Below are 115343 nucleotides of genomic sequence, written 5' to 3'. Positions count from 1 at the left end.
AGCCTCATCAGTAAAACCACCCAAAGATAAATAAGCTGCTAAAACAATAGCATCAGGAAAAAGAGTTTTATAAACCTCAACTTTATCTTGAAAATCTTCAATCTTATTTAAACCCATTTTGGTCTTAGTTTTTTTCACTTCAACTAAAACCATTCTACCACATGAAGATTCGGCAACAATATCAAGTTCCATATTTTTGCCATCTTCACGCTGAATGTGAACTCTTTCCTTAACTTTTTGAATATTTAAAGCGGTATTATCTTTAACATTCTTAAAAAATTTAGATAGACTAAAACGTTTTTTATTTCTTAAAGCAGTGGCTAACATATTTTCAGCCATTTTACCAGAGAAATAATTGAGCTTGCCTTGTAGTTGTTTATTTTCCTTCTTTAATTCAGCAATTTGATCAGCAAATTCTTGTTTAAAATTAGATGGAAATCCTTTGATTTCTTCTTCAAAACTCTTACGTAAAATTAAATTTAGCGTACCATCTTGCAAGCCTCTAAAATGAATGTTAGAAACAGCCCTATGAATCAAATCAGCTTCTTTTAAAACAATTAATTGCTTATGAATTTCATTAATTTCTAAATTTAAGCCTAATTTTTCTTTCAAATCTTTGGGTGTAAGATATTTATCATTATGTTTACTCAAAAACAATAAAATATTTTTTGCATTTTGATCATTTACTTCATTTACAGTATGATGAATATATTCTCCCCAAGTTAAGTACATTTCAGCATTTTCTTCTGAAAGTTCATAATCAACAGTATCTGCTACCCCTTCAGCAGTAGTTAAATCTTTTTCTTCGTAATCGCTGAGAATTACACAAGATATAAAAAATGGATCAGCCATACACAATTTATTAATTTGCATAGCAGTGTCATTAGTAATCGGTTCTTCATAAAATGAAGCATATTTATAAACTGCTTCTAAACCTTCATCTTCAGTTAAATAAGGAGAAAAACGGATTTGACTTAGTCTTCCAGCTTCTAAATATTTACTAATGACTTTTAATAGCCAGCCAGCATAGGAACCAGTTACCAACATTGGAGCAACTTTTGATTCGGCAAGAGAATGATAACTGCCGGCTAGAGTTTCATCAGCTTCTTCTTTGCATTTTTCATCTCGATAGATATATTTAGTAATATTTTGAAATTCATCTAAAATCACTAAAAATTTAGTATTAAGAACTGAAGCATAACGATGTGGTGCAGTACAAGCAGTTTTCCACATTAATTCATGACTACCTTCAACTTCTCTATTTTCAATTATAAAATTGACATCATCAACTATAGGTGTAATTGATTTATTTATACCAAATTCTCTTATTTGCTTCAAAGATAAATGATGTATTACCAATTCTGGGTTTCGAGTAATAAAAGAAATATATTGTGAAGCAAAAGCACGATAATAATCAATCGCTAAATTTGGATACCACATTTTACTCTCACCAAAGTCAAAATAAAATGGTATCACTTCTTTATTTTCTGTCCATAATTGGTTGAAAATTCGTTGTACAAAGCTAGTTTTGCCGCTTTTCCTTCTGGCTATGATTACTCTGGATTTGGATAGTCTTTTGGGTATGTTTTTTATCCATTTGCCGAAGTGTTTAAATTCCTTTTCTCGCCCAACTAATAATTCTGGTTCGCCTATTTTTTCAGTTAAGGGATATTGCATGGTTTTTAGGTATTTATTGTGAATAATTATTTGAATGATAACATAAGATTACTGGTATTAGGTGTATTAGTTGTACTAATTCTAGTAGAAATAGCGAAAAAAAATTAGATTATAGAGGAAGAAGTATTTGAACCCACCAATAAAATTCCTATATAATATACTTTCAATAATCACATTAATTATAATATATGGTTAATATTAAAAATTTATATAAGGAATTTGGTTCCTTGATGGCTGTGGATGATATAAGCTTTCAGGTGAATCAGGGTGAAGTTTTAGGGTTTTTGGGACCTAATGGTGCCGGTAAATCCACTACTATGAAGATGATTACTGGGTTTTTAACTCCTACTAGTGGTAGTGTCTCTATTGATGGTGATGATATTGTTAATGATCCTATTAAAGTTAAGCAACGCTTGGGTTATTTGCCTGAAGGCGCACCAGCTTATCCTGATATGACTACAATGGCTTTTTTAGACTTTATCGCGCAGATTCGCGGTTTTAAAGGTCGAGATAAGTCTCGTAGAATTGATGATACTATTCAAAGAATTAATTTAGATAAAGTAGTTTATCAGTCTATTGATACTCTTTCTAAAGGTTTTAAACGCCGCGTTGGTTTGGCGCAGGCTATTTTACATGATCCTGATGTGTTGATTTTAGATGAACCTACTGATGGATTGGATCCTAATCAAAAACATGAGGTTCGTAACCTTATCCAAAATATGGCTAAAGAGAAAGTTATTATTCTTTCTACTCATATTCTTGAGGAAGTTCATGCGGTTTGTAATCGCGCTATCATTATTGCTAATGGCAAAATTGTCGCTGATGGTACGCCAACTGAGTTAGAAGCTAAGTCTGATAATCATAATTCTATTACTATTAGTGTCAGAGCAGCCGCTGATCAGGCTAGTGAGTTACGTAAATCCTTATTAGCAGTTTCTGGTGTCTATAAATTAGAAGCTTTGAGTGCCGCTGATAGCGGCTTATTAACTTATCAAGTTTTTCCTGAAGCGAATCGTTCTATCATTGCTGAAATTAGTCAACATATTCATCAACAAAACTGGGAAGTTGAGGAAATGTTTGTCAATAAAGGGCGTTTAGATGATGTCTTTAGAACAATTACAACAGGAGTTTAAGGGTTAATTTAATGCGTTTTAGTCAAATTTCAGTTTTATTTAAACGAGAATTGAGTAGTTATTTCGCTACTCCAATTGCTTATGTTTTTATCGTTATTTTCTTGTTTTTAAGTGGTATTTTTACTTTTTATTTGGGCAATTTCTTTGCTTTAGGGCAAGCTGATTTATCTACTTTCTTTACTTTTCATCCTTGGTTATATTTATTTCTGATTCCTGCTTTAACTATGCGTTTATGGGCTGAGGAACGTAAAAGCGGTAGTATAGAATTGTTATTAACTTTGCCTGTTACGATTGGTGAGGCAGTTGTAAGCAAGTTTTTAGCCGCTTGGGCATTTACCGCTATTGCGTTATTTCTTACATTTCCAATGTGGATTACGGTTAATTATTTAGGTGAACCTGATAATGCTGTTATTGCTGCTGGTTATTTAGGTAGTTTGTTGATGGCTGGTGCTTTTTTGGCTATTGGTTCCAGTATCTCCGCGCTTACTAAAAATCAAGTTATTGCCTTTGTGATTACAGTAGTAGTTTGTTTAGTTTTTATTCTCAGCGGCTTTCCAATGGTATTAGATTTCTTTAGTTGGGCACCTCAAATAATAGTCGAAACTATCAGTTCATTTAGCTTTTTGACTCATTTTTATTCTATTATTAAAGGTGTAATTGATTTACGAGATATTATTTATTTCTTATCTTTAATAGTGTTTTGGTTGTTTTGTACTGCTATTTTAATTGAAATGAAAAAGGCTGATTAATATTATGAATAAAAAAATACTTACTACTAGCGGCTTCTTGATGGCAATTGCATTATTATTAGCTGTCAATATTATCAGTAATACTACTTTAACATCGGCTCGCTTAGATTTAACCGATAATAAACTTTATACTTTGTCACAAGGTACTAAGAATATTTTAGCTAGTTTAGAAGAACCTATCACTTTACGTTTTTATCTGTCTAAAAAGCTTGCTAGCGGTTTGCCGGCTATCAGTCATTATACTTTGCGAGTGCGAGAACTATTAGAAGAATATCAACGCTTAGCAGGAAATAATATCAATTTACATATAATTGATCCTGAACCTTTTTCTGAAGCTGAGGATAGTGCAGAAGGCTATGGAATACAAGGTGTGCCTGTAGATAATAGCAATACTAAATTTTATTTTGGTTTAGCTGCCACTAATTCAACTGATGATGAAAAAGTCATTGCATTTTTCTCTCCAAATCGTGAAGAATTTTTAGAATATGATTTAACTCAGCTGATTTATCAACTCAATAATACTAAGAAAACTGTAGTAGGTTTAATGAGTAGTTTGCCAATTCAAGCTGATAGAGATTCTTCTTGGATGATTGTTGATCATTTAAGTCAATTATTTGAAATTAGAAAACTTAAAACTGAGATTGATGAAGATGTTGATGTCTTAATGTTAGTGCATCCTAAAGATTTAAGTGATGATACTTTATATGCGATTGATCAATTTGTGCTGAAAGGTGGTAAGGCAATTGTATTTGCTGATCCTTATTCTGAAGCTTATAAGCCACCAACTGATCCTAAAAATCCTTTAGCGGCTATGCAGGCTTCACGTAATTCTGATTTAAACAAGTTATTTGATGCTTGGGGAATTGAAATAGTAGCCGAAAAAGTCATAGGTGATCTTCGCGCTGCTAAGAAAGTGCAAATGCAAAAGGGTAATAGTGCGATAGTGGTAACATACCCGGTATGGATGGATTTAAATGCTAAACATAATTTTAATCAAAGCGATATTATCACCGCGAAACTTGATAATATGATACTTGCTACACCGGGAGCTATTGTTAAAAAAGGTGATGTTGCAACTAAAATTATACCGTTAATCGAAACTAGTAATATAGCTATGAAGATAGATGTTAAAAAACTAGGTATGTTTTCTCAACCAGAAGATTTAGCGCGAGATTTCAAACAAGAAGGTAAATTTACTTTAGCGGCACGAGTAATTGGTAAAGCTAAAACTGCATTTCCTGATAATAAGGATTCTGTAAAAGAAGCAGAGATTAACGTGATTGTAGTAGCTGATACAGATTTATTAGAAGATAAATTCTGGGTAAGAGTGCAAAATTTATTTGGGCAAAGATTAGCAATGCCTCATGCAGCCAATGCAACTTTTGTTTCTAATGCCTTAGATAATCTAAGCGGCAGCACAGACTTAATCAGTGTACGCAATCGTGGAAGCTCTACTCGTCCATTTATTAAAGTAGCACAAATTCAACAATATGCAGAAATTCGTTTCCGTGAAAAAGAAAAACAATTGCAAGCAAGATTAGAACAAGCAGAACAAAAACTGAATAGCTTGCAAAGCGATAAACAAGGCGGCAACGAACTAATGTTAAATATTCAACAACAACAAGAAATAGAACGCTTCCGTCAACAAAAGATAAAAATCAGAAAAGAACTGCGTAATGTACAACATGCACTACAAAAAGACATAGAACGCTTAGAAACTCAAATGATGTTTTTTAATATTGGATTAATGCCAATATTGATAGGTTTTTTGGGGCTTTGGTTTGGAATGTCTAGTCGCAGACGACGGAAAAATTAACTTAAACTAACAAACCTGACAGGTTTTTAAAACCTGTCAGGTTTATACTATTTGTTTATGGATAGTTATGAGAATATATCTTGATAATTGCATGTTTAATAGACCCTTTGATAATCAAAGTCAAATTCGCATAAGACTTGAAACAGAAGCAAAACTCTATATTCAAGATCAAATAAAAAATAATATTTTAGAATTAGTTTGGTCTTATATTTTGGATTTTGAAAATTCTAAGAATCCACACTCCGAAAGAAGGAGAGCTATTGCAAAATGGAGAAATTTGGCAATTATTGATGTAATTGAAACTCCAAATGTTTTAGCTAATGCAAAAAAATTATTAAGCTTTGGTATCAAAACTAAAGATGCATTACATGTTGCATCAGCTATAGAAGGCAAAGCAGATGATAAATTACTTTCTGGTATTAAAAGAAGTAACATAATTAGAGCATTAGGTCCTATTGATTACATTAAGGTGTTAGAGAAATGATCACAGCGATAACAGATAATGAAATAAAATTACAAGGTATTGAAGCTCAGTTTACTTCTTTAGGAGAGGTTAAAGTTGAGCGTTTCATTAGTTTGATACTTAGAGAACCATTTGATTATACAAAATGGCAAGAAAAATTATGGATTGATAAAAGTATTGAAGAAATTAGTCATATGGCTATGGAAAATCGGAAATAGAGAAGCAGCGCGTGGTGGATTCATTAATCTTGACAAAATAGATATAGTTGACTTACAAAGCGCATCATTATCCTAAAAGGCGATGGCTTATTAGAATTAAATTTATTTTATAAGCGAATTTGGTCAAGCTGAAACGGAAAAAATGTGCCGTTTGCATCAAGATATTTTAGATGAAGCTCCCAGTTTCAGCTTATGATGTATTTGAATTGTTAGGGCAACTTGATATAATTAATGATATTGAAAAATGGCAAAAAACCATTGGTTTTAGAAATACAATTGTTCATGAATATATGAATGTTTCAGAAACAATTGTATTTGCGATTATAGCAAAACAAGAATATCAATTTATTTTAGACTTTTTAAATAAGCCATTTGCAGAAATTTTAACAGATGTTTAGTAATATTCGTCGGTTTATACCATGATAGCTGCTTCAAAATATATTATTATTGAATAAGTTTATTCTCAAGTTCAGTATAAAACTTGAATTTGCCATCAGCAAACACCAGTAGCATTTAACATTTGAATATATATTTTTTTCATTTTCAAATAGGTAGTTATTGATAAATTTATCGCTTCTATTATATCATCTTCAAATTTTTCTAATTTGTTTAAGACATCAATCAGCGGCATATTTGATTTATATTCTTGAAATTTCTTTAATATAGCAGCAAATAATTTATCTCCCATTTTATCTTGGTTTTATTGCAAATAAAATTTACATATTCTTGATTTAATCTTATATTCATAATATAACAACAATAGAAAATAATTCTTTCTAGTAATATACTATAGAAAAATATTAAAGGCAAAAATATTCGTCGGTTTATGCCTGAGTCACTAACTACATGGATTGCATATAAACATGTCGCACCATCCCTGCTTATATGCAATCCATGTAGTTTTATTTATAGGTTTTTTGTGGCTTTGGTTTGGAATGTCTAGTCGCAGACGACGGAAAAATTAACTCAAACAACAAACCTGACAGGTTTTTAAAACCTGTCAGGTTTATACATATTAATTACAACTATCAACTTTAGTCATATCTTCAGCATAAAATATAAGATCAGCAACATGCCGCTGTTTCAGAAGTACATTCTTATAATATATAGGCTTACCTTCAATCCCATTACCAAAGTTGGCAATGGTCATAACTTTAAAGCAAGGTATCTTGACTGATCTTTTTTTATGATTATATAATATATAGCCGCTAGTTTGTTCTGCTTCAAACATTTCATTGAAAGTTATACTTGAAACAATTAATTCAAATTCAAATCTATTTTTTTCTTTTAATTGAGCGTCAAATATTCCTTTTATATCAGTTTCTTCACCTGAAAATTCGTCTATAAACGGAACCAATATACTTTCTAAATATAATGTTTTATTTTTTGAATAGTAAGTCGCTTTTGAAGAAATTTCTACTGGTGGCTTTTCATCTTCTATGGGTTTATAAAGTTGTTGGATTTCTGATTCGGAAAGAATGCGATTGTAGAAACTAATATCATCCATGATTCCTAAAAATTGTTGACTGGCATCCCAGCTTCCGCCAACACTATCTTGATCATTTCCAAGCCACAATCCATTAGGAGAAATTTTAACGGCTCCAAGTTTGTTTGTAACAACAGCTTTTCCAGGAATACCATTAACATAAATTATTGTCTTACCACTACTTCCAGAATGAACCCAAGCAATATGAGTCCATTTATTTGAATTTATTGTTGCTGATGTCTCAAGTCTAGGTCCTTTAATGTGTGGACTCAAGGTTAATTCATCAAAAAACAATAATGCTTCATTATCACTATTTGAATTTGCTCCAGACAAAATACCCATTGCTTTTGAATTATCAAACAATTTTAAATGAATAGAAAAGGTGAATTCAGTTAAACCATCTAATATAGTATGTGGGAGTTTAATAAGTTCCTTGTATTTATCAAAACTATAAGCACTTTCTTTCTTTCTTTCCAAACCGATCCTCAGTCAGTGTCGCGCCATTAACCGTTCCATCATTTTCATTCCCCGAAGCATCCTTCGCATCGCCATTAAAAGGATAGTACGCAACCAGCCCATCATTCAAATCAGCCAAAGCATTGCCACTTAATGTAGCGAATAAGACCATAGTCTTAATAAAATTATACCTTTTCAACAAAGTTTCTCCTTTAAAAATAAAAAAAAGCATATAAGTAGATATGCATAAATATTTTAACATACTCACATATATAAGTACAACGAATTAAGAAACAAACTAATTACTTAGCTTCGCTGACTTCGTATCGTTTCGTTTATTTCTTAATTCGTTGTACTATAATGTAACATTGATGTGTGATACAAGCACAGAGATGAGACTCTGTGAATATGTTAAAATAGAACGTAATTATTATGAACTTGCAGAATAAATCATAGTACAATTAACTACAAGGATAAAACCCCTTAAATTACATCCCTGCTTATATGCAATCCATGTAGTTTTATTTATAGGTATTTTGGGGCTTTGGTTTGGAATGTCTAGTCGCATACGACGGAAAAATTAACTTAAACTAACAAACCTGTCAGGTTTATACAACACTATATATGTCAAACGAAAAAATTTATTTAGAATTGTCAGAAGATGATGGAGTCTCACATAAGTTCTATGAAGTCACCATCAATGGTAATGATGTAACTATTCGTTATGGTAGAATTGGTACTGATGGACGAGCTAGTACTAAAAATTATCCTACTCAAGAAAAAGCAAATGCTGAAGCTCAGAAACAAATTAAGGCTAAACGCAAAAAAGGCTATGAATCTGCGGTAATGGGCGAGCGTAAAAAACGTCCAATTACTAGACGACAAATTAATAGTCAAAAATCAAAAGCTAAACCAGCTCCTGTTTTATGGAAGTTTAATTCTGGTGCTTCTGCCTTTGGCATATTTATTAATGAGGATTATTGTTGGATTGGTAATCAAGATGGTAGTGTGTTTGTATTAAATCACGAAGCTGAAGTTATAAATCAATATCGTTTGCCGGATGGAGTGAAATGTATTGTTGCTGATACGCTTTGGGTTTATGCTGGTTGTGATGATGGTTGTGTATATGATCTGACTGGTAAATTACCGCGTGTCGCATATCAAATATCTGAAAATGTTGATATTTATTGGCTTGATATTCATAACGGTTTGCTTGGTGTTGCTGATGCAGGTGGCACTATCATGACTGCTAATCATGAAGATGAAACTTTGTGGCAGAAAAAAAGTCAAGGCAGTAGTGGCTGGATGGTTCGTTGTGATGATGACAGAGTTTATCATGGGCATAGTGGCGGCGTAACTAGTTATTCTGAATCAGGAAAAATGTTTTGGCATACTAAAGATGCAAAGCAGGTTCTGTTTGGCTGGCAAGAAAAATTGGCAGTTTATGCAGGCACAGGAACTAAAAAAGTATATGCTTTAACTAAAAAAACTGGAAAAGTTGAACAAATATATTCATGTGATGCCGCTGTATATTCTTGCGCTGCATCAGAAGATGGAGAATATGTATTTGCAGGTGATTGTTATTCATCAATATATTGTTTTAATAAAGCTGGAGATAGATTGTGGAAATTAGGTACTAGTTGTGGTTCTGCCTATTCGATGCAATATCTGAATGAACGAGTTTATATAGTAACAACTAATGGAAGTTTAGCTTGTATTGACGCGAGTGCTGAAGCGATTAAAGCCGCTGAAACTGGTATAATTCCTAAAAGCAAAAGCATTAAGGCACCAAAACCAATTGCAGTTTCCAAAACTAAAGAGTTAGAAACGACATCTGATCCAACTCAAGGCGTAATTGTAAAATGTCTAAATATTAAAGGCAAATTACGAGTACGAGTATTATTAGAAGAATATAATCCTGAATGGAATGTTCAATTTCCGCGAAATTTGCGTGAAGAAGAAGCATTATTTATAGTAGATGAAATTCGAGAAGCGGCGCGTGGTGGATTTTATCGGGTTTATGGTAATATTCGTCGGTTTGTGCCATGATACCCTGACAAGTTTGATGCATGAAATATTGTTGATTATAAGATATAATCAACAATACAAGTATAAATCAAACAAGATACAAAATAGTTCTTGACACTTATACACTATAGAAATAAAATTAATATTTAAACATTTTATAAATGAAGGTAATAAATGATGAAAAATCGTTTACTTAATATTATTTTACTTGCTGTAATGGCAACTATGATCAATGCTTGTGCAAAAACTCCTAAAAAACCAGACCCAATACCTGATGTTGTAGAAGAACCAGAACTAATGCCTGATGTAGAACCAATATCTGATCCTGAAACAGAAGCTCGTAAAAGCAGATGGTCAGCCGGTGAAATGGATCGCTAAGCTACATATTATAACAATAACTAATAATATTTATATAAAGAAGATTATTATGACGAATGCATTACGGTTAAGTCTTATCAGTTTATTACTGATTTTAAATTTTACCCCCTCTGTCAGTCTAGCTAATGACGCTATTTATCAACGATTGTTAGATAGAATTGGACAACAATTAGGTACTTCTAGTGAAATAGCCGAAAAATTTTTGATAGAAGTTGATACTATGGCAATTACCATTCAAAATAATTTTGAAAAAGTTGCCTCACATAAAACTCCTCAATTTAAAAAAGATAATTTAGTTCAAGAAACTATTGCTAGATTTTTTGTGAACCGTAACGCTATTGTACAAACAACTAGTTTAAGCAGACAAGTAAGTCAAACTGAAACTGTTGGCGATTATTTAACTCGTTTAGCTGGTATGTCAAGAAAGTATTATACTACTGTTAAATTATTGTTTGATAAAAAATATTTCTCTTTAGGGGATATTGAAGAATACTATGAAAATGGTAAGAAAAAGTTTGATTTTAGTGTTGCTATGTGGCAAATTTTTATAGGTTGTAAAGATGCAAATTCAGAATGTTATTCTGATGCTACTAAAAAAGTATTTCATATGGTATTTAAATATGATAACAATGTTGCAGCATGGGATTTTAAAGTAAAAGCCATCACTGCTGAATTAAAGCAAACTATGAGATTAGAAGATTATAAACAAATGCGCTGTAGATGGGCACCTGAAGAATGTGAAGGCGCATCTTCAGACTTCTAATATCCTTCCATTTTAACTAATCTCTCCCCCTATATGGGGGAATATATTTATGAAAATTAAAATTATCCTGACATTACTCTCATTAATAATCTCAATTAACTCATTTGCCTTTGGCAGTGGCAATAAAATTGATAAAATCAGAAAGGGAGATATAGCACATCGTTCTCAAACACTATTCTTTTTAGATAAAGCGTTTAGTAAACGCAATACTAGATATTTAGACAAAATATCAACACGAAGATTTAAACGTTCTCGTTGGTATAAAACTTTGAAAAAGTATATTAAAACCAATCGTATTAATTGGAATAATAGACATGATGTTGGAATGCAACAATTTATCATTAATAAAAATACCCGTAATATTTTATATGTAAAATTTGAAAAGCATAGAGATTTTAAATGGTACGTTGCTGATGCTTATGTTAAAAAAAATGGTAGAAGACAAAAATTAGCAGAATATGGATTTACACCCGGTGAAATCAATATGAATTTCTGGCAATTTATAATTGCTTCTACTAGCTACAATGTTAGTAATTATTATGGTTTAGCTCCTTTTGGTAAACTAAATAAAAATTTTATTCGTAATAATAAATTAACACCTTCATCAAATAAAACTTTCCAAATGCAAAATATCATTATTCATGATGGTAAAAAAGTAGTGGCAATGATTTATTTAACCCTAAAATATTTTGCTGCTGGGCATAGAGAAGGTTCAACTTTTAAAAGCGGTTGGTTAATTGATGAAGGGCATTCAATGTCAATGTTGTATCCCCTCGGAAAGGATCTATATATAGATTATTTACGTGGGCGAATGAGTTCCAGAATCAAGCTCAATGCGCCTAATCGTGATACTGTTTATGTGAATGTTCCTTCTGCTAGAAAATATAAATAAATTATGCGAATTAGCCGCTTTTTACTTGCAACTTTAAAAGAAAACCCTGCTGATGCTGAAGTAATTAGTCATCAACTGATGCTGAGAGCAGGTATGATACGTAGATTGGCTGCTGGTTTATATACTTGGTTGCCGCTTGGATTGCGTGTATTACGTAAAGTTGAAAATATTGTACGTGATGAAATGAATAAATCTGGCGCACAAGAGATATTAATGCCAGCAGTGCAGCCAGCAGAATTATGGCAACAATCAGGACGTTGGGATCAATATGGTCCAGAATTATTACGTTTTAAGGATCGTCATGATCGTGAGTTTTGTTATGGTCCAACTCATGAGGAGATTATTACTAATTTAATTCGTAATGAAATTAGAAGTTATAAACAATTACCGGTTAATTTGTATCAAATTCAAACTAAGTTTCGTGATGAAATTCGCCCTAGGTTTGGGATTATGCGCGGGCGTGAATTTTTAATGAAGGATTCTTACTCTTTTCATTTGGAGCAAAGTTCTTTAGATGAAACTTATGAGTTGATGTATGAAACTTATACTAAAATTTTCAATCGTTTAGGGCTGAAATTTCGTGCTGTATTAGCAGATAATGGTAATATCGGTGGTAGTCGTTCTCATGAATTTCATGTGTTAGCAGAGTCTGGAGAAGATGCAATTGCTTATAGCACCACAGGTGATTATGCGGCTAATGTAGAAGTGGCAGGTGATGTTAAAGTTGGTGATCCTAGCCCAGATGGTAAATCTGTATTAGATATAGCTCGTGGTATTGAAGTGGGGCATATTTTCCAATTAGGTGATAAATATGCTAAGGCAATGGGAGCTTCTGTGCTTGATGAAGCTGGTAAGTCAACTACTTTGATTATGGGCTGTTATGGTATTGGTGTATCGCGTTTAGTAGCGGCTACAATTGAACAAAACCATGATAAAAATGGTATTATATGGCCTGAAGCAATAGCACCATTTTCTGTAGCGTTATTGCCAATGAATATGCATAAATCTCAACGATTACGCGACGCTGCTGAAGATTTATATAATAAATTACAAGCTGCTGGCATAGATGTTTTATTTGATGATCGTAAAGAACGCCCCGGAGTCATGTTTGCTAATGCTGAATTGATGGGAATTCCTCATCGCATTGTAATTGGTGATCGTGGTTTAGATAAATCTGAAGTTGAATATAAAGGGCGGCTTGATGAGAAAAGTCAGAATATCCCTATAGATAAAATTATTGAATTTATAGTTGGATAATTTAAAATGGAAATATATTTAAACAGTGAATTAAAATCAGTTGCTGATAATTTAACTATTTCTAATTTAATTCAAGATTTAGGTTTAGAAAAGAAACGTTTTGCAGTAGAGGTTAATTTAGATATTATTCCACGCAGTCAATTTGAGCAATTTCAATTAAAAAATCAAGATAAGGTTGAAATAGTGCAAGCTATTGGTGGAGGTTGAGCTGGAAATTATAGAATCTATTGCTGAGGCTCAATCTTATGTTGATGGAAAACAAATTGGTTTGGTGCCAACTTTGGGTGGTTTGCATAAGGGGCATCAGTCTCTTATAGAGCAGGCAAATAAGGAAAATGATGTTACTGTATTAAGTATTTTCTTAAATCCTATGCAATTTCGGCAACCACAATTCTTGGCATATCCTAGTGATTTTGAGCAAGATAAAATTGTTGCTCATCAAACTAATGTTGATATGATTTTTCATCCATCGGTAGATGAAATTTTTCCAAATATGAAAAATTTTGCGAAATTTCAAGCAGATGAATTTAAGCAACGCGATAGTTTTGTTATTGAAGCCCAAAATAATGGAATAGATAATGTGGTTAGGGTGCCTGCGAATTTGGTTTATCACTTAGATGGTAAATTACATCCTTGGGTGTTTGATGGTGCCGCTACAATTGTTTATAAATTGTTTGAGATTTTATCTCCTCATCGCGCCTATTTTGGTGAAAAAGATATTCAACAATTAGCCATATTAAAAACTATGGCTAAGTTATATTTTCCTGAGATAGGAGTAGTAGCTGTGCCAACTTTACGAGATAATGATGGTTTAGCTTTTAGTTCAAGAAATAGTTTATTATCAAAACCACAGCGCGATGCTGCTTTAAAAGTTCATCATGCACTCAGGCATGGTGAACAATTAATAAAATCTGGTGAGTCAGATTATAATTTAGTATTAGATACAATTAAAGCATTAATAGCTGAAGAAAAATCGGTTAAAATTGATCATTTAGAAATTCTAAGTGATCAAGATGTTATTTTGTATATTGCTTTTTTTGTAGATGGTATTCGATTAATTGATAGTTTTGTACTAACGCACACTAATTAAACTTATAATAAACAAACAACTAGCACTCAAAACCACAGATGGTCCAGTAGGAATATCCCAATGCCATGACATATACAAACCTCCTATAACTGCTAAGCTACCAATAAAAATAGCTAAAAAAGCCATTTGTTCAGGAGTACGAGCAAAATTACGTGCAGTAGCCGCTGGAATAATTAATAGTGATGTTATCAATAAAATACCTACTATTTTCATAGCGATAGCTATAACTAAAGCAACCATTAACATAAATAACAAATGAATCCAAACCACAGGTACAGCTTCTACTTGAGCTAATTCTTCATGCAAAGTGATTGATAACAAAGATTGCCAAACTCTGATCAAGCTTAACAATATCAAACTACCACCACCATAAATCCAATATAAATCTGAACGTGTTACAGCTAACAAGTCACCAAATAGATAACCATATAAATCAATTCTTAAACCATCATTTTGTAAAAATGCTAATGCTACTAAACCTAAAGATAAAGTGCTATGTGCTAAAATTCCTAATAAAGTATCATTTGCTAAGCCTTTTTGTGATCTTAATATCACTAATAACACAGCAATCACCACACAAACTATTAAAGTACTGAACATTAAATTGAAATTCATTAAGAACCCAAGCGCGATTCCTAATAAAGCAGAATGGGCTAAAGTATCGCCAAAATAAGCCATACGTCGCCAAACAATAAAACAGCCTAATGGTCCAGCAATCAAGGCGATACCTACACCACCTAACAAGGCTCGCCACAAAAAATCATCCATATTAACTCTTATGTTTATGTGTATAAATAGCTGTACCAAACAATTTTAAATAAGCAGGATCTTTAGTAACAACTTCTGGATGCCCAGAACAACAAAGATGTTTATTTAAACAAACTACATAATCAGTAGCCGCCATTACCAAATGTAAATCATGTGAAACCATTAAAATTCCACAACCCCGTTGCTGACGAATTTTACTAATTAATTCATATAATTCAGATTGCCCAGAAATATCAACCCCTTGAATTGGCTCATCTAATACCAACAAATCTGGTTCACGTAACAAAGCGCGTGCTAATAATACCCGCTGCATTTCGCCACCAGAAATTTTTTGAATTGGACGATCTAACAAATGACTAATACCTACCTCAAAAACAACTTGTTGAATATCAGTTTTAACCCTGCTTAAACGCAGAAAACCCAGCACAGTAATTGGTAAACTATGATCAATGCTCAAATGCTGTGGCATATAACCAACACGTATTCCACTTTGCCGAAATACACTTCCAGAATTGGGCTTTAATAAACCTAAAACTATACGTACTAGCGTCGATTTACCGGCACCATTTGGACCAATTAGAGTAACAATTCTACCACGCTCAACATCAAGAGAAATATTATCTAAAATATCATTTCCTTGAAATCGTACAGAAATATTCTGTACTTTAACTAATATGTTATTAGAAAACATAAAACAAAAAAACCATAATGTCGAAATGGTGGGTTTCGCTATCGCTCTACCCACCCTACCAAATAAAACTTACAAGCGTAGGGTGGGTAGAGCGATAGCGAAACCCACCATGTCACTTATTCCAAATATTCACCATTAATTTTTTCATTAACTCCTTCACCACCCCAATTATATGGATAAATTCCACAATTAACAGCACGGTGAAAAGATGAATATTTCCAATCTATAACCTGTTGAACATACCCATGCTTTACAGGATTATAATGGATGTAATCCACATGTTGACAATAATCTTGTTCATCACGAATCACATGTTCCCAAAAACGTCGTTGCCAAATACCTCGTTCACCATGTTTTATACGACTGGCAGAACGTGGTTCGATACAAGGTAATTTACGAGAAAATGCTGATTTAATTTGTCGCCAACGCATTGAATAATTATCATCATTAATTGGTAAAGTGAAAATGCAATGGAGATGATCAGGTAAAATAACAATAGCATCAATATTAAAAGGATGCGCTCTCATCACTTCACGAAAGGCTTGTCGTAAATATTCGATATTTTCAACCAATAAACGAGATTTCCGATTAGCAAGAACAACAGTAAAAAAATAACATCCACTTTCAATACGAACACGACGATAATTGGACATAATTTATTTTATCCTTATCTACTAAATGGTGGGTTTCGCTCTCGCTCTACCCACCCTACGCTTATAATTTTTGTTGTGCTAAATGGTGGGTTTCGCTCTCGCTCTACCCACCCTACGTTTATAATTTTTGTTGTGCTAAATGGTGGGTTTCGCTCTCGCTCTACCCACCCTACGTTTATAATTTTTGTTTTGTTTTGTAGTTTTGTAGGGTGGGTAGAGCGAGAGCGAAACCCACCACGTCACAAAACCCACCACGCCAAAAAACCCACCACGCCAAAAAACCCACCACGTCACAAAACCCACCACGCCAAAAAACCCCACCACGTCACAAAACCCACCATACATTAAATATTATAAAAATTCCCCTTGATACCCAACAGTAAACATAAACCACCGCCCGGCTTGAGGATATGGATGTGTCACACTTCCACCTTGATAATAATCTTCATCTAATAAATTATAGACTCGTGCATCTAAAAATATATCTTGCCATTGCCAACGAAAGCCGCTATTAAATAATAGCACATCATCAACTTGATTATCTTTTGATGAAAATTGTTGACCAATATATCTTGCTGTAAAATTAAACCATAAATCAGAAGAAAAACTATCTTGATTGAAATTAGTTAATTTTAATGGATTAATATTAAACACTAAATTCCCTGTCCAATTTGGGATATTTGCAATTTCGTTACCCGATATATTATAGTTTTCAGCATCATGAGCGGCTTGGTAAGTAAAATTAAATGCTATATTATAAGCTCTTTCTTGATAACTAGTTTCATTTTCTATACCCCAAACTTTTAAAAAGCCAGCATTTTGATACACCGCTTCATTAGCAGCGGCATTATTATTTCTCCAAATAAAATCTGTGAATTTATTATAAAATAGATTTAAACGACTCAGAACTTTGCCACCTGCTAATTTTAAAGATGGTGTAAATTGATAAGATTCCATATGTTCTGGCTGTAAAGATTGTGCGCCGCGATAACTAGCTAGTGTATTATATCTATACCAATATGGCGCATCTACAAAGGCTTTTGAATAAGATAATTTTATATCAAAATTATTATTTGGTATATATACCAAAGCTAGGCGAGGAGATATTGCATTTAAATCATCATCTTCATAACGCTGTTTATGATCAAAGCGTATTCCAATATTAGCTATTAATTGCTCACTAAATTGATGTTTTATTTGGCTAAATACAGAAGATATATTTTCTTTTCCAACTTCTAATAATGGACGTGTTTTTGGAAACCATCCACCTCCGATTCCACTAACAAGTTCACTATCATATAACTCCATTCTATCTTCTTGAATCCCTATCATCCATGTACCTTCTTTACCAAAGATATTATATGATTTATTTATTTGTGCAATGATTCCTGATGAACGTTCTGACCAACCCGCTAAGGTATGTTTTTGTAATTGTGGATTGGTGATTAGATGTGCGTTGACATCATTTTCATCATAATAAAGTTGTAATTTTAAATAGTCATTATTATAATCTATACCTATATGTGAGGAATTTGATCCTAAACCGGGTCCATTTCCAGCTAAGCTCTGATAATCATTATAATTATAAGCTTCACCAGTTTTTCCACCACCTGAAAATGGCTCTATATATTTAGCATAACGTTGAGTTGCTAAAAAATTAAAATTAGCTAATTTTAAATTAATACCAACATCATAAGCTCCCTTATCTTTAAATCCATCTAAAATAGCAGAAGCCTTTTGTTCACCATCACTCTGATACCAACTACCCCATAAAAGTAAATCATTGTTTTCATTTTCAAAATCACTACCTAAAAGAAAACTGAATTTTTTTTGCCCATAATTACCAAAGCCAGCACTAACTTGTACACCATTCACATCACTAGCTTTTTTAGTAATAATATTAATAACCGCGCTTAAAGCAACATTACCATATAAAGATGATCCCGGCGCTCTAAGCACTTCAATACATTTTACTTTATCTAAACTTATACTATAATCTGGATTGGCCATAGAATAAGCACGTGAATTCAGACGATGACCATTTAACAAAATTAACATCTTTTGTTGTGAAGAGCCGTACACCCCCCGCCCTGCAACATTTACTTCATTTTGATCTTGCACAAAAGTAATACCCGGTACATAAGTTACTAACACATCTTTCAGAGTTTTAGCACCAATATTTGTTATCATTTTGCTATTAATTACAGTCACAGGTACAGGCACTTCTGTTAATGGTTCATTATATCCAGACGCTACCTCAACTTCTTGCAACCAACCTAATTCATTATCATAACTAGCATTACATGCCACAGAATTACTATGATAAATAATTAAAGATATAAATATTATTAATATATGATTGATTTTCATACTTTGACATTCATTCCTCAGTAAGTGATTTTTTTACTACTTCAGGACAATGATAATCATTATCATTACGTACTTGACGATTAGCTATTAGAATCTTTCTTGCCCCTTTGCCAGAAGCTATAAAAGCTCCATTAGGAGTGATTGTGATCCATTCACCATCTTTAAAAGATATCAAGTGAGCAATTTGGGAACCAGTTTTAGTATCCCATATAAAAATTCCATCATCTCCTGCTGAAATAATCCGTTTACCATTTGAACTAAACTTAACAGAATAAACATCGTCCATATGCCCTCTAAAAATCCTTGATAATCTACGACTTTTAATATCCCAAACACGTACAGTTTTATCCCAACTAGCAGAAACAATCTGATTATTATCGGGAGAAATATCTACTGAAAAAACCGAATTTTTATGTCCATGAAAATTATGTAACATTTTGCCAGTTTTAACATTCCACAATCTGACACTACGACTTGAATGCCCAGAAACAATATATTTTCCATTAGGAGAAAAGGCTACAGAAATGAAATAAGAATAAGCTTTAAAAGTACGTTTCACTTTACCAGTGCTTAAATTCCATAAACGCATTTTTCGATCTCGATTACCAGCAATCATAAAACGTTGATCTGGAGAAATATCTAAAGATAATACCCAACTACCTTTTTTGAATTTATATATCATTTTTTTACTACGCTTATTCCACAAGCCTATGGTTCTATCATAAGCACTTGAAACAATATAACGATCATAAGAATAAAACTGAACTGAACTTACAAAACCACGATGCCCAGTATAAGTATTTAATAACTTACCGGTCTTAACATTCCATAAGCGTATGGTTCTATCACGACTACCTGAAATGGCATATTTACCATCTGACGAAAAATTAACAGAACTAATAATATCGCGATGCCCGAAAAACTTTCTGATAAGTCTTCCAGTTTGCAGACTCCATAACCAAATTATTTTATCTTTCCCCGCTGACAGCAGGTAATTGCCATCAGGTGAAATTGCAACAGAGGCTATTCTTTGTACTTCGCCTTTTATTGATATAACTGGAATCACTTTAACTAGATATTGTAAACTACATTGAGCATATACAACTGGAGTTAGATAACAACAAAAAATAAAAAGAAATGATAATTTTAATGCGTGAATTCGGATCATTGCTATTTAATGGTAATGAAAATAAAAGTGACTATGCGAAAAACAATCCATAAACTATAGATAAATTTCTGCTGAAAGAGTAAAATTTGATCTTTATGATACGACATAGGAGAATATTGAATGACTAAATTACAAAACCTAATAATTATTGGTGTTAGCAGTGTTGGTATTTGTAATGCCAGTTTAGCAGCAACTCAAGTTGAGCGTCGTAATATCGAAGCTAAGATTGAAACGATTATTATTGATGGCTCAATGGTGCGCCTAAATACCGGAAATCCTAATAATTATAGTGTGATTGACATGGATAAGGGCAAAATGTATATAGTTGATGCTCGTAAAAGACGGATTGTAAATCTGGATATTATTGGCAAACCGCCTGAAATTCCAACGCATAATTTTCGAGCACAAAATCCTATAACTGCTAAATTAATCAAAAAACGTAGTAATAGATTAATTGCTGGTTATTCCACTACTAAATATGTTCTTAAAGTTGATGGTAGAACTTGTTCTAAATATTATTTTTCTAAAAAATTAGCTAAAGTAACTGATTTTAAAAGATATATTAATACCATGTTTAAAATGGAAAACTCCAGAAAAGTTCAAGGAATGCCTATGCCACCTTGCATTAGAGGACATCAAAAATTAAGAGGACAAATGAAAGCATTAGGTATATCTATGAAGATGCAAGTCATTATGGGTAGAAGGGGCAGCAGGGTTTTACATGAAATTGTTAGTGTTAAAACTAATATAACTGTGTCAGCTAATAGCTTTAATGTGCCTAGTGGTTATAGAATGATTAGCGAACAACAAATGAGACAAAGACGACGTTATTAATATCATGCCTGATATGTTAGCACCTGATAATGTAGGGTTAGTTACAGTACAAACTGAGAAATTTACAACACCATTAGCATTAGATTGTGGGCGTACTTTGCCAAGTTATGAACTAGTATATGAAACTTATGGTGAATTAAACAAACAAGCATCTAATGCAGTGTTGATTTGTCATGCTTTAAGCGGCGATCATCATGCCGCAGGTTATTATACTATGCAAGATAAAAAGCCCGGATGGTGGGATACTTGCATTGGACCGGGTAAACCAATTGATACTAATATTTTTTTTGTGGTTTCATTAAATAATTTAGGTGGTTGTAAGGGTTCAACTGGTCCTAATACTATTAACCCTGAAACTGCTAAGCCTTATGGTCCAGAATTTCCCATTTTAACTGTGCGTGATTGGGTAAAAACTCAGGCGCGTCTTGCTGATGTATTAGGTATTTCACAGTGGGCAGCGGTGATCGGTGGTAGTTTAGGTGGAATGCAAGCTTTGCAATGGGCAATAGATTATCCTAAAAATTTACGTCATTGCATTGTAATTGCCGCTGCTCCAAAATTAACCGCACAAAATATTGCATTTAATGAAGTTGCACGTCAAGCAATTTTGAATGATCCTGATTTTCATGAAGGTCATTATTATCAATATGATGCAGTGCCTCGTCAAGGTTTAATGTTAGCCAGAATGTTAGGGCATATTACTTATTTATCTGATGATGCAATGCGCAATAAATTTGGACGAGAATTACGTGAAGGTAAATTAAATTTTGGCTTTGATGTAGAATTTCAAGTTGAAAGTTATTTACGTTATCAAGGGCGATCTTTTGTAGATCGTTTTGATGCAAATACTTATTTATTAATGACCAAAACTTTAGATTATTTTGATCCAGCTAGCGAACATAACAATAATCTATCAGCGGCACTAGCCAAAGTTTTAGCAAAATTTTTAGTGATTTCCTTTACTACTGATTGGCGATTTGCTCCAGCTCGTTCGCGTGAAATGGTAAAAGCCTTATTAGATAATAAGAAACAAGTTAGTTATGCTCAGATTACAGCCGATCAAGGGCATGATGCTTTTTTAATGCCGATTCCTCATTATATGCGAGTGTTTAAGACTTATATGCAGCGAGTGGCGGAGGAATGAAGTGCGTATAATTAAACGAGCAAGATTGAATTATTTTATAAAAAAGTATCCTGAAACAAAAAATGCTTTAGAAGCATGGTATAAATTAATAAAAAATAATGATTTTCAGAATTTTAATGAATTACGTCTTAGCTTTCCTAGCGCAGATTTAGTGGGGAGATGTGTTGTGTTTAATATTGGAGGTAATAAAGTTAGATTAATTGCTGCAATTCATTATAATAAACAAAGATTATATATTAGACATATACTCACACATTCAGAATATGATGTAGGTGGGTGGAAAAATGAATGCAAAAAGACAAGTTGATTAAAAGGTAAATATGATGACTCCCTTGCTGGCAAAAACAGTAAATCATTGGCACTCTGTGGAAGATGTATTATCTATTCCACATTCTAAGATAGAATATCAACGTATGCTTAATTTACTTGATGAATTACTTAATGTTGTTGGTGATGATGAAACACATATATTGGCTGGTTTGTTGGAAACTTTAAGTACTTTAATAGAAGTTTATGAAGAAGAACATTATCCAGTAGCGGATGCTCCTGCACATGAAGTTTTACGATTTTTAATGGAAGAACATGGTTTAACAGCATATGATTTACCTGAAATTGGTAATCAAAAAGATATATTGAATATATTAATTGGTCAATTTCAATTAAATGTCATTCAAATTAAAAGTCTTAGTCAGCGTTTTCATGTATCACCAGCCGTATTTTTGTAAAATGGATAAGTAAATATGGATTTGCGTATTGATTTGGCATTGATGAGTGAATGGATTACTGAAGGTTCACATGTTTTAGATTTAGGTTGTGGTGATGGAACTTTGTTGGCTCATTTAACTGATAGTCGCAACATTACTGGTTATGGTTTAGAAATTGATGATGATAATCTTGAATTGTGTATTGAGAAAGGTGTCAATGTTATTGATACTGATTTAAATCAAGGTTTATCGGATTTTAATGAAAATAGTTTTGATTATGTGGTTATGACACAGGCTTTACAAACTATTCATCGCCCTGATTTGTTATTGAAGGAAATGTTACGAGTTGGAAAACAAGGGATTGTTACTTTTCCTAATTTTGGACATTGGAAAGTTAGAAAATCATTGTTTTTTAATGGTTTAATGCCTAAAACTAGGGCTTTACCAGAAGATTGGTATAATGGTGAAAATATTCGTTTATGCACTGTACATGATTTTGAGAAACTTTGTGATACTTTAGATATTGAAGTGTTACAACGGGCAGTAGTAGATACTAAACACCATACTAGTTGGTTGATGAGTTTAATGCCTAATTTATTAGGAGAAATAGCAGTTTATCGGTTTCGTAGTAAGCATTATGACTAAGTTAAATTTTAAAGAAGGCAAAAAATATACATTTAGTGATTATTTTGAGTTTAATAATCCACCTGAAGAAATAGCTGCTGAATTTGCTTATCAGTTTCATACTCAAGCTATTGATTTTAATCTAGCAAAAAATATTGATATAACAAAAATAGAAGCTTTACAAGATAGTTTTTATAAAAATCTACCAAAAATCACCTTAAATTCGGAAATGGCAAAAAGGGATTTTATGATAGCACCATTATTATGGGAAATAATTTCTCATGTAAAAGCAAGAATAAATGTAGAATATCCAATAAATATTGATGATAGATTAGGTGGTTTATTAGATTATATAATCTCTTCAGAACAAGAAGTTATTGTCATTGAAGCTAAAAAAGGTGATATGGAAAAAGGATTTAATCAACTTATAGTTGAATTGATTGCGATGGATAAATATCAAGATGACAATAAATCACAAAATTTATATGGCGCGGTAAGTATTGGGGAATTGTGGCGTTTTGGTATTTTAAATAGAAAAGAAAAACAAATTATTAGAGATATACATACATATCGTGTACCAGAAGATATTGAAGCCATATTTGCAATTATGATTGGTATATTACAATAAAATATGATGATAATAATATTATTATTACTATTATTGGTAATCATTTATGGTCCCCAGTTTTGGGCTAAAAGAGTTCTAAAAAAGTATAGCCGACATCGTGATGATTTCCCCGGCACTGGCGGTGAATTAGCTCAACATTTATTAAAACAATTTAATATGGCTGTTAAAGTTGAGATTACTGAAGCTGGGGATCATTATGATCCTATAGAGAAAGTTGTACGTTTAAGTTCAGATAATTTTCATGGTAAATCTTTAACCGCAGTTGCTACAGCGGCTCATGAAGTTGGACATGCTATTCAAGATTATAGTGGTTATAAGGCTTTACATAATCGCACCAAGTTAGTGCGTATTGCGCAAATTGCTGAAAAAGTTGGTGCCGGTTTAATGATGCTGATTCCTGTTATTGCTTTAATTGCGCGTATTCCTGCCGCTGGTGTTTTGATGTTTTTAGGTGGTATTGCCAGTTTAGGGGCTTCAGTATTAGTTCATTTAATAACATTACCAGTAGAATTGGATGCTAGCTTTAATCGCGCTTTACCAATATTAGAAAAAGGTCAATATATTAATGAAATTGATCAAAAAGCAGCACGTAAAATTCTCACCGCCTGTGCTTTAACTTATGTTGCTAGTTCATTAGTTAGCCTACTCAGCTTATGGCGATGGATTGCGATATTAAGAAGGTAGTGCGAATATGATCTTAGTTTGATGTCACAATCTTTCATGTAGGGTGGGTAGAGCGAAAGCGAAACCCACCATTTTAGCTACCTTGGTGGGTTTCGCTTCGCTGACTTCGTATCGCTTTCGCTCTACCCACCCTACAAATACTACAAATACGATTTTACATAAAATTGAGGGCACATTCAGGTAATTAATAATAATTTATGTCTAAAAAAAAAATTCAAGCTATCAGGGGAATGAATGACATTCTCCCAGCACAAACACCGATTTGGCAACATATAGAACATACACTTCATCAAGTATTAGAAAGTTACGGTTATCAAGAAATTCGGATGCCCATATTAGAAGCAACTGAATTATTTAGTCGTTCTATCGGGGAAGTTACTGATATTGTTGAAAAAGAAATGTTCAGCTTTGTAGATCGTAATTCTGATAATCTCACATTACGCCCTGAAGGAACTGCTAGTTGTGTCAGAGCCGGCATTCAAAATGGATTATTTTATAATCAAATACAAAGATTATGGTATATCGGTCCAATGTTTCGTCATGAACGTCCGCAAAAAGGTCGATATCGACAATTTAATCAACTTGGTGTAGAAGCTTATGGCTTAACCGGTGCTGATATTGACGCTGAAATAATTTTAATGACAGCGCGTTTTTGGCAAAAATTAGGGCTTGATAATTTAGAATTACAAATTAACTCTCTTGGTAGTGCTGAAGCAAGAGCAGTTTATCGAAATAAATTAGTAGATTATTTTTTAGCTAACGAAAGTCAATTAGATGAAGACAGTAAACGCCGCTTAAACACAAATCCTTTGCGAATCTTGGATAGTAAGAATCCTCAAATGCAAAATTTGATACAATCAGCACCACAATTATTAGATCATCTTGACAAAGAATCACAAACACATTTTCAGCAATTAAAGAATATTCTTGATCAAACAGGTATTAATTATCGTATTAATCCCCAACTAGTACGTGGTTTAGATTATTATAATCGCACCGTATTTGAATGGGTAACACAAGAATTAGGCGCACAAGGCACTATATGTGCAGGTGGGCGTTATGATACTCTAGTAGAACAAATTGGTGGGCGTTCAACTCCTGCTGTTGGTTTTGCAATGGGCTTAGAACGGCTGGTATTATTATTAGAATCTAAGTTGCAATTAAGCGATATTAATCCTCATATCTATATGATCATGGTAGGTAACGAAACAGTGCAACAGCAAGGTTTTGCCTTAGCAGAATCTTTACGCACAGCCTTACCAGAACTACGTTTAATCACTAATTGCGGTGGTGGTAGTTTTAAAGCTCAATTTAAACGCGCTGATAAAAGTGCTGCTAAATTCGCGTTAATACTTGGTGAAGATGAACTTCATAAACAGCAAATTGCAATAAAGAATCTACGTAAAAAATCAGAACAAACATTATTATCAATATCTGAATTAGCAGATAATTTAAAACAATTAATAAAGGAATAAGAGTGGCACACTACGAAACTGAACAAGAACAATTAGAAGCAATTAAAAAATGGTGGAAAGACAATGGTAGCTCAATTTTTATTGGAGTGCTGGTAGGAGTAGGTTTATTATTTGGCTGGCGTTGGTATAATACTTATACAGATCAACAAGGGCAATTAGCCTCGCGCTTATATGAAAGTATGCAAACTTCAGTTTCAAATGAGGAATTAGAAAATGCAGAAAATATCACCGCCAAACTATTAACTGATCACAGTGATAGCCCTTATGCGATTTTGGCTGCTTTGAATATGGCACGTCAAGATATAATAAAAAAAGATTTAGCCAGTGCTCATATACGTTTACAATGGATACTTGATCAAGATATAAAATTAGAGGAATTACAACACATTGCTCGCTTACATAAAGCGAAATTATTTTTATCAGAACAAAAAGTAGCCGAGGCAAAAAAATTAATCACCAATATTGAAGCAGGTAAATTTAAAAGTGCTTATGCAGAATTAAATGGTGATATTGCAGTAATAGAAAATGAAACTGATAAAGCACGGATTGCTTACGGAGAAGCTTTAAAAGCTGACATTACTAGTCAAATTGTGCAAATGAAATTAGATAATTTAGGCAATAAAGTACAAGTTAAGGCAGCAATTCCTAACTCTATAACTTTACCTAAAACTGTTGACGATTACGGCAATGACAGTACAATTAAGGTAGCAATTCCTAATTCTATACCTTTACCCAAAACTGTTGATGATTACGGCAATGACAGTACCAACTAAACTAGTTTTAGTTTTATTATTGCTACTACTAAATGGCTGTGGTTGGTTTAAAAGTAAAGATAATAGTGAACCACCTGCACCTTTAGTTAAATTTGCTCCCAGTTTACAGCTAAAAACTATATGGACAGCTAATACTGGTGCGGGAACTGATAAATACTTTTTAAAGCTAAAGCCAAACCTAAAAAATGGTAATTTATTTACTACATCCCCAAAGGGACATGTACGTGTATTTAATTTTACAGATGGAAAATCAATTTGGAAAATAAAATTAGATATACCTATTTCAGCAGGTGCAGGAGTAGGTGAAGATTTAGTTGTAATTGGCAGCAATAAAGGTGATGTAATTGCATTATCAGAAATAGATGGTACTAAGCAATGGCATACTAATGTTTCTAGTGAAGTATTAGCAACACCTCGTATAAAACAAGGTGTGGTCATAATACGTACTATTGATGGCAAAATATCTGCTCTAAATAGCCAAACAGGAAAACGTCTTTGGATTTATGAACGCCCACGAGTTCCATTACTAAGCTTACGTGGAACCAGTTCACCAATATTAACCGGGCGTTTTATCATTGCTGGTTTTGATGATGGCAAAATGGCAGTTTTAGAATTAAAAACCGGCAGAGTATTATGGGAAACTCAAATTGCCACACCAAGTGGGCGTACCGAATTAGACAGAATAGTTGATATTGACGCTGATCCTATCTTATATAAAGACATAGTTTATGTAACCAGTTATCAAGGGCGTACCGTAGCTATTGATTTAGTGAAAGGAAGATTGGTATGGGAAAAGAAATCATCCTCTTATACTGGTTTAGATATAGATTCAGATTATCTTTATATCAGTGACAGTAATAGTTATGTTGCTGCAATGGATAGGTTTTCAGGAGAATTTGCATGGAAACAAGAAAAATTAAAAGCTCGTGCTATAACAGCTCCAGCACTAATCAATGATTATGTAGTGGTTGGAGATTTAGAGGGTTATTTACATTGGATGAAACGTGAAGATGGCAAATTTGTGATTCGCCATCAAATTGATAATGCTAGTATCAAGGTTGCGCCAATGGTATTAGATGAAACCTTAGTAGCTATAAGTAGTGATGGCAAAATAGTGGCATTACAAGAAGTGTATGGTGAATAATCAAGAATCACTTCATGCTCAATACTTGAATGCGATGGGTATTCAAGTATGGGTACGGCGGAATATACCAGATCCAACTCCACCTCCTGCTAATTTAATGTTTATTGCTGAAGCTCCAAAGGAAAATGAAAAGGCAGACAAAATATTTGATGCAATGTTATACGCTATTGATTTCAAAAGAGAGTCTATTAATATAGCTTATATTTGTGATAATTTTTTAGAACAAATTGCCTCAATAAAACCTACATTAATTGTAGCATTAGGTAGAATTGCAGCTCATGAACTATTAAAAACAGATACTTTAATCACTCAATTACGTAGTCAAGTATTTGAATATGGAGATGAAAAAATTCCTTTAATAGTAACTTATCATCCAAAATATTTATTACATCGCCCAACTGAAAAGGCTAATGCTTGGCAAGATTTGCAATTAATTGCTAAAATTTTTACAAAGCAATGATGAGAAATATTTATATACGCCCAATGACAATTGCCGATTTAGCAACTGTATTAGAAATTGAAACAGCAGCATATCCTTTTCCTTGGCGATTACAAACATTTCAGGATTGCTTAAAAGCAGGTTATCAGGCAGAAGTTTTAGAAGTAAATCAAACAATTGTAGGTTATGGTTTAATGATAAGAGTGTTGGATGAGGCGCAAATTTTAAACCTATGCATTCATCCCAGACAACAAACTTATGGCTATGGGCGAAAAATGCTAGAACATTTATTGCAATTTACTCAATTCACAAAAAGCGTCTTTTTAGAAGTACGCCCATCGAATATAGCGGCAATTAGCCTTTATAAAAAAATTGGTTTTAAACAGGTTGGGCTACGTAAAGGATATTATCCGAATGGAGATCAAGAAAGAGAGGATGCTTTGGTTTTATCAATAAAAACATAAGTTTGCCGATGGCCAGACTCGAACTGGCACGGCTCGCGCCACTACCCCCTCAAGATAGCGTGTCTACCAATTCCACCACATCGGCTTAAATCTTTATTCTGGAACTATTGGAGTCTCATCATCTGTAGAAACTGATGGCTTCTGTTGTTCTGTCACAATTGGTTGTGTTTCCACAATACTTTTAGGCGTTATTTTCTGCATAGAAAAATAAGCTAAAACCAAACATGTAACAAAAAATGATGCTGCTAAAATAGCAGTGGTACGAGTTAAAAATGATCCCGAACCTTGACTACCAAATACTGTACCTGATGCACCACCACCGCCGCCGCCACCGAAGGCAGCTCCAGCATCTGCACCTTTTCCATGTTGGATTAATACTAATCCAATTAATCCGAAACAAATTATAAGATGAACTACTACTAGTATATCATGAAACATTTTTTTATCAATAAAATTTTTTTAGCCAGCTTGGCAAATTGTTAAAAAATCTTCTGCTTGTAAGGATGCACCGCCTATTAAACCACCGTCAATATCTTGCATCGCAAATAATTCAGCAGCATTGTTAGCTTTTACACTACCACCATATAGTATTTGGACTTTTTCTGCAACATTAACATCTTGTGCTGCAATTTGTTGACGAATAAAAGCATGAACATCTTGAGCTTGTGCTGGGCTTGCAGTTTTGCCAGTGCCAATTGCCCATACTGGTTCATACGCAATTACTGAGTTGCTTAAAGCTGCTATGCCTTGTGAATTTACGACTGCATCTAATTGTCGTTTTACCACATTTTCAGTTTCACCAGCTTCACGTTGTTCTAATAATTCACCGACACATAAAATTGGTATTAAACCAGCCGCTTGTGCTTTAGCAAATTTTTCGGCTACTAATTGGTCACTTTCAGCATATAAGCTACGTCGTTCTGAGTGACCAACAATCACATATTTAGAATGGAAATCAAGCAACATATTAGCAGAAACTTCACCAGTAAACGCGCCTGAATCTTGTTCAGATAGAGTTTGACCACCCCAGCCAATTGCAGTGTCTTTTAATATTTCACTTACTTGTTGCAAGTAAATAAAAGGTGGACATACAGCAACTTCAGAGTTTTTGACAGTTGACATTCCTGCTTTTAAGGCTTCTAATAAAGATTGGTTACTTTGAATAGAGCCATTCATTTTCCAATTACCAACAACTAGCGATTGACGCATATTTTTAATTTATCCTTGTTATTAATTTAATTTGTGTTAATTTTATAGTATTATACCACAATATATTATGTTAAAACTAATTATCCCTCCACCTATATATATGCTGTTTTTTGCCACAATAATGTGGTTACTTGATAAATATATGCCAATTGTGCAAATTTTCCCAGAAACTTGGCAACTGCTAGGATTAGGATTAATTGCAATTGCCATTTTATTAGATTTATGGTCTTTAACTTTGTTTCTTCTAGTGCGCACCACACCTAATCCGATAAAACCTGAAAATGCTAGTGAATTGGTAATTAGGGGAATGTACCGTTTTAGTCGTAATCCCATGTATTTAGGATTATTAACAATGTTAATTGGTTGGGCAATTTATTTAGGGGGCTTAATAGCATTTTTTATTCTACCATTCTTTGTTATAACTTTGAATATACAACAAATAAAGCCAGAAGAAGAAGTGTTAGAAAAAAAGTTTGGTGAAACTTATTTAGCTTATAAACGTTGTGTACGCGCTTGGATTTAAAATAATATGATTGAAACAGTAAAACTATCTGAACGAGCTAAAAATCAATTAGTCGTTTTAAAACGTAAAACTGGTATTACTAATTGGAATGTATTATGTAGATGGGGTTTTTGTCTTTCTTTAAAAGAAGCTTCAATTCCACCAGAAGAAAAAAAATTGAAATTGAATAGTTCTGTTGAAATGACTTGGAAAATTTTTGCAGGTAAAAATGCTGATTTATATTCAGCTTTACTAATACAACGTTGTAAACAAGATGGTTTTAAACTATCTGAAAAAAATTTAAATGAACAATTTAAATTACACTTACATAGAGGTATAGCTTATTTGGTTAATAACTCTAATGTAAATAATATTGCTGATATGTTGACTTTAAGTGTTGACAATAGGAACTAAAAAAATGTTATTTAAACAACTGATTGAAGCAGATTCTTGTACATATACTTATCTATTAGCTTGCGAAGAAACTGGAGAGGCAATACTGATTGATCCTGTGATAGACACAGTAGAACGCGATCTGGAATTGTTACAGAAACTTGATTTAAAGCCTAGTTATACCTTAGAAACTCATATTCACGCCGATCATCTAACCGGTGCGCGTAAAATGAGAGAATTGGCAAATAGTAAAATTGTGGTTCCAGAAATGGATCAATTAGAGTGTGCAGATTTAGGAATCAAAGAAGGTGTAACTTTTCGTGTTGGCAGTATAGAAATTCAGCCTTTATATACCCCCGGTCATACTGATACACATCACGCTTATTTAGTTGATGATGGTACACAAAAATTACTGTTTTCAGGAGATGCGTTATTGATTGAAGCTTGTGGTCGTACTGATTTTCAATCAGGTGATCCACAAGCTCTTTATCATAGTATTACACAAAAGTTTTTTACTTTAGCAGATGAAACCCTAGTTTATCCGGGTCATGATTATGAAAAGCGACAAATATCAACTATTGGTCAAGAAAAACAACGTAACCCTCGTCTAAGCGGCAAAACTGAAGCAGAATTCATAGAAATTATGAATAATCTCAATTTGCCATATCCAAGAAAAATTGACTTTGCAGTGCCGGGTAATCAAATGTGTGGCAAATGTCCAGCCAATGTGCCAGCACAATATCAGGGTCCATGTGATATTGTTAATAATATGGGTGATCAAGGATAAGCAACACTCTTGGTCGGTTTTTAGTACAGCGGAACTAATTTACCCTGCCGCAATCCGCAACCGTGTGGCTTTATCCGGTGCATTTTCAGGATAAACGCTCCAACGCCACATATCTTGTTCTGGCTCAGCCCAAGGATCTTCAAGAATACCGCCCTCATAAGATATATGTAATAAATTAGCATCCATTATATAATAGATTGACTCTTTTGAAACTGTCAGCTTTGAAATTGTTGAAGCATTTGTAATTTTCTATTTTGATTTGTTGTATGAAGTTCATTTTCATAGTAGTGTTTAGTACCACGAATATATCTTGGCTAATCATGTTTTGAACATGATTTATTATTCCGCTGCGCTGTAGGGTCAGTGAAGTTTACGGAACCGACCAACAGTGTTGCCCATGAACTACATGGCTCTCAAACCTGACAGGTTTTTAAAACCTGTCAGGTTTATTATTTACCCTGCCGCAATCCGCAAACGTAAAGCATTCAACTTAATAAATCCTTCAGCATCTTTTTGGTTATAAGCACCTTCATCATCTTCAAAGGTTGCAATCTTAGCATCAAATAAACTATCGGTTTCTGAAACACGCCCAACCACTATAACATTACCTTTATAGAGTTTGATTCTAACTTTTCCATTGACAGTTTGTTGTGATGAATCAATCATTTCCTGTAATAACTTACGCTCTGGACTCCACCAGTAACCGTTATACACTAAAGTCGCATAACGAGGCATTAGTTCATCTTTTAAATGCGCAACTTCACGATCTAAAGTTAAAGACTCAATAGCGCGATGAGCTTTTAACATCACAGTGCCACCGGGTGTTTCATAACAACCACGTGATTTCATACCTACATAGCGATTTTCAACAATATCAAGTCTGCCAACAGCATTTGCACCAGCAAGCTTATTTAAGTAAGCCAATACTTGAGCTGGTGTCATTTTTTCACCATCAATTGCTACAATATCGCCTTTTTCAAACTCTAGCTCTAATTCTGTAGCTTTATCTGGTGCATTTTCAGGAGAAACGCTCCAACGCCACATATCTTGTTCTGGCTCAGCCCAAGGATCTTCAAGAATACCGCCCTCATAAGATATATGTAATAAATTAGCATCCATTGAATATGGAGATTTTTTACCACGTTTCATTTCTACTGGTATATTATGTTTTTCAGCATAAGCTAACAGCTTTTCACGTGAATTCAAATCCCATTCACGCCAAGGAGCAATAATATGAACATCTGGTTTTAAAGCATAAGCACCCAACTCAAACCGCACCTGATCATTACCCTTACCAGTAGCACCATGTGAAATCGCATCAGCACCAGTTTCAGTAGCTATTTCAACTAAACGTTTTGCAATTAATGGGCGAGCAATTGAAGTACCTAATAAATATTCACCCTCATAAATCGTATTAGCGCGAAACATTGGATAAACATAATCACGCACAAACTCTTCACGTAAATCTTCAATATAAATTTCTTTTATACCAAAAGCTTCCGCTTTAGCACGCGCTGGTTCAACCTCTTCGCCTTGACCAATATCCGCAGTAAATGTAACTACTTCACATTGATATTCATCTTGCAACCATTTTAAAATAATGGAAGTATCTAAACCGCCGGAATAGGCTAAAACTACTTTTTTAATGTTTGACATAATTTAGGAAGATATTTTAATTTAATTGTAGTGGCATCAGTGTCTGTATGACGACATGACCATACTCCTTGTTTAACCCATATCCATGCAATGGTATTTTCTGGATCTATAAATCCATCTAAAGTCATTACAATTTTTGGATTGTCATCATGAGTATATTTTACCTTGGTAACATAATAAGCTTTAGTAGAAAAATCACTTAATGCTTCTAATGAAGGCGGAAAATCATTTTTATCTTCGATGAAATTTTCTATTGACTTTTTAAAATCAATAAATAAAATTCTAGCTTCATGTACTTTAGCTTTTTGCAGATAATCTTTGTAAACAGGAATACTCATAGCAGCTATAATGCCGATTATTATAATAACTATTATTAACTCAATTAAACTTATTGCTTTTTGTCGAGTTGTCATAAGGTGATATACTAAATTGAAATTCCAATATTTTAACAACGTTTTTAAAAAATGACAATCTGTACTCGTTTTGCACCTAGCCCAACAGGCTATTTACATATCGGTGGTATTCGTACCGCTTTATTTTCATGGTTATATGCACGTCAACATAAAGGAGAATTTGTATTACGTATTGAAGATACTGATCGTGAACGTTCAACACAAGCTTCTGTAGATGCGATTCTTGATGGTATGAAATGGTTAGGATTAAAGCATGATCTTGGTCCATTTTATCAAACCAAACGATTTGATAGTTACAATGATGCAATTGATCAATTATTAGCAACTGGTCAAGCTTATTATTGTTATTGTTCTAAGGAACGTATAGATAAATTACGTACTAAACAAATGGCTAATAAAGAAAAACCTCGTTATGATGGTCATTGTCGTAATATTGACACAATATTAAATACTGGCGTTAAACCTGTTATTCGTTTTAAAAATCCTCAAGAAGGTGAGGTTATTATTAAGGATTTAATTAAAGGTGATGTTATAGTTCAAAATAAAGAACTAGATGATTTAATCATTGCACGTTCTGATGCTACTCCAACTTATAATTTGACAGTAGTTGTTGATGATTCAGAAATGGGTATTACGCATGTAATTCGTGGGGATGATCATTTAAACAATACTCCTCGTCAAATCAACATCTTAAAAGCCTTAGGAGCTAAAGTACCACAATATGCTCATGTTCCAATGATTTTAGGTAGTGATGGGCAACGCTTATCTAAACGGCATGGTGCTGTCAATGTCATGAATTATAGAGATGAGGGTTATTTACCACAAGCATTATTAAATTATTTGGTACGTTTAGGTTGGTCACATGGCGATCAAGAAATATTTTCTCTAACAGAAATGATAGAACTATTTGATCTAAAATCTGTTAATAGTGCCGCCTCAACTTTTAATCCTGATAAATTACTATGGTTAAATCAACAATACATTAAAACTACTGCCGCTGAAGAATTGGTAGAACATTTGCAGTTTCATTGCCAGCAATTAGATATTGATACTAAAAATGGTCCAAATTTAACTGAAGTTATTAAGCTACAAGCTGAACGCGCAAAAACTTTGAAAGAAATGGCAGAAAATAGCCGCTTTTTCTTTACTGATACAGTGGAATTAAATGAAAAAGCCGCCAAAAAACATTTAAAGCCTGCTATTTATGATGCGCTGGCTAATCTATGCACAGAATTTGAACAAATGAATACATGGCAAGCTGATGCAATTCATGTCTTGATTCATAAAGTTGCAGCAAAATATGAACTAAAACTAGGTAAAATAGCACAACCATTACGAGTTGCAGTAACTGGTGGTACAATATCTCCATCAATTGATGCCACTGTTCATTTAATTGGTAAAAATCGTAGCATAGTTCGTATCAAACAAGCTTTAGCATTCATGAATGAGAATCATAATAGCGTTATTATTGCCGATTAGCTTTATTTCAAATCTGTATGCGACTCCTCATGCAGTACAGCTTAATATCATTGGTATCAAAAATCCATTACTGCTAGACAATATACGTGGTTATTTAAGTATAGGACAAAAACATCCACAACTGTCAACAGGTCGTATTAAAGGTTTACATAAAAGAGCCAAGAAAGAAATTAAACGCGCCTTACAAGCGTTTGGTTATTATCATGTAACTGTTAGAGCGAAATTAAAACGACTACAGCCTAAAATATGGCGGGCTACTTATATTATAAAATTAGGTAAAACGATAACAATCACCAAATTAGATATACAAATACTAGGTGCAGCAAACAACGATAAAAATTTTCAGCAACTAAAATTTCCTCTTGCTGTTGGCGAAATATTTAAACATCTTAAATACAAACAAGCTAAACAGTTATTACGTCAGCTCGCAGAAGAACGCGGCTATTTTCATGCAAAATTTCAGAAACATGAAATTCGCGTAGATAAACAAACTTATAGTGCTGAAATATCATTAATTTTTGATAGCAAAAAACGTTATCGCTTTGGTAAAGTTATATTTCCAAAAGATTGGTTTGATGAATCGCTATTACAACGATATGTAACTTTTAAAACCGGTGATTTTTATACTAGTAGTAAATTTTTAGCCTTTAAAAATGCCTTAATGTACAGCGGCTACTTTGATAAAGTAGATGTAGATATTCTACGTTTAGCAACAACAGAAAATCAGCGTCTGCCGATCAAAGTTAAATTAGGAATACGCAAAAAACACAAATATGCAATTGGTTTAGGTTATGGAACCAATACTGGAGCAAGAGGCAGTTTAGAATGGAAACGACGTTACTTAAATAGATATGGGCATAAATTTTCTATCAAGGCAACACAAGCAGAAATTGGTGAAAGTGCAATCGCTAGTTATACGGTACCTAAAGCTTGGCATCAAGATGAATTGTTTTCTATAACAGCACTTTATAAAAATGAACATATCAGAGCTAGTGATAGTAAAATATTTGCCTTGGGAGTTAATAAAAACCATAAAAATAAAATTATTGGTATAAAATATCATGATGAAACATATACTATTGGTAGCGATAGTGGACATGCTAAATTACTAATACCAAGCATTAATTGGTCTTATATAAATGCTGATGATCGTATTTATACTCGGCAAGGGCATAAACTTACGATGGATGTATTAGGTGCTATAAATAATATAGGATCAAATACATCTTTCTTACAATTTCGTTTAGACGGAAAATTAATTCACCCTTTATTTAACAAAGGAAGAATCATAACCAGAGGGCAATTTGCCTACAGTTTTGTTTCATTAGTTAGGGGTGAATTTAATGACTTACCACCTTCAATACGCTTTTTTGCAGGAGGTGATCGTAGCATCAGAGGCTATGATTACCAAAGTTTAGGACCTAAAAATACCGAAGGTATTGTTATAGGTGGTAAAAATTTATTTATAGGCAGTATAGAATATGAATATCAGATACTAGATAAATATTATCTAGCTGCTTTTTATGATGTGGGTAATGCCTTCAATGATTTTTCAGATCCTATTAAACACGGAATAGGATTAGGAGTTCGTTGGCGTTCACCAGTTGGCTTAATTCGTTTTGATGTAGCAACAGCTCTTGAAGAAGAAGGCTTCCCATTACGTTTACATATTACAATCGGACCAGATTTGTAATTATTTTTTTACGTAGAATACCAGACCTGACAGGTTTTAAAAACCTGTCAGGTCTTTGAAATTAATGACTATTAGGTAAGTAATATTCATTATCATCATCATTATTATTAATTTGTAAAATTATGACTAAAAAACGGATTACTAAATCTGACTTAAATGAAATCGCTACATCACTATACGGTGATGAAGCTTATTGCGAATATGTTCGTAGTAGTGGTAAACATGGCTGGTATCTTAACAAAGATACTGAACCCAATTTAATTGGCAACAATGTTAATGAAGCAATGGAATGGTTAGAATCACAACCAACTGTTTGTTCCGAAAAAACAGATTCAGAAAAAAAAGATGTAACAATGCTAGAATTTTTATTTGAAAAATTCCCTAAAACATTTTTTAAAGAAGCCGAAAACATACGCCCATTACAAAAGTATATTCATAAAAAAATTTATAAAGCTTTAAATTATGAATATCCTAGAGAAGAAATATCAGCTGGATTAGCTATTTATACACAAAATATTGATTATTGCAAATCTTTAATTGCCCATAAGATACGTCTTGATTTGGAAGGCAACTCTTGTGGAGAAGTATCTGAACAACATAAACAAGATGCAGAAGCCAGACTCATGGGAATCACTTCCATGCGCGAACCCAAGCAAAATAAAACTCATGCCAAAGAAAAGAGGCTTAAACGACCAAAAGCAGAAGAATTAATAAAGGCTAAGTTAGAAGTTTGTATAAAAATCAACGATCTACCTCAAGGTTCAAAAACCCTTAGAAATGGCTGGGAAGAATTTATAATTGATACCCAAGGTAAAACTGTAAAGATTACTATACGTCCTAGAACTTGGAAAAAACTACAACAAGCATCTCGTAATTATCCAGCTTGGATAGCAAACATTAGAGGTACTATAGGTACTAACATAAAGGGTGGTTTTGAATTATTAACACCGGGAGTTCAAATTTTTGAGAAAACGCATAAGGAAAATTAGATTTTTTCAAATCGTCATATCTTCTATTTTCATTAATTGTATATTAATCACAGAAGTTCATTCATTTCAGAATTTAATTCTAAAATTCATACAACAGCAACAATCTAGTGATAGTGACAATATTTCCTTAGAATATCTTCAAATTCAATCTCCGAAATTTAATGCAGTGGTGGATGGTTATTTAGGAGTAAAACCACCACATGCGCTTGCAATGAATATTAATTGGTCTGCAAAAAATTCTATCGCAGGAAAAGGGCAGTTTAGTGGTAATCTACAAAATTTAAAGTTTAAGATTACTATTATTCAGCCTGTTATTGTTAATCTAACTGGTACAATCAAAGATGTATTAACAACTCCTAAGATAACTGCTGATTTATTTACCGATAAATTAGCGGTTAAATTAACACCTAATGATTTATCAGTTAATTTCAACTTCACTGATAAGCAAAGTGTTTTTGCATACTTACAAGGAAAAATTAATAAAAATAATAGTAGTTGGCAAGGCAAGTTAAAAAAACTGAGAATTATTACAGATAAATTAGGAATTTGGCAATTACAAAAAACTAGTGAGGTTAAATTTTCTGCGGAAGAGGTACAGATCGCTCGTAATTGTTTGCACAATTTCCAAAAAGCTAAATTATGTTTCCAATTAGATTGGAAAAAACATCACAATAGTAAATTACAGATCCAAATTGATCATCTACCTTTCAATATGATTGCTAGTTTGCTGCCATTAACTGATATAACAGGTAATATTAATGGTAAATTAATAACTGATTTACTACCCAATGGTGATCTAAAATCAGCTATGAAGTTACAACTATCATCTGGTTATATTAAAACTCAAATTTCAGAAGATGAATATAAAGAATTTTCCCATAGAGGTGGTAATTTAAACTTAAAAATTGATAAATACGGTTTAAACAGTCAATTAACATTGCGTCTATTGAAAAAAAGTGGATTACAAATAAAAATTAAATTACCAGACTTTAATAAACTACCTATAAATGACAGCCAAGTCATAAGAGGTAGAATAAAAGCTAATCTGAGCGAATTAGCGGTAATATCTAGTGTGATACCAAAACTAGATAACACTAAAGGTAGGATTAAAATGAATTTACAATTGCAAGGAACAGTAAGCAAGCCAAAAATTTATGGACAATTAAAGTGCAAAAATCTTACTACTGAATTACCTGATTTAGGTTTAAAATTTAAAAAAGTAAATTTTAATGTTCGCGGCTATGGTAGTAATAAGTTATTTATAAAAGGTAATATAAAATCAGGACCGGGGAAATTATTAGTAGGCGGTAATATAAAATTTGATTCATTTTTAAAATGGCAAGGTAATTTAAATATTAAAGCTCATAGTTTTGAAGTAGCAAATATACCTGAAGCATGGGTATTAGCATCACCTAATTTAAAAATATCAATCAAACCGGAAAAGCTTAACATTACTGGTAGAGTTCTAATTCCAACAGCAATGTTTACTCCCCCTAAAGCCAGCAATGATGTTATCAGTCTTTCTGAAGATGTCATAATTGTCAACTCTAACAATACGCCTAAAGCTGTAGAAAAAAAACTTGCAGTATCTAGTAAAATCAAAATGATTTTAGGTAATAATGTTCGCTTTAGCGGCTATGGCGTAAAAGCTCGTTTGAATGGTAATTTAATTTCTAAACAAGTACCCGGTAAAGCTACCATTGCTAATGGTGAAATAAAAGTAATTAGTGGAAGTTATAAAGCTTATGGGCAAAATTTAACAGTTGATGAAGGAAGAATTATTTTTTCCAATGATCCAGTTAATAATCCTAGTTTAGACATTACAACTTCTCGACGGATTAGAAGACGTGGAGACATAAATGTAAGAGCAGGAATAAAAATCCAAGGTAATGCTAAGTCACCACAAATTCACTTGTTTTCTGAACCAAGCTTTGATCAAAGTAATATTTTATCTTATTTAATGCTAGGCAAACCATTAATAGACACTTCAGATAAAGAAGGTGCGAGTTTATTTGCTGCTGCAATTGCGATGCAAATTGATGAAAGTGAATCATTAACCACTAAGCTTGCACACAGTTTAGGCTTAGACGATGCGATGATTACTTCAGAAGGTAGCATTGATGAAACCGCTTTTGTAATAGGTAAATATTTAAACCCAAATTTATATATTAGTTATGGGATTGGTTTATTTACTGGTAGCCAATTGTTTAAAGTACGTTATTCACTCACCGATAATTTCACTTTAGAAACTGAAACTGGCAGCGAGAGTGGCGCAGATATACGTTATACTCTTGAACGTTAAATGAGAAATTATGTAATAATATAGCTTTTAATAATATTATTACATAGGATTATATGTGGCTACTATAGAATTAACACAAAGCAATTTTGAAGATACTATAAAAAATAATGATGTTATCATTATTGATTTTTGGGCTGAATGGTGTGGGCCCTGCAAATCTTTTGCACCAACTTATGAAGAAGTATCTAATAAATACCAAGATGTTGTATTTGCTAAGGTTAATACAGAACAACAACAGGCTTTAGCGGGTCATTTTCAAATTCGTTCTATTCCTACATTAATGATTTTTAGAGAACAAATAATCATTTTTTCACAAGCAGGAGCTTTATCTGGAGCTGATTTAGAAGGGGTGATTGAAAAAGCTAAAGGCTTAGATATGAATATGGTGCGTGAAGAATTAGCGAAACAAGAAACAAATCCAGCTTAAATGGTAATACCCCTCTAAAAGAGGGGGAATATGTCTATGAATAATGTAACAATTCCAATAAAACAATTTATTTCTTTAAATGATGCTGAATGTCAACAACGCATTAAAGCTGCAAAAGCGGCACTTGGTGAACGTTTAGTAATTTTATGTCATCATTATCAACGTGATGAAGTTTTTCAATTTGCTGATTTTACCGGAGATTCTTTACAGTTATCACGTAAAGCGGCTCAATCTGGAGCCGAATATATAATTTTTTGTGGTGTGCATTTTATGGCTGAGGTTGCTGATATTTTATCAAAACCGACACAAAAAGCTATTTTGCCTGATTTAGCTGCTGGATGCTCTATGGCTGATATGGCAGATTTACCAAAAGTTGAACAAGCTTGGAGTGAATTATCCACTATATTAGACGCTGATCAAACAATTACGCCAATAACTTATATTAATTCTGCTGCGAATTTAAAGGCTTTTTGTGGTCGTCATGGAGGCATTGTTTGTACTTCTACCAATGCAGCTAATGTATTGGATTGGGCATTTAATCAGCGCGAAAAAGTATTCTTTTTTCCAGATCAGCATTTAGGGCGTAATACCGCTTATAAAATGGGAATTCCATTAGAACAAATAGTTACATGGGATTTTGATAAACCTTATGGTGGTTTAAGCCATGAAAAAATTAAGGCAGCGAAAATTATTTTATGGGATGGATTTTGTGAAGTTCATATGCAATTTTCACCAGACCATATTGACCAATATCGCGCCAAATACCCTGACGCTAAAATAATTTCTCATCCAGAATCATCATTTGAAGTCTGTCAAAAATCGGATGAAGTGGGATCAACTGATCATATAATTAAAACGATTACAGCATCTGCAAAAGGTAGCCGCTGGTTAGTAGCAACAGAAGTAAATTTAGTTGATCGCTTAGCAAGACAGGCGAAGGCAGAAGGAAAAATTGTAGATTATATGGCACCAATTGCCTGTAAATGTTCAACAATGTACCGGATAGATCCACAACATTTTTTATGGACATTGGAAAACTTAATGGAAGGTAATGTGGTAAATCAAATTACAGTGCCAGAAGATGTAGCGGCTGAAGCGCGTTTGGCTTTAGAAAGGATGTTTGAAGTTTCTGTTTAAACTATGACATATTTAATAGATTTAAGCCCTAAACAGGGGTATGACAGACTACAAAAAAATAAAGATATTCTATTTTTAGATGTGCGCTCTTATGCGGAATATAAATTTGTGGGTCATCCTATTGGTAGTATTTTAGTACCGTGGATAGATGAACCAGATTGGACTGTCAATCCTGAGTTTTGTCAATTGGTAAGAGAACTTAAACCGTTAGACACTGAGATTCTTTTAATTTGCCGTAGTGGGCAACGCTCTATGGATGCTGGTATTGCTTTAATCAATAAAGAATTTACTAAGGTTTCTCATATTGACACAGGCTTTGAAGGCGATTTAGATAAGAACAATCAGCGTAGTAACTTAAATGGTTGGCGTTATGACGGCTTGCCTTGGGAACAATGTTAGAATTAAACTGGAATATAAATTTTATCTAACATTTCAGCATATTCATAAGCGGCATTGCTATCAATAGTAATGCCGCCACCACTTTTATATATCAATTTCTTGCCATGATTTTCAATAAAACGAATCATGATCGCGCTATCTAATTTTTTACCATCAAAATAACCAAATACGCCACTAAAAAATCCTCGATTATAGTTTTCTACGGTTTTAATGATTTCAAGAGTTTTGCGTTTTGGAGTGCCTGATATTGAACCGGCTGGTAATAATGGTAATAAAATATCACCAATTTTATTATGCCAATCGTTTTCTAATTCTCCAGCAATCTCTGAACTGACTTGTAATAATTGTTTATGATTAGTTTTAAGAGTGTCTATATATCTAAATTTATTGACTTTTACTTTTTTAGCTACGATAGATAAATCATTTCTCAATAAATCTACTACCATAGTATGTTCTGCCTTTTCCTTTTCTGAACTTAAAATTTTGGCATGAGCATCAGGAATTTGAGCATCAATTGTTCCCTTCATAGGATAAGTTTTAATAATATTATCTTCTATTTTTATAAATCGTTCAGGCGAAAAACTAATAAATTTATCTTTAAAATATAACTTAAATGGAGCTTGGCTAGCATGAAAAATATCTGATAATGATGTATCAATTTCAATATCTGTAGGAAAAGTTAAATTGAGCAGATAAGTATTACCAGCCCTCATTTGTTGAATCACATCCTCAAAAGCAGCTTTATACTTTATAAAACTAATCGGGTTTTTTTTAAGCTGATAATGTTTATTAATTTCTTTATTAGAACTGATATTAGAAAAATTATCTATATTAAAGTAAATGTTATTATCTAATTGATCCAGTGGCGCGATATAATAGTTTTTTACTTCAAAATCAATAACAAATAAAAACGGGGTTTTTTGTGTTCCTAGTTGATTTAGGGTATTTTTTAATATGTATGACATGGTAATATTTTGTGGCCTAAAGACCTGACAGGTCTGACAAACAATTTTTTTAAATTATAACATATGACTATTCTAAGCTGATTCCATAATAAAACTAAGTGTTGTTATCAATTGCATCATATGATAGAATTGATAAGTTTAGATTCTACTACTAAAGGTAATGTCAATTTAGATGGTCAATCACTTACACGTTCTGGCAAACATCAAGTACAGCCTGAGCATCGTCAAATTGGTATGGTTTTTCAAGATTATTCTTTGTTTCCACATATGACTGGGCAAAAAGTTAAGGAATTGTTATCTCTGATTAATTTAGAGGGCATTGAAAAAAAATATCCACACCAATTATCAGGCGGTGAACAACAACGGGTTGCTCTTGCTCGTGCATTAGCACCATCGCCTAAGTTATTGTTATTAGATGAAGCATACACTCATGCAGATATGTTGATGACAGTAGATGCAGGTTCACAGAATCTATTTCAGCCAGTTATTAGTAAAACTTTAAACCAGAATATTCCGGAACATTTAAGAGATTCTCATGTTATGAGAGCAATTATGTTTGATCAATGTGATGTAGGTATAATTAATACATAGTATCAGATGCTGGTGTTACTAAACATGCAAAAAATCCAGCCGGCGCAATCAAACTATTAGAATGGTTATCTGCTGCTAAAGCGGTGTTTCTAATGCAAATGGCGCGTTATAGGTAGTTCATTGGAAAAACATTATATCAACCACGATTTTATTGCTTGGTGTAGGTATTGGCGTAACCATCTTAGGCACAGTGTGTGCCTATTTGATATTCGTGCAGGTTCTTGGGCTATTATTATGACATTTGTGCTGGTTTTTTACCCTTATGTCTATATGATGAGTCGTGCGTCTTTTAAGCGTCAAAAACTCAGCATGATTGAATCAGGAAAACTATTGGGTGCTAATCCGTGGCAAGTGTTTTGGTGACACTAATGGAGACACTGGCTGATTTTGGAGTCGTCTCATTATTTAATTATGATACTTTTACTACTGCGATTTACTCTGCTTGGGGTGATTTTAGATCTATCGAAGTAGCGACACAATTAGCTAGCATTTTGGTATTGATTGCTTTTTTTCTGATTTATTTTGAGAAAAAAGCCAGAGGTGGGACAAAATATTATTCATCTGAGATGTCGAATCGACAAGTCTATCATGCCACAGGATTAGTCGGTGCATTGATAAGCCTGTTTGTATTTAGTGTATTTATGCTGTCATTTGCTATGCCAATGTTACAATTAGTAATTTGGGCTGTTGATATTTTCAATGAAGAATGGTCAGATAAATATTTAAGCCTTATTTATTCAACAGTGATACTAACCCTAGGGCTGTTTGATCGAGCAGCAGTGCCGTCGTTGTTGATGGTGGTGTTTGGTGCTATTTTAATGTTAATTTTTAAATGGTTGGATAAAAAACTATAAATGAGAATTTCACGTTTATATATAAATCAAGCCTTAAAAGCAGAAGCAGAAATTGTTCTAACTAAAGATGCCGCTCATTATCTGGTCAATGTTTTACGCTTACGTGTCGGGGCAGAATTAGTATTATTTAATGGAGAAGGGGGAGAATATACAGCGCGTTTAATAGTAGTTGATAAAAAACATGCAAAATTACAATTACTTGAATATCATGATATTGAACGCGAATCTAGCCTAGATTTAACCTTAGTTCAGGCGATTTCTCGCCCAGAACATATGAATTATACCATACAAAAAGCTGTGGAATTAGGAGTGACACGTATTGTGCCACTAATCAGTAAACGTAGCCCGCCGATAGATAAAAATAAAATCCATAAACGCGAACAACAGTGGCAGAAAATTATTATCAGTGCTTGTGAGCAATCTGGTAGAAATAGCCTGCCAATATTAGATCAAGTCCAAACTTTAACAACATATTTAGCTGATAAAACACAATTAGAAAATTGTATAGTTTTAGCCCCAAAAGCAAATAATAGCGTTTCCAAATTAGACATTGATAAAAAAATTACTGTATTAATTGGGGCTGAAGGTGGTTTGACAGATGAAGAAATACAATACGCTATAGAAGCAGGTTATTTAGATGTTGGGTTAGGATCACGCATACTTCGTACTGAAACTGCTGCTATAGCTATGTTGAGTTTGTGTCAGGGATTTTGGGGTGATTTTACTTATCATGGCTTGTAAGTTATTACCCTCCATATCTTTGATAATGCGGCTAAAGTGGAATATAAATTGCATAATTTATTTTAGTAATCACACAGGAATATTTTATGTTATATCATATTAAACAATTCATGACCTTGATTATATTAGGATTATCTATTACATTATTAGTTTCATGTAGGCCAACAAAGCTTGCTCCACCATCTGGCTTGCCCGTTAGTTTTGAAGTCGCTATTCCTATATTAACAAATCACTTGCTAATTCAAATCAAAAATAAGCTAGGAATATTAGATATTTTTGATCAAAAAAAAATACTATTCGAACCCTTTATTGATCTCACAAGTCATCAAGTTGTAAAAGTTAGTCGGCAAATTGAGTTTATTATTTTTACCGAAACTCAGAAAAAGTTTGGTGATAAATTCAGTATCAAACGCTTAATCCATGAAAATAGCATTCAAGCTGACTATATCATGCATGGTGTACTTACTTATGAACCATACCGTGAACAAGACATTAATTACTATCATGTTATATCCTCCGTTATACATAAAAATACTGGTCAAGTAGTGGCAAAATCAGATGTCTGGATTTCCAATTATGATCTGGATTTTCGCATGGTAATAGAAAGCCCTATGATTGTCCAAGATTCTCACAGTATTGCTGAACAAGTAGTAAAACTTAATATTGACGCACAAGTTCCTAAAAATTATAATAATTTTTTAAAAGTGGGTGCATTAATAACTCAAGCGGAAACTGCTTATGAAAATAAAGATTACCAAACAGCATTAGCTTTATATACTCAATTTAGCAAACTGCAATCGTTTGAAAAACATAAAATGATGAATGCATATATTGGTTTATATCAAACCAACATTCATTTAGGAAATTGGGATGCTGCTGAAAAAGCTTTTGCAAAGATGGTTGCACTTAATTTTGAAGAATATAATTCCTTGGGTATTAAATTTATATTTTTAGTGAATAAAGTAACTTTTGATAGCAAGCTGAAAGCCCAATATGCTATTTGGTTACGTCAAATCGGTCAATACCTTGAGGATAATAATAATCTTTGTTTACATATTGTGGGGCACAGTAGCCGTAGTGGAGGCTTAGACTACAATTGCAATTTATCTTTAAATCGTGCAAAAGCAATTCAACAAAAATTGCAACCATATTATAAGCTTGTTAAGGCAAACTCAAAAACTGATGCTAAAGCTTGGTCACAAAATATTGTTGGTTCAGGTACTGATGATGCTCAAGATGCGATTGATCGCCGGGTTGAGTTTAAAGTAGTAAGTTGCCCAGTTTCCGACAATCTAAGCTTACATAATAAAATTAAATCTTGTGTTAATTCTGTATTACAGTAGTATCAGCTACTATTTATTTAGCTTTAGGGTGATTTTTCGCTTGTTCTAAGGCAATTTCTTTTAAGGCATGGAAGGATGTTTGGCTAGATGCACCTTCTATGGCTTTTACTGCTAATTCTTGAGCTTGTTTCTGAGTGGCTTCCAGTTGTTTAGAAAGTTTATTCAGTTGGGTAGTTTGTTCTGCTGCTTGAGTTTCTAATGCCTGAATTTGTAATTGATAAATCTGCTCTTCTCCTGCAAACTCTTTAGCCGCTAAATCTGTCTTAATTTTGGTTTGATTACGTGCAATACCAATACCTTGATCTTTGGCTTTTTTAATAGCGGCTTCCAAATCTTTTGGAAAAGTTTCAACTTTTGTTTGATTGTCTTTAAATTGCCGCTCACGTTCTGCTAGCGCAGTTTCACGTTGTTTCCACACTTGCTGACGTTGTTGTTCTGCTTCAGCAATAACTTGTTGTAATTGTTGCTGTTGTTTCTGATATTTTTCCTCGCTAGTATCTCGTTGTAAGCTTAAATCATATTTATATTCTTGTTCATTGCGATGTTGATGTTTGTGATAAGCAGCTTCCTCTTCTTTTAAGTGTTGTTTGGTAGCTTCGATTTCAGTTTGCCAAGTTTGGTTTTTTTCTGTCCAAGCTTTTTCTGAAGTTTCACCTTGTTGTTGCAGTGTTTGTTGATATTGCTCAGCATTTTCCGTATATTGTTTGAGCAAGTCATTTAAGCTTTGATCTGTAATTTTTAAATCGTATAAGGTTTCTAAATGACGATTTTCAGTTTCTACTTTAGTAGATACTTCAGTTAATTGTGAAGCTTCTATCAGTAAATTACTGGATAATTGACTTAAAGCAGTATTAAATTGTTTACTTAATTGACCCAATGATTGAATTACTGTTGTCATAGCAACTGGTGGTGTTGCTTTAGGTGGTGTAGTAGTGTTTTTTGGAATTTTTTTCTTTTGCAAATCCTTATAAGCAGTTTCTAAGTCTTGATAAGCTTCAATAATCTCAGTTTTAGTATTTCTGATAGATACTTTTTTAGTCATGGGTTAAACTCCTGTACTGGATACTGCGGTCATTGCCAATTGCTGTACTTGTTGTGCGGCGGCAGTTAATTGTTCGTTTAACTGAGCAATTTGCGTTTTTTGCTCGGCAACTATCTGGTTCAAAGATGCAATCCTTAATTCAAAACTTTTACGTTGGGATGCTTGTTCAGTTTGCAAAAGAGTGGCTTGAGTTTCGGCATATTTAGTGTTATCTCGAATCGCTTTCTCACGAGCTTTCTTACTAGCCTCTTCAATTTCTTTAGGTATGGATTCAACTTTAGTTTGAGATTCGGCAAACTCTGCTTGATGTTTTTCCAGAAATTGTTCACGTGTAGTCCAATCTTTTTCCTTCAAACGCTCAGATTCAGCCAATTGATGTTCTAAATCCCGTTGCTGTTTTTCATAATTATCACTAGTTTCTGTGTGTTGACGTTTTAACTTATATTCGTATTCTTCTTCCTCATTATGCCGACTTTGGTCTTGCTGACCATGTTGTTTGGTTTTGCTGTTCTCAAATTGTTGCTGTTGTTGTTGCCAAATATCGCGTTGTTGAGTCATTTTGAGTTCGAGAGACTCATTGCGTTGCAGATAATCTTTATCGAGGGATTGTAAGGCTTGTTGATGTTGTTGTTGCAAAATATTTAAAGCTTCAGCCGCAATTTTGATATGGTTCAAACTAGTTAAACGCTGATTTTCGACTTTAATAGCTTTAGAAATCTGTGTTAATTTTTCAGCTTCAGTAGTCATATCTTTGGTCAATCCATCAATGGATTGACCAAAATTTGCTTGTAATTTAGCTAAGACTTGAAAAATATTATCAGCTGTATAAGCAGCGGCTTGTTTTACCAAGATTTTATCTTGTTGGCGTGCTGCAAGATTTTCTTTGGTTGCTACTTTAGCAGATTCAAGCTGATAATCTGCACGTAATTTTGCAAACGCAACTTGAATAGTTTGTGGATCAGAATTGGTTATATTCATATTATGAGCTTCCCATGAAAGGCATTAATGATATGTGCATATTATATCATATTTTGGATATAAATTAACGACTTAATGTCGTTTTTTTATATTTTTTTGAATACTATTCTTAGTTTTAAACTATGTTACAATGTTGAGATAAATAAAGCATTAAAGGATAATTAACATGGCAACATTACAACTCCAAGATATAAATGAGAAAGTGGCTCAAGCCTATATCAATAGTTCAGAGAGGCAACAACAAAGATTAAAACTAATTGTAGAAGAAGTCATACTGTTTTGGACTGAAATATCACCGCCAAAAGCTTCTAAAACGGAAACATTTATTCAACATACGCCAGATGTGTGTGGAGGTAATGCTTGTATTCGTGATACTCGTATTCCAGTGTGGATGCTAGTCTCTCTTCATTCACAAGGTGCAACAGATCAAGAATTACTGAAAGATTATCCTAGTTTAACTTTAATGGATTTAAAAGCAGCATGGGATTATTATCAAGACCATAAAAACGAAATTAATCAAGCAATAGCCGTTCAAAATGATGATAATTAGATTATATGCGGATGAAAATTTTCCTCAGTCTGTAGTAGAGGAACTAAGAAAATTAAATCATGATGTATTAACAGCTCATGAAGCTGGGCAAGCCAATCAACGCATTTCTGATCCCCAAGTATTGGCGTATGCTACTCAGCAACAACGAGCGGTAATAACTCAAAATAGGTATGACTTTATAAAGTTACATAAAATAGTCACTAAACATGCTGGCATAATTGTATGTCGAGAAGATCACCGACATCCATTAGAACTAGCTAATAGAATTCAAGCTCAATTAATTATACAAGCACCATTAGATAATAAGTTAATTCGTGTCAACAAACTGAAATGATAATTTCACGATTATATAAACCTGACAGGTTTTAAAAACCTGTCAGGTTTTTTTCTATCTTATAATTTCAACCTTAGTACCTTCATCAACGCGATCAAATAAATCAATAACATCTGTATTAAACATTCTGATACAACCATGTGACGCTACTTGACCAATTTTATTTTCTTCTCCGGTGCCATGAATATAAATATAACGTCGGTAAGAATCTATTCCACGCCCTGAATTTTTACCCGGTTCTAAACCAGTTAGCCACATAATACGAGTTGTAACTAAATCACCAGAGTTGGGTTTATTTATTATTGCTTTTTTACCTGTGTTACGACGCGCTTTAAAAATTGTATTTTGTGGCGCACCATCGCCGAATTTATTTTTAATCCTATGTAATCCTAATGGAGTTTTATTGCTGCCAGCAGCACTTCCTATTCCATATTTCGATGTTGATACTTGATAAGTTTTTACTTCTTGCTTGCCATTGCTATAATTACAATACAAATGTAATTTTTGTTCTGATATATCTACAGTAATTTTATTATCAAAGGATCTTTTCTCACATGGTTCGGTTTTAGGTTCAGGCATAACAGGTGCTGTTGCTACTACTATTGGAGGAGTTGGTTCAGGTTTAGGTTCAGGTGTATTAACAATCACAGCAGCAGCAGCAACTTTTACTGGTTCCTGTTCAGTATTATTACTATTAGTGCAACTACTAGTAATACTTAAACATATTATTGGAATAATTAATTTTAATTTCATAAATGATTTACCACAATCTTGATAACAATTGACTAGCTTCTCGAATACAACCTCTACCTACCATCCACACAACTTTATGTGAATTCGTAGGTAAACCGTTAGGTAATTGGTGCAATACCAATTTCTTTATTGAAGAATTACTACGAGTTTTCACTTCTATTTTATAAGTGTCACCATATCTCACTGGTAAGCTTGAAGGCCAATTTAAACTCGTCTTATGAGCTGGCCATCTAACTATTACTACTTTATCAGTGCGAGTATGTTTAATTAACAAAGTACTAGCACTTTGGCTATCACTTTGTGGTCTTGATAATATCACATTAGATGCAGGTGCAATACAATAAAAACGTTTAGTAGTATTTACATCAACTAACCAAGGGTAGCTAGGATCTTCTCCACGAGAACGAAAAATTGATTTATTTTTCAAAAAGTTTGCTAAAGTAATGACTAATTTAGGATCATTAACAGCTAAAGGGTCTTTCAGTGGCTGTGAATAAGGTCCAATCACCGTTTTGACGCTACCACTTTCAAATACAACTGTTATTTTTACCTTCGCTGGTATATTGTGTGAAATATCAGTATTCAGTAGCTTACCCTTAGAAAATAAGTTGGTATCGTTAGAATTAATCACGACCATATTAGCCGCTTGTGTAACATTTACAGTAGCAAATGTTAATAATAATAATATAATTAGTCTGGACATTGTTTTATTCCTATTGTGAATTTTCATATACTTCTATTAACATTATATTACAAATAAATAATTTATCCATGAATTTCTCCGAATCTTTAGCACCGACTAAAACAGATAATAATCCTTTTGTAATAGGATTACCGATTACGACTCCTCGACAATTTTTTGGACGTGAACAGATATTAAAACGTATTTTTGATGTTTGGAGATCTCCTCCTTTACAACATATCGGGATTATTGGCGTAAAACGCAGCGGTAAAACTTCTTTATTACATTATCTGAGCCGTATCATTGACACTCCATCTAAAGATTTACGCCCTAATCAGCGTAATGATTGGATTAAACCACTAAATCAGTGGGTGTATATAGATTTTCAAGATGCACGTATGTGCTATCAAGAAAGTTTGTTACAACATATTTTATCCAAAATCGGCTTGCCTACTCCTCAACCATGTGATTTATTTGCTTTTACAGACATAATAGATCAATACTTAGATATTCCAACAATCATTTTATTAGACGAAATTAAAATGGGTTTTGATTCTCCTGATTTAGATGATAATTTTTGGTGGGGAATGCGTTCTTTAGGTTGTGGTGGCAAATTAGGTTATGTATTAACCGCACACAAAGCTCCTGAAGACATGTTACAAGATGATGGTCAGCCCTCACCTTTTTTTAATATTTTTGGACATCTTTTGAATTTGAATCCATTTACAGAAGATGAAGCTTTAGATTTTATCTCTAGTATTCCGCAAATTTTTGATAAAAAAGATATTGAGTGGATCATAAATAAAAGTGCTAAATGGCCATTTTTATTACAAATGATTTGTCATTCACGTTTTACAGCCTTAAAAGAGGGTCAAAAAGATAACGCTTGGAAGCTTGAAGCCTTACAAGCTATAAAACGTTATCGTTATTTATTATGAAAAAAAATTTAGTGTTAGATAGTTTTTTAATCATTTTTTGGTTAGTTTTTAAACCTTCAGCTTGGCGACGCTATATCACAAATATTGATTCTGATTTAGCCCCTAATTTTGCCTTAGCTAATTTAAAATTACAGCATTGGCGAAATTATGATTTACAGAAGTTATTGATTTTAGGTCATGCTTTATGGGGCGTGTGGATTACTGCTATTGTTGCAATAGTGCTGATGTTATTATCTACGCCTAGCGATAAATTAATTTTAATCAGTTGCTATACTTTATTTCTGGTGGCTGTTGGTGGATTTTTAAGCAGTATGCTGATTTCAGTAGCTTTTGGCATTATTGCAGGAGCTATGGCAGGATTATTGTTAAGTATTCCAATGGCTATGGGTGATTATCAGCTTGAGCAATTAGTAGTTTTTAATATGGTAGAAAATATCGCTATAGCTGTATTATTAAATACTACTGATGCAATTAATCTATTTCAAAGTCATGATAGCAGAAGTTTTTATACTATTATTTTAGCTATTTTTACTGCTAGTTGTGCCGCTACTATTATGCTCAACACCAACAAAACTACTAATGCTCAGAAATATTATCATCAAATTGGCAGTGTTACCATTGGTATATTTGTTAGTGCAATTGCAATTTTTATCATCGCTTTTGTAGTTAGTATTTTAGCTCCTCGTGCCGCTTTAATGCTAAGTACTAATATGTATGTTATGGCTTATGATGGCATGATTGCTGTTTTATTTGGATTTGCTATCACGATTATTTGGGCTTTGCTAACTTTGCGTTGGAAGCCAGCTTTATTGATTGGTGTATCTGCCTTGTTATTATTGACTATATTTACTTGGCTAAAAAACTATTTTAGTAATCCTATATTGATCGGTGTTCATGGCGGAATCGAAAATGCTATGCTTTATATATTATTATTTGCATTTCCTTATGTATTAGCAACAAAGATTGCCAATACTTGGGCAGGTATTTTAGCTGGGATTTTAGGTAGTGGTGGTACTTATGTAGTTTTTGCAATTATTACGCAATCTTATGCTTTAACCACTATTCTACCTTGGACAATATTAGCTCTGGTAGCTGGTTTAACGGTTAATTGGTGGCGACCATTTTTATTGTATCCTTTTGAAGCGGTATGGAATATATTTATTTGTCGCGCTTACGAGAGACGTAAAACTAGTCGTATGATTCGTTGGCATTCGGCATTTTGGGATGAATTACAATATATACCTTTATATGGTTTAGAAAATTTTTTAGTAAAAATAACAGAACGTTATCCAAGAGTTGGTAAAAATGCTATTGAGTATTTAAGTGTAAATTCACAAGCTTGGGCTGCAAAAGAGGCGCAAATCGAATTAGATGCTAGACGTTTGCAAAATAATAGTTGTGTTGAGGGAATCAGTAAAGCACATCTGAAATTAGCGGCAGGTGAATTAGAAGGTTCTACCAGTGCATTATTGCGTAGTTTTAGTCGTATTAGTCTTGATGTTCAAGCAGCATTAGAACAAAAAAGCAAATATAATCAGAGACTTGTTTTGAACAAAGTTGAAGCAAGTTTAGATGGTTTATTACGAGAATTAACTCGTTCTTCTGAGGCATATGCAATACGATTTCGTCCGATTGCTGAAACATGGCGACATACTATAGCAGATCATCTGAAAGTACTTAGTGAGATTGTAGAAGCAAATCAAGAAATAATAAATCCTTATGTTATAGCTCTTCCGCTAACAGAAGATCAAGAAATTTTTGTTGGACGTAGTGGTATTAGTGAACGTATTGAACGTTTATTATTAGATAAGCGTCGCCCACCGTTATTTTTGTATGGACAACGTCGAACAGGTAAAACTTCGTTACTAAATAATTTAAGTAAATTATTACCTACTAACATGATACCTTTATTTGTTGATTTGCAAGGTCCTCCTGCTTCATCAAAAGACTTTGCAGGATTTTTATATAATATAAGTCGCGCAATGTTGAATTCAGCAAAGCGTCATCGTAAAATAATTTTACCAGTTTTAACACGCGAAAAATTAACTGAAGATCCTTTTAGTTATTTTGATGAATGGTTAGATGAAATAGAACAAGAGCTTGATGAAAACCAAACATTCTTATTGATGTTAGATGAATTTAGTGTTTTAGACTTTGTGTTAGCCAAAGGTTTATTAGATGAAGCTTTAGTGCTTGGTATGTTTCGTCATATAATTCAACATCGCCCACGAATTAAAATGTTATTATCTGATTCAAGTTCGATAGACGAATTTGAACGTTGGGCGAGTTATTTAATAAATGTACAAACAGTGCATATAAGTTACTTAGAAACTGAAGAAGCTTTACAATTAATAACACAACCAATACCAAATTTTACTCTTTGTTATGAAGAAGATGCTAGTCAACGAGTATTAACTATTACGCGCGGGCATCCAGCTTTAACACAATTATTATGTTCAGAAATAGTCAACTTAAAAAACAAACAAGATATTAGCATACGCCATTTGGTTCAAATCAGCGACGTTGAAGCAGCAATACCGGGAGCATTACAAAATGGAGGCTTCTTTTTGTCTGATATTCGTAATAGTCAAGTAAAAACCAAAACGGCTCTAGCGATGTTAAAATATATAGCAGCAAAGGGAGAGGCAGCAATAGTAAGCGAAGCAGAATTGCAAGCACAATTTCCAGAAGACTTTGAAGCTAGTAAAGCGAATTTATTACAACGCGAATTAATAGAAGCAACTGGAAAAAATGCTTATCGTTTTCAGGTTGAATTGATTCGACGGTATTTTTAATTACTGATGTATTCAATCTAATAAAATCAAAACCAATAAAATCAAGATCAAATTCAGCATAAAAGAAATAACCGCACTACGTTTCCAAAAAGATTTATCTAATATAAAACTAGATTGGCTGCTAGTAGGTTTATCCAGTGCTTTAATGAATTCAGTCGCAGTATCATAACGTTTTTTTGGATCTGGATGAACTGCTTTTCTTAATACATTATCTACCCATATTGGAATTGATGAAGCTGAAATATAATTCAATTTGTTCTTATAAGGTAGTTTACCAGTTAGCATTTCATAAGTAATCACACCCAGCGCAAATATATCAGTTTGCGTGCTACCGCTATAACCTAATAAAGATTCTGGAGCTGTATAGTTTTTGGTTCCTAATAAACTGATTCTTTCCAAAGGAGTTGTAATTTCTTCTAAACCAGCAATTTTGGTAGAACCAAAGTCTATTATTTTTACTGTACCATCTTGATCTATCATGATATTTTCTGGTTTAATATCTTGATGAATCATTTCCATACGATGAAAAGCCCGTAAGCCATTTTTAATTTGATTTACAATTTCCCTAGTTTCAACTAAGCTGGCTTTAGGATGATCATTCATCCACTGACGTAAAGTTTGCCCCTCTATATATTCAGTGGCAGAATATAAAAATTTACGATGTTTTTTATGTTCATAAACTTTCATCACATGTGGATGATTTATGCGTTTACCTACCCATTGTTCATGCAGAAATAAATCAATATAGGCAGGATCATCTTCAAAGTTCATTGATGGAGTTTTTAGAACTAGCTTTTTATTTGTCTCTTGATCAACAGCTAAGTATAATTGAGTGCGATTACTTGCATATAATTCACGTATAACTTTATAACCATCTAAAATCATACCTTGATCTAAAGCTGGTGGAAAAGGTAACTCGGTTAATTGCTGATAAAAACCATCAATATCTTGTGTTGGTAAATTATCGACACGTACAATTTGGCAAGTCAGATTATCTGGACTATCATTAGAAAAAGCTAGTTTACTAAGTTTTTCACAGGCTTGATTTAAATCATTTTCAATGATTGACTCAAGAATAAAGTTGTCAGTTACATATTCATATACACCATCAGTAACAAAAATGAACTGATCACCTTCTTCAACTGCAAGTTCTCGATAATCTATTTTTAAATGAAGCTCTATACCTAATGCACGAGATAAATATTGCTTGTCTTTAGAAACTTGAATACGATGATCTTGAGTTAAACATTTTAGTTTGCCTTCGCGTAACCGATATATGCGACTATCACCAATATGAAATAAATAAGCCTTAGTAGATTTAATCACCAAAGCACTTAAAGTTGTAATTAAACCCTTATTAGTGCCATAAAGATGATAACCTTGTCCATATAACCAACTGTTCATGGCAGTTAAAATTTTTTGACCAGCAGTTTTAACTGTCCACGATTCAGGAGTGCTAAAATAATCATTTAAAAAATTTTCAACAGCAGCTTTACTAGCTTGATCACCAGCTTCACTGCAACTGACACCATCAGCAATTACAGCAACTATCCCCTTAGTGCTTAATAAAGGTTCAGGCGGAGAAAAAACCCCAAAAGCATCTTGATTTATTTGTTTACGCCCAGCTTCTGAATATTGACCAATTGTAATTGAGATTTGTTTTAGCATATAAAACCTGTAAGAAAATTAATAATTAATTAGTTGCGAACTGCTATTAGCAAATCAAGTACCATTAATAATTTAATTTTATATATCTTATTAAAGGTTTTTTGTATGCTTTATTACAAAATAAAACTTTGTTTGTCTTTTTTATTACATTTGATCTATCAGTAATTAAAGTAATTCATTTGTTTGCTGCATTATAAGCCTGACTGTTGTATAATTTGTTCTCCAATCGCGCCAAAATATTGCAGTCTAACAGAATGAAAAGCTTGTAGGCGGTTATTTGTCAAAGATAAATCACAGTCGGCAAAGTGGTGAAGTGCCTCTAAATCATCTAACAATTTATCAATTTCTATTATCGTTTCTTCAATCAGAATACGTCGCCGTCTTACTAAACGTAAATTATTCAGATTTAATAAATCAATAGTGTAACGCGCTCGTTCTTGTTGTGATTGTGTCAAATTAGGATGAGGAATCACTTCGCCATTTTGTCTGTACCAAAAATAATCTTTACAAGTGGGTTCTGATGGAGATATAAATAATAAAGGGTCATAATTGTTTAGTTTGTAATGTCCACAACTTTGCTTGTGTCGTGGTAGATTCTTTAACTGTTTATCATCAATGCAAGATAATACAAGATTTTGATAATTAAAAGTTTGTTCTGGATACTTACTTTTTGGTTTGATATGTTCAATGTGCTTTCCTAATTCATTCAAGCTAATTTCACAATAAGCACAAATGTAGTATTGTGTAGGTTCTAAAAAATAATTGCATAGTTCTTCCTTATAAGCAAAATTTTTCCAAGCCTTTTCAGGGTTTGGCGGTATCAGATTTTTTAATCGCGCTTGTTCCAAATAGTAAGGTGCTTCACTTCCTTTTTTTATATATCTCATTTTCCTAAGATTTTATGTCGGCGAATAACTCTATCAGCAATATCTAGGGCAGAATCATCAGCAAAAATGGGTTCAATTTCTTGACGTAATTCCTGCGCCCGTTTGCTATCAAAATAACCTTGATTAACTAAATCCAGATATTCATAAAGTTTATGGACTTCTTCAATGCGACTTTCTGGGCGAGATGGCACATTCATAATTTCTTCTAATATGCGTGAACTTTCTGCGCCATAGCAGTTGGTTAGCGGCTTATACACATTCACATCATTTTCTGAATTCCATTCTAAAATATGCAGATTTTCTTTTTTTATTGTGGTTAGCACTTGATGGCTATGTGTTGTTACTATAAATTGCGTTTTTGGAAAAGTTTTGAGTAAATCAGGTAAAACCTTTTGTTGCCATTCTGGGTGAAGGTGTAAATCTATTTCATCTATTAAAACAATTGCTTCTGATTGTAAAGGATCTTCAATATGGGGATTAGTTTGTGCCATGCGCCGCGCTAAGTCTATTACTAAAGCTAGCATGGTGCGATATCCGTCGCTTAGTTGTTCTAGTCTTAATTCTTCAATTACACCATTTCCTCTATCCCATGAGACTATGAAATGAAGTGGATGAGTGCTGATACGTGGATTAAAAAATTCAGGCATCATGGATGTTATTGCATTTCTAACGGTTTGTAATATGGGTAAACGGTAATTAAAGTCTTGATGGCTTTGTTTTAGTTTTAGTTCATCTGTTTCCATTGCATCAAACCATGCTAAAGCACTTTTAAATCTACTGACTGCATCAAGTGAGTGACTATAGGCTTCAAAAGGTGAAAAGTTTTTGCTTTGATGTCGCCTACGTTCAATAGTTGCGTCAAGCACGGCACGGTTAGTGCCATAATAAGCAAATATTGGTAATGTTGTTGATTTATCTTTTTCAAAATCTTCAATCAAGCTTTTTAGAAATGTTGATAGTTGCTTTAAGCCAGTTCCTTTTGGAATTGTAGCTGGTTTAGGGTATTTGCGTTTTTTGGAAATACTCCAAACAATGTTTTCAGTAGTTTCCAATTGAACTTGTACAAATTCTGCTGTTTCTTCAGTAGATTTTTTTCTTAGATCTGTATCTTTAAAACCAATGCCTGAAACGCCTAATTCGGTTATAATTCGTCCTAATCCTCTGGCAATACCATCTAAAATAGCGGTTTTACCTTGACCATTTTTTCCAACAAAAACATTTAGGCGTGGATGTAATTCAATGAATAATTCATTGAAACAACGAAAATTAGTTAGTTTAATGTTTTTTAAAATCATTAAGTAAAATATTCCTAGCTTTTGCCACTATAATTGAATTTATCGCTATATTATAGTATAGTATGATATTATATGTTTGTGTATTAATATCTTTCAGACCTGACAGGTTTTAAAAACCTGTCAGGTCTTTACTTTGTAATTTTTGTTTTGACATTTTAACCTACATCAATCATTTGCACTGTACCATCTGGCAAAACTTCTGCTGTTTGCCCTTTTGGATCTTCAAAAAATAAAAACACAAAGACCATTACAATTAATGCTGAAGAAGCAATAACTATAAAAAACGTACTAGCCGGAACAAAAGATAAAATAGTTAAATATATAACTGCACCTACATTACCATAAGCTCCTGTCATACCTGCAATTTGACCAGTCATACGTCTTTTAATCAGCGGAACTACTGCAAATACAGCACCTGCACCTGCCATAACAAATAATGAACAAAACATTACGATTACTACAGCGAAGAATAATGACCATTCAGAATTAATAAGACTCATCAAAAAGTAACCACCTGCTAAGCCCGTTAATAAAATCATTAAAGTGCGTTTACGTCCAAATCTATCACTGACAAAACCTCCAGTGGGGCGTGCAACTATATTAATAAAAGCATAACTTCCAGCTAATAAACCAGCCATTATTTGAGAAATACCAAAAGTATCCAAGAAAAATAGGGGCAACATAGATATGACTGCTAATTCAGAACCAAAGGTACAGAGATATGCTAAATTTAAAATGGCAACTTGTTTAAATTGATAACGATGAATTTCAGGTACAGCTTCTGTAAAAATATGTTTATTGACTCGATAAACATGATATGTTTGATAGATATAAGTAGCTACTAACATCAGATAAATAACATTAGTATATGTTTGATTTAACAAGCCTAAATTAACAGGTGAAAGTTTCCATGCTAAAACTGCTAAAGCTAGATACAAAGGAATGTTCATTATCAAATAAAGTACAAAATCCTTGGTAGTTGTGACTTCCATAGCGCCGGTTTTATTAGGTTTAAAATATGTTGAACCTTTTGGCGTATCTGTTACATTGATAAAATAAATTACAGAATAAACTAGTGCTATCACACCATTCAATGCTAAAGAGTAACGCCAGCCATTTTCTGCATCAATATAATTAGTTAAAATAATCGCAACAGTTGGCAAAGTTACAGAAGCGGCAGCAGAACCAAAATTACCCAAACCTCCATACAGACCCTCGGCCAGTCCAAGTTGTTTATGCGGAAACCATTCGCCAATCATACGAATACCAATCACAAATCCAGCCCCAACAAAGCCTAATAGAAAACGCATCAAGGCAAGTTGCTCATAAGTTTGTACCATGGAAAATAAAATACAGAGTACACCTGAAATTACTAGTAATAGAGAATACAAAATACGTGGACCAAATTTATCCACTAACATACCGATTATAATGCGTGCAGGAATGGTCAGCGCGACATTGAGTATTAACAATACTTTAACTTGTTGATCGGTTAAATCTAAAGCGGCTCTCATAGAACCCATTAAAGGGGCATGATTAAACCAAATATAAAAAGTGGTAAAAAATGCAAACCACGTAAAATGTAAAATACGAATCCGTTCCGATTTAAAATCAAATAAGTTAATTTGTTTTAGCATATAAAAACCTTTAATAAAATTAATAATTAATGAATTGCGAACTGCTATAAGCAAATCAAGTACCATTATTTTTATCAATCTAAATATCAATAACTTACTATGATATTTAGATTGAATACATGCAATATAAAACCACAGTTTGTCATAAACACTACAATCACAGGTATTTATTAATGTAATTAATATTTTGATATTCAAATGAAACTTTGTATAATACAAGGTTGATACATGAAAAATGGAGTTATAAATATGATAAAAGTCGGCATTGTAGGCGGTACTGGTTATACCGGAGTTGAATTATTACGTCTTTTAATAAATCACCCAGAAATAAAAATAGAAGCGATTACTTCTCGCGCACAAGCTGGTACAGCAATAACAAATTTATTTCCAAATTTACGAGGGCATATAGATTTATTATTCACTGAACCCACACTAGAAAATTTAGCTAATTGTAATATAGTATTTTTTGCGACTCCTAATGGAACCGCTATGAAAAGCGTGCCTGAACTCTTGAAGTTGGGAATAAAAATAATTGATTTATCAGCAGATTTTCGTATAAAAGATGTCGCGGTATGGGAGCAATGGTATGGCATGGAACATGCGTGTTCTAATTTATTAAATGATGCTGTATATGGTTTACCTGAATGGAAACGTACAGAAATTACCAAAGCATCTATTATTGCTAACCCGGGTTGTTATCCTACAGCAATACAATTAGGATTTTTACCATTATTAGAAGCTGGTATAATTGATACAGGATATTTGATAGCTGATGGAAAATCTGGTGCCAGTGGAGCTGGGCGTAAAGCCAATATAGGAACATTGATGGGTGAAGTTGGCGAAAGTTTTAAAGCTTATAATGCTTCAGGGCATCGACATTCACCTGAAATTGTTCAAGGTTTAGATGAATATAGTAATGATAAAGTTGGTTTGACTTTTGTTCCTCATTTAGTGCCGATGATACGTGGTATTGAAGCTACTTTATATGCCAATCTATTACAAACAGATATGAAGTTAGAAGACATACAAGCTTTATTTGAACAACGTTATATGAATGAACCATTTGTTGATGTCTTGCCGATTAATTCTCATCCTGAAACACGCAATGTTCGTGGCACTAATATGTGTCAACTAGCAATACATCGTTCTCAAAATTCTAATACAATTATTATTTTAGCAGTCATTGATAACTTAGTCAAAGGTGCAGCTGGTCAAGCAATTCAAAATATGAATATTATTTGCGGTTTACCAGAAACAATGGCTTTGACCAATGTAGCATTATCACCATAACTTATAATAACAATGCCTAATATGTTCTCTTCTAAAAATTCTAAAACTGCTCCTAGTGTTATGAGAGTTAAGGAACATCGCCCTTGGTTATGCCCTTTTCTGTTTGTATCTACTATGATTGTAATAGGAGCAATATTCTTATATTCTATATTTATAGGAGGATATGAATCCTTTATACAAAAGCAACAACAAGCAGATATGGAGTCAGTTTTGCAACAAAACGCCAGTTTTGCAAAACAAAATGCTGAATTACGTTCACAATTAGCAATGGTGGTACGTACTACACAACAAAGTCAAAAAACTTATATTCAAGTGCTACAATCTTTAAGTGATTTAACTGAAGAAATTAATTTTTATAAGCGTATATTACAGACACCTACCGCAAAAAAACCAAACAAATTACTTGTTAATAAATTTACTTTATCTTATGATAATAATAAAAAACAATATCATTATAAAATGATACTTACTCGTTGGATAGCCAAAGCTGCTACTGGCATTATGGAAATAAATATCGAAGGTGATCGTACAAATGAGACAATTGAACATAAAAACTATAATTTTATGTTTTTTAAGAAAATAAAGGGTAATTTTCAATTAGCTGAAGGATTTACACCTCATTATCTAATTGTCCGTTTCAGATCACAAGAGCAACAAGCTAAGGAAATTCGTTTTAAATGGGCAGACTTACAATTAAAGGAGCAACCATAGCATGTGGGGAAGCCGTAAAAGAAAAGTTACCAGAATTGATTCATTAATTGGTCAACAAACAGAAATTAATGGTGAAATAGTTTTTGCTGGAGGTTTACATATTGATGGAAGGATTGAGGGTAATATAACCGCAGAAGATAATTCTGGAGCTGTTTTAACTGTTAGCGAACAAGGCGTTATCACAGGTGATGTGCGAGTTCCTAATATTATTCTTAATGGTACAGTTCGAGGTAATGTTTATGCAGAAGAGCATATTGAATTAGCACTAAATGCTCGTGTCATCGGTAATGTTTATTATAATTTAATTGAAATGGCAATGGGTGCTGAAGTTAATGGTAGTTTAGTACATACTACTGATATGCAAAGTCAACCGGCTTTACCTATAGAACATAATAGAAGAAATTGATCATTAAGCAACGCCCATTATTACATAATATAGATTTAGCTGATAGTTTCCATCCTGTTATAAAGCGTATTCTAGCTAGCCGCGATATTAAAGATGCTAGTGAATTAGATTATAGTTTAAAAAATTTATTACCTTATCAAGATTTGTTGGGCATCAATGACGCTGTTGATTTACTATATGATGCTTTAAAACAACAAGCCAGAATTCTTATTGTCGCTGATTATGATGTTGATGGCGCCACAAGTTGTACCCTTGCAATTAAAGCTTTACGACAGATGGGTGCGCAAAATGTTAGGTTTTTAGTTCCTAATCGGGAAAAAGATGGTTATGGTTTAACGCCACAAATTGTTGAACAAGATTCTAATGCTGATTTATTAATTACAGTTGATAATGGTATTTCCAGTATCAGCGGCGTAGAAGCAGCAAAACAGCAAGGGCTAAAAGTATTAATTACTGATCATCATTTACCCGGGCAAGATTTACCTGCGGCTGATGCGATTGTAAATCCTAATCAAGCTGCTGATAAATTTGCGAGCAAAAATCTTTGTGGTGTGGGTGTGATTTTTTATGTCATGATGGCATTACGAGCGCGTTTGCGTGAACAGAATTGGTTTATTAATCAGTCAATTCCTGAAACTAATTTAGCTAATTTTCTTGATTTGGTTGCTTTAGGCACAGTAGCTGATGTTGTAACTTTAGATTACAATAATCGTATTTTAGTAGAGCAAGGTTTACGAAGAATACGAGCTGATTGTTGTTGCCCCGGTATTCGTGCCTTAATCGAAGTGGCACAACGTACACAAAATGCTATTACTTCCAATGATTTAGCTTTTTATTTGGGTCCACGTATCAATGCAGCCGGGCGTATGGATGATATGTCTTATGGTATAGCCTGTCTATTAAGTGACAATGATTATGCTGCACAACAACACGCACAATTAATGCAAAATTTTAACCAAGAGCGTCGTCTTGCAGAAAGTAAAATGCAACAACAAGCATTGGAAATGCTTGATATTGATGATCAATTGTCGCTTGGCGTTTGTTTATTTGAACCACAGTGGCATCAAGGAATAATTGGCATTTTGGCATCACGGATTAAAGATCGTTTAAATCGCCCTGTGATAGTTTTTACTAATGATAAGCCTGATTTTATTAGGGGCAGCGGTCGTTCAGTTCAAGGAGTACATTTACGCGATATAATAGAACATATAGCTACATTAAATCCTCAAATGATTAGCTATTTTGGTGGTCATGCAATGGCTGCTGGTTTAACAATACCGCGTTCACAATTTGAAGCATTTCAACAAGCTTTTGATGAACAAGTGCGTAAATATATTAGCAAGGATGATTTAGAAGGAATAATTCTAACAGATGGTAATTTAAGATCAGAAGATTTTAATTTAGAACTAGCTGAACAGCTAAAAATGCTAACACCTTGGGGGCAAAATTTTCCAGAACCCGTTTTTGAGAATAAATTTGAATTATTACAACATCGCATATTAAAAGAAAAACACCTAAAAATGCAAGTTCGCCCCCTTGACGGAGGAGAACCAATTGATGCAATAGCTTTTAATACAGTAGATACTAATTGTGTTAAACAAATTCAATTAGTTTATAAATTGGATGTAAATGTGTTTCGTGGAAACAAAAGTTTACAATTAATGGTTATTGAATTGGATTCACCACACGCCCCATAAACAATATATTGCCTGAATCATTGTGACGAATCAAGAATATAAATGGATGATCGGCACGAAATTCTGGTGTTTTTACCGCTAAACCTCTAGTCATAAATATAGCTGTGGCAGCCGCTGCTTCAGTTCCTTTTTCATTCACTTCTACAAAGGCTTGGTGAATTACTGAGTCTAATGATAAATTTTTGCTGCCATCTATACCAGAAAAATCTGCGTTGCTAGTAAAAGCATCAGTCATACCTAATTTTTGTAAGGTTTGTGACAAGTTAAATTTACTATTGATTTTAAATTTTGGTAATGAGACTTGCACGTGTTGCCAGTCTAATTGTTTGAATAATTTATCAAGCTTGCTGGCTGTGAGCATTTTTTCTAATTTGGCTAAACCATTTCTTTTGCGCGGTAATAAGATTGTCATTGAAAGGCGATTCTTATGTTTATACTTGCCAGATCCTTCATATGGCAATTCCAGTATTTGTAATTCTTTAGTTTCCATATAAGCAGAAAACTGCTTTTTATTCATCATTGCAACTTTAACATTGTCGCGCTTACCAATCCAAAATGGTGCGTTTTTGGTATTTATTGGATCAAATGGATTTGCCCAATTAGCTTTAAAGTAAATGGCATTGATTAATACCAAGCGTGTCAATGTGTTTAATACTCTTTTGTTTAATAATTTTTTGATTTTCTGATTGGTTTGTGTTGCTACCCAAGCATTTATTTGTTTACGAACACGTTTATATGCTGTTTTAAAATCAACCTTTTTTACTTGGGTTTGATAATATTTATTTAGAGCTTCGATGAATTCTTTACTCAAAGGATAATCTTTTTGCGCCCAGATTGAATTGGCGGTATGAATACTAATATTTTTATGTTTACTGGCTTGATTAATTTGATTTATCAAAAGATGAAATGCAGTATCTAATTGCTCTTGATTTTTAGGAAAGTGTAAGGTGTTAGAAATTTGTGTTTTGGTATTGCCTCTTGCACCAACATATGTCATAGCAACAGCGGTGGAGATACTATAAGGTGAAAAAAATATATTGGTATTAGGTGTTAATTTGGCATAACAATCAAATGCAAATTGATTATTAGCTGCTACGACTTTATTGATTAAATCAAAAGCAGTCTCAGTTGCCGAAACATTTGTATTCAACAATGCTGCGAATAAGCTATAAGTTATGATCTTGGGTGTAAATTGCATAATTTTATTCCTTTTAAGTAATAGTACTATTATACATAAAAACTATCAGAGTTTTTATAGTAAAATATAAAATTTATTAACAACTAATTTATTATACTATGTATCCACCCGGTCATCTTGCAATTGATTTACTTTTAGTTCATTCTGCTAATCGTTTGATTGGTAAAAATATTATCCCTATGTGGCCTGCTTTGATCGCCGCTATTTTACCTGACATTATTGATAAAGTGGTGACAGATTATTTACACTGGATGCCTTATGGTCGTAATTATTTACATAATTTAACCGCGGTTTTTGTAGGCATGATATTTTTATGGTTATTATCGCGCCACTGGGAAATTGGCGTATCTTGGGCTATTGGTTTAATGGGGCATTTAATAGGTGATTTTGTCTTTATTCCTTGGCTTTGGCCTTGGTTTGATTATGTATGGCCAAATGAAACTCGACAAATCGCACAGGGTGTAGTGCAAACTGTTATGGATTTGGCGCAAGGTAAAGATTTAAGTCCACTAGCAGCCGCAGTTTGGCAATATGGTCGTTTGATCACAGAATGTGTGATGTTTGGCGCAGTATTAATATACTTATCTAATAGATTTAAATCCTCAATACGAAGCTTTGCTTTAATAGTGTCTTTAAGTGCATGGCTTTATATTGTTATTCAATGGGAGTGGGCACCTTTTATCTGGAGCTTTGAACATTTTGGTATTAAGTAAAAACAGATTACCACCTTTAGTGCGTTGGCGTAATGTGCTTTGGCAAACGCTGCATTTGGGTGGTGGCGGAGTATTATATATAATAATATGGTTAAGCTTAGCTAGATTTTGGTCAATTGGAGATTTTGGGCAATTTAATTTTTTATTTGCTTTAATTGCTGTTGGCGGAGTTTTTTGTGATTTTGGTTTGGATGTATTATTAACTAGAATTGCCTCAAAAAAAAAGACTCGCAGATTACAACACCAGCGGCTATTATTTATTTAAAGTTAATTATAAATAGTTTTGTTCTAGCTATTCTTTTCAGTTTTGCGGCTTGGGCTAATTATTCTTTTAGTTTAGTTGTATTGTTAGGCTTAGGCATGTTGTTATTGTCTTTAACTACTTTATTAAATGGTATTTTTAGATCTTTAGAACGCCTTGATTTAGAAGCAAAAATTGGAATAATCCAAAAAATTTGGTTTTTTAGTGCTAGCTTAATTGGAGTGGCGTTATTAGAACAAGGAATGTTGTGGGTAGCAGCGGCTTATTTTTCCAGCCATTTAATTGGCTTGTCATTAACTTTCGTATTAATTATAAAGTATCGCTGGTTTAATCTTTGTTATTCCAGTTACAATATAAAATATATTTATAGTCATACTTGGCCGCTATTTATTGCGGCTTTTTTGACGGTGTTGTCTGTTAGAATTGAAATATTTTTATTACAGTATTTTCATGGTGAACAGGCGGTAGCAATTTATAGTGCTGTGATTCGCTTAATGGATGGTTTAGTGATTCTTAGTACCGCTTATATGGCGGCTGTTTTTCCTAGATTAGTGGCATTAGTGAATCAAATTTCACAATTTATTGGTTTATTCAAGCATTCATTATTAATATTATTTGTAAGCTCAACTTTAGTTGTTATAATTGCTTATATTTTAACTCCTTGGGGAATTAATTTTCTTTATGGAGAAGATTATAATAGATCTATCATAGTCTTACAAACTTTATTACCAATATTACCAATATTATTTATAGCAGCATTATTAGGGCAAGTGTTAGTGGCTTTAGAACGGCAAAAATGGTTTATGATTGCTTTGAGTATTGCGCTTGGTTTTAGTGTTGTAATTGATGTTTTTACTATTCCATATTGGTATGAATTAGGCGCGGTAATTGGTTATTGGAGTCGTGAACTTGTGTTATTTTTATTGTTGAGTTTTCTGGTTTATCAAGCATTACATAATTATAAAAAAAATTATCATGTATAAAGCATTATTAAAGGATCATTTCAGATTTGTAGGCATAATATTACGCTTATTAGATTTATCGGTATTATTAATATCTTGCCTTTTATCTTTTTTGATTTATTTTGAGCATTTCAATCCACCTAGTAATTATATTCATTTGCTATTAATAGTACTATTTTTTTCAGTACCTTTATTTCCTTATTTTCCTTTATATAGAACATGGCGTGGAGAATCATTATTTAATGAAGTAAAAGCATATTTTTTTGCTTTATCAATGCTATTTTTAAGCACTGCTTTATTATTATTTTTGTTGAAAGAAGGTAGTGAATATTCTCGATTATGGTTTGTTTTCTGGTATAGTTTGGCTCTCTTTATAGGTATTTTTGCACGTATTGCTTTACGAATAACATTAAGAAAATTAAGAACTAAAGGTTATAATCAGAAAAATATTGTAATAATTGGTGACGATAACTTAGGTAAAAAAGTAACTGATACTTTATCCCAAGCTGATTGGGCAGGTTTTCATATTAAGGCGATATTAACTGATGGTAAAAAATTATCAGAATACCTAAAAAATGAAACTATTGATGATGTTTGGATAGCATTGCCGCTGAAAGAAGAAGACAAAGTTAAACAAATTTTAAAGGAGCTTATGGATACCACAGTTAATATTCGTTTAGTTCCAGATATCTTTGGATTTAGCTTATTAAATCATTCAATTACAGAAATAGCCGGTTTACCTGTTATTGAATTGACATCATCGCCAATGAATACTGGCAATAGTTTTATTAAATCTATTGAAGATAAAGTACTTGCCAGCCTGATTTTGATACTTATTTCTCCGATAATGTTAGTGGTAGCTATTGGTGTCAAAATGAGTTCATCGGGTCCAATATTTTTTAGACAGCGTCGCTACGGATTAAGTGGTGAATCTATTTGGGTATGGAAATTTCGTAGCATGACAGTTTGTGAAGACGACGCTGCATTTAAACAAGCAACTGCTAATGATAAAAGAGTTACTAAATTTGGTGCTTTTATACGACGTACATCTTTAGATGAATTACCACAATTTATAAATGTATTACAAGGACAAATGTCAATAGTTGGACCACGCCCACATCCAGTAAAACTAAACGAAGATTTTCGTCAATTAATTCCAAAATATATGTTACGTCATATAGTGAAACCGGGCATTACTGGTTGGGCACAAATTAATGGTTATCGTGGTGAAACAGAAACTTTGGAGAAAATGGAACAACGCATTACATATGATCTATATTATATAGATAATTGGTCATTATGGCTGGATTTGAAGATTATTTTCTTGACAGTTTTTAAGGGGTTTATTGATAAGAATGCTTATTAACTATTAAGATTCTAAAGACCTGACAGGTTTTTAAAACCTGTCAGGTCTAAAACCCGATAATTATGAGCAATTTTTTAAAAACATATCAAAGTAGGCAATAGTTGGTTTTAATCCTTCCGCTAACTGCACTTGTGGTTGCCAATTTAATTTTTCTTTTGCTAAAGAAATATTAGGTTGACGCTGCTTAGGATCATCAATAGGCAATGGTTTGGTTATAATTTTTGATGAGGAACCGGTTAAATCAATAATTTTTGTGGCTAATTCTAAAATGGTAAATTCATTAGGATTGCCTAAATTAAAAGGACCAGTTATATCATCTGAAGAATCCATTAAAGCAATAAAAGCTTTAATTAAATCATCAACATAACAAAATGAACGGCTTTGAGAACCATCTCCATAAATGGTAATTGGTTCATTTTTTAATGCTTGGACAATAAAATTAGACACAACCCGTCCATCATTTGGATGCATATTAGGTCCGTATGTATTAAAAATACGGGCAACCTTAATAGATAAGTTGTGTTGACGATAATAGTCAAAAAACAAAGTTTCGGCACAACGCTTACCTTCATCATAACATGCCCTTGGTCCGATTGGATTAACATGTCCCCAATAATCTTCGGTTTGAGGATGCACTTTTGGATCACCATAGACTTCACTGGTTGATGCTTGAAATATTTTGGCTTTAATACGTTTAGCCAAACCCAACATATTAATTGCCCCATGCACACTGGTTTTAGTGGTTTGCACTGGATCAAACTGATAATGTATTGGCGAAGCTGGACAAGCTAAATTATAAATTTCATCAACTTCCATATATAGAGGAAAAGTGACATCATGTCGTACTAATTCAAAACGAGGATTATCTAATAAAGGTAAAATATTATCCTTAGTGCCAGTAAAAAAGTTATCAACACAAATTACTTCATAACCAGAGTTAAGTAAACTTTCACATAAATGTGAACCCAAAAAACCAGCACCACCAGTTACAAGTATAGATTTATTAATTCTAATAGACATATTGTTATTTCATTCATGTTATCAAAAAAGATAGATTTATTATATCATATATTTGTTTAAACATAATTAAGCGGTAAAAAACCATGAAAACTTTTAATTATTCATCAGTAACATTAAATGGATTAGAAGATGTTTTTGATATAGAAAAAATACACGATAGATCAGTTTTTGAGGCATGGTTTAGTAAAGAGTATAGTGTAGCAGAAGACAATGTTTTTCTGGAAAAATTGATCAATAAAAATATTGATCACATTAATAATTACACTGAATTAGAACTGATTAGTAAATTTATCGCCCCTATTTTGAATAAAATAGATTTTGAAATCAAAGACAAACATATCAGAGATTGGTATGAGGTACAGTTAAAGTATCAAACTCAAGAGTTTGTTTTTAATGGTCGATGTGATTTTGTGGTGGCAAAGGGTTATGATAAGCCGATAAATCCTTATTTTTTTATTCAAGAATTTAAACAAACCACATCTGCTTTTCCTGAATATCAATTATTATCTGAAATGATTGTAGCTACAAAATTAAATAATAGCGATCAGATAAAAGGAGCTTTTGTGATAGGCTCTATTTGGGTGTTTATGATTTTGAATCAAGTGGATAATAACAAATATCAATACTGTTTATCTCGAAAATATGATGCAATTGAACTTGATGACTTAAAACATATTTATCAATATTTGCAAACGGTAAAAAGTGAATTGATGGACTGACAGATTTTAAAAACCTGTCAGGATTTAACTTTCAAGCCGCTGGCCAAAAATCTGGGTTGGTAAACTAATGCTTCTCTGGGTACGTTTTACAATGAAATTCTATTTTTAGCGTTAAAAACAATCCAATTTAAAATATTCAATAATTTATTAATATTTTCTAATGCAGAATAATCGACCGTTTCCATGGTGAATATTTTAGCTTTTAATTTGGCAAATTGCCAAAAATTACCTGTAGTCACAATACCATCAATTTGTAATTGTTCATCCTGATTAAAGCGTTGTGCCGCAATCATCTCAGTTAAAACCTGCGCCCAACCTTCATTAAAATTTTCCTAATCAGGAATACCACATAAACCTTCATATTCAGAGACATCAAAACGAATATGAGACCAAACCGGTAACTGATGTTGCTTTGCAACAGTGGTTAATATCGGAGAGATGATGGTTTCACAAATACTGCTTTCACTAACATAATTTCTGCGTGTTGCCAAATTATCTGTAATCATCTTTAGTATTTCAGGGTGAATATAAATTGATTTTTCTTGTAAAAAAGAAATCTCAAATTTTTCTGCAACATCTTCGTAATTATTAAAATTCCCATAAGCCATTATATTAACCTTCTAATTTTATAGAGGTAAATTATAACACGATTTCAAATACTACAGAGAATTAGACCTGACAGGTCTAGCTAAAATCGGGAATTGGAAACAATTGTAATTGAAAGTCGCATCAAAAAATTGCAAGATTTATGGTTGATTCAGCAATTGAATATGCCCGTAAAAAACGTGCTGGTGAACAACCAGCAAAATTACAATTCGGTATCTTAAATGATGCCGAAAAACTAATTGAAGATGGAAAAGAACCATTGGATGCAATAAAATCAATGCTAGAAGATAAGGATACTGAACCTGAATGGACTAAACCATACGATCAATTGGAAGAATATCGTTTATAACTACATGGATTTAGACCTGACATCCCGACGAGATCCCTCCTATCGTCGGGATGTCAGACTTGATAAACCACTGATAAGTCTCACGCAATCCTTGCAACAATCCAATTTGCTGATTGCTATCAAATCGTAATTGTCCTTGGCCTATATTTATATGGGATAATATCGGTTGGGCTAATTGCATGATAAAGAGGCAAGCGTCTGCTAAGTATTTATGAATTATTTATATCTAAGGCATTTTTTATGCCTATTTCTACTTGTTGTAGGACTTTCACAGAAAGTGTTCCTATTTTATGAGTTAATTTACTTCTATCCAATGTAGTTATTTGATGACATACAGCAATACTATCATAATTTAATCCGCCTGAACCTTTGGGTAAAAATACTGCTGTAGGACCTCTTTTGGCTTGAGCTGATGAAGTAGAAATAGGAATTACTATTACTGATTGCCATGTTGAAATTTGATTGAAGCCATCATGTGACATAACCAGAACTGGACGTGGTTTATCACTTCTAATTTCTGCACCAGAACGCGGACGTAAATTGGCAGTGTATATGTCTCCACGTTTCATACTTGTTTTTCCTCTTCGCTATTTAAGTATTTTAGACTGGCTTCCTCAAAATCCTGATTTAAATCCATATTGGTACCAGCGTAGTATGTTGCATAAGCCATAATAGCTGCATTAATGTTCACTTTATCTGATTTTGATTGGGTAAAAATTGGTTCTTCAATAATAGGTTCATCAATAATTACAAATACATGATGTTTTCCCGGTTGAACGTTTGGTGGTGCTTTTAAAGTAAAGGTTCTATCATTGGAAATGAGAGCGTGGGTTTCAATGGCTTTCATCTGTAATTTCCTTAATCGTAGTTTTCGTTGCATTATATCATAATATAATGCAACAATGTTATATAGGCATGGATAATATAGATATATATTATTTTTATACCAATATAACAACTACAGGGATTGCATATAAACAGGGATAATATACCTATATATTTTGTTTTGTTAAACTAAGCTACTCATGTCGCCATGAATAACTCGTCTTCAGAACCGTGCGTGAGGCTTTCACCTCACACGGCTCCCCCCATGCGGTCTTTTTCAGTGCCAGCCCAGATTAAGCGTGGCTTTATAAATACGTTTTTGCAGGTAAAAAAACAGTTTTTTTCTATTATCATATATTTCAATGTCTATTCACTTTGTATTTCAAAAGACCTACTATTTAGTATTTACTCTCCGCATGACACTAAAGTAATCTTCTTCCTTAGAATTATCCTCTAGTTCCTACCCGGACGTTGCGCTATCAGTTGACTAAACTGACCTCTTTACTTGATTTCCCAATAAAGTGCATTTTCAGGCAAATGTGCCTGAAATACTACATCCGTTTTTCCAAGTTCCGATAAAATGTTTTCGAGGCAAATTTTTCAAAAACGCCTCGAAGTGATAGTTTAGGTTTTAGCTATACGCCGAGGTTCTTTGAGTTGATTAAAGTGCAAAGGACAAATTACACTCTACTAACCTCATGTGTCCATTATAAGTTACGACGCTTCAATCACTATAGCCATGCTATCTTGCTTGCCTCATTTCCCTTTATGGCTTTTTACCCTTGCTCACGATGTTTCCAGTCACGGTACCAAGCGGGTAATGCTTTTGAGCATATTATTCAACCGATGTCCTAGGATTTTAACCTTACCATTTTTACCAGTTATATTGGCTTCCTAGCCAATACTCTAAGTCCTTAAAAAATTAAGTACCTTAGAAACATGTCGCACTATCCTTGCTTATATGCAATCCATGTAGTTGCTAATATCAGGAGTTCAAAGCGAAGCTTTGTTATTACTATAATAACTACATGGATTTAGACTTGATAAACCACTGATAAGTTTCAAGCAATCCTTGCAACAATCCAATTTGAGCCTGCCACCCCAGTGCATTTAGTTTCGATACGTCCAACAATTTACGCGGAGTACCATCCGGCTGATTGCTATCAAACCGCAATTGTCCTTGAAATCCTGCCACTTGTTTAATGGTTTCGGCTAATTCTCGAATGGTAACTTCGGTGCCGGTGCCTATATTTATATGGGATAACATCGGTTGGGCTAATTGCATGATAAAGAGGCAAGCGTCTGCTAAGTCATCTCCAGTTTCCCCATATTGTTACACTATCTTCACCATTTAGTTTAGCCAGGGATTTAGACCTGACAGTGATAACCGACCATTTGACGTAATTTTGGGACTGTTGGTTGTCTGAATCAGGATTTACAGAATTTTAGGAAAGTTAGCGTATCGATATTATGGGTGGTTTCAAATTGAGCAATTTTGGTTCGATAAGGCTTTTTAATTAATGCTTCTGATAGAATAAAAGGGATAACTAACAAACCTTGTTGCAACATTTCAACTATAATCTGTGATGAACCGGTATTTCTCTGCACCAAAAAACTAATCTGCTTGAGTTCTTCGGTAGCCCACTCATGATAATTATCATTTTCACTCAGATAAGCAACTAAAGGTCCAGTATCTAAAATAACATCTTTCTTCATTCTCCAAATCCTTTAAAATAATCTGGATTAGTTGATAAATCAGCCGGTGCTTTTTTGATACAAGCTTGGAATTTTTTAGCAGCTTGGGCAAAAGAAATATTTTTTTTATTATAAATACTGGTCGGTTGTTTTAAAATAATTATTTCAACCTTATCACCCATTGTAAAAGGCAAAGCATCTAAATATAATCTACCATTCTGAGGTATTGTAGCTTCAATTCTATGTGCAAACATGATTTTGTCCATTATAACTGGCTAAATTAAGAATAAATTTGATAATGATACCATAATAACATCTAATTTTTAATTAATTGGGATAACATCGGTTGGGCTAATTGCATGATAAAGAGGCAAGCGTCTGCTAAGTCATCTCCAGTTTCCCATATTGTTACACTATCTGCACCATTTAGTTTAGCTGCCGGATAGGTATTATTTGCATAAATTCCACCTACTTTTGCCGCTGCTAAAATCACATAATCCGGTTTTTCAGAACTAAAAAAAGCCGCAACTGCGGCTTGATTAGTCAAATCTTTATGATCTGGAAATGTAGCTATTTCATGATGATGTGGTACATTATCATAACGAAAAACTAACTAATTATTTATCCAGATCATAATCAAGTATGGTATCTATGCTATACCAGTCTGCAATCTTGCTAGCAATTAAAATCTCTTTCAAGCGTAGTTCAGGATTCATATTTGAGGTTTTCCAAAACGGAGATTTTTTGTTCTAACAAGTTAATCACATTCACATAATGATCCCATTTTAACCACTCTTTTTGATCACCTAATTTACCTTGATTAAATAACTGACTAAAAGTTAGCGTATCCATATTATGGGTGGTTTCAAATTGAGCAATTTTGGTTTGATAAGCTAGTTGCTTTCTTTGCAGAATTTGCCTACCTATTTGGATGCTTTCTTGTACAGTTAGCAGTGCTTCTTTATCAACTAAAATATTCATCTAAAATAATTCTCTATATTTTTTACAAGATTCAATTGGTTTGATTATACCATAATAACTACATGGATTGCATGTAAGCAGGGATAATATTCAGACCTGTCAGGTCTAGTTTAGTACAACTAATTAAGAAACGAAGTAACGATACGCAGTCACGGAGCGGAGCGGAGTAAGTAAATAAACTAATTTTTCAATAAATATCATCAGGTAAACAATCTTTCTGCCAGTCTTCTAAACCTTCACGCAGCGAATAAGTTAATTCAAATCCATTCTGATAAGCCGGTTCAGACTTCAAGATACTTTTTATTCAACCATCAAATCAATAATTTCTTCTATAACTTGCTTCAAATTTGGTGTTTGGCTTTCAATTACTGTGTTTGGATAATGTTTATGATCTGGAAATGTAGCTATTTCATGATGATGTGGTACATTATCATAACGAAAAATTAACTCATTATTTATCCAGATCATAATCAAGTATGGTATCTATGCTATACCAGTCTGCAATCTTGCTAGCAATTAAAATCTCTTTCAAGCGTAGTTCAGGATTCATATTTGAGGTTTTCTTGTACGGTTAGCAGTGCTTCTTTATCAACTAAAATATTCATCTAAAATAATTATCTATATTTTTTATCAGATTCAATTGGCTTGATTATACCATAATAATGCTAATATCAGGAGTTCAAAGCGATACTAATAACTACAGGGATTTAGACCTGACAGGTTTTTAAAACCTGTCAGGTCTGGTTATAATCTGGATTTAGACTTGATAAACCACTGATAAGTCTCACGCAATCCTTCCAACAATCCAATTTTAGCCTGCCACCCCAGTGCATTTAGTTTCGATACATCCAACAATTTACGCGGAGTACCATCCGGCTGATTGCTATCAAACCGCAATTGTCCTTGAAATCCTGTCACTTGTTTAATGGTTTCGGCTAATTCTCGAATGGTAACTTCGGTGCCGGTGCCTATATTTATATGGGATAACATCGGTTGGGCTAATTGCATGATAAAGAGGCAAGCATCCGCTAAGTCATCTACATGCAAAAACTCACGTTTAGCATTACCAGTTCCCCATATTGTTACAAGATCACATAATCTGGTTTTTCAGAACGAAAAAAAGCCGCAACAGCGGTTTGATTAGTCAAATCTAATTCACTATGGGTTCGTAATAATAAATTTTTGCGTTTTTATTCATAATCTTTTGTTGTCTGAATCAGGATTTACAGAATTCTTTAATTCTGAATTGCAGATTTCTTTGATAGTGGTGGGTTGGGGATAGACGAGATTATAGATACAGTGAGCGGATTACATCTTTAACATAATTGCTGCCCTTAACGGTGGTTTTTCTACCAATATAGGCAAAGCGTCTTTTCTTTAAAGCATAATATAAACGGGTATAGTTACTATTTTCCCACCACCCAAATACGACACCAAGCCTCACAATGCGTAAACGTCTCTCAGGTGCAGCATTTTGCCAAGCTTTAAGCACCCTCATAAGTTAAGGGCAACCATAAAGGATTGCCCCTACAGATAAAAAAATGCTATAATTAGTTTTTTTATTGGATTTTCAAATGAATACTCATTTTATTTTCTTCATATTCTTTACCATAGCCGTCATTAAACCTATTAACATTCCCAATATTAACCGTTATATGGGAATGGGTTTGTTTGTCTTGATTGGTATATGGTTTCTTATTACCGTTATCAAAAACTATCGTCATTTATTCAAGACTTATCTTTGGGAAATAGTCGCTATTAGTTTGTTTTTAGTCATTAATGTTATATCTTTATTGACTAATTTATATCGTTTTGATACTACTACTCAGTTAATATTTTTTGGTTTTGCCTCGTTTGCTGTTTGGTTAGTTTTGCCTATGGCTTGGGTGATATTTCAATATAGTAATGGACAAAAATATCGTTGGATAGGTTGGGGAGTTATGCTATTTATGGCATTGGTTGCTCTTTGGCAGGTTTTTGATATGTCTTTTTCTAAAATTTTTACTCAATTTTTTGTCGCTGATGATATACATCAATATTATCATTTTAGAGCTATTACTTCTTTTACTAGAAATAGTACCATTTTTGGCGTTATTGCTGCCATTATTGTATTAGTTTGTTTAAGATTAGTCATCACTAGTGAAGCTAAAGTTTTTTTTATCTTATTAGCTCTGTTAAGTCTTTATACTGGCATTATGAGTGAGTCTAGGAATTTTATATTTACTCTTGGTGTTGGTTTGCTGGTAATGTCATTTAAATATTTTTTAAAATTCCCTAAAACAACTGTTTCATTGCTGCTGATTGGTATTATTGGAATACATTTTGTGGTGATTAATAATGATCGAGTGGTAGAAAAGTATGGTAGGGCTTTACCTTATTTGGCGAAAATTAGTCAAAATCAACATTATTGGAGTTGTTAGTCTGATATTATTATTAGTCTTGCTGTTAAAACGAGCTTATTATGCAGGTAATATAGCAATTTTTATTGCTATATTATCCTCATTAATATTTGATAATTATCTTGATTATTCTATGGGTTGGGTATTGTCTATGGTTTGGCTATTGATGATTTCTAACGAATCTGCGCAAAAGGTTCCATAGTAAACGGTACAATTAGAGTCACATTATGTGACTCGCACCAGTTTTTTAAACGACGATATTTGCCTTTGGTGGGTATGAATGTAACCCAAAGTTGTTCAAATTTATGCTTGGTATAAAGTGTATCTAAGTCGCGCTCACAACCTATCATTTTATATTTTGATATAAAACGCCCTCTTATTAGTTCTTCGTCATCAATAAATCCTATGATTTCAATTCTAGGAAATCCTCGTTCTAATAAGGAAATTAAGGCTGTACCACGGCTACCTGCTCCGTAAAACAATACTGGAATTTTTTGTCGTTTCTTGCTGCTTGAGTAACGTGAGCGTAACCAACGTTCACGGTACAAAATTCTTGGCACTATCATAAAAGGCAGGGCTATTATTAATGTAATAGGTAATAGAATTATGGAACTATATCTATATAGAAACATTATTATAAAATAAGATACCATCAAGCAAAAAGAAACAATTTTAATTAAACGCGCTGCATCATGTAGTGAAAAATATCGTACTGGATGACGATAACTCCCTAAAATTATCATAGCAGGAATTAATATTAATGGAAATAACCATGCTCCTGTTATTAATACTGATATGTATGCCTCATTTATATTAGATCCAAAACGCAGCCAGTTACTTGCAGACCAAGCAAATTCTATAACCATTATATCTAATAATATAATAGCACTATGCAAATTTATTAAGCGTTGCCAATTTGCTACGCCAATCAAACTTACCCAGACACCTTGAAATATTAAAACTAAATCAGTAAAACAATTGGCTTTAGCAAAGTATTTTAAATCTTGTTTGGCTTTTTTGGGAAATAGAACAGTTCGATAAAAGATTTCTGGATCTTGGTCTGATGGATATAATTCACTTTCATTTCTAAATGAAATTTGATTTGGTCCAAAAATACCCGGAACATGATCTAAAACTTCAGTAAATTGTTCCTGAAATAAATCAGCATATTTTAAACTTTCTGGTCGAGGTCCCACAAATGACATTTGTCCAAGCAGAATATTCCATAATTGAGGTAGTTCGTCCAGTTTGGTTCTTTCTATAAATTTGCCTACTCGTGTCATTCTAGCATCATTAGCCATTGTGACACCGGGTCCAGCGTTACCCCAATCACTAGGAAATTTGCGGAACTTATGTACTAAAAAATGTTTGCCTTTTAAACCTAAACGTTTCTGAGAAAAAATGATATTACCCGGAGATTCAATACGTATTACTAAGGTAATTAGCAGCATCAATGGTGCCGCTAATAATAATCCCAATAATGAGAAAACTATATCTATTATTCGTTTACACACAAGAATTCACACTTTTTACTATCGTTTCTATGTTTGATTGATTTAAATCAGGATATAGAGGTAGGGTTATTATATGTTTATAAAAATTTTCAGTTTTGCTTAATTTGACACCGGGAAAGTGTTTTTGATAGTAGGAAAAATGATGCACTGGTGGATAATGAATACTACTTTGGATGCCAGCAGTACGTAATTGTTTCATTACTTGTGTGCGGTCAATATTTTCTGGTAATAAGATTGGTAATAAGTGTGCCGCTGTTATTTTATGATCTTTAAATGGAATTGTTATGTTTGATTCGGTGAATAATTTACGGTAAATGGCTGTTAGTTGTCTGCGCTTGTTATTCCATTTTTTTAGTTGAGATAATTGACATATACCGATTGCAGCACGCAATTCATCGATTCTATAGTTATATCCTAACATGGTAACATCATAGGAATAAGCATGACCCTTGTCTCTATCAAGTGTACTAGTTGTCATGCCGTGACTACGTAAAGCACGAATTTTTTCTAATATTGCTGGTTGACGCGCTATTACCATACCGCCTTCTGCTGTAGTCATATTTTTATTGCTAAAAAAACTAAATGCAGCAGCATCTGCTATTTGTCCAACGGTTTCTATGCCCGGAGCATGAGCGGCATCTTCAACCAAAAACAGTTTATTAGCATCGACAAATGTTCGCCAATCAATTAAGTTATCTATTAGATAACCCGCATAATGCATTACAATTACTGCTTTAGTTTTTGCCGTGACTTTATTTTTAGCGTCTTCAAGTGAGATATGTGGACGTTCTACAGATTCTATATCAACAAATACTGGAGTAGCACCAACATATAATATGGCATTTACTGTAGCAACAAAAGTTAGTGATGGAACTAATACTTCATCTCCATCTCCTACGCCTAAAGCCGCTAAACTTAAATGTAAACCGGCTGTACAAGAACTTACTGCTACTGCTTCTGAAACTTGGTGCATTTCTGCAAATGCTGTTTCAAAATCTTTGACTTGGTTGCCCATAGTCAACCAGCCGCTGTCAATGACGGCTGATAATGCTTGTTTTTCTGATTCTCCTAATATCGGAGCAGCTAATGAAATCATTTTTTTATAATCCCAACATTGGAATATTAGCCTCTTGGAATAGTTCTTGTGCTTTTTGAAAGTCTTCTGGGCGACCAATATCCATCCATGATCCTTTATGTTGATATACGTGTACTGGTAATTTGTTATCTAACATACTATACATCAAGTCATCAAAACCAAAAGGTACTGCTTTGGGAATATGTTTTAATATTTCTGGTTCCATGCAATAGATTCCCATACTTACTTGGTAATCAAATGATGGTTTTTCATAAAAATTGGTAATTTGTTGGTCTTGTGTTTCAATTACTCCTAGATCAACTTTTACTGTTTTATTGGTGACACCAACTGTTAATAAGTCTTTATGTTCATGGTGATAACGATAAAATGCACGTAAATCCAGATCAGTTACTAAATCTCCATTTAGTACTAAAAATGTTTCGTCTAATTGTTCACGAATTAAGTCTAAAGCACCAATAGTTCCAAGTGGTTCAACTTCTTCACTGTAAGTGATTTTACAATCCCATTGGCTACCGTCGCCACAAAGTGAGCGGGCAAATGACCTAAATAACCGGTTGTTATATAAATTTCTCGAATGCCATAGCGTCGTAGCCATTTTATAAGCATTTCAATAACTGGTAAATCGCCTACTGGCATTAGAGGTTTTGGTAGTACTAAGGTATATGGCCTTAAACGAGTACCTTTGCCACCTGCTTGAATTACTGCTTTCATATATATATTATAAATCCATATCAAAAATGATAGTTGCCAAATTAGCACAATTATTTTTTACGCATTCCCAGTCATGCCACTTGGGATCAAGATCTTTGTATTCAGATAATTCAGGTTTGACTTCGTCCAAATCGAATGGTAGTGCGTTCGCAAGTTGTATTTGTAGTTGCTGGAGTGGTGATTCTCCATTATCCTGCGGGTATAAACGATTAAAATTTTCAAGTGCTAATGTAACCTGATCATCACCTAAATAATCTGCTAAAGCCACGAAATCCAAATAATCGCGGGTGGCATTGCGTTTAAGAATTAGTACTCCTTTAATACGTAATATTTCAGCCTTAGTAGGTATGGTTATCAATTTGCCATGATAATTAATGACATTGGTTTCTAATGGCTCATCACGGATTAATTGTCGTATTCCAGTTTCGATACCGTCTAAACTGCCCAGAATCTGTACTGGTCTTTGAATTCTGGCGGTTCCACCAACCAGTACTGCTTCAGGTATAATATCTTGTAAACGAGCAGCAGATGATAAAACTTGTTCCCAATCAGGCAAGGTGTTTTTTTGCATAATGTTTCCAAAAATGGTAACGTTGGGCATAAGGATCATGCACATAAGCATGACAAATTCGTTGCACTTTTTCAAGTAAAGATCCGTTATTAAGAACGGCATCTCGCAATTTTAACCAATCTTCCCAGCCTCCACGCGAAATGATATTATCAATCGCTGCCAAAGTATATTGCTGATGATTTAAATGACGATGTAACATAAAATTAATTAGGTATTATAAATCCCGACTTTATATTTATCTAAATTTTGTTTTATCCAATTTACTGTTTCTTCTAAACCTTGTTGTAATGAATAATTAGCTTGCCAATTTAATTGGTTTTTTGCTTTGTCATTATTACAGATTAATGCCATTACTTCACTTTTTTCTGGGCGAAGACGCGCGTTGTCAACTTCAATTGTTGCTTTAGATTCACAGATGTCTAAAATTAATTGGGCTAGTTCGCCTATTGTAACACCTTCACCGCGCCCTATGTTTGTTACATTGCCTATTGCAGCGTCAGAATTTGCCACTGCTATAAAACCACGTACTGTGTCTTTGACATAATTTAAATCTCGAATTGGGGATAATGCTCCTAAACGAATGGTGTCATTACCAGATAATGCTTGAGATATTACGGTTGGAATGACTGCCCTTGCCGATTGTCTAGGTCCAAATGTGTTGAAGGGTCTAATAGTTGCCACTGGTAAATCAAAAGATAAATAGTAGGATTCAGCTAGTTTATCAGCGGCAATTTTAGAGGCTGAATATGGTGATTGTCCAACTAATGGATGTTTTTCATCAATTGGTACATATTGTGCCGTGCCATAGGTTTCTGAGGTTGATGTATGCACTAAGCGGCTAACTTTTTCATTTTTACAAGCTTCCAGTATATTTAGTGTGCCTTTTATGTTGGTTTCAACATAAGCCGCTGGGGCGCGGTATGAGTAGGGAATCGCGATTAAAGCGGCAAGGTGATACACGGTATCACAACCAGATACTGCTTTTTGCACTGCGAATGGATCGGCAATATCTGCTGGAAATACTTCAACATTTTGCATGAGTTCTTTAGGTAAAGATTCTAACCAGCCCCAGTTACTCTGGAAATTGTAATGTACCATTGCACGGACTTTATGCCCTGCTTTGACTAATTCTTCTGTTAAATGGCTACCGATAAAACCGGCTGCGCCTGTTATTAATATTTGTTTCATTTATATTTTATCTTTTAATTAAACGATAAAGGGTAACCACAGGGAATAGAGCAACTAATTGGTGGGTTTAGCTAATTCTGTAGTTAGTTAACAGGATAAAAATCATCATCCAAAATTTCTGCCACTGAATAACAACAATGTTCAGGAAATATTTCTTTAGCCAATCTAGTTTCTTTAGCCGCTAACAATACTGCATCTTCATAAGCATTGTTGATGATTGCTGGCAATTTTGATTTAAGCCCCGGTGATTTTCGTAAGCGTCTTTGCAAGCGTAAACGTTGCTCAATAATCGTTGTGCGCCAACTATCTCCTTTAAATTCTTGCCAACGCTCAGACAATTGTTGATATTGAAATTGCCATTTCAATAAATGAGCAAGCAAAATAATCAAACGACTTTCTAATTCATTAGTCTCGGCTTTGCCAATATCAGATAATTCTTCCAATAAATGCGGAATATCCAAGTCAATAAAACAACCTTCTTTTAATAATCTGCTGTTTTCTTTTGCCCATTCACTATAGTTTGTATCATACAACTGTGCTAATTCTCTCATCATCTTGTCCTTACCTAAATGATAAATGGATTATATCATAAATAACTAGATTAATTGATCTCAACATTCAGACAATTAAATTAATATTATCCTCAACAAACGCCAGCACCCTATCAATATTATCCGGATTAGTAGGCAAATTCACTACATGTTGAGAAACAAAATTAGCAACAGGAAATAATTTTGCATCAAACTGCCAAGAAGTAAGATCGCCAATAATAGGATGTAAGGGAGAAATAAACCAATCTCCAAGTTCTATTCGATTTTTTTCAGCTAAACTTAAAAATAATTCTCTATCTTTTACCAAAATTGGGTATTTCAAAAATCCATGATTTTCATATAGTTCATAGGCAACATGACGCTTATTAAATTTTTTTAGCAGTTCAGTATAAAAATTAGCATTTTGTTTACGAACTTTCATTACCTCTGTTAATGTTTTTAGGTTGCGAAGTCCTTCTTTTGCCTGAGCTGAACTGAAGCCTTTAAAAAAGTTTTCTGGCATTTTGGTGGATGATATTTCTCCACCACTAGATGATCCTAATACTAAGTTATGTTTACTTAATAGGCGGTATAATTTTATCAGTGGCCAATAGGTAAATTCATTTATTAGGTATCGTTTTACAAAATATAGTGTTTTTAAGCTTAAATTATCTTTTAGGGTAGGCGTGGATTTTGGTTTTTCTAATTGTTGTAAATTGCTTGCAATTTTTGCTGATTTTGTTATTACAAATCCACCTATTCCTGTTGAAAAAGGCTTATTCCATTGGGTGGAAAAAAAAGCTGCATCACAAAATTGTCCGTTTGGTTTGCCCTGATAAAATCCACCAAAGCCATGTGTACAATCTTCAATTGTGTATATATTATGTTGTTGTGCCAGAGAGTTGATTTTTTCTAAATTACTAGAAAGTCCATAAGTGTTTTGGCAAATTATGACTTTGGTACGATCAGTAATTGCTGCTTCAAGCTTATTTATATCCATATTATATGTAGATTCTGAAGTATCTACATATACTGGCGTGGCACCAAGATAAAGAATTGCATTTGGAACCACTACACAGGTATAAGCTGGCAGAATAATTTTATCGCCTTGCTTAATTCCCATGGCTTTCAAAATCGCATATAAACCAACACGGCCTTTCCAGAATAAAAAGAGATTTTCACATTGAAGGATTTTTTGTAGTGATTGTTTGTATGATTGTTGTAATTTCATGTGTTTACATTAAACAAATTATATTAATGCTTTAACATATTCGTTCATTGGTTTATTATGATTTGTAAATTCTTGCTTAAGAACAAAACCACATGATTTATAAAAACTATTTGAACGAACATCAACTTGGTATGTGACGACATAATATTTGTCAATTTCCATTTGTTTCATAGTATCATCGAGTTTTTTGACTAAACTTTTACCAATTCCCATACCTTGATAAGCATTGTCAATCACCATTGATAACAATTCAGCTCTAATCGCATTATTATGTTTTTCAATTTTTTGTGGTTTATGGAAAAAAGGATAGAAAAGGGTTTCCAGTATTTTTTTTAAAATTTTTATATTAACAATGTTAGGGAATATTGTTAATGATAGTGATACAAAATGTCGTTTAATCACGTTAATATAACATTTTTTTACATTGTTAGTATATGAAATAAAACCTAATACTAGTGAGTTATTTTCTTCGCTAACTGCAACAAATATCCCAGAGTTCTGAGCATTAGAAATACCTTTATATAAAATGGTTAGGAACTTAATTCCTAAAGAAGAGAGAAAACCTTCTGTTATCCTTTGAATATGCAACCTAGCAATACTTTGAAAATGTTTTTCATTGGCACGAACTATTTTGTAATCTATCACTATAGAGTGTCTCCAATCTGCTTTTCCAAAAAACAAACAAACTGTTCAGCAAGCTGTTCACGATCAAACTTATCCTCAGCCAATTTTTTAGCTCTATTTCCCATCTTCATTAATTCATCACGTTGAGTTGCCATTTGTTCTAAAGCATTTGCAAATGCAATTGGATCTTCAGGTGGTACGACTTTACCACATTCAAACCCCTCAATCAATTCTGCGAGCCAGCCCGGATAATTATTGAGTACCGGCAATCCTGATGCAATGTAGTCAAAAAATTTATTGGGTGAGGTTCCATAATAAAAGGCCGGGATATTTGCTAGTAATTGCATTCCTATATCTGCACCTTTTAAATATTGTGCTAGTTCTCGTTTGGGCATTAGATCAAGAAATATGCAATTTGATAGTTTGTCTCTTTTTGCTCGTTCTAATAGTTCAGCTTTTAATTTGCCTTGTCCAATAAAACATAGTTTTATATCATCACGTCCACGTTCTTTTAATACTTGAGCCGCATCAAGCGCGGCATCCACACCATTTGCGATACCATGTGTTCCAGTAAATACCGCCAATAAATCGGAATCCAATACGCCATTTGGTCGCTTTGCTTTAATGTCTGTTTGTGCAAATAGATCAAGATCACATCCATTCGGAATCATCGTAATTAAAGACTTGTCAATTCCTCTTTTCTGAATACCTGCTACAATGCCCGGAGATAAGCCAATACAAGCGTCCGCTGCATGATAAGTACTCCATTCTAGGATGCTCATCATTTTAAGAATCACTGGATTGCTAATCACTCCCATCTCTCTGGGCAGCTCTGGCCATAAATTTCTAACCTAAAATACAAATGGCTTGCGACGCAGAATTTTTGCAAAAATGCCCGGTATTCCTACTGTCAAAGGTGTAGATGTTGCAAATAACAGATCGTAGTCGGTTTTTAATGCTATTTTGATGCTACGCAATGAAAATTTTATAAAAGTGAGACTACGTTTGAAAAATGAGTCTTTATTAGAATAAGGCAAATCAAATTCAATTACATTAATTCCATCCACCACACCATGACGCATACTGTTGTTAAATGTAGATTTTAAGCCAGTCTTGCCACCGCTATATCTACCACACACCATCGTTACTTGATGACCCTGTTCAATCAAGTGCCTTGCCATTGCGTATGAACGAGTACCTAAAGCTCCCTCTGGCGTAGAAAAATGTTGATGATAATAAAGTAGGTGCATAGTTAATGTAATGTAATTATTGTAGTAAATATAGCAGCAGTTTGTGCCGCTATTTCAATCTCAAGCACTGGTAAAGCTGTTTTTTCAAGATAATAACGCGATTCCCAGCCTTCTGTAATTTTTATTCGTTTAATATCCACATTACAAGTTATTTCAATTTTTGCCTTTTCTGATTGGCATATATTGTTGTTAATTATCCATTGTTCTGGTATTAGTCGCCATCTTAACATGGCTTTATTAAATTTTCCCCTGATTTTATCAGTAATTTTCCAGCAGTTATCTGATACAGATATTTGCCGCTGGTGTGAGCAGCCTTTATAGTCGGTATAACCAGCTGACCAAGATAATTGATTGGCTTTTTGTTCAATCTCAGTTAGCAAATTGGTTGTTAGCCATTTTCCAAATAAAAAACGACTGACTTTGGGCATTTGATCACGATCATCAAATTCAATAGTATTATGAGAACGAGTGCCAGAAAAATATTTCAACCACTTTTCTTCAGTATTATAACTATAGCTGCCACTATCTCTCAGTACATTTTGTCCTTTATGCCACAAATCCATATGCAAAGCGTCTGCTTGACTTGGTCTGAATCGGAAACAAGGAAAACGTATAATAGCTTTAGTATTATTGTTCTGCAAAACCGCATAACCACCCTCTTTAAACAATTGGCTTTGCTGTTTTAGTGGCGGCTCATTTAAACCTAGCCAATATAAAGCTTCACTAACTTGGTGTTGCAAAGAAAATAGTGGCTTGTCATAAAATAGTACACTAGCTAATTGTAAACTAGGGCGAAAATCTCGATAATCTGGCTCCATCATTATGACCTAAATTTGGTGCATCACCAGTTTTTAGATCAAGCATTTGATATAACCAATTGGTTGCCATTTTGGCGCGTTTATAAAATTCTTCGGAGAATGCTTTTTTATCCAATTGTTTACGCCAGAATTCTACCATCCAAAACGTATCTAACATAACACGATGATAATTAACCGAATACTGAGAAAAACTACCATCAGCTTCAATCAGATATTTGGCACGATTTTCTAACCAACGCCGGCCTATTTTTTGCCAATAATTCGCTTTTTTATTATACTTGCCTAGCCAACTGCCACCAATAAATAAAGCCGCTGCTTCACTAGTGCCATGATTATTATTCTGTGCCATTGCATAAGCCAAGGTAGATGCAATGCGCTGACAATGTTCAGATACAAACCTAATCAAGCATTCATTTGGCTGCTGATTTAAAAGTTTAGCAGCTAGTAACAATTGCATCATACGAATAGCGGCTTCTTGACCACATTTCCAATTTGGACCCTGATTGAATGGATTTTTTTTAATCCAATCAACTAACCAACTATTTAAGGCTTTTAGATATTTTTTATCTCCAGAAACTCGATAAGCTCTTGCAAAAATAAGAAGCCAATCAAAACGTGACAGCTCCCAAACTAATTTAATATCTCCGCCATCAAAATCACCAATCTGTGACCAATGAACTGAATTTATAGCAGACCAATTAGGGGGTGTTCCTAAATCTACTGATTTATGCGAAAACAAAGTTTGCCGCCCCTGCAATAAAGCATCAGCATGATTAACTACTTCACTACTAAGATTATCTTGTGGTAATTGTTCTGATACAGAAAAAAAATCACCAGCATAAGAGTTACCAATTGGCAATTGTTTGCGTATTATGCCAGTTTTTAATTTTAGCTTGTAGCAGAATACTCGTAGCAGATTCGTTAATCCTAATTTGCTGTAGGCATCTAGTGATATTAGTTTATTTTGCATAAGTATCTTATAATGTCTATTTCTGAGAACGCAATTGACGCGCTGCTTCAATAGTATATCGAGATACTTCCATCAATTCATCAAAACTAATTGGTGATGCTTTGCCACTACGAATACTTTCTAAAAATGCAACTACACAAGCCGTTTGTCCTTTATCTTGACGCATCAGGTTCATTTTTTTAAAGTTTTTCCAGCCAAAGCCACGTAGTTTGCGGAAATTGTCTAGTTGTAAGACTGCATCACCAGCAAATACTTCAATACGTTCTTTTGGAAATGCTTTTCCGCCATTTGCAAGGTAATTAATAGTTCCAAAAGAACCATCATCAAAACCAAGTAGAATCGCTGCCTTATCTTCTGTTACTTCAACAGCTGGATGATTTCCCATGCGTCGTGCTTGTACAGATACAATCTTTGCACCAGTCAGATAGCGCATTAAATCTATATAATGGCAAGCTTCACCAATGATACGCCCACCACCAATTTTAATATCTTGAACCCAAGTATCTTTGGGAATTTCCCCTGCATTCATGGTCATAATAAATGATTTAGGCTGATTCACTGATTGCAGCAGGGTTTTGATTTTTACAATTTGGGGTGCAAAGCGTCGGTTGAAACCCACCATTAATTTGCTATTAGTTGATTCATTGTAAGCCTGTTCTATAGCATCCAATTCTTCATCATCAAGTGCTAGTGGTTTCTCAACAAAAACATTTTTTCCACGATTCAGTGCATCAATAACATAACGGGCATGGGTATTATGTTGTGTTACCACTGCTACGGTGTTGATTTCCTTATTATCTAATATTTCTGTAACATCAGTAGCGGCTTTATGAAAACCATTTTTTTCACCATGATGGGTAGCACTTACACCACCGCTGGAAACAATAGTATGCAACTGGGCACCAGCTTTGGCATAAGCAGGAATTAGTATCCGAGAAGCATAATTACCTGCACCAATAAAACCACATACTGGTTGATCTGCCTTAAAGCTAACATCTTGTTTCAATGTTACTTGTTTAACTATTAAGGATTCCTTCGGTACATCTGGATATTGAAGCAGAATTCCAAGAGCCTGTTTATCATCACTCAGTGTTTTATAAGCCTCAACGGCATCATCAAAATTAAAATGGTGGGAAATCAGTGGTTTTACATTGATACGACCATCTGCCATCATATCTAAAATGGCTTCAAAATTACGTTGTTCTGTCCAACGAACAAAACCTAAAGGATAATCCTGCCCCTTGTTTTAATAATTACTATCATAACGACCCGGACCATAAGAACAAGAAACCTGAAAACTGAGTTCTTTTTGATAAAATTCGGAACGATCCAATTCAAGTCCAGTTACGCCAACCAGTACAATACGCCCACGTTTTCGACTCATACGAGCAGCTTGACTAACAGGATCAGATGATTTGGTTGATGCAGTAATAATGACAGCATCGACTCCACGACCCTTGGAAAAAGCCATACCAGCTTCTACTGGATCTTGCCCTTTATTCAAAGAGACAGTCTCCGCGCCAAACTGACGCGCTATTTCCAACTTGGACTCATCAAAATCAATACCTAAAACACGGCATCCATGAGCGCGTAATAATTGAACAGTTAAAAGACCAATCAAGCCTAAACCAGTTACAACAAAACTTTCACCCAAGCTTGGTTTAGCTAATCGAATACCCTGCAAACCAATAGAAGCCAATACAGTAAAAGCAGCCTCTTCATCAGTAACACTATCAGGAATAGCCGCTGTTAAATTACGAGAAACAGATACAATAGAAGCATGAGAACCATTAGAAACAACACGATCACCCTGCTTAAACTCAGACACATCTTGTCCAACATCAATGACTTGCCCAACATGACAATAGCCTAATGCTAAGGGCTGATCAAGTTTACTTTTGACAGCATCAACAGTTGCCATAAGACCATCAGTACTGACTTTTTCCAATACCATCTTAACCTTTTCAGGCTGTTGACGGGCTTTATCAAGCATATTAGCTTTGCCGAATTCAACTAGCATACGCTCCGTGCCAATTGAAATTAGACTCTGTGTAGCCTGAATTAAGACACTGGATTTATTATTTTTAGGAACTGGTACAACAACTAAGCGAGTTTCGCCAGTTGACATGTTTTGGAGAATTTGTTTCATATGATAATTTAGATGTATGTTATATGTTAGCCCTGAAAGGGCGAAATAAATAATCAGGTTATATTATGTCGCCCCTTCAGGGTTTGTAAAGCAACTATTCATACTAGCCTATAGCAAAAGTTTCTCTAAATTCTCTTCTACCTTTGTCAAATTCTTTTCCAGCCTCTTCTCCCATCGCATTTTGTTCAATTTTATCCATTATTTTAGCCCATTTACCCTTGGTAGCAAATTGATTTCTATCTTTCATTCGGTTCATATTTTGAAAAACAATTAACATAAGCAAGTATAGATATATGGTTAATTATATGATTTTTAAGCTTTTATTTGCTTGCTAGTTAATATAGCTGCAACTAAACCTGACAGGTTTGATTAAACTTTTTAACTAATAGGAGTTCAAGATTTATCTTGGCGACATAAATTTACTTTATTAATATAATCTATATTTTAACTGAGGAATTTACAGAATGCAAAGGTCTATGCTTTAGCTTTAGAGCAGGAAATTCAATAAATTTCCATGATAACCATGCTGTAGCAACAGTAATTAAAACCACAAGCAGTAAAAAAACTGGATTATTCATATATCCGAGTTCCACCATAACATTAACAACGAGCATATGATAAATATAAACCCCATAAGAAATATCATTGCCTCGCAGAATGCTATTACTTAGACTACACCATGTAAAGGCAAATGCCATTACCCAAGCTGCCAGAAAAATTCGACTGATAAGCAGTAATAGATAATTATCATTAACTTGTAAATTTAAAATATTTCCAATATATAACATATAACTAACATAAATTACAGTCCATATTAAGAATTTGCCTTTAAAAAATTTAAATAATAGTTCAATATTTAAATAAATCAACATACCCAATAAGAACATAAAAAGATGTGGAAAAATACTTACACTAAGTAATTTAGCTATAAAATTAGATTTATACAATCCATCTTGCATAATGATAATATATAAAATTGAAGAAGCAATGAATAAGCTAGCCAAAATTATGTTTTGATTTAATTTTTTGTTAAGTACAGCTAATAACATTATTATGGGGGGGGTTATTATATAAAATTGGAGTTCTACAGGAATTGTCCATAAACTACCATTAACAACTCCAACTCCAAAACTTCTGAAAAATTCAGGATTAAAAAATTGCACAATACTCAATTGCCCGATTATCCATGCAATAAATGATGTGCCAAATATTTCTTTATTTAAATAGCCAAAAATACCAAGAATAACTAGAGAAACAATAAAACATACCCACAAAGCCGGATAAATACGCAAAATTCTGTTAATTGCATAACTTTTAAGATTTGGATTTCTGTCAAAAGACATGGTAATCAAAAATCCACTAATAACAAAAAAAATTGGCACCCCGGGAAAAAAACCAAAAACCTTCCCAACTATCGGATTTACATTAACATTTAAATGAGATATGGAATGATAAAACACCACCTGTAGTGCTGCGAATAATCTAAGCAAATCAAAGTTATTGAGTTGTGAATTCATTCCTTTGGGAAATTGAGATGTAAGCATAGTGTTTTTAATTTTAATTTTCTATATGTTTGTATAAAAATTAATAAAATTATTGATATTATTTGTTTCTTTTTTATTATTTTTCATTTTTTCATTATTTAATAAATCATTTACTTTTTTGGCTAAATTTAAATGATCTGATGTTTTAAACAATGTTACTCCGTCTGGTCTTACTGTACAATCACTAACAACTGTATATTTATCCATATACAATGCTTCCCTAACTGACAAAGCATCACCATCTGTAATAGTTGGTCTTATAAATATATCCGATGATTGAATATACTGCCAACCTTCTATATTTGTATAATTTTTTAAAATTACTCTTTTTTTATCTTTATTATCTAATTGCCCAATTATTTTATCATAATATTTTTTTTCTTCATTATTCATAGCTGGTATCAATAAAATTAAAATTACATTTTCATTTATTTTTTTAAATGCTTCAATCAGTGTATCGAAACCATATACATCTTTACCATCAGTATTAAAACTCAATTTATAAGCATAAAAAAACAATATTTTTAGATTACTTTTTCTGTACTTTAAAAATAAAGATATATATTCATTACTATAATTTTCGGGCATTAAAAAAGGAGATATAATTTTTATCTTATTTTTATTAAACTTTTCAGCTATTAATTGCTTTTCTATATAAATATTATCTGCAATAATATAATCAATTTCTTTAAAAACCATTGAGATAAAAAAATTTTTTTTAATCTTAGATACTAAATATTCACTATGAATACTCCATACTAAAGTGAATGATGGATGAATTTTTTTTATAAAGGATAATATCACTAAGCCTATATAATTAGAACCTTGATAATGAATAATATTTTCCTTAACACCGTTTTGAAACCAACACTCAACTAATATTTTATGGATTTGCCTCATTTGCAGTCTGGCTAATTTTCCCTATGTCATGGCTGATATTCCAATATCATAACAAACAAAAACATAGCTGGATAGGCTGGAGCCTAATACTATTTCTGACACTGGTTGCACTTTGGCAAATTTTTGATATGTCATATTCTAAAAACCTAACTCAATATTTTGTTGCATATGATATATACTCATATTCATCATATATTAACTCACTAACAAGGAACCGTACAATTTATGGAGTTATTGCAGCAATAATATTACTAGTTTGTTTAAAACTACTATTTTCATCAAAAATAAGCACAACAGCAAAACTGTTTTTTATAACATTAGCTATTTTAAGCCTTTATACAGGTATAATGGGAGCATCCAGAAACTTTATATTTACACTGGGAATTGGCTTACTAGCAATGTCATTTAAAAACGTCTTAAAATTCCCCAAAACAACTATATCATTACTACTAATTAGTATTATAGGAATACATCTGCTTGTAATAAATAACCATAGAGTAGTAGCACAATATAGTAGAACCTTACCTTACTTAGCCAAACTAAGTAACAATCAAAATTTATCAATCCAAGATTTTATCCCAAAAATAACCTATAGAGCAACAAGCGGAAGAAGCAAACTTTGGCAAGAGGGAGTTCTCATATTGAAACAAAATCCTTGGATGGGAATAGGCGCAGGAAGTTACCGACTATCCACAAAATATAAAGGACAACTTAATTTACATAATTATTACTTACAAGTATTAGTTGATTCAGGTATTATTGGTTTTATCAGCCTAATACTATTATTAGCATTACTATTAAAAAGAGCTTATAACGCAGGCAATCTAACAATTTTGATTGCAATATTAAGCTCATTAATATTTGATAACTATCTTGATTATTCTATGGGCTGGGTATTATGTATGGTTTGGCTATTAAAAGTTAGCGCAGCTAAATCCTGAAAATCCTGATTCAGACTTTTTACAACATTCCCAACTCTTGCAACCGCTGAACTTCTTGATCTAATTCTTTAATATCCTTTTTAATTTGATCATACTCTACCATTTTATGTTTTAAAAATTGTACAGTAAGATTAGCTTTAGCTTGAATACCTTTAGGAGTTAAATGATAAATATATAATGCCTTACGTTTACTACTATTAAATTTTTTAATTTTTAAATAACCTTTATCAATCAAAGCTTTTAAACAATAATTGGCTTTGCCTAAACTGATTTCTAGCTCAGAGGCAATGTCTCTTTGGTTTAGGTTTGAACGTTGTTCTAGTAGGCGTAATAAGTCGAAATGTGTTGGATTTAATTTCATTATTTGGTAGCATATCATAAAATTTGTTTAGGTGTTGGACTTTTTTAAAATAAAATCCCTGCTTATATGCAATCCATGTAGTTCTTATATCATCCTATCATTTAAAGTATGACTAATAAAATATTGATATTTCTCATTATCTAATTTTTCTAAAATTACAAAGTTCCAATTTTCTCCTATGATAAAAGCCCCTTTTATTACTTTAAAATTATTAATTTCTATTGCTGAGATTAATTATGCTAATAGTTGTGGTCTAGGGTCATCATTTTTAATGGATTTTTTAAATTATTGAATAAAAAAATAAGGTATTTTTGAATATTCTAAGCCTTTTGCTACTAAAAAATCTGTGGTACCTGTTAAGATAAATTTATCGGTTTTATAGGTGAGCTTTTGTTCATAAAAATCTCTTATTTCATGATCCACATCAGTAAATTTTACTCGATAATATGGCTCTAATTGGATTGAATTTTTAATTCATCTATAGATAATCCTGTTATTTCAGCAATTAAAGAGACATCTAAGCCTTTAGCCAACATTTTTTTAGCATTTTCTTTGATACCTTCTTGTTTTCCTTTTTTTAATCCTTCATTGTATTTATCTTGTCGTAAAACTTCAGCGGAATATTCATCTTTCATGCGTGCATATTCTTGTGGAGTCGTCAAATCTTGTTGAATTAAGTTAAAGATTTCTTTAATTTCTTGCCGCTGATAATCATCTTCATTGACTTCTTCATCTAAACTATCATTAATAGCTCTAAGCCATTCATTATAACGTTCAGGCGTATCATCAGATACATATTTAGGGCATAAATATAGGATTTTATGTGAAATTTCTCCAAGTTCCTTGCCGTGGCGATCTTTAGGATCAAAATCTATAGTGGCTATATCAACTCCATGCTTATCACCTGAAGTCAACACCACAATGGTGAACACATTAAGTTCAGGAGCGTAATCTTTAGAATTGGCAACTTGTTCTAATAAAGCGGCACAGTGATAATGTAAAAATCTATCATAATGATCAGGATTCCTAGCATGTTGAATATCAACAATGGTACGATGTTTTTTGTCTTCAGCAAATAAGTCAAAATGGCTATCAACTTTACCAATTACTGGAGAAAATGATTTTTCAGTTTCAACCTTATCAATTTCGAGTTCTATATCAAGAAAATCTTTAACAAAAGCTTTGAAAATATGAGGTTTAGAAAAGGCTTTTTTGAAAATTACGCCATAGCGTAAAGAGGCTACTTTTATCATATTAATAAATAGAAATCTGTTGTATTTAGTTTCATGCTTGGTAGCATATCATAACATTTGTTTAGGTGTTGGACTTTCAGAGCTGACAGGTTTCAATAACCAAACCATACACAGCACCCATCCCATTGAATAATCAAGATAATTATCAAATACTAATGAGCTTAGTATCGCAACAAATATCGCTAAGTTGCCGGCTGAATAGGCTTTTATCATTAAAAATATTAACAGCAAAATAAAACTAGCCATGCCTATCATACCGCTATCTACTAATACTTGGATATAGTAATTGTGTAAATTGAAGTATTTTTGATTTGAGGAAGCTCGAAAGCTGCCTGCTCCAATTCCTAACCAAGGATTTTGTTGCCATGATTTGATGCCGCGTTGCCAGAAAGTCAGTCTGCCACTCATGCTGTGGTTGTTAAATTTTGGAATAAAGTCTTGTTTTGTAATTGCTTTGCCTTGATTGAGTTTGCTGATATAAGGTAAAACCTTACCATAGTCTTGTGCGATCCTATTATTGTTGATTACTAGCCAATGTGTTCCAATAATTGTAAGTATTACAATTATTATTGTGGTTTTAGGAGCTTTGAGGATGGTTGTGAATGACATTGCTAATAAGCCAACGCCTAATGTGAAGAAGAAATTTCTGGATTCGCCAAGGGCACCGGTGTAAAGACTTAATATTGCTAGTAATAGAAAAAATACTTTAGCGGCTTTATCTACTGTTGGAGTAAATACTTGCTTTAAGCAAACCAATGCAATAATAGCGGCAATAGCACCATAAATTGTATGCCATCTAGTAACTGAGGTAATTAGATAACGAGCATCAGCGGCAACAAAATACTGTCTTAATTGCCAAGAGGCTGACATATCAATAATCTGCCATAAGGCAACTGAGGCAATAAATACCATTACAGCCCAACCAATCCAACGATATTTTTGCAGATTGTTATATTGAAAAATCACCCAAGTCATAGGAAATATCAGCCAGACAGCAAATGATGCCAATCCATAGAAAACTAACAAAGTTAGATTTTCAAATCGGTGTAAGTTGGTAATTAAGGATATGGCATTAACCGTTATAAATAAAATAACAGCGGCGATTTGCCAAGCATAGTTTTTAACTAAATGACGATAATTTTTGATGACAGTAATGAAAAACCAGATACTAACTAAGACTAGTAAACCCATGCCCATATAGCGATTTATATTAGGGATGTTGATTGGTTTTAATACCGCGATGCTGAAAAAGATTAAAAATATTATATTGGCATTCATTTTTTATAGTATCCTAACATTTTATTATATAGTGAGGTATTGTTATTTTATCATGTTAAAAGCTGAAGTTTTACATGATTATTTTGCCATTAAAGGTGGTGGTGAAAAATTGGTGCTTAGTTTAGCTGAACATTTAAATGTTCCAGTTACTGCTGGTTTTATTAAAGCTGGAATGTCATTTGATGGTTCAAATATTAATTCATTAAAGGCATTTCAGGGTTTCTTTCCTCTACAGTTTTTAAGTTTAATCAAGCGTTGGCAAGCTTATCAAGCAGTTGCTGATACTGTTATTTTTAGTGGTGTTTATGCGCCGCTTGCGGCAAAAACTTCAGCCAAAAAAATTCTATATTGTCATACTCCACCTCGTTTTATTTATGATAAAAAGCATTACTTTTTAGCTAGATTACCAGCTTGGCAACGCCCAATTTTACAAGCATTAATTCATTATTTTCAGCCACTTTATGAACAGGCATTTGCTGATATGGATATTATTATTGCTAATTCTGAACATGTTAAGCGGCGTATTGCCAAGCATTTAAATTATCATGAAGCTAAAGTTATTTATCCTCCTTGTGATGTTAGCGGTTTTAACTGGCAAACGCAAGGCGATTATTATTTATCAACCGCTAGGTTAGATTCATTAAAGCGAGTAGAATTGATAGTTAAGGCATTTATGCAAATGCCAAATAAGAAATTAATAGTCGCATCTGGTGGTGATGAATATGAAAACATGAGACAATTAGCGCAGTCTGCATCTAATATTCATTTTACTAATTGGATAGATGAAACACGATTAAAAGAATTAGTTGCTAATTGCATCGCAACGATTTATATTCCAATAGATGAAGATTTTGGTATTTCACCAGTAGAATCTATGGCGGCTGGTAAACCAGTAATCGGTGCCGCTGAAGGTGGTTTATTGGAAACTGTAGTAAATGGTGAAACTGGAATTTTAATTAATGATGTAGAAGTAGAAAGCCTGATTGAGGCGGTTGAGCAAAACCCTGCTAAAAGGGCTTTGGATATGCGATTTGTTTGCGAACAAAGAGCGGCTTTATTTAATAGACAAATATTTTTGGAAAAAATACTAGCATATATATGAATAATCAAGAACAAAATCAATTATCACCACAATATGTGATGATGCCCCCTCAGCAGTATTTACCACAAGAAGATGAAATCAATCTTTTAGACTTATGGAAAGTGCTTGCTGCTAAGAAATTTTTTATTTTCGGCTTGACGGCAATAATTACCCTGTTAGCAATTATAATTGTGTTATTCATGCCTAGAACTTATCAAACCACGGCTCATTTTTTACCACCAAAAGCCAGTGATGTTGAAGAATTAAACATTCCAGCAATCAGTTATTCACTAAGCAGTGAAGATGCTTACAATAGTTTTATTTTAAATCTCAAATCAAGAGCTTTAAGACTAGAATTTTTTAATGAACATGATTTAAGTTCAAAACTGAGCGATGATCCTACAGCGAATAAAGATCAAGTTTTTGAAGAAAGTTTTCATAAACAATTAGTTGTAAAACAAGATTTAAAGAAAAAAGGTCAACAAGCTTTTGTCAGTATTAGTTATGATGGTAAAAATCCTGAATTAATCGCTAAGATGGTTAATGATTATATTAAATATGTTCATGATAAAACTATTGAAGAATTTTTGACTGTAGTTAGAACAAATATTCGTACTAAAAAACAGGATCTTGAAGATGTTACCATTCAAAGTAAGAAAAGGGTTATAGCTCAACGCCGACAGGATGAAATAGAACGCTTAATTGAGGCAGATAAAATTGCTCGTTTAGAACTAATTGAAAAAATTAAGGTTTTAAAACAACGTACTGAACAAAAACGCCAAGATAGAATAGTAACATTGGAAGAGGCTTTAGTTATCGCGAAACAATTAAATATTGTTGATCCAATTGATTCGTGGAGTGAGTTAAATAATCAGCAAGCGGCTGCTAATAAAGTTTCTATTAATAATAAAACTCTTCCAGAATATACACGTGGTAGTAAAACCTTACAAGCCGAATTACAAGCTCTAAAAAGTAGAACTTCTAATGATCCCTTTACACCCGGTTTGAGAGAGCTTGAAGAACAATTTCAACGCTTAGAACAAAATTCTCGTATTGAAGTATTAAAAGTTCGTACAAATGATGAGCCTTTTATAGCTGATTTGAGAGATTTAAAAGAACAAGTTGCTAAATTAAAGAATATTGATATTAATGAAACCAAAATTAAAGCGGTTATGTTTGATCAAATGGCAGTGGTTCCTGAAGCTCCTATCAAACCTAAAAGAAAGTTAATCGTTATTATTAGTTTTGTATTAGCTTTTATGTTGAGTATTTTTTTAGCCTTCTTTTTGAATTTTATTCAGAATAGTCGAACTGAGGAGGCAGTTTAGGAATGAAATTAAACCTGACAGGTTTTAAAAACCTGTCAGGTTTGGCAGTTATTACTTAGTTAGAATTTGTTGCTTAACAAACTGTAAGTTTTTATAAATGGCAATTAATTTATCCAAATCTGTACTGTCATAATTTTGACTTATGGAATATTGATACTTATGTTGAGCTAATTTAGTTAAAATCATAAAACTCCAATTGCCTCCTATAATGTAGGCTCCTTTTATGGTTTTAACATTATTTAATTCAACTGCTGCAATTAATTCTGCCAATAGTTGTGGTTCTGGATTAGAATATTGTAAGCCTTTTTTAAATTCTTGAATAAAAAAATAAGGTTTTTCTGGATATTCTAAACCAGTTGCCACGACAAAATCCGTGATACCACTTAGGATGAATTGCGGAGTTTCATAAACTAAAGTTTCTTCATAAAAATCTCGAATTTTATATTTAAAAGATTTATAATCAATTTTATTTAAAATTGGTGCAATAAAATGGATTTTTAAATCTTCTTCATTATAAACTTTGATTAGATCAATTTCTCGTTCTAATAATGTTGTTAAAAAATTAATTTCCTCATCAGTCACCTGCACATCGCAATTAAACCAATGATTAAACACTTGATGATCATATACCCTTTCGAGATCGAATAATGTTCTTAATTCTTTAAGAGTGATTTTACCAAAGCTATAGCTAGGAATCTTAGGTGGTTCCTCAAGCTTATCCTTGATAATTCTTTCTAAAGAAGCTATACGTTCTAATAATTTTAACTCTCGATCTTTAGTCATTTAGTTGTTCTCCTGATTTACTAATTGATGTTATGCACTAGCTTTTTGACATCATCGTTCCCAAGTTTCACTTAACTGTCATTGACTTAAGTATTTATAACTTTATTTTCAATTTCAGGCAAATGTTTTTTACAAAAACTTTTGCCTGAAAAAGATATATTTGTAGGCTGGGTTAGATTTTTTTACGCAGTAAAAAAACGTAACCCAGCAAAGCCCAACAAATGCTGGGTTACGTTATTGAGCTACGCTCAATAAGCTAACCCAGCCTACGATATAACATGAAATTTGGTTTTTTTATTTTATTCCTTAAGTTAATGGCATTAAAGTGAAACTTGGGAACGATGATGAAAAACAGATTAGGAAAAGTCGAGCTGAGGAGGCAGTTTAGCCGTTGCTCCTTTTTGGGAACATATAAAAGCAGCTACACGATTTGCATGATCATTGATTGTATCAAGATCATGCTGTTTTAGTAATCCTATTGTTAGCGCCGCTGTAAATGAATCTCCTGCTCCTATTGTGTCTTCTATTGTTGTTGGGTAGCCTTTGTGTATTGAGCTTTGTTGTTTGGTATATAGAATGCTGCCTTTGTCTCCTTTGGTTAGCGCGATTAAATTTAATCCATATTGATTGCTTAAACTTTGAAGAATTGTTTTTTCATCGCCGCTTAAAGCTAACATGTTGGCAACAATTGGTAATTCTTCATCGTTTATTTTAAGGATATTGGCTAGTTTTAAGGATGATTCTATAATTTCTTTGTTGTAATATGATTGTCGTAAATTTATATCAAAAATGCGTAATGTATCAGTTGGTGTGGCTTCAATAAAGGCTTGAATTGTATTATGAGACATTGTAGAGCGTTGCGCTAAACTGCCAAAACCAACAGCATCTGCTGTTTTAGCTAGTGCCATTAATTTACTGGTATTTGGGATAAAATCCCAAGCTATATCTTCATGAATTATATAGCTGGCTTTGCCTTCATCATCTAGTTCAACTGATACTTTGCTGGTTGCTTTATTTTGATTAATATGAATATAGTCTTTATTTAAAGACAATGAATCTAATTTAGTTAAAATTTCTTTGCCTAATTCATCATTACCAATCGCTGATACTAGAATACCATTAGTATGGTAGGCAAAATTAGCTGGCGCACCACCTAATTGTTTACCTGATGGTAGCATATCCCATAGTAATTCACCAATTCCGACTATTGTATAACTCATATTTAAGTCACCTTATTACGTAAATAAACTGGTAATGCCTGTTCTGCATTAACGATATTTCCTTCTTTAAATGCAGCTACTGCTAATGGAATTATAGCAGCCGCTTGTGGGTATTTGTCTGCTTGATATGTTTCTAACATATTGCCTAATTCTGTTGCCCAGCCGCTACCTACTCCATACCAGTTTCCATCTTTTGGTTTAATTAATTCTGGTTTACAAACTATTTCAGTTTCATGGCTGCGCATAATCCCTTCTGCATCAACAATATAACTTCCAAAATAGACTTCATTCATACGAGCATCAATTGCAGCTAGTACATTTTTATGACCATGTTCAATATAAGCTCCTTGTGCTAAAGCGGCTAAACAAGAAATTGGCGCAACCGGAATATCGGCTGCAAAGGCTATTCCTTGAATAACCCCAGCAGCAATACGTAAACCGGTAAAACTACCCGGTCCCCTTCCAAAGGCTAAGCCATCTAATTGATTTGCTTTTAAATCTGCTGCTTTTAACAGTTCATCCGCCATTGGCAAAATTAAATTTGTATGTTGGCGAGGAGCAATTTGAGAACGTTGTTGTATTTCACCATCTATAAATAAAGCACAAGAACAAGCTTCAGTGGCAGTGTCTATTGCTAATAATTTCATGATTTTTAGTGATCTAAAGACCTGTCAGGTTTTGGAAACCTGACAGGTCTGGCTTATAGGAAATGATAAGATCTAAAGACCTGTCAGGTTTTGGAAACCTGACGGTCTGGTTTATAGGAAATGATAAGATCTAAAGACCTGTCAGGTTTTGGAAACCTGACAGGTCTGGTTTATAGGAAATGATAAGATCTAAAGACCTGTCAGGTTTTGGAAACCTGACAGGTCTGGTTTATAGGAAATGATAATACTTGTTTAATATCAGATACACCCATAATTAACATTAATAATCTATCTAAACCTAATGCAACTCCAGAACATTCTGGTAATCCAACTTCTAAGGCTGCTAAAAAGTCTTCGTCTATTGGGTGAGTTGCTAAATTTAGTTTTTGTCTCTTCGCTAAGTCTTGTTCAAAACGTTGACGCTGTTCTATTGGATCGGTTAATTCATAAAAACCATTCGCTAATTCAATGCCTTGTACATAAAATTCAAAGCGTTCAGCAAGTTCTGGATTATCAGTGCGTTTTCTCGCCAATGCGGCTTGAGTGGCTGGAAAGTCTGTAATTACTGTCGGTTTATTTAATTGGGTTTCAATTTGATGAGAAAATATAAATTGTAAATAAGTATCGCGTTCAGTTTTAGCCTTAAAGCCAAGTTTGGCACAGTATTGTTCTAAATCTGCAATCGGGCAATGTAAAGCATCTAAACCTGTATATTGTTTAAATATTGTACAATAACTGATACGTTCTGCCGCTGGTGTCTTTAATAACAGTTGCAATAATTCATCTATTTCATTAATTAAATCAGCGGCTTTAAAACCGGGGCGATACCATTCTAAAATACTAAACTCAGGATTATGCCAATGCCCAATTTCACCATCACGAAAAGCTTTAGTTATTTGAAATATTGCACCACTACCAGCTACTAATAAACGTTTCATAGCTAATTCTGGTGAAGTCTGCAAATAATACTTATCAGTATAAATAGGTTCAATATTAACATCTGGCACACAAGCACCAGATAATATTGGAGTTTCAACTTCTAATACTTGACGCTCGGCAAAAAACATACGTATGTTATTATATAATATAGCGCGTTGGCGTATCATCACTTACCAGCAGTAACAATGATTATAGTTAATAAGCCTAAAGACAAATTAGTAAATATAACCCAACGAATCTTTGCTAAAAATTTAGCGGCAGATTTCAAATCTTTATTTGCAAGCGATTGTTTTAAACCTCTTAAAGCTCCAAAAACTAAATACAAAAATACAACAGTCATGATTGTTGCTAATAACATCATAGCATGAACATATGGTTGCACATTTGCCATACCGCCATATAATAAAATTAACCAAACACCACTAATCCATAATAATATAAGGGCTAACCATACCCATGCAGTAAAGCGGTTTAAGACTTGTGACATTAAAGGTAAACGCTGATTTGGTTTTAATAATATTGTCGCAATAGGGCGTAAAGCATTATGGGCAAAAAACATCCCACCAACCCAAATGACAAATGATAATACATGCAAAGTCTTTGCAATTGCTAACTGAGATTTTATTTCTAATAATACTGGTAAATCTACCATTTTGTTTAATCCTCTTCTTTTTCTGAAACAACTGATGTTGAAATGCTATTTAAAGCATCTACTAATTTTACAACTGGCACAATTTCAAGATTAGGTATAGCTTCTGTGGGAGCATTACCTTTTGGTACAATAGCTTTTTTAAAGCCATGTTTAGCTGCTTCACGCAAACGTTCTATTCCATGAGGTACTTGCCTAATCTCTCCAGCTAAACCGACTTCACCAAATATTACTACATCCCTAGAAATTACGCTATTACGTAAACTAGAAAAAGTGGCAATTAACAGAGCTAAATCAACCCCAGTTTCACTGATTCGTACTCCACCGACAACATTGATAAAAACATCCATGTCATAAGTAGCTACCCCACCATGTCGGTGTAAAACTGCCAATAATACATTTAAACGAGTAGGATCTAAACCTAAAGCTACTCTACGAGGATTTGGGCTATGTGAATTATCAGCTAAAGCCTGTACTTCTATTAATAATGGGCGTGTTCCCTCATGAGATACCATGATTATACTACCCGGAACTTCGACTTCATCTCGTGATAAGAATATAGCAGACGGATTACTTACTTCTTCTAAGCCCTTTTCCGTCATTGCAAATACACCTATTTCATTGACAGCTCCAAAACGATTTTTAATCGCTCTTATGACTCTATAACGATTACCGCTATCACCTTCAAAATATAGAACAGTATCAACCATATGCTCTAAAACACGTGGTCCAGCTAAGGAGCCTTCTTTGGTGACATGTCCGACTAAAAATATTGAGACATTGGTTTGTTTTGCATATCGCACTAATTGTGCTGCACTTTCTCGTATTTGTGAAACTGAACCCTGAGCTGACTGTGAAATTTCGGTATGTATAGTCTGAATCGAATCCACGACCATAACGCTAGGTTTTTGCTGTTGAGCATTAGTAATTATTTTCTCAACTTGAGTTTCTGTAAGTACTTTAATCTTATGAACATCTAAACCTAAACGTTGAGCGCGAAGACTAACTTGTTGGGGAGATTCTTCTCCGGTAACGTATAATGGTTGAGTGGGAGAAGAAAGACTTAAAGTGGCTAATGCTTGTAATAACAGGGTAGATTTACCTATTCCGGGATCACCACCAATTAAAATAACAGAACCGCCAACTAAACCACCACCTAAAACTCTATCAAGTTCATTAATACCAGTAGAAGTACGAACTTGTTCAACAGCTTCAACAGCATCTAATAAACAAACTTCAGCTTCAACCCCGCTATAATTAACAGATCTGCCCTGATAATTACTAGGTGCTTCTGCAATGATGGCTTCTTCTAAACAGTTCCATTCACCGCAATCAGGACATTGCCCAACCCATTTAGAACTGCTGCCACCACATATTTTACAAGTATAAACTGTTTTTTGTTTTCGTGCCATCTGGTTATTATAACATAATTTTGCTTTAACTCAAAAGCTTGAAAGTTATTATTAATTATGATTTGTGTTGCTCCTGAAAGGGGCTTACATATCAGCCTAGGGCAATGCCCTATGATCAAAATATCTTTTAAATTGATCAGAATTGCTTATATATCGCCCTAAGAGGGCTACAACTCTAAACCTATGAATCCTAGGGCGTTGCCCTAGGCTGGTATGTCAGCCCCTTTCAGGGGCAATAAAATTTACACTAATCGGGGGTACATAATATTAGTTATTATAACATAGTACAACTAATAGTTTGTTGTTATTTATCAAGATAACTACAGGGATTGCATATAAGCAGGGATATTTGTTGGTTTTATAAACCAAATTCATTACAAAAATCAGATGAAGAAATTAATTTTATGCTTTTTGATACAAAGTTTTCATCATTTGAGACGATTAAGTCACATTGGCATCTAAAAAAATTTTTTTATACACTTTTATTTGCCTTAATTTTCTGAATAGAAGTTTCTCCGATTAAGCCAGTACATAATCCTATACCACCATAAAAATTCTCAAGTCTTTTTTGTTTTTTTAGCTTTTTATAACGTTCTTCTATCATCTCTTGTATTAAAGCATTCATTGACTTATTTTCTATAGTTGATAACTCTTCTAAATGATGTGCTACTGTATGTTCAAATACAAATTGTGTTTTTAGTGTCATTTTATATGCAAAGCTTCGCTTTGAACTCCTGAATTTAATTACCTGACAGGTTTTTAAAACCTGACAGCTTTGCTTAGTTACCGCTTCACAATCAATCTTCCAGTTTCATTTTTACTAAACCCATAATTATAACATAATTTGCTATTTTCTAACTAACAATCTATAATTAGAACTTCCAAATTAAAGGAGTTTCATGTATGAAAATATTTAGTCTTTTTTTAATGTTGTTACTTGTCAGTTGTGATAATTCCACTGTTAATACAAGGTTATATGATAAGGGTGTTAGTGTGGTTAATATTTCTGATACTAATGGTTCTACAGTTTTGTCTTATAGTGGTAGTTATGCTTTGGTTATTGGACAGAGTGATTATACCGCTGGTTGGGCTGATTTAAATAGTATCCCTCGTGAGCTGGATAAGGTGGAGGCGGTTCTTAAAGATCAAGGCTTTGTTGTTGATAGGAAATCTGATCTTAATTCTCGTGATTTAAAATTAACTTTTGATAATTTTATTAATAAGTATGGTTATGATAAAAATAATAGGTTATTGTTTTTCTATTCTGGGCATGGGCATAGTCGTGGTGACAAGGGTTATATTGTTCCTGTTGATGCGCCTAATCCTCATTCTGATGATAAGGGTTTTTTCAGAAAGGCTGTTGCTATGAATCAAGTGGTTACTTGGGCGCGGAATATTGAGTCTAAACATGCTTTGTTTTTGTTTGATAGTTGTTTTTCTGGTACGGTTTTTAAGAGTAAAAATATTCCTATACCCAAGCAAATTAGTGGAGCAATGGCTAAACCTGTACGTCAATTTATTACTGCTGGTAGTGCTAAGGAGGAGGTGCCTGCTAAAAGTACTTTTACTCCGGCTTTTGTTCATGCTTTAGCTTATGGGGATGGTGATAGTAATAATGATGGTTATATTACTGGTATGGAGTTGGGGCTTTATCTTTGGAATGAGGTGCCAAAGCATACTGATCAAACTCCACAGTATGGAAAAATTAAGGATTTTAAGTTATCGCGCGGTGATTTTGTGTTTAAAGTCAAAAATAAATCCAGACCAGCTGTTATTAATGTTGCTGAATTAGATAGTGTCAAAAGAGAAAAAGCTGAATTGGCTCGTATCAGAAGGCAAAAAGAAGCTGCTTTGGCGGATTTAGCTGATGCTAAAAGAGAAAAAGTTGAATTGGCTCGTATCAGAAGGCAGAAAGAAGCTGTTTTGGCGGATTTAGCTGATGTTAAAAGAGAAAAAGTTGAATTAGCTCGTATAAAAATACAAAGAAAAAGCAAAGTCTTTCAAGATAGTTTAAGAAGTGGCGGTTTGGGTCCAAAAATGGTTAGAATTCGGGCTGGTTCTTTTAGAATGGGTGATATTCAAGGTGGTGGCGATAGTGATGAAAAGCCAGTGCATAGGGTTTCGGTTGGGAAGTTTGCTATGGGGATGTATGAGGTGACTTTTGCTGAATATGATAAGTTTGCTGATGCTACTGGTAGAAAAAAGCCTAGTGATAGTGGCTGGGGGCGTGGTAATCGTCCGGTGATTCATGTTTCTTGGAATGATGCTACAGCTTATGCTAAATGGCTTAGTAATCAAACAGGTAAAAAATATCGTCTTCCTACAGAGGCTGAATGGGAATATGCAGCTAGAGCTGGTACGGAAACTAAGTATTGGTGGGGAAATGAGATTGATAAAAGTAAAGCAAATTATGGTTGGAACTTTGGTAAAACTTCTCCAGTGGGAAATTATAAAGCTAATCAATTTGGTTTATATGATACTTCAGGAAATGTATGGGAGTGGACTTGCTCATTATATGAAGGTAAATATAAAGGTAAAGAAAAACAATGCGTTATAAATGCAAACCGTTTGTCCCTTCGCGGCGGCTCGTGGAACAACTACGGGTGGTACGTGCGCTCGGCTTCCCGCGACAGGACCGAGCCGGCGACCCGCAACTACAGCGTGGGCTTCCGGGTGTCCAGGCTATAACCCTTTATTATTTATCATTTTTACCCTTTTAACTTTTAAAATTTAGAATCTCGTTTCTTTTTCTGATTAGTTTTCGCTAATCAGAAATTTTTAGCGTGGAAGCCCCCGGCAGGGGCTATTTTTTTATATATTTCCATGCTAATACTATGTTATAGTGTGTAAAAAATCCTTGATTATATGCAATCTATGTAGTTTTTTTGGTGTGTTGAGATTTATCAAGAGAACTACAGGGATTGCATGTAAGCAGGGATTTTTTTTGCTGAGTTTCTGTTGTTATTGCCATATTCAAATATCTCATTAGTAAACCTGACAGGTTTTTAAAACCTGTCAGGTTTGGTTAGTTACCGCTTCACAATCAATTTTCCACTTTCACTACTTGGTCAAATAATATCTGCTAGTAAATTAATAAATGGCTGTGTATTTTTCCAGCGATAAGTATGAAAGTCCCGTTTATCTGTAGATACAATTCGTCCATGTCCTAAGTGATTTGCTAATATAACTAAAGAGGCATCCGCTAAATCCATTGGCAAATCAGCATATTTATTCATCAATTTAGCTATTTGAACCAATTTGGTTTCGTCAATAGTAAAAAGCTCAAATAGCCCATCGTTTTGTGCTAATAAAAAATTTTCTGCGTAACTTGAACCACAACGGCTTTGTAATAAATAACAAACTTCAGTAACTACTGGCATGGTTGTTATTAATGTTTCATCAATGGTCGTGGCATAATCACATACTTCCACTATCAGCAATAATCATTCGTGGTTCCACAACTTTTCTTTGTAATTAGTCGAAAGATTAGCATCTTCATCCATACAGCCGATGAGATGGTATTTTTTCATAATGTTTAAAGCCTCTCCCTTAGTCTTTACTTTTGGTTTATCAACCAGAGCATCAATGCCACTAGCTAAAACGGCAGTTAGCACTTCACTCAAGGGTTTATTTAAACGTTTTTGTAAAAACAATAGATGTTCTGCATGACTATCTTCAACTTCAAGTTGAATATACATAAAAGCTCCTTACTTTTTAATTTATAAACCTGACAGGTTTTTAAAACCTGTCAGGTTTGGTTAGTTACCGCTTCACAATCAATCTTCCAGTTTCAGTTTTACCAAACACATCCGGTTCATACATTTCTTCGGCATGGGTTGGCATTACGTTGAATTCGCCGGGAGCTATTGCTTGGGCTACGTAGGATAGGTGGTAGTTACCTGCTGGTAGGTAGTCTGAGTAGAATCTTACTGCATGGTGACGTAGTTCGTGGTGGTAGAAACGCCATGAGTTGTTTTCTGCTTCTATCTTGGAGCTGGTGGCTAAGTCTCGGTTTACTGGTTCTAAGCCGCCGGGCACTGCGTCATCTACTACTACAAAGTATCTTGGAGCAGGGGTGGATAGTTTTATATCTACTTTTACTAGTTCTCCGGTTTTTATTTGCATTGGAGTTGTTAGTTTTATCCATTTGCCATCGCGTTCAACATGGTATTGTCTGTTTATTTCTATACCAGCATTTATTGCATTCTTGGTTTTGGATTCATATTTTAACCGTACTGTATAGTACATACGCCCTGTTCCTTGACGCTTGATTTTCAATTTACCATTATTGACAATCTCATGTTTGAAGCTTACTGCTGGGTTTTTGACGCTGTCAAATCTGGTTGTTCCTAATTTTTCATTGTCTAACCAAGCTTGTATTGTCATTGCTGGTTTATCTTTTTCATAGGCTTTGGCGTATTCTGTCAGCGCATTCATGCAAAACATGCTTTCTTGAGTGTTTTTCCATTTGCCTTTAATGTTTCGCACTATTTTAAATGGTATATCATCATCAAGATTGCTTGAATGTTTCATTGTTGCGTGGTAGCGACTTAGGCTGCTTAAAATCGAGCATTGGGTGCGCACTGATGAGGATAATATGCGTTTATAACTTGTTTCTAGGCTTTCATTAAAGGAAATTTTGCCAGCAGTTTGATTTGCATGGGATAATATCATATTTACTACGCTAGTACGAATTCTACCAGTGCCGGGAACATCTAAGGCTGCCGCTAAAAATTGTGATTTGCCAAATAAGTCCATACGTCTTAAATGTCTTTGATAGCGTCTGATGTCACGACGTGTGATTTTACCATGTTTTGCTAAAGCGGCTAATGCTACTGCACGTGTTGTTGATGCCATGCCTTTGGAGTAAAAATCTGGCATTACATTTTTTCTTAATAATGTTAATAGATATTCATGCAATTTATTCTCAACCACTTTAGGAGTTTTATCTAACCAATTAAAGGCTAAAGCTGTATAAGCACTTAAATATGGGCTAACATTTTGATCTGTTGGTATAAAGTAAGTCATGCCGCCATTAGGAGCTTGATATTCCTTAGCCAATTTGATCGTATCAGTTGGTAATGTATTGCTATCTTTCCAGCTCGTAGATACATAAGCATTTAACTTATTATAGTGCGATGCCATTGTGCCTTTGGTGAGTTTTTGTTCCCAGCAACTATATGGATAATCACGCATATATTGAAACGCACTATCAACTCCACCAATGACGCTAGCTGAGGTAATAACATTTAAATATCCAGTCTGATTTATTGATTCTGTGACGCTAGATTGGGTGCTGCTGCCATAAGTCGCAACTGTTACTGATGGGCGACGTTTATTTATAGTTAGAGTTGTGGCTAAAGCATCATTTTCTTCATCATCACTAGCAGTGGCAGAAAATTCAATCGTACCTGATTTAGTAGCTTTGAGCGGCAACCATTTAATATAACGTTTATAAGGTTGTGCTTTCACCATATAGGTACGTCTTAATATATCACCACTATCATTGGATATAACAACAGGACCTTTTGCTTGTAATGTCAACATAATTTCACGCATTCTATTAGTGCGATTCATCAGACTAAAGCTGGCTTCAAAACTATCACCGGTTAATACTTGATTAGGTAAAGCTGAGCGAATTTCGATTGGTTGATTGACTTTAAAATTAGCATCAGTTAAACCCATTTTATCAGTCGGCGTTACTGCCATTACTAACACGCGCCAACCAGTTAAATTATCAGGCACTGTAAACTTAATTTTAGCTTTACCTTCTGCATCGGTTTTTATTGAGGGATTCCAATAACTAACAAATTTAAATAATGAGCGCATACTTAAATTAGAAGCACTGCCATCACCACCAACATTAGCACCTTTTTTCTCAAATTTTTGTCGCCCAACTAGTTTCATTAGCAGACTGAAATTTTTCATATCTAAGCTGTCAAGACTATAGAAACCTTTATAAGGATCAAAGTATTTTCTGCCATCTGTTAATAAGTCAAGCACTGATTCATCAAGCACAGTTACTGCTAATTCAATTGGTTCTCCAGCCATCTCTGGGTGACGCGCTTGAGCTTGTAAGTCAATAGTAACTTCTTCACCGGGTTTATAAACCGGTTTATCAGTTTCAATAGCTACTACTAATTCTTTATAGGAATCTTTGACTTCAGTTTTGACGTAACCCATACGAAATGCTGGTTTGCCTAAATCGACTTGATTATTATCAATCGGTTTAGTAAGACGCGGTGACATTACTGTTACAGAAACAAAAAAGCCGGGTACATAATCTGGTATTACTGGCACTTCAATAATTTCCATGCTGCTTTCTAAGGTTTGCACCCAAGATTTCAGTGTACCAAAACGTTCGATTGTGACTAAAGCTTGCGCTCCGGGATAAGGATTTTTAACGAAATAACGTGCTATATCACCAACTTTATAATCTTCTCGTTCAGCTACAATTTCTAAACTATTATCAGCCGCAGTTTCCCACATTACAAAATCTTCACCAGCAGCCCATTGATGCAATTCGGTGCTATGGCTACGATCTTTAGTATCTTTAATTGTCGCAGTTATTTTATAAGCACCAGCTTTTTCAGGTGTGAATGTGCATGTAATTGCTGCATTTTCTGATTTAAGTTTGCAAGTATTTGTTTCTACCCATTGATGTTCATAACGAGTTAAATAAGCATTACCAGCACCTTTGACACGAGCCGCTTTGGTAACTTGATATTCAATTTTGACATTAATATCAGTGCCGCTAACTGGTTTAGTATATTCATCAACTACTAATAATGAGACTTGAGCAGTTTCTTTAGCAGTCAATAACCAACTTTTTTCCTTCAAACCAACAAAACGATCTCGCCCAACATAACTAGCAGTGGTGCTATTAGCAACATGTTTACCGCGATCATCGCGCACCGCACTTTCTACGGTTAATTTGCCATATAAAACTTCAGACTTGTCAGGTAATGTAAAGCTAGTTGTTAATTGACCTTTTTCATCAATCCATTTATTTTCAACACTATAAACAGTTTCATTCTTTTCATCACCATTAAGTACATCGAATTGAAAATCTTGAGTGTCTAAATAAGTTGGTTTTAAAGTGGCGCGAATTTTGGTTTGTGCATTTACATATGGTCCACCTGCATGTAAGTTAGCGGCAGTATTTATTTCAACCTTTTCACCAATATGGAACAATTCACCATTTAACTCTGTGCGTACTTTAAACGCTGAAGGAGTAAAATCACTTACCAAAACTCGCAAGGGATGCCAAGTTTCTTTTTCCTTAAATTTAGCAGTTAATTTAAATTGATACCAACCAACAGCGGCAGCTTTAGAAATAGTAAATTCACCATCATAAGCACCAAATTCAGAGAGGCTGAAATCTTTAACTTCATGAGCTAGTTTGCCGGTAGGATCCATAATTTGCAGACTATAACCATCAGATGGTGCAGCCACGAATTGCTTATTACTTTGATTACGTACTAATAATTTATATTGTACAGTGTCACCAACTTTATATATTCCTTGAGCGGTAGTGCCCCAAGTCTTAATATGACCATATTTCTGCCGCTGATAAGCATATATATTATAATCTGTTAGTTCATAAACGGAAACGCGGAATTGAGAATCCAGCGGTAATAAGGCAATATCTTCACCTTTTTGAGCCTGAATAAAAAAGCGTTGATCTTTCTGATCAGTTCCATAAACACTACTATATTTCAATTTAGGATCTAAATTTTTAGTGCCGGGCAACCAAGCCATTCCATTTTTATCAGTAACGACGCTGGTTAAGGCTTTGTTTATACTATCAGGCGCGTAAGTGTCTAATCTAATGGATACTGTTGCATTTTTGACAGCTAAGCCGCTAGCAAAATCTGTCACCCAAACTAGTGTATTGTGATAACCGACTTTAGCTTGTATATGAAACGGGGTGATTTGGCTGAAAAACCAATTTTCTGTTTTGGCATTTTTATTATTAATATTAGGGCGAGTCTTAAAGTAACCTTGTACAATACCAGTTGATTCATCTAATAAATCACGAATTCCTAGCGGAGTTTTAAAAGATAGATTTCTGACAGTAGGTAGATATAAGCCTTTATATTGTCGAGAACCCCAACCTGAACTGGTTAATTTTTGATAATAAACATCCAATTTGTTTAGATTGGTAACATAAATTGGTACATCACTATCAATATCTTTTTCTAAAACTGACAATTGATGCTCAAACACATGCCGAGGCGCACGATTATCAGTTTTAAACTTAATATTAAGAGAATCTGCTAAACTACGACCAAATTCATCTTGAAAATTACGGCTATTGATATATAAATGATAATCCTGATAAGCTTTTAAAGGTATTGGCAAACTTATTTTATAAGTATCATCTTTATAATGCACAGAATTTAACTTAGAATAGCCACTACGACTTCCCCAAGGATCATAATCACTACGCCCATTTGCTAAGTCGGGCATTACTAGTAAATTTTCTTTTACCTCTTCCTTGATAACTGGACTAGAAAATTTTAAAGATACACTTCGTAATGGATCACAACGATGATTTTTATTCTTAGTGCATTCAACACCGAGGAATTTAAATTTGGGAAATGTTTGGAAATTTACAACTCTATCTTGTTCAACACCTAATTGTGAACCTAATCCAGACTTAATGCCCGGTTCAACCATCAAATCAACTGAACGATTTAATGCTAATAATGCAGTTGGTGATACTAACCAAACTCTGGAAAGTGTAGGCGATAATGGTTTATCTTCTTCATCATCATCCTCACTAATAACCGGCAATTCTACTTTAACAGCTACACGTTCAGGCACTTTAAAATACAAATGCTTTTCAACCGAGTTTAGATATACGGCTTGATTAAAAACAACTCGAAGCTTAGGCATACCGGGCGCAAACCATGATTCAAAAGAAGCATAAGTAACTTGAGGGCGACGAGTAATAAATTCATGATACTTCTCATGCTCCATAGTTTGCTGAGACTCAGTCATAATACCGGGATTAACATTAATACTATAACGAGTAGCAGGCTTCAAAGCAGTATCATCACCTAACTGGCAAGCCAAACTATTAGTATTCAACCAACGCCATTGACAATCAACAGAAGGAATAATAGAAATAGGAATTTCAGAAGCCTTGCGCTCCATTCTACCTAGAGCAACAACAGACTGATTAAAAGTAAAAACAATCTGTCGCTGATTAAAAACATCATTACCACTAGGCGTTATCCTCATTATTTTTAAAGGATTATTATATGCCAGCGTCTGCGACGCTAACAACATTAATACTATAAATCTCAAAACATTCATAATTTTCATGCTCGCAATGCAAATACAATTTTCAAGCAACTATTATGCACTATTTTTGGTTTTTGAACATTATTTTAAACCTACGAATGCCTAGGCTATTGTTCAATCATTACCATCACAATCAGCGACTGTCATGGTAACTTCAGATCATTCATTGCAAAGAGTAAATCAATTTATTAAGATGACTACGCGCACGTTTTACATCAACAGTTTCACCAGCTTCAGTATAGGCAAAAATCAGATTTGTAAATGCAATTTAATTTGTCTTCCTAATGCACTAACTTGTGGTTCTACAAATAGTGTATCATGAAATCTCGGCACTTCATCAACTGTCACTGTTCCTGTCACCAAACTATGTATTTGTTCTGAGAAACTTTTATCTATTTGCCATTCTGCAATTAATTCAGATGATAATAATAAGTTCAAATTGCCTGAATAAGTTTGAGCTTGATAATCATCCAAAGCATTCCAAAATTGCTTAATTAAGAATTGATGTTGTAATTGTAGTGGTAAGCTTTCCCCTGAACGTTCATAATGTAGCTTATCCTGTTCTGATTGTGATAATATCTTTGCTTCTTTTTTAGCTTTTAATTTAGCCTTAATTTTATGTGTAATAAAACTTGGTCCAAATTTAGCGATATTTTTTCCTAATTTAGAAGCTCGTTGATTCAGAGAAAGTGATGAATCTGCATACCAATTAACATCAATAAAACCTAAATATGCTACTTCTTGCCCTTGTTTCTTTAGCTGTTGTGCCATTTCAAATGCCACCTTCGCGTCTGCACAATATCCGCATAAATGATATGGACCTTCTGGCTGTACAGTGCGAATTTCTTTTAAATACTCTGTTGCCATAGTTTCTACGGTTAAAATTTCTTCAGAATTCAAACCAAACATATTTAAACCATATATTGGTTGTTCATTACCAAGCGAAGGCACTAATAGACGAGCATAATCAGTAGAACCTATAAAAAACAATGGTTTGTGCTTACCTTTAGTTTGAATTGGTAACAATGCACGCCAAGTAGGTGTATGATCTTTATCACGTAATATATCAGCAAATTCTGCAATAGTTGGTGCTTGAAACAGTTTAATAACTGATATAGCTTTATCAAAAGCTTGCTCAATTTTACCTAGCAAAGTGATAGCTAATAAAGAATGCCCACCTAAATCAAAAAAGTTATCATCCACACTAATGGCATTAACGCCCAATACTTGTTGCCAAATCTCGGCTAATTGCTGTTCCAATTTATCGCGAGGTGCAATGAAAGAATCCGTTTTAGTTTCAATTGGAACCGGCAAAGCACGTCGATCAATTTTACCACTTGGTGTTAGTGGCATTTTTTCTAAGCTAACAAAAGCTGAAGGTACCATATAATGAGGCAATTCTGCTTTAACAGCATCACGTAAACCATCAATTAAAC

General features: G+C 33.6%; 127 protein-coding genes, 1 tRNA gene and 3 pseudogenes (1 of these 131 running past the window's edge). 59 read left to right on the top strand and 72 right to left on the bottom strand.

Annotated features, from left to right (window positions below; genetic code table 11):
- Positions 1 to 1677 carry the 5' portion of a hypothetical protein gene (locus BHU68_RS01915; protein ID WP_069469757.1) on the bottom strand. 57 nt of this gene lie to the left of the window's left edge, so 1677 of the gene's 1734 nt are visible here — the first part of the coding sequence; the start codon lies at positions 1675 to 1677; its stop codon lies off the left edge, out of view.
- Between the two features lie 188 nt (positions 1678 to 1865).
- Between BHU68_RS01915 and BHU68_RS01910 the strand changes: the two genes are divergently transcribed.
- The 6 genes from BHU68_RS01910 to BHU68_RS01885 all read left to right on the top strand — a co-directional run bounded on the left by BHU68_RS01910 (position 1866) and on the right by BHU68_RS01885 (position 6454).
- Positions 1866 to 2810 (top strand): ABC transporter ATP-binding protein, encoded by a 945-nt coding sequence (locus BHU68_RS01910; protein ID WP_069469756.1) that lies wholly within the window; start codon positions 1866 to 1868, stop codon positions 2808 to 2810.
- Positions 2811 to 2821: 11 nt separating this feature from the next.
- Positions 2822 to 3559, top strand: a complete 738-nt coding sequence (locus tag BHU68_RS01905) for an ABC transporter permease (protein ID WP_069469755.1) — start codon at positions 2822 to 2824, stop codon at positions 3557 to 3559.
- Positions 3560 to 3563: 4 nt separating this feature from the next.
- Positions 3564 to 5375 (top strand): Gldg family protein, encoded by a 1812-nt coding sequence (locus tag BHU68_RS01900; RefSeq protein WP_069469754.1) that lies wholly within the window; start codon positions 3564 to 3566, stop codon positions 5373 to 5375.
- A gap of 91 nt (positions 5376 to 5466) precedes the next feature.
- Positions 5467 to 5859 (top strand): PIN domain protein, encoded by a 393-nt coding sequence (locus tag BHU68_RS01895; RefSeq protein WP_253180970.1) that lies wholly within the window; start codon positions 5467 to 5469, stop codon positions 5857 to 5859.
- Complete coding sequence (locus tag BHU68_RS01890; RefSeq protein ID WP_069469752.1) at positions 5856 to 6056, top strand: hypothetical protein; 201 nt, start codon at positions 5856 to 5858, stop codon at positions 6054 to 6056. The genes BHU68_RS01895 and BHU68_RS01890 overlap by 4 nt, the downstream gene beginning before the upstream one ends.
- 170 nt (positions 6057 to 6226) lie before the next feature.
- On the top strand, positions 6227 to 6454 hold the full coding sequence (locus BHU68_RS01885; protein ID WP_069469751.1) for a HepT-like ribonuclease domain-containing protein: 228 nt from the start codon (positions 6227 to 6229) through the stop codon (positions 6452 to 6454).
- 95 nt (positions 6455 to 6549) lie between these two features.
- Here BHU68_RS01885 and BHU68_RS01880 read toward each other — a convergent pair whose 3' ends face one another.
- The 3 genes from BHU68_RS01880 to BHU68_RS01870 all read right to left on the bottom strand — a co-directional run bounded on the left by BHU68_RS01880 (position 6550) and on the right by BHU68_RS01870 (position 8200).
- The gene (locus BHU68_RS01880) at positions 6550 to 6744 is read right to left on the bottom strand and encodes a hypothetical protein (protein WP_069469750.1); all 195 of its coding nucleotides are present in this window, start codon (positions 6742 to 6744) and stop codon (positions 6550 to 6552) included.
- 327 nt (positions 6745 to 7071) lie between these two features.
- Positions 7072 to 8019 (bottom strand): LamG-like jellyroll fold domain-containing protein, encoded by a 948-nt coding sequence (locus BHU68_RS01875; protein WP_069469749.1) that lies wholly within the window; start codon positions 8017 to 8019, stop codon positions 7072 to 7074.
- Positions 7991 to 8200 (bottom strand): hypothetical protein, encoded by a 210-nt coding sequence (locus BHU68_RS01870; protein WP_141700066.1) that lies wholly within the window; start codon positions 8198 to 8200, stop codon positions 7991 to 7993. Before BHU68_RS01870 ends, BHU68_RS01875 begins: the two co-directional genes overlap by 29 nt.
- A gap of 422 nt (positions 8201 to 8622) precedes the next feature.
- Between BHU68_RS01870 and BHU68_RS01865 the strand changes: the two genes are divergently transcribed.
- The 7 genes from BHU68_RS01865 to panC all read left to right on the top strand — a co-directional run bounded on the left by BHU68_RS01865 (position 8623) and on the right by panC (position 14406).
- Positions 8623 to 10047, top strand: coding sequence for a WGR domain-containing protein (locus tag BHU68_RS01865; protein WP_069469747.1), 1425 nt, complete (start codon positions 8623 to 8625; stop codon positions 10045 to 10047).
- A gap of 156 nt (positions 10048 to 10203) precedes the next feature.
- Positions 10204 to 10404 carry a hypothetical protein gene (locus BHU68_RS01860; protein ID WP_069469746.1) on the top strand — a complete coding sequence of 67 codons (201 nt, stop codon included), beginning with the start codon at positions 10204 to 10206 and terminating at the stop codon, positions 10402 to 10404.
- A 49-nt stretch (positions 10405 to 10453) separates the two neighbouring features.
- Complete coding sequence (locus tag BHU68_RS01855; RefSeq protein WP_069469745.1) at positions 10454 to 11167, top strand: hypothetical protein; 714 nt, start codon at positions 10454 to 10456, stop codon at positions 11165 to 11167.
- A gap of 49 nt (positions 11168 to 11216) precedes the next feature.
- Positions 11217 to 12059 (top strand): hypothetical protein, encoded by an 843-nt coding sequence (locus BHU68_RS01850; RefSeq protein ID WP_069469744.1) that lies wholly within the window; start codon positions 11217 to 11219, stop codon positions 12057 to 12059.
- Positions 12060 to 12062: 3 nt separating this feature from the next.
- Positions 12063 to 13316, top strand: coding sequence for a proline--tRNA ligase (gene proS, locus BHU68_RS01845; protein WP_069469743.1), 1254 nt, complete (start codon positions 12063 to 12065; stop codon positions 13314 to 13316).
- 6 nt (positions 13317 to 13322) lie between these two features.
- Entirely contained in the window at positions 13323 to 13523 is a 201-nt protein-coding gene (thiS, locus tag BHU68_RS01840; protein WP_069469742.1) for a sulfur carrier protein ThiS, read from the top strand.
- Entirely contained in the window at positions 13513 to 14406 is an 894-nt protein-coding gene (panC, locus tag BHU68_RS01835; protein ID WP_069469741.1) for a pantoate--beta-alanine ligase, read from the top strand. Before thiS ends, panC begins: the two co-directional genes overlap by 11 nt.
- Here panC and znuB read toward each other — a convergent pair.
- The 5 genes from znuB to BHU68_RS01805 form a co-directional block, all read right to left on the bottom strand.
- The gene (gene znuB / locus BHU68_RS01830; RefSeq protein WP_069469740.1) at positions 14389 to 15174 is read right to left on the bottom strand and encodes a zinc ABC transporter permease subunit ZnuB; all 786 of its coding nucleotides are present in this window, start codon (positions 15172 to 15174) and stop codon (positions 14389 to 14391) included. The two genes, panC and znuB, sit on opposite strands and share 18 nt — an antisense overlap.
- Before the next feature lies 1 nt (position 15175).
- Positions 15176 to 15865: a metal ABC transporter ATP-binding protein gene (locus tag BHU68_RS01825; RefSeq protein WP_069469739.1), complete on the bottom strand. Its 690-nt coding sequence runs from the start codon at positions 15863 to 15865 to the stop codon at positions 15176 to 15178.
- A gap of 116 nt (positions 15866 to 15981) precedes the next feature.
- Positions 15982 to 16518 (bottom strand): REP-associated tyrosine transposase, encoded by a 537-nt coding sequence (locus BHU68_RS01820; RefSeq protein ID WP_069469738.1) that lies wholly within the window; start codon positions 16516 to 16518, stop codon positions 15982 to 15984.
- A gap of 351 nt (positions 16519 to 16869) precedes the next feature.
- Entirely contained in the window at positions 16870 to 18888 is a 2019-nt protein-coding gene (locus tag BHU68_RS01810; protein ID WP_069469736.1) for a TonB-dependent receptor plug domain-containing protein, read from the bottom strand.
- A gap of 10 nt (positions 18889 to 18898) precedes the next feature.
- A complete protein-coding gene (locus BHU68_RS01805; RefSeq protein ID WP_069469735.1) occupies positions 18899 to 20056 on the bottom strand; it encodes a WD40 repeat domain-containing protein in 1158 nt (385 codons plus the stop codon).
- 120 nt (positions 20057 to 20176) lie between these two features.
- On the opposite strand from BHU68_RS01805, the gene BHU68_RS01800 reads away from it, so the two are divergent.
- The 12 genes from BHU68_RS01800 (at position 20177) to rimI (ending at position 28969) form a co-directional block, all read left to right on the top strand.
- Positions 20177 to 20890, top strand: coding sequence for a hypothetical protein (locus BHU68_RS01800; RefSeq protein WP_069469734.1), 714 nt, complete (start codon positions 20177 to 20179; stop codon positions 20888 to 20890).
- Between the two features lie 4 nt (positions 20891 to 20894).
- Positions 20895 to 22034 carry a homoserine O-succinyltransferase MetX gene (gene metX, locus BHU68_RS01795; protein WP_069469733.1) on the top strand — a complete coding sequence of 380 codons (1140 nt, stop codon included), beginning with the start codon at positions 20895 to 20897 and terminating at the stop codon, positions 22032 to 22034.
- Position 22035: 1 nt separating this feature from the next.
- On the top strand, positions 22036 to 22341 hold the full coding sequence (locus BHU68_RS01790; RefSeq protein WP_069469732.1) for a type II toxin-antitoxin system HigB family toxin: 306 nt from the start codon (positions 22036 to 22038) through the stop codon (positions 22339 to 22341).
- A gap of 13 nt (positions 22342 to 22354) precedes the next feature.
- On the top strand, positions 22355 to 22759 hold the full coding sequence (locus BHU68_RS01785) for a helix-turn-helix domain-containing protein (RefSeq protein WP_141698811.1): 405 nt from the start codon (positions 22355 to 22357) through the stop codon (positions 22757 to 22759).
- Between the two features lie 15 nt (positions 22760 to 22774).
- The gene (metW, locus tag BHU68_RS01780) at positions 22775 to 23383 is read left to right on the top strand and encodes a methionine biosynthesis protein MetW (protein WP_102135577.1); all 609 of its coding nucleotides are present in this window, start codon (positions 22775 to 22777) and stop codon (positions 23381 to 23383) included.
- Positions 23376 to 23990: a hypothetical protein gene (locus BHU68_RS01775; protein WP_069469730.1), complete on the top strand. Its 615-nt coding sequence runs from the start codon at positions 23376 to 23378 to the stop codon at positions 23988 to 23990. The genes metW and BHU68_RS01775 overlap by 8 nt, the downstream gene beginning before the upstream one ends.
- Positions 23991 to 23993: 3 nt before the next feature.
- Positions 23994 to 24674 carry a zinc metallopeptidase gene (locus BHU68_RS01770; RefSeq protein WP_083234270.1) on the top strand — a complete coding sequence of 227 codons (681 nt, stop codon included), beginning with the start codon at positions 23994 to 23996 and terminating at the stop codon, positions 24672 to 24674.
- 197 nt (positions 24675 to 24871) lie between these two features.
- Positions 24872 to 26149: a histidine--tRNA ligase gene (hisS, locus tag BHU68_RS01765; protein ID WP_069469729.1), complete on the top strand. Its 1278-nt coding sequence runs from the start codon at positions 24872 to 24874 to the stop codon at positions 26147 to 26149.
- 2 nt (positions 26150 to 26151) lie between these two features.
- Complete coding sequence (locus tag BHU68_RS01760) at positions 26152 to 26922, top strand: YfgM family protein (RefSeq protein ID WP_069469728.1); 771 nt, start codon at positions 26152 to 26154, stop codon at positions 26920 to 26922.
- Positions 26906 to 28066, top strand: a complete 1161-nt coding sequence (gene bamB, locus BHU68_RS01755) for an outer membrane protein assembly factor BamB (RefSeq protein ID WP_171899484.1) — start codon at positions 26906 to 26908, stop codon at positions 28064 to 28066. Before BHU68_RS01760 ends, bamB begins: the two co-directional genes overlap by 17 nt.
- Positions 28059 to 28526 carry a uracil-DNA glycosylase gene (locus BHU68_RS01750; RefSeq protein ID WP_216092853.1) on the top strand — a complete coding sequence of 156 codons (468 nt, stop codon included), beginning with the start codon at positions 28059 to 28061 and terminating at the stop codon, positions 28524 to 28526. The genes bamB and BHU68_RS01750 overlap by 8 nt, the downstream gene beginning before the upstream one ends.
- Complete coding sequence (gene rimI, locus BHU68_RS01745) at positions 28523 to 28969, top strand: ribosomal protein S18-alanine N-acetyltransferase (protein WP_069469725.1); 447 nt, start codon at positions 28523 to 28525, stop codon at positions 28967 to 28969. Before BHU68_RS01750 ends, rimI begins: the two co-directional genes overlap by 4 nt.
- 3 nt (positions 28970 to 28972) lie before the next feature.
- On the opposite strand, the gene BHU68_RS01740 is transcribed toward rimI, so the two are convergent.
- From BHU68_RS01740 to tpiA, 3 genes are all read right to left on the bottom strand, one after another.
- Positions 28973 to 29054: transfer RNA gene (locus BHU68_RS01740), tRNA-Leu, on the bottom strand.
- 8 nt (positions 29055 to 29062) lie between these two features.
- Positions 29063 to 29407, bottom strand: a complete 345-nt coding sequence (gene secG / locus BHU68_RS01735; protein ID WP_069469724.1) for a preprotein translocase subunit SecG — start codon at positions 29405 to 29407, stop codon at positions 29063 to 29065.
- Between the two features lie 21 nt (positions 29408 to 29428).
- Complete coding sequence (gene tpiA, locus BHU68_RS01730) at positions 29429 to 30178, bottom strand: triose-phosphate isomerase (RefSeq protein WP_069469723.1); 750 nt, start codon at positions 30176 to 30178, stop codon at positions 29429 to 29431.
- A 67-nt stretch (positions 30179 to 30245) separates the two neighbouring features.
- Between tpiA and BHU68_RS01725 the strand changes: the two genes are divergently transcribed.
- The 3 genes from BHU68_RS01725 to BHU68_RS01715 are packed head-to-tail and all read left to right on the top strand — an operon-like array spanning position 30246 to position 31860.
- A complete protein-coding gene (locus BHU68_RS01725) occupies positions 30246 to 30701 on the top strand; it encodes a methyltransferase family protein (RefSeq protein ID WP_069469722.1) in 456 nt (151 codons plus the stop codon).
- A 6-nt stretch (positions 30702 to 30707) separates the two neighbouring features.
- Positions 30708 to 31094: a DNA sulfur modification protein DndE gene (gene dndE, locus BHU68_RS01720; protein WP_069469721.1), complete on the top strand. Its 387-nt coding sequence runs from the start codon at positions 30708 to 30710 to the stop codon at positions 31092 to 31094.
- 4 nt (positions 31095 to 31098) lie between these two features.
- Positions 31099 to 31860, top strand: coding sequence for an MBL fold metallo-hydrolase (locus tag BHU68_RS01715; RefSeq protein WP_069469720.1), 762 nt, complete (start codon positions 31099 to 31101; stop codon positions 31858 to 31860).
- 51 nt (positions 31861 to 31911) lie between these two features.
- On the opposite strand, the pseudogene BHU68_RS16215 reads toward BHU68_RS01715, so the two are convergent.
- From BHU68_RS16215 to BHU68_RS01705, 3 genes and pseudogenes are all read right to left on the bottom strand, one after another.
- Positions 31912 to 32052, bottom strand: a pseudogene (locus BHU68_RS16215) (argininosuccinate synthase); the annotation flags it as partial.
- Positions 32053 to 32313: 261 nt separating this feature from the next.
- A complete protein-coding gene (locus BHU68_RS01710; RefSeq protein WP_069469719.1) occupies positions 32314 to 33516 on the bottom strand; it encodes an argininosuccinate synthase in 1203 nt (400 codons plus the stop codon).
- On the bottom strand, positions 33495 to 33929 hold the full coding sequence (locus tag BHU68_RS01705) for a pilin (protein ID WP_069469718.1): 435 nt from the start codon (positions 33927 to 33929) through the stop codon (positions 33495 to 33497). Before BHU68_RS01705 ends, BHU68_RS01710 begins: the two co-directional genes overlap by 22 nt.
- Before the next feature lie 51 nt (positions 33930 to 33980).
- Between BHU68_RS01705 and gltX the strand changes: the two genes are divergently transcribed.
- The 7 genes from gltX to BHU68_RS01670 all read left to right on the top strand — a co-directional run bounded on the left by gltX (position 33981) and on the right by BHU68_RS01670 (position 42355).
- Positions 33981 to 35408 carry a glutamate--tRNA ligase gene (gene gltX, locus BHU68_RS01700; RefSeq protein WP_069469717.1) on the top strand — a complete coding sequence of 476 codons (1428 nt, stop codon included), beginning with the start codon at positions 33981 to 33983 and terminating at the stop codon, positions 35406 to 35408.
- Positions 35374 to 37101 (top strand): autotransporter assembly complex protein TamA, encoded by a 1728-nt coding sequence (locus BHU68_RS01695; protein ID WP_069469716.1) that lies wholly within the window; start codon positions 35374 to 35376, stop codon positions 37099 to 37101. Before gltX ends, BHU68_RS01695 begins: the two co-directional genes overlap by 35 nt.
- Positions 37102 to 37223: 122 nt before the next feature.
- Positions 37224 to 38090, top strand: coding sequence for a ProQ/FINO family protein (locus BHU68_RS16210; protein WP_083234177.1), 867 nt, complete (start codon positions 37224 to 37226; stop codon positions 38088 to 38090).
- Positions 38065 to 40392, top strand: coding sequence for a translocation/assembly module TamB domain-containing protein (locus BHU68_RS01685; RefSeq protein ID WP_069469715.1), 2328 nt, complete (start codon positions 38065 to 38067; stop codon positions 40390 to 40392). The genes BHU68_RS16210 and BHU68_RS01685 overlap by 26 nt, the downstream gene beginning before the upstream one ends.
- A gap of 55 nt (positions 40393 to 40447) precedes the next feature.
- Positions 40448 to 40819, top strand: a complete 372-nt coding sequence (trxA, locus tag BHU68_RS01680) for a thioredoxin (protein WP_069469714.1) — start codon at positions 40448 to 40450, stop codon at positions 40817 to 40819.
- A 36-nt stretch (positions 40820 to 40855) separates the two neighbouring features.
- Positions 40856 to 41956, top strand: coding sequence for a quinolinate synthase NadA (gene nadA / locus BHU68_RS01675; RefSeq protein WP_069469713.1), 1101 nt, complete (start codon positions 40856 to 40858; stop codon positions 41954 to 41956).
- A 3-nt stretch (positions 41957 to 41959) separates the two neighbouring features.
- The gene (locus BHU68_RS01670) at positions 41960 to 42355 is read left to right on the top strand and encodes a rhodanese-like domain-containing protein (protein WP_069469712.1); all 396 of its coding nucleotides are present in this window, start codon (positions 41960 to 41962) and stop codon (positions 42353 to 42355) included.
- A 2-nt stretch (positions 42356 to 42357) separates the two neighbouring features.
- On the opposite strand, the gene BHU68_RS01665 is transcribed toward BHU68_RS01670, so the two are convergent.
- Positions 42358 to 43320, bottom strand: a complete 963-nt coding sequence (locus tag BHU68_RS01665) for an aminodeoxychorismate synthase component I (RefSeq protein ID WP_069469711.1) — start codon at positions 43318 to 43320, stop codon at positions 42358 to 42360.
- Positions 43321 to 43440: 120 nt separating this feature from the next.
- Between BHU68_RS01665 and BHU68_RS18125 the strand changes: the two genes are divergently transcribed.
- The 5 genes from BHU68_RS18125 to BHU68_RS01645 all read left to right on the top strand — a co-directional run bounded on the left by BHU68_RS18125 (position 43441) and on the right by BHU68_RS01645 (position 46849).
- The gene (locus BHU68_RS18125) at positions 43441 to 43911 is read left to right on the top strand and encodes an ATP-binding cassette domain-containing protein (protein ID WP_069469710.1); all 471 of its coding nucleotides are present in this window, start codon (positions 43441 to 43443) and stop codon (positions 43909 to 43911) included.
- Positions 43912 to 44103: 192 nt separating this feature from the next.
- The gene (locus BHU68_RS17480) at positions 44104 to 44274 is read left to right on the top strand and encodes an ABC transporter permease subunit (RefSeq protein WP_216092593.1); all 171 of its coding nucleotides are present in this window, start codon (positions 44104 to 44106) and stop codon (positions 44272 to 44274) included.
- A gap of 5 nt (positions 44275 to 44279) precedes the next feature.
- Positions 44280 to 44765 carry a hypothetical protein gene (locus BHU68_RS01655; protein ID WP_069472789.1) on the top strand — a complete coding sequence of 162 codons (486 nt, stop codon included), beginning with the start codon at positions 44280 to 44282 and terminating at the stop codon, positions 44763 to 44765.
- Entirely contained in the window at positions 44766 to 45506 is a 741-nt protein-coding gene (locus BHU68_RS01650; RefSeq protein WP_069469708.1) for a 16S rRNA (uracil(1498)-N(3))-methyltransferase, read from the top strand. It begins immediately after the preceding gene.
- Between the two features lie 86 nt (positions 45507 to 45592).
- Positions 45593 to 46849, top strand: a complete 1257-nt coding sequence (locus BHU68_RS01645) for an OmpA family protein (RefSeq protein WP_069469707.1) — start codon at positions 45593 to 45595, stop codon at positions 46847 to 46849.
- 13 nt (positions 46850 to 46862) lie between these two features.
- On the opposite strand, the gene BHU68_RS01640 is transcribed toward BHU68_RS01645, so the two are convergent.
- A complete protein-coding gene (locus BHU68_RS01640) occupies positions 46863 to 47891 on the bottom strand; it encodes a hypothetical protein (RefSeq protein WP_069469706.1) in 1029 nt (342 codons plus the stop codon).
- Between the two features lie 3 nt (positions 47892 to 47894).
- On the bottom strand, positions 47895 to 48869 hold the full coding sequence (locus BHU68_RS01635; RefSeq protein WP_069469705.1) for a hypothetical protein: 975 nt from the start codon (positions 48867 to 48869) through the stop codon (positions 47895 to 47897).
- A 166-nt stretch (positions 48870 to 49035) separates the two neighbouring features.
- Between BHU68_RS01635 and BHU68_RS16205 the strand changes: the two genes are divergently transcribed.
- Together BHU68_RS16205 and BHU68_RS01625 are read left to right on the top strand one after the other, a co-directional pair.
- On the top strand, positions 49036 to 49419 hold the full coding sequence (locus BHU68_RS16205) for a DUF433 domain-containing protein (RefSeq protein WP_083234176.1): 384 nt from the start codon (positions 49036 to 49038) through the stop codon (positions 49417 to 49419).
- Positions 49406 to 49753 carry a DUF5615 family PIN-like protein gene (locus BHU68_RS01625; RefSeq protein WP_216092592.1) on the top strand — a complete coding sequence of 116 codons (348 nt, stop codon included), beginning with the start codon at positions 49406 to 49408 and terminating at the stop codon, positions 49751 to 49753. Before BHU68_RS16205 ends, BHU68_RS01625 begins: the two co-directional genes overlap by 14 nt.
- Positions 49754 to 49807: 54 nt before the next feature.
- Here the strand turns inward: BHU68_RS01625 and BHU68_RS01620 are convergent, their stop codons facing one another.
- Both BHU68_RS01620 and BHU68_RS01615 read right to left on the bottom strand, forming a co-directional pair.
- Positions 49808 to 50506 carry a L,D-transpeptidase gene (locus tag BHU68_RS01620; RefSeq protein WP_253180952.1) on the bottom strand — a complete coding sequence of 233 codons (699 nt, stop codon included), beginning with the start codon at positions 50504 to 50506 and terminating at the stop codon, positions 49808 to 49810.
- A gap of 7 nt (positions 50507 to 50513) precedes the next feature.
- Positions 50514 to 51209 (bottom strand): hypothetical protein, encoded by a 696-nt coding sequence (locus tag BHU68_RS01615; RefSeq protein WP_069469704.1) that lies wholly within the window; start codon positions 51207 to 51209, stop codon positions 50514 to 50516.
- A gap of 68 nt (positions 51210 to 51277) precedes the next feature.
- Here BHU68_RS01615 and BHU68_RS01610 point away from each other — a divergent pair, with 68 nt between their 5' ends.
- Together BHU68_RS01610 and BHU68_RS01605 are read left to right on the top strand one after the other, a co-directional pair.
- A complete protein-coding gene (locus BHU68_RS01610) occupies positions 51278 to 52126 on the top strand; it encodes an ATP-binding protein (RefSeq protein WP_141698852.1) in 849 nt (282 codons plus the stop codon).
- A complete protein-coding gene (locus BHU68_RS01605) occupies positions 52123 to 54921 on the top strand; it encodes an MFS transporter (RefSeq protein ID WP_069469702.1) in 2799 nt (932 codons plus the stop codon). The genes BHU68_RS01610 and BHU68_RS01605 overlap by 4 nt, the downstream gene beginning before the upstream one ends.
- 12 nt (positions 54922 to 54933) lie before the next feature.
- On the opposite strand, the gene BHU68_RS01600 is transcribed toward BHU68_RS01605, so the two are convergent.
- From BHU68_RS01600 to BHU68_RS01585, 4 genes are all read right to left on the bottom strand, one after another.
- Positions 54934 to 56589 (bottom strand): bifunctional protein-serine/threonine kinase/phosphatase, encoded by a 1656-nt coding sequence (locus BHU68_RS01600; RefSeq protein ID WP_069469701.1) that lies wholly within the window; start codon positions 56587 to 56589, stop codon positions 54934 to 54936.
- 191 nt (positions 56590 to 56780) lie between these two features.
- Positions 56781 to 57476, bottom strand: a complete 696-nt coding sequence (locus tag BHU68_RS01595) for a retron system putative HNH endonuclease (RefSeq protein WP_069469700.1) — start codon at positions 57474 to 57476, stop codon at positions 56781 to 56783.
- Positions 57473 to 58771: an AAA family ATPase gene (locus tag BHU68_RS01590; protein WP_069469699.1), complete on the bottom strand. Its 1299-nt coding sequence runs from the start codon at positions 58769 to 58771 to the stop codon at positions 57473 to 57475. The genes BHU68_RS01595 and BHU68_RS01590 overlap by 4 nt, the downstream gene beginning before the upstream one ends.
- 155 nt (positions 58772 to 58926) lie before the next feature.
- Positions 58927 to 60408 (bottom strand): NarK family nitrate/nitrite MFS transporter, encoded by a 1482-nt coding sequence (locus BHU68_RS01585; RefSeq protein WP_069469853.1) that lies wholly within the window; start codon positions 60406 to 60408, stop codon positions 58927 to 58929.
- 249 nt (positions 60409 to 60657) lie between these two features.
- Between BHU68_RS01585 and argC the strand changes: the two genes are divergently transcribed.
- Genes argC through recJ form a run of 4 tightly spaced genes read left to right on the top strand, consistent with a single transcriptional unit; the run spans position 60658 to position 64512 of the window.
- Complete coding sequence (gene argC, locus BHU68_RS01580; RefSeq protein ID WP_069469852.1) at positions 60658 to 61698, top strand: N-acetyl-gamma-glutamyl-phosphate reductase; 1041 nt, start codon at positions 60658 to 60660, stop codon at positions 61696 to 61698.
- A gap of 12 nt (positions 61699 to 61710) precedes the next feature.
- The gene (locus BHU68_RS01575) at positions 61711 to 62409 is read left to right on the top strand and encodes a DUF6776 family protein (RefSeq protein ID WP_069469698.1); all 699 of its coding nucleotides are present in this window, start codon (positions 61711 to 61713) and stop codon (positions 62407 to 62409) included.
- Between the two features lies 1 nt (position 62410).
- A complete protein-coding gene (locus BHU68_RS01570) occupies positions 62411 to 62815 on the top strand; it encodes a bactofilin family protein (protein WP_069469697.1) in 405 nt (134 codons plus the stop codon).
- Positions 62812 to 64512, top strand: a complete 1701-nt coding sequence (gene recJ, locus BHU68_RS01565) for a single-stranded-DNA-specific exonuclease RecJ (protein ID WP_069469696.1) — start codon at positions 62812 to 62814, stop codon at positions 64510 to 64512. Before BHU68_RS01570 ends, recJ begins: the two co-directional genes overlap by 4 nt.
- On the opposite strand, the gene BHU68_RS01560 is transcribed toward recJ, so the two are convergent.
- Positions 64481 to 65710 carry a serpin family protein gene (locus BHU68_RS01560; protein ID WP_069469695.1) on the bottom strand — a complete coding sequence of 410 codons (1230 nt, stop codon included), beginning with the start codon at positions 65708 to 65710 and terminating at the stop codon, positions 64481 to 64483. The two genes, recJ and BHU68_RS01560, sit on opposite strands and share 32 nt — an antisense overlap.
- Positions 65711 to 65808: 98 nt before the next feature.
- Between BHU68_RS01560 and BHU68_RS01555 the strand changes: the two genes are divergently transcribed.
- From BHU68_RS01555 to BHU68_RS01540, 4 genes are read left to right on the top strand one after another with little or no spacing between them, the layout of a single operon-like run.
- On the top strand, positions 65809 to 66423 hold the full coding sequence (locus BHU68_RS01555) for a metal-dependent hydrolase (RefSeq protein ID WP_069469694.1): 615 nt from the start codon (positions 65809 to 65811) through the stop codon (positions 66421 to 66423).
- Complete coding sequence (locus BHU68_RS01550) at positions 66410 to 66688, top strand: hypothetical protein (protein WP_069469693.1); 279 nt, start codon at positions 66410 to 66412, stop codon at positions 66686 to 66688. The genes BHU68_RS01555 and BHU68_RS01550 overlap by 14 nt, the downstream gene beginning before the upstream one ends.
- A complete protein-coding gene (locus BHU68_RS01545; protein WP_320409037.1) occupies positions 66658 to 67668 on the top strand; it encodes an oligosaccharide flippase family protein in 1011 nt (336 codons plus the stop codon). Before BHU68_RS01550 ends, BHU68_RS01545 begins: the two co-directional genes overlap by 31 nt.
- Positions 67661 to 69013, top strand: a complete 1353-nt coding sequence (locus tag BHU68_RS01540; RefSeq protein ID WP_069469691.1) for an undecaprenyl-phosphate glucose phosphotransferase — start codon at positions 67661 to 67663, stop codon at positions 69011 to 69013. The genes BHU68_RS01545 and BHU68_RS01540 overlap by 8 nt, the downstream gene beginning before the upstream one ends.
- 60 nt (positions 69014 to 69073) lie before the next feature.
- On the opposite strand, the gene BHU68_RS01535 is transcribed toward BHU68_RS01540, so the two are convergent.
- The gene (locus BHU68_RS01535) at positions 69074 to 70033 is read right to left on the bottom strand and encodes a UDP-glucuronic acid decarboxylase family protein (protein ID WP_069469690.1); all 960 of its coding nucleotides are present in this window, start codon (positions 70031 to 70033) and stop codon (positions 69074 to 69076) included.
- A gap of 83 nt (positions 70034 to 70116) precedes the next feature.
- Here BHU68_RS01535 and BHU68_RS01530 point away from each other — a divergent pair, with 83 nt between their 5' ends.
- Positions 70117 to 70752 carry a hypothetical protein gene (locus BHU68_RS01530; protein WP_069469689.1) on the top strand — a complete coding sequence of 212 codons (636 nt, stop codon included), beginning with the start codon at positions 70117 to 70119 and terminating at the stop codon, positions 70750 to 70752.
- Between the two features lie 86 nt (positions 70753 to 70838).
- Here the strand turns inward: BHU68_RS01530 and BHU68_RS01525 are convergent, their stop codons facing one another.
- Both BHU68_RS01525 and BHU68_RS01520 read right to left on the bottom strand, forming a co-directional pair.
- Positions 70839 to 71045: a hypothetical protein gene (locus BHU68_RS01525; RefSeq protein WP_069469688.1), complete on the bottom strand. Its 207-nt coding sequence runs from the start codon at positions 71043 to 71045 to the stop codon at positions 70839 to 70841.
- A gap of 39 nt (positions 71046 to 71084) precedes the next feature.
- Entirely contained in the window at positions 71085 to 71360 is a 276-nt protein-coding gene (locus BHU68_RS01520; RefSeq protein WP_069469687.1) for a hypothetical protein, read from the bottom strand.
- A gap of 140 nt (positions 71361 to 71500) precedes the next feature.
- On the opposite strand from BHU68_RS01520, the gene BHU68_RS01515 reads away from it, so the two are divergent.
- On the top strand, positions 71501 to 71707 hold the full coding sequence (locus tag BHU68_RS01515; RefSeq protein WP_069469686.1) for a hypothetical protein: 207 nt from the start codon (positions 71501 to 71503) through the stop codon (positions 71705 to 71707).
- A gap of 209 nt (positions 71708 to 71916) precedes the next feature.
- On the opposite strand, the gene BHU68_RS01510 is transcribed toward BHU68_RS01515, so the two are convergent.
- The 11 genes and pseudogenes from BHU68_RS01510 to BHU68_RS01470 all read right to left on the bottom strand — a co-directional run bounded on the left by BHU68_RS01510 (position 71917) and on the right by BHU68_RS01470 (position 76706).
- Entirely contained in the window at positions 71917 to 72276 is a 360-nt protein-coding gene (locus BHU68_RS01510; RefSeq protein ID WP_069469685.1) for a type II toxin-antitoxin system PemK/MazF family toxin, read from the bottom strand.
- Positions 72273 to 72554: a hypothetical protein gene (locus tag BHU68_RS01505; RefSeq protein WP_069469684.1), complete on the bottom strand. Its 282-nt coding sequence runs from the start codon at positions 72552 to 72554 to the stop codon at positions 72273 to 72275. Before BHU68_RS01505 ends, BHU68_RS01510 begins: the two co-directional genes overlap by 4 nt.
- A gap of 1002 nt (positions 72555 to 73556) precedes the next feature.
- Positions 73557 to 73817, bottom strand: a complete 261-nt coding sequence (locus BHU68_RS01500; protein WP_069469683.1) for a hypothetical protein — start codon at positions 73815 to 73817, stop codon at positions 73557 to 73559.
- A 143-nt stretch (positions 73818 to 73960) separates the two neighbouring features.
- On the bottom strand, positions 73961 to 74248 hold the full coding sequence (locus tag BHU68_RS01495; protein WP_069469682.1) for a hypothetical protein: 288 nt from the start codon (positions 74246 to 74248) through the stop codon (positions 73961 to 73963).
- Positions 74245 to 74481: a hypothetical protein gene (locus BHU68_RS01490; RefSeq protein WP_069469681.1), complete on the bottom strand. Its 237-nt coding sequence runs from the start codon at positions 74479 to 74481 to the stop codon at positions 74245 to 74247. Before BHU68_RS01490 ends, BHU68_RS01495 begins: the two co-directional genes overlap by 4 nt.
- A 62-nt stretch (positions 74482 to 74543) precedes the next feature.
- The gene (locus BHU68_RS18190) at positions 74544 to 74774 is read right to left on the bottom strand and encodes an NAD-dependent epimerase/dehydratase family protein (RefSeq protein ID WP_069469680.1); all 231 of its coding nucleotides are present in this window, start codon (positions 74772 to 74774) and stop codon (positions 74544 to 74546) included.
- 3 nt (positions 74775 to 74777) lie between these two features.
- A pseudogene (locus BHU68_RS18185) lies at positions 74778 to 74834 on the bottom strand (toxin-antitoxin system TumE family protein); the annotation flags it as partial.
- A gap of 98 nt (positions 74835 to 74932) precedes the next feature.
- Positions 74933 to 75208 (bottom strand): hypothetical protein, encoded by a 276-nt coding sequence (locus BHU68_RS01480; protein ID WP_069469679.1) that lies wholly within the window; start codon positions 75206 to 75208, stop codon positions 74933 to 74935.
- A gap of 300 nt (positions 75209 to 75508) precedes the next feature.
- Positions 75509 to 75676, bottom strand: a complete 168-nt coding sequence (locus tag BHU68_RS17045) for a toxin-antitoxin system TumE family protein (RefSeq protein ID WP_171899642.1) — start codon at positions 75674 to 75676, stop codon at positions 75509 to 75511.
- Between the two features lie 276 nt (positions 75677 to 75952).
- Entirely contained in the window at positions 75953 to 76288 is a 336-nt protein-coding gene (locus tag BHU68_RS01475; protein ID WP_083234917.1) for an NAD-dependent epimerase/dehydratase family protein, read from the bottom strand.
- A gap of 208 nt (positions 76289 to 76496) precedes the next feature.
- On the bottom strand, positions 76497 to 76706 hold the full coding sequence (locus tag BHU68_RS01470; protein WP_069472962.1) for a hypothetical protein: 210 nt from the start codon (positions 76704 to 76706) through the stop codon (positions 76497 to 76499).
- Positions 76707 to 76782: 76 nt separating this feature from the next.
- Here BHU68_RS01470 and BHU68_RS01465 point away from each other — a divergent pair, with 76 nt between their 5' ends.
- Positions 76783 to 77628, top strand: a complete 846-nt coding sequence (locus BHU68_RS01465) for a hypothetical protein (protein WP_069469676.1) — start codon at positions 76783 to 76785, stop codon at positions 77626 to 77628.
- 152 nt (positions 77629 to 77780) lie between these two features.
- Here the strand turns inward: BHU68_RS01465 and BHU68_RS01460 are convergent, their stop codons facing one another.
- The 19 genes and pseudogenes from BHU68_RS01460 to BHU68_RS01395 form a co-directional block, all read right to left on the bottom strand.
- Entirely contained in the window at positions 77781 to 79121 is a 1341-nt protein-coding gene (locus tag BHU68_RS01460) for a sugar transferase (protein ID WP_069469675.1), read from the bottom strand.
- Positions 79114 to 80217 (bottom strand): DegT/DnrJ/EryC1/StrS family aminotransferase, encoded by a 1104-nt coding sequence (locus tag BHU68_RS01455; RefSeq protein ID WP_069469674.1) that lies wholly within the window; start codon positions 80215 to 80217, stop codon positions 79114 to 79116. The genes BHU68_RS01460 and BHU68_RS01455 overlap by 8 nt, the downstream gene beginning before the upstream one ends.
- Before the next feature lie 4 nt (positions 80218 to 80221).
- The gene (locus BHU68_RS01450) at positions 80222 to 80812 is read right to left on the bottom strand and encodes a sugar phosphate nucleotidyltransferase (RefSeq protein ID WP_216092850.1); all 591 of its coding nucleotides are present in this window, start codon (positions 80810 to 80812) and stop codon (positions 80222 to 80224) included.
- Positions 80813 to 80820: 8 nt separating this feature from the next.
- Positions 80821 to 80928 (bottom strand): annotated as a pseudogene (locus BHU68_RS18180) (sugar phosphate nucleotidyltransferase); the annotation flags it as partial.
- Between the two features lie 7 nt (positions 80929 to 80935).
- Positions 80936 to 81499: a hypothetical protein gene (locus BHU68_RS01445; protein WP_216092849.1), complete on the bottom strand. Its 564-nt coding sequence runs from the start codon at positions 81497 to 81499 to the stop codon at positions 80936 to 80938.
- A complete protein-coding gene (locus tag BHU68_RS01440) occupies positions 81477 to 81698 on the bottom strand; it encodes a hypothetical protein (protein ID WP_069469672.1) in 222 nt (73 codons plus the stop codon). The genes BHU68_RS01445 and BHU68_RS01440 overlap by 23 nt, the downstream gene beginning before the upstream one ends.
- Before the next feature lie 8 nt (positions 81699 to 81706).
- Complete coding sequence (locus BHU68_RS01435) at positions 81707 to 82687, bottom strand: SDR family NAD(P)-dependent oxidoreductase (protein WP_069469671.1); 981 nt, start codon at positions 82685 to 82687, stop codon at positions 81707 to 81709.
- 83 nt (positions 82688 to 82770) lie between these two features.
- Positions 82771 to 83238, bottom strand: a complete 468-nt coding sequence (locus BHU68_RS01430; RefSeq protein ID WP_069469670.1) for a DUF29 domain-containing protein — start codon at positions 83236 to 83238, stop codon at positions 82771 to 82773.
- A gap of 67 nt (positions 83239 to 83305) precedes the next feature.
- Entirely contained in the window at positions 83306 to 84448 is a 1143-nt protein-coding gene (locus BHU68_RS01425; protein ID WP_069469669.1) for a DegT/DnrJ/EryC1/StrS family aminotransferase, read from the bottom strand.
- A gap of 18 nt (positions 84449 to 84466) precedes the next feature.
- A complete protein-coding gene (locus BHU68_RS01420) occupies positions 84467 to 85093 on the bottom strand; it encodes a GNAT family N-acetyltransferase (RefSeq protein WP_069473692.1) in 627 nt (208 codons plus the stop codon).
- Positions 85093 to 85890, bottom strand: coding sequence for a glycosyltransferase family 4 protein (locus tag BHU68_RS17475; protein WP_216093252.1), 798 nt, complete (start codon positions 85888 to 85890; stop codon positions 85093 to 85095). The genes BHU68_RS01420 and BHU68_RS17475 overlap by 1 nt, the downstream gene beginning before the upstream one ends.
- A 33-nt stretch (positions 85891 to 85923) precedes the next feature.
- Positions 85924 to 86322, bottom strand: a complete 399-nt coding sequence (locus BHU68_RS17470) for a glycosyltransferase (RefSeq protein WP_216092846.1) — start codon at positions 86320 to 86322, stop codon at positions 85924 to 85926.
- Between the two features lie 2 nt (positions 86323 to 86324).
- Positions 86325 to 87143, bottom strand: a complete 819-nt coding sequence (locus BHU68_RS17465; protein WP_216092845.1) for a heparinase II/III family protein — start codon at positions 87141 to 87143, stop codon at positions 86325 to 86327.
- Positions 87109 to 88110: a heparinase II/III family protein gene (locus tag BHU68_RS17460; RefSeq protein WP_216092844.1), complete on the bottom strand. Its 1002-nt coding sequence runs from the start codon at positions 88108 to 88110 to the stop codon at positions 87109 to 87111. The genes BHU68_RS17465 and BHU68_RS17460 overlap by 35 nt, the downstream gene beginning before the upstream one ends.
- A gap of 16 nt (positions 88111 to 88126) precedes the next feature.
- The gene (locus BHU68_RS17455; protein ID WP_216115499.1) at positions 88127 to 89281 is read right to left on the bottom strand and encodes a Gfo/Idh/MocA family protein; all 1155 of its coding nucleotides are present in this window, start codon (positions 89279 to 89281) and stop codon (positions 88127 to 88129) included.
- Between the two features lie 75 nt (positions 89282 to 89356).
- Positions 89357 to 90259 (bottom strand): zinc-dependent alcohol dehydrogenase, encoded by a 903-nt coding sequence (locus BHU68_RS17450; protein ID WP_216092842.1) that lies wholly within the window; start codon positions 90257 to 90259, stop codon positions 89357 to 89359.
- Positions 90260 to 90362: 103 nt separating this feature from the next.
- A complete protein-coding gene (locus BHU68_RS17040) occupies positions 90363 to 90515 on the bottom strand; it encodes a hypothetical protein (RefSeq protein WP_171899643.1) in 153 nt (50 codons plus the stop codon).
- A gap of 181 nt (positions 90516 to 90696) precedes the next feature.
- Positions 90697 to 91803, bottom strand: coding sequence for an acyltransferase family protein (locus BHU68_RS01400; RefSeq protein ID WP_102135827.1), 1107 nt, complete (start codon positions 91801 to 91803; stop codon positions 90697 to 90699).
- A 21-nt stretch (positions 91804 to 91824) separates the two neighbouring features.
- The gene (locus tag BHU68_RS01395) at positions 91825 to 92703 is read right to left on the bottom strand and encodes a glycosyltransferase (protein WP_069469667.1); all 879 of its coding nucleotides are present in this window, start codon (positions 92701 to 92703) and stop codon (positions 91825 to 91827) included.
- A gap of 128 nt (positions 92704 to 92831) precedes the next feature.
- Between BHU68_RS01395 and BHU68_RS01390 the strand changes: the two genes are divergently transcribed.
- On the top strand, positions 92832 to 93644 hold the full coding sequence (locus BHU68_RS01390) for an O-antigen ligase family protein (RefSeq protein ID WP_171899644.1): 813 nt from the start codon (positions 92832 to 92834) through the stop codon (positions 93642 to 93644).
- Positions 93645 to 93663: 19 nt separating this feature from the next.
- Here the strand turns inward: BHU68_RS01390 and BHU68_RS01385 are convergent, their stop codons facing one another.
- From BHU68_RS01385 to BHU68_RS01375, 3 genes are all read right to left on the bottom strand, one after another.
- Positions 93664 to 94005: a MarR family EPS-associated transcriptional regulator gene (locus tag BHU68_RS01385; RefSeq protein WP_069473691.1), complete on the bottom strand. Its 342-nt coding sequence runs from the start codon at positions 94003 to 94005 to the stop codon at positions 93664 to 93666.
- A gap of 452 nt (positions 94006 to 94457) precedes the next feature.
- Entirely contained in the window at positions 94458 to 95258 is an 801-nt protein-coding gene (locus BHU68_RS01380; protein WP_069471765.1) for an Rpn family recombination-promoting nuclease/putative transposase, read from the bottom strand.
- A 48-nt stretch (positions 95259 to 95306) separates the two neighbouring features.
- Positions 95307 to 96536, bottom strand: a complete 1230-nt coding sequence (locus BHU68_RS01375) for an O-antigen ligase family protein (protein ID WP_069471766.1) — start codon at positions 96534 to 96536, stop codon at positions 95307 to 95309.
- Between the two features lie 52 nt (positions 96537 to 96588).
- Between BHU68_RS01375 and BHU68_RS01370 the strand changes: the two genes are divergently transcribed.
- Positions 96589 to 97638: a glycosyltransferase gene (locus tag BHU68_RS01370; protein WP_069471767.1), complete on the top strand. Its 1050-nt coding sequence runs from the start codon at positions 96589 to 96591 to the stop codon at positions 97636 to 97638.
- Entirely contained in the window at positions 97635 to 98945 is a 1311-nt protein-coding gene (locus BHU68_RS01365; protein ID WP_069471768.1) for a Wzz/FepE/Etk N-terminal domain-containing protein, read from the top strand. The genes BHU68_RS01370 and BHU68_RS01365 overlap by 4 nt, the downstream gene beginning before the upstream one ends.
- 51 nt (positions 98946 to 98996) lie before the next feature.
- Here BHU68_RS01365 and BHU68_RS01360 read toward each other — a convergent pair whose 3' ends face one another.
- The 7 genes from BHU68_RS01360 to BHU68_RS01330 all read right to left on the bottom strand — a co-directional run bounded on the left by BHU68_RS01360 (position 98997) and on the right by BHU68_RS01330 (position 105301).
- Positions 98997 to 99728: a hypothetical protein gene (locus BHU68_RS01360; RefSeq protein ID WP_069471769.1), complete on the bottom strand. Its 732-nt coding sequence runs from the start codon at positions 99726 to 99728 to the stop codon at positions 98997 to 98999.
- Between the two features lie 356 nt (positions 99729 to 100084).
- Positions 100085 to 100948 (bottom strand): carbohydrate kinase family protein, encoded by an 864-nt coding sequence (locus BHU68_RS01355; RefSeq protein ID WP_069471770.1) that lies wholly within the window; start codon positions 100946 to 100948, stop codon positions 100085 to 100087.
- Positions 100949 to 100950: 2 nt separating this feature from the next.
- Entirely contained in the window at positions 100951 to 101595 is a 645-nt protein-coding gene (tsaB, locus tag BHU68_RS01350; RefSeq protein ID WP_069471771.1) for a tRNA (adenosine(37)-N6)-threonylcarbamoyltransferase complex dimerization subunit type 1 TsaB, read from the bottom strand.
- Positions 101596 to 101795: 200 nt separating this feature from the next.
- Positions 101796 to 102701 carry an EF-P lysine aminoacylase EpmA gene (gene epmA, locus BHU68_RS01345; RefSeq protein ID WP_069471772.1) on the bottom strand — a complete coding sequence of 302 codons (906 nt, stop codon included), beginning with the start codon at positions 102699 to 102701 and terminating at the stop codon, positions 101796 to 101798.
- Positions 102701 to 103186, bottom strand: coding sequence for a CopD family protein (locus BHU68_RS01340; protein WP_069471773.1), 486 nt, complete (start codon positions 103184 to 103186; stop codon positions 102701 to 102703). Before BHU68_RS01340 ends, epmA begins: the two co-directional genes overlap by 1 nt.
- Before the next feature lie 5 nt (positions 103187 to 103191).
- Positions 103192 to 104595, bottom strand: coding sequence for a DNA repair protein RadA (radA, locus tag BHU68_RS01335; protein ID WP_069471774.1), 1404 nt, complete (start codon positions 104593 to 104595; stop codon positions 103192 to 103194).
- A 472-nt stretch (positions 104596 to 105067) separates the two neighbouring features.
- Entirely contained in the window at positions 105068 to 105301 is a 234-nt protein-coding gene (locus tag BHU68_RS01330; protein WP_069471775.1) for a hypothetical protein, read from the bottom strand.
- Between the two features lie 197 nt (positions 105302 to 105498).
- Between BHU68_RS01330 and BHU68_RS16200 the strand changes: the two genes are divergently transcribed.
- Entirely contained in the window at positions 105499 to 107283 is a 1785-nt protein-coding gene (locus tag BHU68_RS16200; protein ID WP_083234993.1) for an SUMF1/EgtB/PvdO family nonheme iron enzyme, read from the top strand.
- Positions 107284 to 107663: 380 nt separating this feature from the next.
- Here the strand turns inward: BHU68_RS16200 and BHU68_RS01320 are convergent, their stop codons facing one another.
- The 4 genes from BHU68_RS01320 to BHU68_RS01305 form a co-directional block, all read right to left on the bottom strand.
- Positions 107664 to 108026 carry a type II toxin-antitoxin system VapC family toxin gene (locus BHU68_RS01320; RefSeq protein WP_256359145.1) on the bottom strand — a complete coding sequence of 121 codons (363 nt, stop codon included), beginning with the start codon at positions 108024 to 108026 and terminating at the stop codon, positions 107664 to 107666.
- 12 nt (positions 108027 to 108038) lie between these two features.
- A complete protein-coding gene (locus BHU68_RS01315) occupies positions 108039 to 108293 on the bottom strand; it encodes a hypothetical protein (RefSeq protein ID WP_069471777.1) in 255 nt (84 codons plus the stop codon).
- A gap of 64 nt (positions 108294 to 108357) precedes the next feature.
- Positions 108358 to 113919, bottom strand: a complete 5562-nt coding sequence (locus BHU68_RS01310) for an alpha-2-macroglobulin family protein (protein ID WP_171899702.1) — start codon at positions 113917 to 113919, stop codon at positions 108358 to 108360.
- Between the two features lie 237 nt (positions 113920 to 114156).
- The coding region (locus BHU68_RS01305; protein ID WP_216115498.1) for a thioesterase domain-containing protein at positions 114157 to 115343 on the bottom strand (1187 nt) is incomplete at its 5' end.

The organism is Candidatus Marithrix sp. Canyon 246 (assembly GCF_001723685.1).
In the GTDB taxonomy this organism is placed as follows: Bacteria; Pseudomonadota; Gammaproteobacteria; order Beggiatoales; family Beggiatoaceae; genus Marithrix.
The sequence above is the reverse complement of the archived record's forward strand: the minus strand, read 5'-3'. Positions and strand labels throughout refer to the sequence as shown.

What these genes read in the sequence shown, in the direction of transcription:
- BHU68_RS01445 (WP_216092849.1), bottom strand. Translation starts at nt 81,499, where the DNA reads ATGCAAAAAAACACCTTGCCTGATTGGGAACAAGTTTTATCATCTGCT.
- BHU68_RS01620 (WP_253180952.1), bottom strand. Translation starts at nt 50,506, where the DNA reads ATGAAATTAAAATTAATTATTCCAATAATATGTTTAAGTATTACTAGT.
- BHU68_RS18125 (WP_069469710.1), top strand. Translation starts at nt 43,441, where the DNA reads ATGATAGAATTGATAAGTTTAGATTCTACTACTAAAGGTAATGTCAAT.
- BHU68_RS01380 (WP_069471765.1), bottom strand. Translation starts at nt 95,258, where the DNA reads ATGATAAAAGTAGCCTCTTTACGCTATGGCGTAATTTTCAAAAAAGCC.
- BHU68_RS01640 (WP_069469706.1), bottom strand. Translation starts at nt 47,891, where the DNA reads ATGACTAAAAAAGTATCTATCAGAAATACTAAAACTGAGATTATTGAA.
- BHU68_RS01500 (WP_069469683.1), bottom strand. Translation starts at nt 73,817, where the DNA reads ATGCAATTAGCCCAACCGATGTTATCCCATATAAATATAGGCACCGGC.
- BHU68_RS01710 (WP_069469719.1), bottom strand. Translation starts at nt 33,516, where the DNA reads ATGTCAAACATTAAAAAAGTAGTTTTAGCCTATTCCGGCGGTTTAGAT.
- tpiA (WP_069469723.1), bottom strand. Translation starts at nt 30,178, where the DNA reads ATGCGTCAATCGCTAGTTGTTGGTAATTGGAAAATGAATGGCTCTATT.
- BHU68_RS01330 (WP_069471775.1), bottom strand. Translation starts at nt 105,301, where the DNA reads ATGACACTAAAAACACAATTTGTATTTGAACATACAGTAGCACATCAT.
- BHU68_RS01900 (WP_069469754.1), top strand. Translation starts at nt 3,564, where the DNA reads ATGAATAAAAAAATACTTACTACTAGCGGCTTCTTGATGGCAATTGCA.
- BHU68_RS01315 (WP_069471777.1), bottom strand. Translation starts at nt 108,293, where the DNA reads ATGTATATTCAACTTGAAGTTGAAGATAGTCATGCAGAACATCTATTG.
- BHU68_RS01340 (WP_069471773.1), bottom strand. Translation starts at nt 103,186, where the DNA reads ATGGTAGATTTACCAGTATTATTAGAAATAAAATCTCAGTTAGCAATT.
- secG (WP_069469724.1), bottom strand. Translation starts at nt 29,407, where the DNA reads ATGTTTCATGATATACTAGTAGTAGTTCATCTTATAATTTGTTTCGGA.
- BHU68_RS01715 (WP_069469720.1), top strand. Translation starts at nt 31,099, where the DNA reads ATGTTATTTAAACAACTGATTGAAGCAGATTCTTGTACATATACTTAT.
- BHU68_RS01880 (WP_069469750.1), bottom strand. Translation starts at nt 6,744, where the DNA reads ATGGGAGATAAATTATTTGCTGCTATATTAAAGAAATTTCAAGAATAT.
- BHU68_RS01535 (WP_069469690.1), bottom strand. Translation starts at nt 70,033, where the DNA reads ATGTCTATTAGAATTAATAAATCTATACTTGTAACTGGTGGTGCTGGT.
- BHU68_RS01615 (WP_069469704.1), bottom strand. Translation starts at nt 51,209, where the DNA reads ATGTCCAGACTAATTATATTATTATTATTAACATTTGCTACTGTAAAT.
- BHU68_RS01310 (WP_171899702.1), bottom strand. Translation starts at nt 113,919, where the DNA reads ATGAATGTTTTGAGATTTATAGTATTAATGTTGTTAGCGTCGCAGACG.
- BHU68_RS01495 (WP_069469682.1), bottom strand. Translation starts at nt 74,248, where the DNA reads ATGAAGAAAGATGTTATTTTAGATACTGGACCTTTAGTTGCTTATCTG.
- BHU68_RS01575 (WP_069469698.1), top strand. Translation starts at nt 61,711, where the DNA reads ATGCCTAATATGTTCTCTTCTAAAAATTCTAAAACTGCTCCTAGTGTT.
- BHU68_RS01455 (WP_069469674.1), bottom strand. Translation starts at nt 80,217, where the DNA reads ATGATTTCATTAGCTGCTCCGATATTAGGAGAATCAGAAAAACAAGCA.
- thiS (WP_069469742.1), top strand. Translation starts at nt 13,323, where the DNA reads ATGGAAATATATTTAAACAGTGAATTAAAATCAGTTGCTGATAATTTA.
- BHU68_RS01905 (WP_069469755.1), top strand. Translation starts at nt 2,822, where the DNA reads ATGCGTTTTAGTCAAATTTCAGTTTTATTTAAACGAGAATTGAGTAGT.
- BHU68_RS01645 (WP_069469707.1), top strand. Translation starts at nt 45,593, where the DNA reads ATGTTATATCATATTAAACAATTCATGACCTTGATTATATTAGGATTA.
- BHU68_RS01355 (WP_069471770.1), bottom strand. Translation starts at nt 100,948, where the DNA reads ATGAGTTATACAATAGTCGGAATTGGTGAATTACTATGGGATATGCTA.
- BHU68_RS01470 (WP_069472962.1), bottom strand. Translation starts at nt 76,706, where the DNA reads ATGAGGGTGCTTAAAGCTTGGCAAAATGCTGCACCTGAGAGACGTTTA.
- BHU68_RS01885 (WP_069469751.1), top strand. Translation starts at nt 6,227, where the DNA reads ATGAAGCTCCCAGTTTCAGCTTATGATGTATTTGAATTGTTAGGGCAA.
- BHU68_RS01365 (WP_069471768.1), top strand. Translation starts at nt 97,635, where the DNA reads ATGAATAATCAAGAACAAAATCAATTATCACCACAATATGTGATGATG.
- BHU68_RS01625 (WP_216092592.1), top strand. Translation starts at nt 49,406, where the DNA reads ATGATGATAATTAGATTATATGCGGATGAAAATTTTCCTCAGTCTGTA.
- BHU68_RS01520 (WP_069469687.1), bottom strand. Translation starts at nt 71,360, where the DNA reads ATGGCTTATGGGAATTTTAATAATTACGAAGATGTTGCAGAAAAATTT.
- bamB (WP_171899484.1), top strand. Translation starts at nt 26,906, where the DNA reads ATGACAGTACCAACTAAACTAGTTTTAGTTTTATTATTGCTACTACTA.
- BHU68_RS01560 (WP_069469695.1), bottom strand. Translation starts at nt 65,710, where the DNA reads ATGCAATTTACACCCAAGATCATAACTTATAGCTTATTCGCAGCATTG.
- BHU68_RS01375 (WP_069471766.1), bottom strand. Translation starts at nt 96,536, where the DNA reads ATGAATGCCAATATAATATTTTTAATCTTTTTCAGCATCGCGGTATTA.
- BHU68_RS16200 (WP_083234993.1), top strand. Translation starts at nt 105,499, where the DNA reads ATGAAAATATTTAGTCTTTTTTTAATGTTGTTACTTGTCAGTTGTGAT.
- BHU68_RS01865 (WP_069469747.1), top strand. Translation starts at nt 8,623, where the DNA reads ATGTCAAACGAAAAAATTTATTTAGAATTGTCAGAAGATGATGGAGTC.
- BHU68_RS01775 (WP_069469730.1), top strand. Translation starts at nt 23,376, where the DNA reads ATGACTAAGTTAAATTTTAAAGAAGGCAAAAAATATACATTTAGTGAT.
- BHU68_RS01600 (WP_069469701.1), bottom strand. Translation starts at nt 56,589, where the DNA reads ATGCTAAAACAAATCTCAATTACAATTGGTCAATATTCAGAAGCTGGG.
- BHU68_RS01810 (WP_069469736.1), bottom strand. Translation starts at nt 18,888, where the DNA reads ATGAAAATCAATCATATATTAATAATATTTATATCTTTAATTATTTAT.
- BHU68_RS01400 (WP_102135827.1), bottom strand. Translation starts at nt 91,803, where the DNA reads ATGCTTACATCTCAATTTCCCAAAGGAATGAATTCACAACTCAATAAC.
- BHU68_RS01665 (WP_069469711.1), bottom strand. Translation starts at nt 43,320, where the DNA reads ATGTCATACATATTAAAAAATACCCTAAATCAACTAGGAACACAAAAA.
- BHU68_RS01705 (WP_069469718.1), bottom strand. Translation starts at nt 33,929, where the DNA reads ATGACAACTCGACAAAAAGCAATAAGTTTAATTGAGTTAATAATAGTT.
- BHU68_RS01695 (WP_069469716.1), top strand. Translation starts at nt 35,374, where the DNA reads ATGAGAATCATAATAGCGTTATTATTGCCGATTAGCTTTATTTCAAAT.
- epmA (WP_069471772.1), bottom strand. Translation starts at nt 102,701, where the DNA reads ATGATACGCCAACGCGCTATATTATATAATAACATACGTATGTTTTTT.
- BHU68_RS01610 (WP_141698852.1), top strand. Translation starts at nt 51,278, where the DNA reads ATGAATTTCTCCGAATCTTTAGCACCGACTAAAACAGATAATAATCCT.
- BHU68_RS01395 (WP_069469667.1), bottom strand. Translation starts at nt 92,703, where the DNA reads ATGAGGCAAATCCATAAAATATTAGTTGAGTGTTGGTTTCAAAACGGT.
- BHU68_RS01850 (WP_069469744.1), top strand. Translation starts at nt 11,217, where the DNA reads ATGAAAATTAAAATTATCCTGACATTACTCTCATTAATAATCTCAATT.
- BHU68_RS01770 (WP_083234270.1), top strand. Translation starts at nt 23,994, where the DNA reads ATGATGATAATAATATTATTATTACTATTATTGGTAATCATTTATGGT.
- BHU68_RS01430 (WP_069469670.1), bottom strand. Translation starts at nt 83,238, where the DNA reads ATGAGAGAATTAGCACAGTTGTATGATACAAACTATAGTGAATGGGCA.
- BHU68_RS01510 (WP_069469685.1), bottom strand. Translation starts at nt 72,276, where the DNA reads ATGAAACGTGGAGACATATACACTGCCAATTTACGTCCGCGTTCTGGT.
- BHU68_RS01555 (WP_069469694.1), top strand. Translation starts at nt 65,809, where the DNA reads ATGTATCCACCCGGTCATCTTGCAATTGATTTACTTTTAGTTCATTCT.
- BHU68_RS01525 (WP_069469688.1), bottom strand. Translation starts at nt 71,045, where the DNA reads ATGATTGCGGCACAACGCTTTAATCAGGATGAACAATTACAAATTGAT.
- BHU68_RS01800 (WP_069469734.1), top strand. Translation starts at nt 20,177, where the DNA reads ATGACTAAATTACAAAACCTAATAATTATTGGTGTTAGCAGTGTTGGT.
- BHU68_RS01585 (WP_069469853.1), bottom strand. Translation starts at nt 60,408, where the DNA reads ATGCTAAAACAAATTAACTTATTTGATTTTAAATCGGAACGGATTCGT.
- BHU68_RS01530 (WP_069469689.1), top strand. Translation starts at nt 70,117, where the DNA reads ATGAAAACTTTTAATTATTCATCAGTAACATTAAATGGATTAGAAGAT.
- BHU68_RS01820 (WP_069469738.1), bottom strand. Translation starts at nt 16,518, where the DNA reads ATGTCCAATTATCGTCGTGTTCGTATTGAAAGTGGATGTTATTTTTTT.
- BHU68_RS01570 (WP_069469697.1), top strand. Translation starts at nt 62,411, where the DNA reads ATGTGGGGAAGCCGTAAAAGAAAAGTTACCAGAATTGATTCATTAATT.
- BHU68_RS01825 (WP_069469739.1), bottom strand. Translation starts at nt 15,865, where the DNA reads ATGTTTTCTAATAACATATTAGTTAAAGTACAGAATATTTCTGTACGA.
- rimI (WP_069469725.1), top strand. Translation starts at nt 28,523, where the DNA reads ATGATGAGAAATATTTATATACGCCCAATGACAATTGCCGATTTAGCA.
- BHU68_RS01515 (WP_069469686.1), top strand. Translation starts at nt 71,501, where the DNA reads ATGGTTGATTCAGCAATTGAATATGCCCGTAAAAAACGTGCTGGTGAA.
- nadA (WP_069469713.1), top strand. Translation starts at nt 40,856, where the DNA reads ATGAATAATGTAACAATTCCAATAAAACAATTTATTTCTTTAAATGAT.
- BHU68_RS01805 (WP_069469735.1), bottom strand. Translation starts at nt 20,056, where the DNA reads ATGATCCGAATTCACGCATTAAAATTATCATTTCTTTTTATTTTTTGT.
- BHU68_RS01890 (WP_069469752.1), top strand. Translation starts at nt 5,856, where the DNA reads ATGATCACAGCGATAACAGATAATGAAATAAAATTACAAGGTATTGAA.
- BHU68_RS17465 (WP_216092845.1), bottom strand. Translation starts at nt 87,143, where the DNA reads ATGATGGAGCCAGATTATCGAGATTTTCGCCCTAGTTTACAATTAGCT.
- BHU68_RS01465 (WP_069469676.1), top strand. Translation starts at nt 76,783, where the DNA reads ATGAATACTCATTTTATTTTCTTCATATTCTTTACCATAGCCGTCATT.
- BHU68_RS01650 (WP_069469708.1), top strand. Translation starts at nt 44,766, where the DNA reads ATGAGAATTTCACGTTTATATATAAATCAAGCCTTAAAAGCAGAAGCA.
- proS (WP_069469743.1), top strand. Translation starts at nt 12,063, where the DNA reads ATGCGAATTAGCCGCTTTTTACTTGCAACTTTAAAAGAAAACCCTGCT.
- BHU68_RS01385 (WP_069473691.1), bottom strand. Translation starts at nt 94,005, where the DNA reads ATGAAATTAAATCCAACACATTTCGACTTATTACGCCTACTAGAACAA.
- BHU68_RS01425 (WP_069469669.1), bottom strand. Translation starts at nt 84,448, where the DNA reads ATGAAATTACAACAATCATACAAACAATCACTACAAAAAATCCTTCAA.
- BHU68_RS01895 (WP_253180970.1), top strand. Translation starts at nt 5,467, where the DNA reads ATGTTTAATAGACCCTTTGATAATCAAAGTCAAATTCGCATAAGACTT.
- BHU68_RS01860 (WP_069469746.1), top strand. Translation starts at nt 10,204, where the DNA reads ATGAAAAATCGTTTACTTAATATTATTTTACTTGCTGTAATGGCAACT.
- BHU68_RS01635 (WP_069469705.1), bottom strand. Translation starts at nt 48,869, where the DNA reads ATGAATATAACCAATTCTGATCCACAAACTATTCAAGTTGCGTTTGCA.
- BHU68_RS01670 (WP_069469712.1), top strand. Translation starts at nt 41,960, where the DNA reads ATGACATATTTAATAGATTTAAGCCCTAAACAGGGGTATGACAGACTA.
- BHU68_RS16205 (WP_083234176.1), top strand. Translation starts at nt 49,036, where the DNA reads ATGGCAACATTACAACTCCAAGATATAAATGAGAAAGTGGCTCAAGCC.
- BHU68_RS01435 (WP_069469671.1), bottom strand. Translation starts at nt 82,687, where the DNA reads ATGAAACAAATATTAATAACAGGCGCAGCCGGTTTTATCGGTAGCCAT.
- radA (WP_069471774.1), bottom strand. Translation starts at nt 104,595, where the DNA reads ATGGCACGAAAACAAAAAACAGTTTATACTTGTAAAATATGTGGTGGC.
- BHU68_RS01505 (WP_069469684.1), bottom strand. Translation starts at nt 72,554, where the DNA reads ATGAAAGCCATTGAAACCCACGCTCTCATTTCCAATGATAGAACCTTT.
- BHU68_RS17045 (WP_171899642.1), bottom strand. Translation starts at nt 75,676, where the DNA reads ATGATCTGGATAAATAATGAGTTAATTTTTCGTTATGATAATGTACCA.
- gltX (WP_069469717.1), top strand. Translation starts at nt 33,981, where the DNA reads ATGACAATCTGTACTCGTTTTGCACCTAGCCCAACAGGCTATTTACAT.
- BHU68_RS17475 (WP_216093252.1), bottom strand. Translation starts at nt 85,890, where the DNA reads ATGGGAGTGATTAGCAATCCAGTGATTCTTAAAATGATGAGCATCCTA.
- BHU68_RS01595 (WP_069469700.1), bottom strand. Translation starts at nt 57,476, where the DNA reads ATGAGATATATAAAAAAAGGAAGTGAAGCACCTTACTATTTGGAACAA.
- tsaB (WP_069471771.1), bottom strand. Translation starts at nt 101,595, where the DNA reads ATGAAATTATTAGCAATAGACACTGCCACTGAAGCTTGTTCTTGTGCT.
- metW (WP_102135577.1), top strand. Translation starts at nt 22,775, where the DNA reads ATGGATTTGCGTATTGATTTGGCATTGATGAGTGAATGGATTACTGAA.
- BHU68_RS01605 (WP_069469702.1), top strand. Translation starts at nt 52,123, where the DNA reads ATGAAAAAAAATTTAGTGTTAGATAGTTTTTTAATCATTTTTTGGTTA.
- BHU68_RS01785 (WP_141698811.1), top strand. Translation starts at nt 22,355, where the DNA reads ATGATGACTCCCTTGCTGGCAAAAACAGTAAATCATTGGCACTCTGTG.
- BHU68_RS01360 (WP_069471769.1), bottom strand. Translation starts at nt 99,728, where the DNA reads ATGACTAAAGATCGAGAGTTAAAATTATTAGAACGTATAGCTTCTTTA.
- znuB (WP_069469740.1), bottom strand. Translation starts at nt 15,174, where the DNA reads ATGGATGATTTTTTGTGGCGAGCCTTGTTAGGTGGTGTAGGTATCGCC.
- BHU68_RS01725 (WP_069469722.1), top strand. Translation starts at nt 30,246, where the DNA reads ATGTTAAAACTAATTATCCCTCCACCTATATATATGCTGTTTTTTGCC.
- BHU68_RS16210 (WP_083234177.1), top strand. Translation starts at nt 37,224, where the DNA reads ATGACTAAAAAACGGATTACTAAATCTGACTTAAATGAAATCGCTACA.
- BHU68_RS01540 (WP_069469691.1), top strand. Translation starts at nt 67,661, where the DNA reads ATGTATAAAGCATTATTAAAGGATCATTTCAGATTTGTAGGCATAATA.
- metX (WP_069469733.1), top strand. Translation starts at nt 20,895, where the DNA reads ATGCCTGATATGTTAGCACCTGATAATGTAGGGTTAGTTACAGTACAA.
- BHU68_RS01855 (WP_069469745.1), top strand. Translation starts at nt 10,454, where the DNA reads ATGACGAATGCATTACGGTTAAGTCTTATCAGTTTATTACTGATTTTA.
- BHU68_RS01370 (WP_069471767.1), top strand. Translation starts at nt 96,589, where the DNA reads ATGTTAAAAGCTGAAGTTTTACATGATTATTTTGCCATTAAAGGTGGT.
- BHU68_RS17450 (WP_216092842.1), bottom strand. Translation starts at nt 90,259, where the DNA reads ATGAAACAAATTCTCCAAAACATGTCAACTGGCGAAACTCGCTTAGTT.
- BHU68_RS17470 (WP_216092846.1), bottom strand. Translation starts at nt 86,322, where the DNA reads ATGCACCTACTTTATTATCATCAACATTTTTCTACGCCAGAGGGAGCT.
- BHU68_RS01655 (WP_069472789.1), top strand. Translation starts at nt 44,280, where the DNA reads ATGGAGACACTGGCTGATTTTGGAGTCGTCTCATTATTTAATTATGAT.
- BHU68_RS17040 (WP_171899643.1), bottom strand. Translation starts at nt 90,515, where the DNA reads ATGAACCGAATGAAAGATAGAAATCAATTTGCTACCAAGGGTAAATGG.
- dndE (WP_069469721.1), top strand. Translation starts at nt 30,708, where the DNA reads ATGATTGAAACAGTAAAACTATCTGAACGAGCTAAAAATCAATTAGTC.
- BHU68_RS01390 (WP_171899644.1), top strand. Translation starts at nt 92,832, where the DNA reads ATGTCATATTCTAAAAACCTAACTCAATATTTTGTTGCATATGATATA.
- hisS (WP_069469729.1), top strand. Translation starts at nt 24,872, where the DNA reads ATGTCTAAAAAAAAAATTCAAGCTATCAGGGGAATGAATGACATTCTC.
- BHU68_RS01590 (WP_069469699.1), bottom strand. Translation starts at nt 58,771, where the DNA reads ATGATTTTAAAAAACATTAAACTAACTAATTTTCGTTGTTTCAATGAA.
- BHU68_RS01480 (WP_069469679.1), bottom strand. Translation starts at nt 75,208, where the DNA reads ATGAATATTTTAGTTGATAAAGAAGCACTGCTAACTGTACAAGAAAGC.
- BHU68_RS17455 (WP_216115499.1), bottom strand. Translation starts at nt 89,281, where the DNA reads ATGGCAGATGGTCGTATCAATGTAAAACCACTGATTTCCCACCATTTT.
- BHU68_RS01440 (WP_069469672.1), bottom strand. Translation starts at nt 81,698, where the DNA reads ATGTTACATCGTCATTTAAATCATCAGCAATATACTTTGGCAGCGATT.
- BHU68_RS01910 (WP_069469756.1), top strand. Translation starts at nt 1,866, where the DNA reads ATGGTTAATATTAAAAATTTATATAAGGAATTTGGTTCCTTGATGGCT.
- BHU68_RS01450 (WP_216092850.1), bottom strand. Translation starts at nt 80,812, where the DNA reads ATGGCTACGACGCTATGGCATTCGAGAAATTTATATAACAACCGGTTA.
- BHU68_RS17460 (WP_216092844.1), bottom strand. Translation starts at nt 88,110, where the DNA reads ATGCAAAATAAACTAATATCACTAGATGCCTACAGCAAATTAGGATTA.
- BHU68_RS01490 (WP_069469681.1), bottom strand. Translation starts at nt 74,481, where the DNA reads ATGTTTGCACATAGAATTGAAGCTACAATACCTCAGAATGGTAGATTA.
- argC (WP_069469852.1), top strand. Translation starts at nt 60,658, where the DNA reads ATGATAAAAGTCGGCATTGTAGGCGGTACTGGTTATACCGGAGTTGAA.